Genomic DNA, 113,427 nt, shown 5'->3' with positions numbered 1-113,427 from the left:
GTTTCAGACCGTGCTGGACGATCACCGCCACTTCATGGGCATAAGTGGGATCATAGCTGCGGCAGTTGGGGATCGTCGCAGCCTGGATGTGACTGTGGCCATCCTGGTGCTGCAGGCCCTCGCCATTCAGCGTGGTGCGTCCGGCAGTGCCGCCCACCAGGAAGCCGCGCGCCTGCAGGTCGCCGGCTGCCCAGGCCAGGTCGCCGATGCGCTGAAAACCGAACATCGAATAATAGATGTAGAACGGCAACAGGGGCAGACCGTGGTTGGCGTAGGAGGTGGCCGCGGCGATCCACGAGGACATGGCGCCCGCCTCGGTAATGCCCTCCTCGAGCACCTGACCGGCCTTGTCCTCGCGATAGAACATCAGCTGGCCCTTGTCCATGGGCTCGTACTTCTGCCCCTCGGAGGTGTAGATGCCGAGCTGGCGGAACATTCCCTCCATGCCGAAGGTGCGAGCCTCGTCGGGCACGATGGGCACCACTTGCTTGCCGAAGCCCTTGTGCTTGACCAGCCCATTCAGGATGCGCACGAAGGCCATGGTGGTAGAGACTTCGCGCCCCTTGGAGCCGCCCATCTGGCTGGCGAAGATCTTGTCATCCAGCCCGGGAATGGCGAGGGGCTCGAAGTCGTGACGACGCGCCGGCAGATAGCCGCCCAGCCGCTCGCGCTGCAGGTGCATGTACTTCAGTTCGGGCGTGTCGTCGGCCGGCTTGTAGTAGGGTATTTCGTGCTCGATCTCGCTGTCGGAGACCGGGATGCCGAAACGGTCGCGGAAACGCTTGAGTACCTCCGGGTCGTCGATGGACTTGACCTGGTGGGCTTCGTTGTCCGCCTCGCCACCGTCGGCTCCCAGGCCGTAGCCTTTGACGGTATGTGCCAGCACTACGGTGGGGCGGCCGTTGGTGTTATTCACGGCTTCATGGTAGGCCGCATAAACCTTGAAGGGGTCATGGCCGCCGCGGTTGAGCTTCCAAATGTCCTCGTCGGACATGTCCTTGACCATTTCGGCGGTTTCCGGGTACTTGCCGAAGAAGTTCTCCCGGGTATAGGCGCCGCCGCTAGACTTGCAGTTCTGGTACTCGCCGTCGACGGTCTCGTCCATCACCTTCTGCAGGACACCTTTCTTGTCCTTCTCGAACAGCGGATCCCACAGGCGACCCCAGACCACCTTGAGCACGTTCCAGCCAGCGCCGCGGAAGACGCCCTCCAGCTCGTCCATGATCCGTGAGTTGCCACGCACCGGGCCGTCGAGACGCTGCAGGTTGCAATTGATGACGAAGATCAGATTGTCGAGCTTCTCGCGGCTGGCCAGATGGATGGCACCCAGCGATTCCGGCTCGTCGCATTCGCCGTCACCGAGGAAGGCCCAGACCTTGCGATCCTGCATCGGCTGCAGGTCTCGCTGATCGAGATACTTCATGACGTGGGCCTGGTAAATCGCCATGATCGGCCCCAGTCCCATGGAGACAGTGGGCAGTTGCCAGAAGTCGGGCATCAGCCAGGGGTGCGGATAGGAGGAGAGACCGTCACCATCGACTTCCTGGCGGTATTTGTCCATCTGATCTTCGGTGAGCCGTCCCTCGAGGAAAGCGCGGGCGTAGATGCCCGGGGAGCTATGGCCCTGGATGAACACCAGGTCGCCCTGGAAATCGCCGTTGGGAGCTCGGAAGAAGTGGTTGAAGCCCACCTCATAGAGGGTCGCACTGGACATGTAGCTGGCCAGGTGGCCACCGATGCCCTTGTGCTTGCGGTTGGCGCGGGTAACCATCGCCGCCATGTTCCAGCGGATCATGGAACGGATCTTGCGCTCCATGAACAAGTCGCCCGGCATCGGCGCTTCGCGATGCACCGGAATGGTGTTGCGATGCGGCGTGGTTGCCGAGAAAGGGGGTTGCGTACCGTCGCGACGCAGCCGATCGGCCAGACGCGTCAGCAGATAGCGGGCACGCTCCTCGCCCTCGTGGTCCAGAACCGATTCGAGGGATTCCAGCCACTCTTCGGTCTCGATCGGATCCAGATCCTCTCTTGCTTCCAGACTCATAGACGTCTCTCCGAATGACGATGTGATGTCAGTATGGCCCACGTCGCCACGACGGGGGCGGTAGCTTGGCTGACGATCAGGGGAACCGGCCGCCGGGCGGCATCTTGTAGTGGTTTTACATAATGGGTGCTGTGGCACATACCACCAATGTCGCAGAACATACCGCAAACAGGGCTCGCTGCCAATTCATACACAATGAAACCATTTTCCATTTTTTCTACATTGCATTGCAACACAAGCTCTTACGCAACCAATGGTCGGAATCGCTTGCCATCGCGCCGGATGTAATAAAACTACCGTATGATTGATTGGCGCTCTCCCTTTTCCGCCAGCCAGCTGCGCAGATAGGCCCAGTCGAAAGCCGGGCCCGGGTCGCTCTTGCGCAGCGGCGCAACATGGGCATGGCTGGTAATCCGTGATGGCGTGATGGCCGGATAGGCGACCATCAAGGCCTTCAGCGTATCCGCCAGTGCCTGATACTGAACGGCGCGATACGGCGTCGTCTCATCGCCCTCCAGTTCGATACCCACGGTGAAATCGTTGAGCGCACAACGCTGCCGACCCGCGTCACGCCAACATGAGCGACCGGCATGCCAGGCACGCGCGTGGAAAGGCACGAACTGCACGCATTCGCCGTCGCGGCGGATCAGCAGGTGCGCCGAGACACGCAATCCGCTGATGGCTGCAAAGAAAGGATGTCCCTCGGGGTCGAGACGATTGGTGAACAGCCGCTCGATGGCATCGCCGCCGAACACCCCAGGCGGCAGACTGATCGAATGCAAAACCACTGCCGAGACTTCGCCCGCCGGCCGCGCATCCTGATTGGGCGACGGTACCTGCCGTGCGCCAACCAGCCAATGATCGTCGATTCGCATGCCGCTCCCCTGACGCCGAGATGGGTGTTTCCCCTATAATGACGAATCCCGAACCCCATCAACAGAACCGGAGCCGCCATGCACTACCAGGATGCCCTTGCCGAGGAAATCCGGGCCAGCGCCGCTCGCCTGCTGGCCGAGGACGTCGGGCCCGGTGACATCACCGCTCAGTTGATTCCCGAAGCGCACTGGTCACGGGCACGCGTCATCACCCGCGAGCCGGCGGTGCTGTGTGGCGTGGCCTGGGTCGACGAACTCTTTCGCCGCCTGGATGCCAGCGTGGCACTGCGCTGGGCCGCCGCCGACGGTGACCGGCTGGAGGCCGGCGACTGCCTGCTCGAGCTGGAGGGCCCTGCGCGCAGCCTGCTCACCGGTGAGCGTGCCGCACTCAACCTACTCCAGACGCTCTCCGCCACCGCCACCCGCACCCGCCGCTATCTCGATCTGCTCGACGGCACCGGCGTGCGGCTGCTCGATACCCGCAAGACACTGCCCGGCCTGCGCCTCGCCCAGAAGTACGCCGTTACCTGCGGCGGCGGGCACAACCACCGCATCGGCCTGTACGACGCCTTCCTGATCAAGGAGAACCATATCGCCGCTTGCGGCGGCATCGCTGCGGCAGTGGATGAAGCACGGCGCATCGCCAGCGACTTGCCGGTGGAAGTCGAAGTGGAAACCTTCGAGGAGCTCGATCAGGCGCTCGCAGCCGGCGCCGATATCGTGATGCTCGACAACTTCGCGCTCGACGACCTGCGCGAGGCGGTACGCCGCACGGCTGGGCGTGCCACCCTGGAGGCCTCCGGAAACGTCGACGAGTCGACCCTGCGCGCCATCGCCGAAACCGGCATCGACTGCATCTCGAGCGGTGCCTTGACCAAAGACATCCAGGCGGTCGACCTGTCGATGCGCTTCATTGAGCAGGGCTGACCTCCCTCACGTCTCAATGGCGATCAGGCGCTTCTCGAGGCGGCGACGCTGGAGCCTCTCGCCGCCGCGCTCCACCCACTCGTCGCCGAGATCACGCCATCCGCGCCGCACCAAGGCATCGGCGAGCATCAGACTCGCCTCGATCACCACGCGATCGACGCCATGTTCCAGCAGCAATCGTTCGGCATGAACCAGCAGGGTCGTGCCGATGCCACGCCGGGCCAGCGAGGGCCACACGTAGAGGGTGACGATGCGCCCCATGGAGATGTCGAGCTCGGTAAAACCCACGCAGCGTCCGTCACAGGTCGCGACTAGCGTGGTATAGAGCGCCTGCCGGGCCACCCAGGCACTGGCTTCCCGGGGCAGCACCCCGGCCCAGGCTTCACGCTGAATGACGCTGTAGTGCGCCGCGGCGCCCTGCATCACGGCATGGTGGAAGACTTCGGCCTGGTCGGCGGCATCCTTCGCCTTGGCCAGCCGATAGAGGATGCGCGGCGTTGCCTGCCTGGCGCCGCTCATCGCCGTTTGCATCATGTTTGCCCTGCGCCAATGAGACTGCACCGAGAGTACACAAGCCGAAGCCGCTCGCCAATGGACTCGCCCGCCTCATCTGGGACGGGCATAATCGTCGCATGACGCAAACCACTGCCCCCGTTCCTACGCTGACCCCGATCGGCCATCTGGAAAGCGACTTTCCCGACAAGTTCGGCATTCCCCGCCAGCCCGGACTGGCGCCGGCCGCTCGTGCCGTGCTGACGCTGGCCCCCCCCTACGACGACCCGCTCGCCGTACGCGGACTCGATGCCTTCAGCCACCTGTGGCTGACCTTCCTATTCCATCGAAGCCCACCGCGCTGGACGCCGCTGGTTCGTCCACCGCGTCTGGGCGGCAACGCCAAGGTCGGCGTGTTCGCCAGCCGCAGTCCTTCCCGGCCCAACCGGCTGGGCCTGTCGCTGGTGGAGCTCCTCGACATCGATACGCGCCACGGCGTGAGGCTGCGGCTCGGCGGCGCCGACCTCGTCAGCGGTACGCCGGTACTCGACATCAAGCCTTACCTGCCCTGGACCGAGTCACGCCCTGAGGCACGCGGCGGCTATGCCAACGCGGCGCCCCAGCGCCTGGGCGTGAGGTTTTCGGCCGCCGCGAACGCAACCTTGGCCACCCGCCCCGATGGCGATTCGCTACGCGACCTGATCGAACAGGTGCTGGCCCAGGATCCGCGCCCCGCCTACCGCAACGGGAGCGAGTCGCGAATCTACGGGGTGCGGCTGCGCGACGTGGACGTTCGCTTCTGCGCCGAAGCGAACGCAGTTGGCCCGTCCTGGCTGCACGTCGTCGAGATCGTGCCGGCCCACGAGTGACTGAGCCACGGTTTCAGTCGAAACCGACGCCGATGCGCCGCCCGACCTCCTCGTAGGCCTCGATGACGCCACCCAGCCCCTGGCGGAAACGGTCCTTGTCCAGCTTTTCGCGGGTCTCGGCGTCCCACAGCCGGCAGCCGTCCGGCGAAAATTCGTCACCCAGCACGATCTCGCCCTTGAACAGGCCGAACTCGAGCTTGTAGTCCACCAGCAACAGGCCGCCATCGGCGAACAGCCGCTTGAGCACGTCGTTGACGCGAAAGGTCAGCGCCTTCATCTCGGCAAGTTGCTCGGGGGTAGCCCAGCCGAAGGTTTCGGCCAGCGACTCGTTGATCATGGGGTCATGCAAGGCGTCGTTCTTGAGGAACAGCTCGAAGGTGGGCGGGTTCAGTTCCTTGCCCTCTTCCACGCCGAGGCGCTTGACCAGGCCACCAGCGGCGATGTTGCGTACCACACACTCCACCGGAATCATGTCGAGTTTCTTGACCACGCTCTCGGTATCGGAGAGGCGCTGCGTGAAGTGGGTGGGAATGCCCGCCGCTGCCAGCTGTTCCATGATGAAGGCGTTGAAGCGATTGTTGACCATTCCCTTGCGCGCCAGTGACTCCATGCGCTCGCCGTCGAAGGCGCTGGTATCGTCACGAAACGTCAGTATCAGATGGTCGGGATCATCGGTGGCGAAGACCGACTTGGCCTTGCCGGCATAGAGTTCTTGACGCTTTTCCATGAATGTCTCCAGGCAGGAATAGAGAAGAAAGGTGGGGTCACTCGATGCGCTGCCAACCCACGCCCTCGGCCTGGGCGGCCACGAGCAGCCGTGAGTCGTCACCGTCGAGCAGCGGTATCAGGGCGTCTCTGACCCGCTCGGCACGGTTGTTGTGTTCGGAAAGATGCGAACAGACGATGCGCTGCAGCCGGTCGAGCCCCAGCCTCGGCAGCAGCGACGCCGCCTGGGCATTGGCCAAGTGCCCCCAGTTGCCGCCCACGCGGCGCTTCAGCCGCGGCGGGTAGGGGCCCTCGGCAAGCATCTGCACGTCATGATTGCATTCCAGCACCAGCGCATCGCAACCGGCGAACGCCCGGGTCACGTGTTCGGTACCATGACCGAGATCGGTGAGCACACCCAGACTGCGTGCACCGGCCGTGAAGCGGAACTGCACGGGTTCGCGAGCGTCGTGGGGCACCGTGACCGGCTGGACACGGATCCCGCGGACCGCAAAGGGCGCCTGTGGCGTGATCCAGTGCTGGCTCGGCACCTCACCCAGCCGACCGGCTAGCCAGGTGCCCGGAGTCAGGTAGACCGGCACGCCATGACGCCGCGCCAGCGGCCCAACGCCGCGCAGATGGTCACCGTGCTCGTGAGTGACCAACACGGCATGGAGCTGGCGCGGATGCACCCCGAGACGCGCCAGGCGCCGCTCCGTTTCGCGCAAACCGAAGCCGCAGTCGACCAACAGGCACGTCTCGCCGTCGCTGACCAAGGTGGCGTTGCCCTTGCTGCCGCTGCCCAGCGATGCGAAATGCAGTCGCCCCGCCGAACCGGCCGGCGCAAGCCACTCGGCCATCAGCGCAGCAGGCCTGCCACCCGCTCCAGCAGTTCGCGGGCATCTTCTTCCGTATAGCGACGCTCGCTCGCGTTCAAGGCCCGCAACACCGTCCGCTCGGAACCGTCGGACTCGAGGGCCAGACGGATCGTCTGCGGTGTTTGACGCACGTCCGGGCTGAGGATGATGTCGATCATGCCGCGCTCGCGCTCGCTGGCCGTCATATACTCGACCAGGAAATCGTGGTTCTCGGCGTCTTGCTCGAGCAGTTGACGTCGCCCCTCGACGGTGAAATCGGCCTCCAACTGGTGGCTCAACTCTGCCCAGACGCGGTCGATGTCGAGCGGAATTTCGACGACCCACTCGCCGCTGCTGCGCTGGGTGAAACGCAGGCGATCTTCCGTGGCGAGGCGCTGCCCGCTGAGCGACGCGGCACTGGCAGTCGCGCTGCGCGCGCTGAAGTGTTGCTCCAGGGCATCCAGACAACTGGCCACCGGACGTCCCTCCTGCTCACAGCGCACTTCGCTGTCGCCGGCGCGCAGCCCCTGGCGAACGCTCAGCCGCCCCTGGCCGGTCACGATCTCGCCGCGCTCGTTGTCCACTCCCTGCACGGCGAGGCCACGAGAATTGGCAAAATCCTGCAACTGCGGCCATACCGTGCCCGGGTCGGCTCCCACCACCAGCCAGCGGTCGCTGCGCACTTCACGCCGCTCGACGAAGTCACGCTCCACCGCACGGCCGGCAGCCAGGCGAGAAGGCAGCGGCGTGTCGACGGGGTCGCTGCCGAGGCGCGAAGCATTGGCTCGAGGGACCGGCATGGCATCTTCATAACGCCGGTCGTTGCGACTCTCGGGCAGCACCAGTGGATCGCTGCGCTTTGCCTCCACGTAGTCGAGGTTCCGGTCATCGTAGAAGCCCTCGCGGGCACAGCCGGCAGTGGCCAGAGCAGCGACCGCCACCAGCGGCATCCATTTCAGCGCAGAGTTCATGCATCCACCTTGCATCGGGTTGTCGGGGCAATGCGTCGCCGAGTGGGCGTGCACCGCTCAATCATCGATCACGCCGGCCAGCTGCAGGGCCTCGCCCACGGTCGAATGGTATTTCTCGGAAAGCCAGGTCAATGGCAGGCGTATGCCCGGCTCGATGAGCCCCATCCGGTTCAGGGCCCACTTGACGGGTATCGGGTTCGCCTCGATACCGAGGTTGGTGTGCAGCGGCATCAGGCGCGTGTTGATGGGGTGTGCTCGGTCCGTATCGCCGGCCACCGCGGCGGCACACAGCTCATGCATGGCTTGCGGCGCGACATTGGCCGTCACCGAGATATCGCCGTGGCCGCCCATCAGCATGAAGTCGCAGGCCGTGCCATCGTCGCCGGAATAGAGCATGAAGCCGCTGCCCGCCAAGCGCCCGATCAAGTCCTCGGCACGCTCCAGGTTACCGGTCGCATCCTTGAGGCCGATGATGTTGTCGACCTCGGCGAGACGCAGCACCGTCTCGTTGTAGAGATCCGAGCAGGTGCGCCCGGGCACGTTGTAGAGGATCACCGGCAGGCGGCTCCCCTCGGCCACCGCCTTGAAGTGCTGGTAGAGCCCTTCCTGGGTCGGCTTGTTGTAATAGGGGCACACCGACAGGCAGTAGTCGGCACCCACCTCGCTGGCGTAGCGTGCCAGCTCCACCGCCTCGGAGGTGGCGTTGGCACCGGTACCCGCAATGACCGGAATACGGCCGTTCACCTCCTCGACCACAGTGCGGATGACGTCGAAGTGCTCGGCGAACGACATGGTGGTGGGCTCGCCGGTGGTGCCAGCGGCAACGATGGCATCGGTACCGTTGTCGAGGTGGAAGTTCACCAGGCGACGCAGAGCCTCCCAATCGATGTCGCCATTGACTTTCATCGGCGTCGCCAGGGCGACGATGCTGCCTGTGATCATGTCCTACCTCTCGCTGTTGCCGCTCTCGCGCATTGGACCTGCCGCAGCGCCCAGTTGCCAAAAGGTAAATGGTACTCAGGCAGCCGAAGGCTGTACAGCACGCCAGCAGCTTTGACAGTACGGCGGCAGTTGCGTGTAATCGAGGCTCCCCTGAACCCTCACGATCGACCAGGAGCCTCCATGACCGTAGCCATCGGCCTGCCCGTTCCCGACTTCACTGCCACCGCCACCGGCGACACCACCGTGACCCTCTCGGCACTCCAGGGTAAGCAGGTGGTCATCTACTTCTACCCCAAGGCCAGCACGCCAGGCTGCACCACCGAGGGAGGCGACTTCCGTGACCGCAAGCCAGACTTCGATGCCGCCAACACGGTCATCCTCGGCGTCTCCCGGGATGGCCTTCGCGCCCAGGAGAACTTCAAGGCCAAGCAGGGCTTCAACTTCGAGCTCATCACCGACAAGGACGAGACGCTCTGCCGACTGTTCGATGTCATCAAGCTCAAGAAACTCTACGGCAAGGAGCATCTGGGCATCGAGCGCAGCACTTTCCTGATCGATGCCGAAGGCCGCCTGGCCCGAGAGTGGCGGGGCGTGAAGGTCAAGGGCCATGCTCAGGAGGTGCTGGAAGCCGCACAGGAGCTGCATGTAGGGTCTTGAGGCGCGCCGTCACTCCTCCACCAGCTCCTGCTGCGCCACTTCGGCCTGGCGGGACTGGATACCTCGCGGCCAGGCATAGACCAACGCTTTGATCAGCGTGGCCAGCGGAATGGCGAAGAAGATTCCCCAGAATCCCCACACTCCGCCGAAGAACAGTACCGCCAGGATGATCGACACCGGATGCAGATTGACCGCCTCGGAAAACAGAATCGGCACCAATACGTTACCGTCCAGCGCCTGAATGATGCCGTAGGCGACCAGCACGTAGACGAACTCGTCGGTCATCCCGAAATGAAAGCCGGCCACCGCCGCTACCGGCAGCGTGGCCACTGCGGCCCCGATGTAGGGCACCAGCACCGAAAGCCCCACCAGCACGGCCAGCAGCGCCGAGTAGGGTAGCCCGAAGAAGGCGAAAGTGAGAAAGGAGACGGTGCCGACGATGACGATCTCGATGAACTTGCCGCGCACGAAATTGGCGATCTGGTCGTCCATCTCCTGCCAGATACGTGTCATCAGGTCGCGCTGCTGCGGCAGCAGCGACAGCGTGAAGCCCACCAGGCGGTCACGGTCCTTGAGCATGAAGAACACCAGAATCGGCACCAGCACCAGGTAGACGATCAGCGCCACGACGTTACCCAGCGACGCCAACGACAGCGTCAGCGCGCGCTGCCCGAACTGCGTCATCTCACGCCCCGCCGCGGCGATCCAGTTCTGGATCTGGTCGGGGGTGATCAGGTTGGGGTAGCGCGCCTGCAAGTCGTCCAGCAGCTGTTGTCCACTGGCGAACATGCGCGGCGTCTCCTGAACCAAGCCTACCAACTGGTTCCAGATAAGCGGCATCAGGATGAAGGCCATGGCCAGCAATATGCCGATGAAACCGAGAAAGACCACCATCACTGCCAGCAAGTGTGGGGCGCCCTGCCGCTCCAGCCAACTCACGGCTCCCTGCAGCAGGAAGGCGATCACCAGGGCAGTGAGAAACGGTGCCAGCATGCGGCCCAGCACCACCACCACGGCAATCCCCAATGCCAGCAACACCAGTAGAATCACGGCTTCTTCATCGGAGAAGTAGTGCTCGACCCAGCCCTTGAAGACGGTACGCAGTGTCATGGCGTTGGCTCCCCGCCCTTGCGCAGCCAATAATGGAAGGTGTCGTCGCGCGTCTCACGGGCCACGAGCTGATGTACGCTCTGCTCGGCGAATGTCTCGAAATCGCGCCACGAGCCGGCATCGGTCGCCAGCACCTCTAGCAGTTGTCCCTCGGAGAGGCGCGACAGTGCCTGCTTGGCCTTGAGCAGCGGCAGCGGGCAGGGAAGGCCACGGGCATCGAGCACGTCGTCAGGTTGCACAGCCATGAGGTCTCCCGAGATGATGAATGGGGATGTCGCCTGCCAGCGTCATCGAATCCCCTGCGATTTAAAGGCACTTTGCAGGTCGAAGCAATGTCCGATACAGAACCGATCGCTCAATCACCACGAGGAAGGCCATGCTGCGTCACCTTCGCTCCGGCCTCATCGCCGGCTCACTGATTGCCGGCCTTGCCGTGCATCCCGCTCAGGCCATGGCCGCGGATGACTATGGACTGCCCAGCCTGGGCGGAGCCAGCCAGGTAGCCAGCGACGCAGAGTACGAGCTGGGACGCGCCTGGCTGCGTCAGTTCCGGGCCCAGGCACCGACTTGGCAGGACCCCTTCGCTCAGGCGTATGTGGAGTCACTGGTGTCCCGGCTCATACCGTACAGTGACCTGGCGAACACCCGCACGGTGGTCACCCTGGTGGAAAGCCGCACGCTCAACGCCTTTGCCGTGCCTGGCGGCGTGATCGGCATCAATGCCGGGCTATTCGCCTTTGCCGACGAGGAGGATGCCGCTGCCTCGGTAGTGGCACACGAACTCGGCCACCTGTCCCAGCGTCACTACGCCCGCAGCATGTCACGCGCCGAACAGACCCAATTGCCCGCCATGGCTGCCATGCTGGCCGGCCTGCTGATTGCCGCCAGCGGCGCCGGGGATGCCGGCATGGCGGCAGCGATGGGCTCCCAGGCGGCACTGCTGCAGGACCAACTGAGTTATTCGCGGCGCTTCGAGCAGGAGGCCGACCGTATCGGGCTCCAGGCGATGACTCAGGCCGGCTTCGATCCTCAGGCCATGGTACGCATATTCCGCGCCATGCAGCGCCAGGTCAGCCTGCAAGGCGGCAACCCGCCCGAGTTCCTGCTGACCCACCCGCTAACCGACTCGCGTCTCAGCGACATCGCTTCCCGCGCCGGTCAGTTGGAGGCCACAGAAACGTCGCCGACGCAGGCCACGCCGCTCTACCACATGATCCGGGCACGGGCACTGCTGACCCTGCATGATCGAGAACCTCGGCAAGCCGTCACCCGTCTGGCCCAGGGCGATGCCCCCGAGACGGCCCGACGCTACCTGGATGCGCTTATCGTTGCCCAGCGCGGCGACGCGGACAGAGCCTTGAGCGAACTCGACCGGCTGGCCGAGGAGCTACCCGACTTGCCCCTTCTGCCGGCCAGCGCCGCCAAGGTCGCCTTCGAGGCCGGCCGCTACGATGAAGCCATCCGGCGCAGCCGGGGGCTGCTACGCCTGATGCCCGGCCACATACCTACACGCCTGGTGCTCGGCGAGGCGTTCCTGCAGCGCGATCCCGACGAAGCTTATCGCGTGCTGCGCGATCTCGCTCAGGAACGCCCCGAAGATCCCCAGATTTTCGGCCTGCTCGCCGAAGCCGCAGGCCGTAGCGGACGCGAAGCCTGGGGGCACCTGGCTCGCGCCGAGCAGCTGCAGCTCAGCGGCGAGATCGACCGCGCCATCCGCCAGCTCGACGTCGCCAGCGACGTTGCCGAACGCGACGGCGACCGTTCCGCCGCCAGCCGCATCGAAACCCGACGCGAGGACTTCATCGACTACCGCGAGACGCTGGAGACGTTCTAGGCCTAGAGACGGCTCTACAGTATGCAAACGTTGTCTGCCATACAGCCGACCCCGTCAGCAATCCCCCTTCGGCACGATGTCTGCGCTCAGTTCCTGGTCTGCGCCTCGAGCACCCGCTCGACGAAGGCGGTATCGGTGCGGGTTTCCGCCGCGAGGAAGGCGATGTCTTCCTGGCGCGTGACCCGCCCTTCGGGCACCAGCGTGGTGGCCTTGCGAATGAGGCTCTTGCGCACCCGGTCCAGATCGACGTCGCGAACGCGCAGCCGCGAGGGGTGATCGGGTATGACCACCGACTCGCCTGGCACTTCGTCATCGCTGTCGCCTCGCCGTATGTCGATGCCGCGAGAGCGGGCGAAGCTGAGCTGCGCCGAGGGCTGCTTGCCGGCGCCGGCGTACTCGGTCTCCTGCACCACGATGGTCTGGCCTGCGTCCATCTCCTGGGCCAGGGCCAGCGCGCCGGCCAGGGCCACGTTGCCGGCCGGGCCGCGCTCGAGACCTTCCAGCCTGGCGAGCATCTCGGTCATGTAGAAGACCTCGCCCTGCTTGAGCAGCAGGTAGCGATCCATGTAGCGCAGGGCGCGGGCGGCGTTGCGCGGCACGTCAGTGCGATCGGGCCAGCCGGCGAAGGGAATGCCGAAGCCGGTGTGGCCGGTGGTGAAGTGCTTACGATTGAAGTCGCGGTCGCTGGCCATGTGCAGGCCAGTCAGATCGACGCTGGCGGCCACCACCTGGGTATCGGTGGCACCCGCCTTGAGCAGGCCCCGGGCGGTCCCGGTCAGATTGCCGCCGCCGGCGTGGGTGCACATCACCACGTCGGGGGCGCGACCGGTGGCGGCGGTCATCTGCTCGACGATCTCGACACCCAGCGGTTCCACTCCGGCGATGGCGTAGGGCGTATAGAGCGAGGCGTTGAAGTAGCCGGTTTCCTCGAGCACGCGCAGGAACTGGTAGAAGAGCTCGGGCCCCACGCTGAGCTGTAGCACCTCGGCGCCGTAGATCTCGCACGCCCGGCCCTTTTCGAGGATCTCCGGCTGACCGATGCCTAGGCTGTCGAAGACCTCCTGCACGACGATGCAGTCCAGGTTGCGCATGGCTGCCTGGCTGGCCACCGCGGCACCGTAGTTGCCGCTGGTGGCCGCCACGGCACCGCGAAAGCCGGCCTGCTGGGCATGGTGCAGGCTGAGGGAGGCCCGGCGTGCCTTGTAGCTGCCTGAAGGGTTGGCAGCTTCGTCCTTGACGAAGATGCGCGCCCCCTTGCCCGGCGGCGCCAGAAGCCTCCCCAGCTCGGTGATCTGCTTGAGCTCGATCAGCGCAGTATCGCCCACGCCTGAGTCGGCCTGGATGCGCCGGATGGTATCGACATCGTAGTCGACCATGCCCATCAGCGCCTCGTAGTCGAAGGCGATGGGATGTTCGAGGAAAGGAGAGTAATCCAGCCCCAGCGCCGAGAGCATGGTCTCGTTGCGACGCGCCATGACCGAGGCGTAATCCACCTGTTTCATGAGCTCTTCCTCCCCTGGGTGAGAATGGCACGTGCCTGCTCGCCGGCCTCCAGCAGCTCGGGAATCGCCGCCCCGAAATCGTGGCCGTAAGGCGGATTGATCGCCTCCAGCCGGCCCCAATAGTGGCGACCGAGCGTCGAACGCACTTCCACGTCGTCGCCGGCCCGGGCGGTTTCGGGGGCGACTTGCCACCCCTTCACGCGCCTGTCGAGGGGAACGTGCTGGGTTTCGGCGGGAATGCTGTCGGCACGCTCGCCGGGGGCGAGTACCGTGGTGCGAATCTGCACCCACTGGCCGCAATGGCTTTGCATGGTGGCCTCCTTCAGGCGGCTGGTGAATGAACGGAGCGTGGGCTGGTCAGCGGTAGCTCGTTGAGGTGCACGAGCCCCGGGGCGGCCTGGGCCAGGTAGGCGATGGCGTTCACGGCGCACGCCGCGGTACCGGCACCGCCGGCGACTTCGGGGCTGATGCGCATCTCGATGGTCTGGTCGCCGCTGATGCACGCGACATCGGCGGTCTCGATGCCCTCCAGCTCGGGGCGAATCTGCTGGGGATGTTCCAGGCGGATCACCTCCCGCTCGCCGCAGTAGGCCACGGCCTCGTGATGGCAGCCGGCCACCTCGCCCGGTGCCACCGACACGTAGGGCGTCGAACGCGCCACCCGCGAGACGATGGGCGACTTGCGCTCTTCGATGCGGTCGATGGTCCAGCCCAGGTGGGCGGCCATCAGGCCGATGGACTGACGAAAGCCCACATGCCCTACCACCTCGCCCGAGGCGATGGCCGCTTCGAAGGCCTCGGGCACGAGCCCCACACCCTGGCTGTCGAGTACCGTGGCGCCGAAGTCGGAGAGGTCGTTGCAACGCCGGGCGTGCACGTGGCTGACCTCGCCACAAGGCACGGTCAGTGCCAGCAGCAGCACATCCATGGCAAACCCCGGATTGACGCCGGTGCCCAGCAGGCGGGCCTCGTGCGCCCTGGCCAGCGTGTCGAGCTCGGCGGCGAGCCCGGCATCGGCCGCCGCCGGATAGGCCATCTCTTCGGCGATGGTGACGACGTCGTGGCCATGCGTCAGGCAGGTGCGCAACAGCGGTGCCACGTCGACCAGGAACGAGCCCGTGGCGTGCAGCACGGTGGCCTTTTCGCCGTCCAGCGCCGCATCGAGGTCCGGGGTCACGGTGAGCGGCCTCTCGGGCGCGGGGCTGTCCAGCAGCTCGTGCAGGCGCTTGCCCGCCTTGGCGGGGTCGCGATCCACCACCGCGCGAATGCGGTAGCCGCGGGCCAGCGCCAGGCGAGCGATGCGCTGCCCCATGGCGCCCAGGCCACAGAGAATCAGGTCGTTGGGCATGCAGGGTTCCTCTCTAGGTCAGTGCAGCCCCAGCCACGCCGGCAGCGTGAGGGCGATAGCGGGAAAGGCGATGACCAGTGCCAATACCAGCACCTCCACCAGGATGAACGGCAGGATGCGCAGCATCAGCCGCTCGAAGGACACCTCCCCCACCGAAGCGGCCACGAACAGGCAGGCCCCGAGCGGCGGCGTGGCCAGGGCGATGTTGAGGTTGACGATCATCACGATGGCGAAGTGCAGCGGGTCGATGCCCAGCGACACGGCAATGGGATGGAGAATGGGCCCCAGGATGATCAGCACGGCGGTCATCTCCATGAACATGCCGACGATCAGCAAGGCGAAGGAGACGACGAACAGGAAGATGAGCGGATCGTCGCTGATGCCCAGCAGCAGCGCCGCCAGTTCCCCGGGCACGCCCTCCTTGGCCAGCACCCAGCCGAGGATCGAGGCCGCCGCGAGGATGATGAACACCGAACCGGAGGTGCGCACCATGTCGTAGAGCAGCGCACCGATGTCCTTCCAGCCCAGGTTGCGATACACGACCACGCCCACGATCAGCGCATAGAAGACGGCCAGCGCACCCGCCTCGGTGGGCGTGACGATGCCCCCCAGGATCCCGCCGAGGATGATCACCGGCATCATCAGTGGCACCAGAGCCCGGCGCGTGGCCGCCGCCAGGGGCGGCGTGTCGCGGCGCAGCGCGGCCACCGGCAGGTCGTCGCGCTTGGCGCGCCAGGCAATGTAGCCCATCAGCGCCACGGCCATGAGGATCCCGGGCAGGATGCCGGCGGCGAACAGGCCGGCGATGGAGACCTGCATGAGCGAGCCGTAGATCACCATGATGATCGAGGGCGGAATGATCGGTCCGATCACCGACGACGACGCGGTGACAGCGGCGGCGAAGGCACGCTCGTAGCCCTGAGCGTGCATGGTGGGAATCATCATGCGCCCGATGGCCGCCGTGTCGGCCACGGCAGCACCGGTCAAGCCGGCGAACAGCACCGAGACCAGCACGTTGACGTAGGCCAGCGCCCCACGCACGCGCCCGACCATGGCGTTGGCCAGATCGACGAGGCGGTCGGTGATGCGAATGCGGTTCATCATGTCGCCGGCCAGAATGAAGAACGGCATGGCCATCAGCGAGAACATGTCGATACCGGAAAACAGCCGCATGGGCACCAGCCGCAGCAACGCCGTGCCGCCACTCTCCAGCAGGGCGTAGATCGCCGTGATGCCGATGGCAAATGCCAGCGGCGTGCCGAGCATCACCAGCAGCACGAACAGGCCAATCATCCAGATCATGACAGGCCTCCCGGTTCGGCGGCGTGCCCGTCATCGGGTAGCCCGCCGGTCAGCAACAGCAGGGTGCGCAGCAGGTGCTGCACGAGCATCAGCGCACCGGCCACGGGCACCGCGAGCAGCGGCCAGAGCATGGAGATACCCAGCGACGAGGCCGACTGGTTGGCACCGCGCCAGGCAGCCGACCAGCCCTCGACGGTCATGACCCAGAGGAAGCCGGCAATGGCCAGGGCCACGGCGAGATCGCCGATCAGGCGCAGCAGGCGGGGCAAGCGCTGGCGAATGGTGTTGATGCGGATATGCTCGCCATGTCTCAGAGTGATGGCGGCACCGACCAGACCGATCCACACCATGAGATAGCGTGCCAGGGCTTCGCTCCACATCAGCGGGTCGTTGATGACGTAGCGAAACACCACGCCCGCCAGCACCACGACCACCATGCCGCCGCCGGCCACGATCAGGGGAATCGCCGTGGCGATTTCCAGCCAGCGAGCCAGACGATGAATCCAGGAATGAAAGACGGACACGCGTCGCCTCCCGTCAGGTGAAGGACAACGGGAGCCCGCCGAAACGGGCTCCCAAGATCACCACGGGCCGATCACTCAGCGCCGTAGACGGCGGACTCGGCGGCTTCCACGGCGTCGAGCAGCGCCTCGGCCAGCGCGACGGCATCGTCGCCGAACTCGCTTTCCAGAGACTGCATGACGGCCGGCACCGAACGCTCGCGGAATTCGGCCAGCTCTGCCGGGCTCGGTGAATAGACTTCCAGACCGGCTTCCTGAAGGAACTCGGTGCCGAACTGGGTGGCGCGCAAGCCCAGCTTGGCGCCGCGCCCAGCCACCTTGGCGGACTCCACGGCATGGCGGAAGATGCGCCGCTGCTCGTCGTCCAGTCCACTCACGAAGTCGTCGCTGGCCACCCACCAGTCGGCACCGTAGAGGTGGTTGGTGAGGGTGGCGTAGTCCTGCACCTCCTGCAGGTTGCCGATGGCCATGATCGGAATGGGGTTGTGCTGCGCGTCCACCACGCCGGTCTCCATGGCGCCGTAGAGTTCGTCCCAGGGCACCGGCGTGGCGGACGCGCCCAGGGCATCCATCATGGTGATGTGGCTGGGCACCTGCATGGTGCGCACGCGCAAGCCTTCCATGTCCTCGGGACTCTTCACCGGTCGCTCGCTGTTGGTGAAGACGTAGAAATCCCCGGCGGTCACCGCCAGCAGGTGCAGGCCAGTGGCTTCCTGTAGCTGCGCGGAGAGACGCTCGCCGAATTCGCCGTCGAAGACGCGCTCGGCCACCACGGTGTCCGGAAAGGCGAACGGCAGGTCGATAGCGTTCATGGCCGGGTAGAATTGGCTCAGTCCACCGATGGCCGCCACGTTGACGTCGATGACGCCGGCCTGGGTCAGCTCCATGCGATCGCGCTGGTTGCCCATGGCGCTGGCCGCCTGGATGTCGACGGTCATCTCACCGTTCGACCGTGTCTCGATCACGTCCTTGAAGACCATGGCCGAGAGGTGCGCCGCCGAGGTCTCGACGTTGGCCGGCTCCTCATGGGCCAGAGTGATGGTCATCGCCAGCGATGACAGCGGAAAGGCCAGGCATGCGCCCAGCGCAGTGAGTGACAGCGTTTTTATCGACTTGTATGCGTTCATGGCACCCTCTGTTGTTGTGTGACGTGGCGGAAGCCGCCCGTCGGATGGTGGCGATTCACGGAACGTGAGCCGTATGCCCACCCCGCGAACGATCCGAAAGACTCGATTGCGTTGCCCAGTGTCCGATGCTCGGCATGTCACGACGCCTTCCCTTCACCGAGTGTATGCGCGAAGCGTTCGACAACAAGCATCAATATTCGACACCGGATTGCCGAGATTGGAACGCTATGTGGCTGCCTCACGCAGATGCTCAGCCAGGATGTCGCCGAAACGGCGTGTCACGGGCGGTAGGGTGCGGTGTCGTCGCGCCATCAATGTCAGGTGCGCATCGCGCAGTGGCGGGTCCTGCAACGGCTTGGCCAGCAATCGTCCGTCATCCAGCTCGTTGACGAAGGAGCACTTGGGCAGGATCGATACCCCCTGCCCGCTCAGGGCGAAGCCGGTTAGACCAAAGATCGAGTCGCAGTGCAGCGGTACTTGCAACTGAATGTCCGCCCGTTGGCGAACCACGCGGTCGATGAGATCGCGCAGGCCGTAGCTGCTGTCCGGCGGGATGGCCACCGGGTAGTCGGCCAGGTCAGCCAGCTCGGGAGCGGCATGGGGAAAGTCGAAGTCGGGTGAGTGGACGGCATAGAGCGGAGCGGGTACCTCCTCGAGCACCATGACGTCGCGATGCAATGGCGGATCGAGTGCCAGGCCCAGGTCGACCTCGTCGGCAGCCACGGCGCGCACCACGCCGGTACTGCCGGCACGGTTGACGAAGATCTTGACCCCCGGCGAGCCCGGCCGGAAGGCGGCGATGGCATCGGTGAGGATGCTGCCGATGGTGCCTTCCACACAGTAGAGGCGAATCTGCCCGCGGCGCAGATCCTTGATCGCCTCGATCTCGCCCACCGCCCACTCTTCGTTGAGCAGAGTCTGGCGGGCATGATCGTAGTAGATTCGTCCGGCATCGGTGAGTCTGAGTCCCCGCGCATGGCGCTCGAACAGCGGCACCCCCAGATCCTCTTCGATCTGGGTGATGCGCCGGCTCAACGCCGACGCCGCCACGTTGAGCTTCTCGGCTGCCTTGCGGATGGAGCCTTCGTTGGCCACGGTGTAGAAATAGCGTAGCTGCACGTCTCGCATCGTTTCGTCCCGTATCGTCGTCGCTTTCCATCATCGGCGCACGTCGGCGCTGCCACAACCGACGGATTGCCGCAGTGCGTATTGACACTCCATGACACCGCGAGTAAAAACGGCTTTTCCGATGCCGCATGCATGACGCCCCAACGCGTTGAACGAAACGATGGGGTGCTCACCAATGCCGCGCAACATTCTGCTCGCGCAGTTCATGCACGAGACTAATACTTTCTGCGCCCGCACGACGGGCGTCGAAGCCTTCCGGGGTTTCTACTGCCACGAAGATGGCGCGGTCATTCCCGCCCTGGCGGATACCCAGAACGAGATCGGCGGCATGGTCGAGGTGGCCCGTGAGCACGCTTGGTCGCTGATCACGCCAGTAGCCACCTTCGCCACCCCAGGCGGTCCGGTCACCCAGGCCGCCTGGGAAAGCTTCGGCGAACGCATTCTCGCCGCGGCCAGCACAGCGGATTCGCTGGACGGGGTACTGCTCTCGCTGCACGGCGCCATGGTGCTGGAAGACGGCCAAGACGGCGATTTCCGCCTGGTGCGCGAACTGCGCGAACGCCTGGGCCCGCAGGTCCCCATCGTGGTGAGCCTCGACCTGCACGCCAACCTCGATCCGGACATGGCCAACCACGCCCAGGCCATCCTCTCCTACAAGAGTTTTCCCCACGTGGACATGCGGGCCACGGGTCGCAAGGCGGCGCAGCTGTTGGCCGACCGACTCGACGGCTCTCAGCGCCCGCTGGCCACCGCGGTGGTCAAGCTGCCGATGATCACCCTGCCAGAAGGCGGTCGCACCGACCGCACTCCCATGACTTCCCTGCTCGCGCTGGCTCAACGGCACGAGGCCGCTCACCCCGAGATCGTCGACGTGAGCCTGAATGCGGGCTTTTCGTTTTCCGACGTGCCGGAGATCGGCCCTTCGGTGACGGTAGTGCACCATGGCGCCCCGGCACTGGCCCAACGCATTGCCGAGGAGATCGGCAAGGCGATGTGGCAGGCCCGGGATGCCGAACAGGAAGCCGTTCTCAGCCCCGAGACGGCAGCCTGCGTGGCGCTCGCCTATGCCCCGGAACGCCAGGGCCCACTGGTGCTGGCCGACCTATCGGACAACCCTGGCGACGGTGCCTATGCCGACAGCACCGCCCTGCTGGCCGCCCTCGACCATGCCTACGGACGCGCCAAGGCCCCGCCGGAGACGCTGTTCGGCGCCCTGCACGACCCCCAGGCGGTGGAGGCAGCCTGGCAGGCCGGTGAAGGCCAGACGCTGGAGATGGCCATTGGCGGCAAGGCCGATCCGCACTTCGGCGGCGGCCCCTTCATCGCCACGGTTCGGGTCAAGCGCCTGGGCGACGGCAAGTATCGAGTGGAAAGCCCAATGTGGGAAGGCGTGGAACAGTCGTGCGGTCGCTGCGCACTGCTGGAGATCGGTGCCATCGAACTGCTGGTCACCAGCCTGGCCACCCAGGCGCTGGATCTGGGCATCTTCCGCAGCCTGGGTGCCGACCCGGCCGCCAAGCGGGTGGTCGCGCTGAAGTCGACCCAGCACTTCCGAGCGGCCTACGGCCCCATCGCCGGTGCGATCCACCTGGTCGACGGCGGCGGGCTGACCAGCCCCGACCTCTCGCGGCTGACGTATCGTCGCGTACCGCGCCCGATCCACCCGCTCGACGCGGAAGCGACATCGACATAACCGGCACGCATGGGACGAAGGCGCCGCCAGGCGCCTTCGCGATGCCGACAACCGCTGAAGAGCGGCCCCTCCAGCGGCCGTGCTCAGCGGGTCTCGACCTTGAGCGACAGCTTGTCGGGCAGCGCCAGCGGATCGCCGGTATAGGTTTTCAGGTTGCTTTCGGCAGGCAGGTTGACCGTCAACTCGACCTCTTCGGCGGCACCTTCGGCGAGGCTCACCAGCCCCAGCAGTAGCTGCTGCACTTCGGGGCCGAACATCATGCCGAAGCCTTCGGCCTGGGTGCGGGCCTGCTCGAGATACTGGCTCTCGGTTACCCCCTCCATGGCTGCGCCCAAGGTCACCAAACGGCCGAACAGCCCCTGCTCGGCGAGGGTCAGACGCATGTCACCGCCCAGCAGCGTGGCCAGCTCGAGCACTTCGGCGTCGGCGAACACCGCCTCGGGGGTGACGCCCGTTGGCAGTACCACCGGCAACTCGACGTCCAGCAGCAGCTTCAGAGCGTCGTGGATCGTGATCTGGCTATCGCTGGTGATCAGACTCCGCTCGTCGCCCTCCTCCCAGTTGCCGAGGAAAGCGGCGTCGAGACGCAGCTCGCCGCTCCCGTCGGTGAGCACGTTGCTGACCATGCGCAGCTGCGCTCGCTCCTGCTCCGGCGCCAGTTCGATCATGCGCGCCAGGTCGGCCTGGAAATCATCGACCTCCACGCCGCCCTGACCGTCGCTGAAGTCGCCGTCGACGCGCAACTGCGACAGGCTGCCGACGAGTCTGTCGGAATCGACGACGAGGTCGCTGAGCACCAGGACATCGAGCTGCTCTTCATCCTCCTGGTCGAGGCCGCGCAGACCTTCGAACATCAATGAGGCAAGGCTGAAGGAGCCGGCGCCGAACTCGCCGAGATTCTCGCCCTGCCCGGCGACATCGGTCATCTCGAGGCGCTCGATGGCGTCGTGACTGAACCCTTCGCCGGTGATGCTGGCGATGGTGACGAGGCCCTGGGCATCGTCCAGCTCGGCTTCGTCGAACAGTTCCCGGGCCAGCTCCGAGGCAAGATCGACGGTGATGTCGTCGATGGTCAGGCTGCCGATACGGACGTCTTGTGGAGCCAGACTGTCATCGAAGGGGAAGACCGCCCGCGACGGCTCACCCAACACGATGCGCGCGACCTCCACCAACGCCAGTTCGGACCGCTCATCGTCCAGGCGCAATCCTTCCAGGGTGACCTCATCGGGACTGTCATAGTCGCCGCTGACCACGTAGCGGTCGATGGTCAGGCGCTCCCCCTCTGCGCCGATGAACACCACATCCTCGGCGGTGACTCGGGAACGCAGCATGGCGTCCGACACCTCGCCGATCTCGACCTCGCTATCGGCACCGAACAGACCGCGCAGATCGGCTTCCAGCCGATCGGCATCGGCCAGCACCGTCGGTGCGGTCAGTAACAGGGTGACCCCGGCGCTCAACGACCCACGAAAAACGGACATACGACAACTCCTCCCTTGAGACTGCGTGGACGGTATGACAAGCGAATCATACCCGATTCTAGCCGCCCTATCGGGCAATGCCCCCTTCGTTTGCAGGGGTCACGCCTCCCCCAGTAGAGCAAGGCTGGCCGCCGGGGCCTGGCGGCGCAAGCCGCGGGAGAGAGCGTGACCGATGGCGCCGATGAGCAGCGCCCCTCCCAGTGGCAACGTCAGCCACAGCCATGGATGCGACCGCGGAGCGAGATCGAGCCAGGCGACATAGAGCCCCGCCGTGGCCAGTTCGGCCAGCAAGGCCCCCATCACGCCGCTGGCCAGGCCGAGAATGGCAAACTCGGCACCCTGCACGCGCGAGATCAGCCGGTTGCCGGCACCGAATACGCGCAACAGACCGCTTTCATGGGTACGTACCGGACGGCTCGCGGTGAGCGCGGCGTAGAGTACGCTTACACCGGCCAGCAGTACGAAGCCGAGCACCAGTTCCACGGCGCGGGTGACCTGAGTGAGCAGGTCGCGCACCTGGGCGAGAATGGCATCCACGTTGAGCAGTGATACGCCCGGAAACTGCCGTGCCAGTTGGCGGACGGTATCGCTGTCGCCGCCATCCAGATGAAAGGCGGTGATGTAGCTGTGACCGAAGCGCTCCAGCACGCCAGGCGGGAAGATCACGTAGAAGTTCGGCCGGAAGCTGTCCCAGTCGAGGTCGCGCAGGCTGGCCACCTCACCGACGATCTCCTGGCTGCCGATGGTGAAGGTGAGAGTGTCGCCGAGGGTGAGCCCGAAGCGCCCGGCCAAGCCATCTTCCATGGAGATCGGCACGCGCTCGGTCAGGGGCTGGGCATCGACCGCGCTCAGCCAGCCTGCCTGCGCGCGGTCGTCTTCCAGGGCGTCGAACCACTCCCCCGCCACCAGGCGGTTGCCCTCCGGCAGGGTTTCCTGCCAGGTGAGGTTGAGCTCACGGCGCAGGGCGTTGTCGCCACGCGACTCGGGGGGCACCGCCGCCTGGGGCGGCTGGCCGTTGATGGCGGTGATGCGTCCGCGCACCATGGGATAGAGTGCCGTACGGTCGTCGGCGGCAGGCTCCAGCGTCTCGACGAAGGCATCGCGCTCGTCCGGCTGGATGTTGATGGCAAAGTGGTTGGGAGTGTCCGCGGGGAGCTGTGCCTGCCAAGTGGTGAGCAGATCGCCGCGCACCAGGGCGATCATGGCCATGGCGAAGAAGGTGACAGCGAAGGCGAGCAGTTGGCCGAGACTGGCGCTGCGCCGCCGGGCCAGTTGACGTCCCCCCAGACGCAGCGCACGTCGGGTATCGCTGCCGCTGCCCTGGGGCAGACGGGCGGTGAAACGCAGCACCAGACCGAGCAACGCAGCGCCGATGCCCCACAGCGCGCCGAGCATGGCCAGCCCGCCGACCAGCAGCACTGCCGCGAGCACCGGGTCGCCGGAGTAGAGCCACAGCAAACCGCCGAACACCAGGCTGGCCACCGCCACCACCAGCCACGCCGACGCGGGCAACGGATCGAGTTCGCGGCGCAACACCTTGAGCGCACTGACACGTTTCAAGCGCAGCAGCGTGGGCCCGGCGAAGCCGACCAGCACCGCCCCGGCGGTGAATACACCGAGCGCCAGGGGCAGCACCCCGGGGGGCGGCAGCTCCAACGGCAAAAAGGCGGTGAGCAGCGCCAGCAACGCCGCCTGCCCGGCCAGCCCCAGCGCTGCCCCGAGCACCGACGCCGCCAGCGCCAACCACAGCAGCTGCCAGGCGAAGAGCTGTGCCAGCTGTCGCTGGGAGGCACCGAAGCAGCGCAGCAGTGCGGCGGTATCCAGGTGGCGGTCCACGTAGCGCCGGGTGGCCATGGCCACCGCCACGCCAGCCAGCAGCACCGCCGCCAGGCCGGCGAGACTCAGATACTTCTCGGCGCGCTCCAGGGCGTTGCCCAGTCCGGGGCGGTCGCGCCGCACATCGCGCACCTCCACCCCGTCGCGGCGCAGCCGCTCCAGCAGCGGCGCCACGCTGTCCACCGCTTCGACCGGTCCGGCGGCGAGCAGTTCGAACTCGACCCGCGAACCCTCCTGCACCAGGCCGGTGGCCTCCATGTCGTCACGATGCATCATCAGGCGTGGGTTGAAGTTGCCGAAACCCGCCGACTGATCCGGCTCGCGCTCGATCAGGCCACCGACGGTGAGTTCTGTCTCGCCAACCCGCACACTCTCGCCCAGCTCGACCTCGAGCAGCAGCGCCAAGCGCGGCGCGATCCACACCTCACCGGGCTGCGGACCACTGGCGATGCGCTCGACCCCGTTCCCGCGGTCGACGCGCGCCTCGCCATAGTGCGGGTAGACGGAATCCACCACCTTGAGACTCGCCGGCTGGAAGGCCCCTTCGTAAGAGACCATCGAGACCATGTCGACCTGATCGGAGAGCGTGAGTCCGGCCTCCTCGAGAGCGCGGCGCAAGTCCTCGGCGAAGGGTCGCGACTGCTCCAGCACCAGGTCGCCGCCCAACAGCTGGCCGGCCTGGCGGGTCAGGCCACGGTCGAGACGGTCGAGAAAAAAGCCGATCATGGTCGAAGCAGCCACGGCTAGCGCCAGGGCCACGAATAGCGCCCGTACGTCGCTGGCACGCAAGTCGCGACGCAGGCCGCGGGCGGAAAGGGCCAGCGCTTTCATGCCTCGACCTCCTCGCGGGCCATCGCGCTCAGGCGGCCATCGCTCAAGCGCAGGCAACGCCCGCAGCGCCGCGCCAGGGCGTGATCGTGGGTCACCAATACCAGGGTCGTGCCCGCCTCGCGATTGAGGGCGAACAGCAGGTCGATGACGCGCGCACCGGTCGTCGGGTCGAGATTGCCGGTGGGTTCGTCGGCGAACACCAGCTCGGCACCGGTAACGAAGGCACGCGCCAGGGCCACACGCTGCTGCTCACCGCCGGAGAGCTGCTTGGGCAGGTGGTCGAGCCGCTCGGCAAGGCCCACCCGACCCAGCCAGTCCCGCGCACGAGCCTGAGGATCGCCGACATCGGTGAGCTCCAGCGGCAGCAGCACGTTCTCCAGCGCGGTGAGCGTGGGCAACAATTGGAAGTTCTGGAACACGAAGCCAACGCGGCCGGCGCGCAGGGCGGCGCGGCCGTCTTCATCGAGCTGATCCAGAGCGTGTCCGAACATCGCCAGCCTGCCGCGCGAGGGCGAATCCAGCCCGGCCAGCAGCCCCAGCAGTGTCGACTTGCCGGCACCGCTCTGCCCGAGAATCGCCACACTCTCGCCGGGGAACACGGTGAGGTCCAGGTCACTCAGAATGGTGAGCTGACGCTCGCCGCTGTCGACCTCCTTGGTCAGCCCTTCGGCGTGTAGAATCGGCACAGCATCCGCAGCGGTATCACGAGTCGAGGAGTGGGACATGGTAACTGGCTTCCCTGGTGGTTGGGTTCGAACGTTCCTGGGCCGTGCGGCACACAGTGGCCAGCGGCTGGGATGGCTCGTCCTCTCGCTCTGGCTGGTCGTCACGCCGAGCGTCGCCGACGAGCGCCCCGTGCTCCTGGTCATGGGCGACAGCCTGAGTGCGGCCTACGGCATCGAAGCCGAGCTGGGTTGGGTCAGTCTGCTGCAGCAGCGCCTGGGAGAGAAGGCCGAAGTGGTCAACGCCAGCATCAGCGGCGAAACCTCGAGTGGCGGTGCGAACCGGCTACCCGATTTGCTGGGACAGCACGAGCCGGACATCGTTCTGCTCGAACTGGGCGGCAATGACGGCTTGCGCGGCCTGCCACCCGGCCAGTTCGAGGCCAACATGACAACAATGATCGAGGCGAGTCGGCAAGCCGGCGCCGAGGTGTTGCTGCTGGGCATCGACATCCCGCCCAACTATGGCCAGGCCTACCGCGATGCCTTCACCGGTGTCTACCGCCGCCTCGCCGACGACCATGACCTGGTTCTGCTGCCCTTCCTGCTCGACGGGGTGGCGCTGGAAGAGAACCTAATGCAGTCCGACGGCATCCACCCCACCGAAGAAGCCCAGCCGATCATCCTCGACAACGTGTGGCCCAAACTGGCGCCGCTGCTGGAAGCCAACGGTGCCGAATTGGCCGAGGCCGGTCAGGACTGAACCGCCGGCGCCGGACTCTTCTGCCACTGTTGCAGTGCCAGCCCGCCGAGGATCAGCGCCAGGCCGATGAGCGTCGAGGGCAGTATCGGTTCGCCGACGACGAGAAACAGCAGCAGCAGCGACACCGGCGGCGACAGGAAGATCAGGTTGGAAACCTTGGCGGTGCGCGACACCTGATGGACCGCCAACTGCCACAGCACGAAGGCGATGCCCATCTCGAACAGCCCCACGTAGACGCCCGCGCCGAGCCCCGCCCAGCCATGCCACTCTAACCCCGGCCCCGCCAGCAGCAGCACGCTGAGCACCGGCACGCCGACGCTGAAGTTCTGCCATTGGGCCACCAGCGGCGGACGATGATCGCGGGCGTTGAGCAGCCAATAGAGCGCCCATATCAAGGTCGAGGCGAGGGCCATGCCGACGCCCAGCGAGTCGGCGAACGCCACGTCCCACACTGCCCCCCGGGTGGCGATGACCCACACCCCGGAATAGGCAATCACGCCCGCCACCACGTCGAGACGGGTGAGACGCTGGCCCAGGATCGGCACGGCAAGAAAGGCCATGGTCAGCGCCCAGGTATAGTTGAGCGCCATCGCCTCCTGGCCCGGCAGACGATCGTAGGCGCCGAACAACACCAGATAGTAAGCCACCGGATTGAGAAGGCCGGCCCAGGCGGCGGTGCACCAGCCCCGCCGGAAGGCCGCGCCCGCCAGCCCCTGGCGTATCACCAGCGCCCCCATCAGCGCCCAGGACACCAACGAAGCGAGCCACATCAATTCCAGCGGCGACATGTGTCCCAGCGCCACCTTGAAGGCCGTGGCCACCGTGGACCACAGCCCCACCGCGCCGAGCCCATACAGCATCGCCCGGCCATCTTGGGTCATGTCCGAGCATCCCGGTCGACGCGATCCACATGCCCCAGGTCGCGGCCCGGGTCGAGGCGGTCGCGCACCGCCTGCTTGAGCGTCTTGCTGTCGGGGAAACCGCCGTCCCGCTTGCGCTCCCAGAGCGAGTGGTCGTCGTAGAAAATCTCGAAATACCCACCATGAGCGGGCACCAGCTCAACGCCGTCGAGATCTTCGCCGAAGGTGGACAGCAGCTCCTGGGCCAGCCAGGCGCTGCGCAGCAGCCATTGGCACTGGGTGCAGTAATGGATCCGAATGCGTGACACGGGGCGGTTCCTGTCGCAACGATGATGGCCTCATCCTACCAGCCAGCAACGCGTCGGGTCGCCTCGTGCCGGCCGACACCGACACCCGGCCGAGCGCTGCCGGTGAGTGCCGCTCGTCGGCGGCGCCGAACGCGACAATCGGCGGCAATCATTGTCAATGGCGCGCCAGCTGGCCATGATATAGCACTGATACCACGCAGCCGCGACAGGAAGACCGTATGAAACGCCCCTCTCTGATCAGCCCGGAACTGCTCGAGCGCATCGTCGATGCCTCGGAAGACGGCATCGTGGTCGCCGAACAGGAAGGCGATGAGAACATTCTCATCTACGTCAATCAGGGCTTCGAGCGGTTGACCGGATACAGCACCGACGAAATCCTCTATCGCGACTGCCGTTTCCTGCAGAATGGAGATCGCGATCAGCCGGGACTCGACGCCATCCGCAAGGCACTCGCCGAAGGACTCCCGTGCCGCGAAGTGCTGCGCAACTATCGCAAGGACGGCACGCTGTTCTACAACGAGCTGTCGATCACGCCCGTCTTCGACGAGCAGGACAACCTCACCTACTTCATCGGCGTGCAGAAAGACGTCACCGAACGCGTCGAAGCCCAGCAGGAACTGGAGCGGCTCAAGCGAGAGCACGGCATCGCCTGATAACGCCCCTCGCGCTCCCTGCCGTTACCGGAGTCTCGCCGTGCGGACGGCAACACCGGTAGCGTAAAAATTCCACCGCCGGCTATTGCGCTTTCGCCTGAGCGGCTTTATATAGCCGTCAGGTGTCTTTCACGACACCCATGGTGCTTCCGATCCGTCGACGCGGACACGAAGCGAATGTGAGAATTGCCGGATGCGCCCGTTCGGCAAGGCCATGGGAGAATTCGCATGCGCCGTGAGTCCCTTGTCAACGAATCCCTCGACGACGACCTCCTCGAAGCCGTCAACGACGACGACTACGAACGCCCGCGCCCGACGAGCCGCGCCGACAGCCTGCGTGCTCGCCGCCGAGTCGAGGCCCTGCTGGAAGAGCGTCGACTGCGCCGCGCCATCGAGGACGACTGGGCCATCGACGAAGAGGAATAGCGCGGAACGCTGGCCAGGAGGCTAGCCAGGCCCGGCACAGCGCTGGCCTTTCCCACCAGTGGCCACTATCATCGTGGCCACTGACAATCCTCCAACCGACGGGTTCCCATGGCGCAATACGTCTACACCATGAACCGGGTGGGCAAGATCGTGCCCCCCAAGAAACAGATTCTCAAGGACATTTCGCTCTCCTTCTTTCCCGGGGCCAAGATCGGCGTGCTGGGCCTCAATGGCGCGGGCAAGTCGACCCTGCTGCGCATCATGGCCGGCGTCGACACCGAGTTCGAAGGCGAGGCGCGCCCCATGCCGGGCATCAACGTCGGCTACCTGCCCCAGGAACCGGAGCTCGACGACGCCAAGAACGTCCGCGAGACCGTGGAAGAGGCGCTGGGCGAGATCAAGGAGGCCCAGGCGAAGCTCGACGCCGTTTACGCCGCCTATGCCGAACCGGACGCCGACTTCGACGCCCTGGCCAGTGAGCAGGCGCGCCTGGAGAACATCATCGAGGCCTCCGACGCTCACAATCTGGATCGCAAGCTGGAAGTGGCCGCCGAAGCCCTGCGCCTGCCGCCCTGGGAGGCCAGCGTCGGTCACCTCTCCGGTGGCGAGCGCCGCCGCGTGGCACTGTGCCGCCTGCTGCTCTCCAATCCCGACATGCTGCTGCTCGACGAGCCCACCAACCACCTGGATGCGGAATCCGTGGCGTGGCTGGAGCGGTTCCTGCACGACTATAGCGGTACCGTGGTCGCGATCACCCACGACCGCTACTTCCTCGACAACGTGGCCGGCTGGATCCTCGAGCTCGACCGCGGCCAGGGCATCCCCTTCGAGGGCAACTACTCGGGCTGGCTGGAGGCCAAGGAGAAGCGTCTGGAGCAAGAAGCCAAGCAGGAAGCCTCGAAGAACAAGGCCATCAAGCACGAGCTGGAGTGGGTGCGATCCAACGCCAAGGGCCGCCAGGCCAAGAGCAAGGCGCGCCTCAACCGCTTCGAGGAGATGCAGTCCGGCGACTTCCAGAAGCGCAACGAGACCAACGAGATCTACATTCCGCCCGGTCCGCGCCTGGGCGACAAGGTCATCGAGTTCCACGACGTGGCCAAGGCCTTCGATGACAAGCTGCTCTACGAGAACCTCTCGTTCAGTGTGCCCAAGGGTGCCATCGTCGGCATCGTCGGTGGCAACGGCGCCGGCAAGTCGACGCTGTTCAAGCTGATCACCGGGAAGGAGCAGCCCGATGCCGGCGAGGTGGTGGTCGGCGAGACCGTCGACATCGCCTATGTGGAGCAGCTGCGCGACGCTATGGACAATAAGCAGACGGTCTGGGAGGCGGTCTCCGACGGTCAGGACGTCCTCAACATCAACGGCTACGAGGTCTCCTCACGGGCCTACGTGGGCCGCTTCAACTTCAAGGGCAACGACCAGCAGAAGCGTCTTTCGGAGCTTTCCGGTGGCGAGCGGGGTCGCCTGCAGCTGGCCCAGACCCTGAAGCAGGGCGCCAACGTGCTGCTGCTCGATGAGCCCTCCAACGATCTGGACATCGAGACCCTGCGCGCCCTCGAGGAGGCCCTGCTGGCCTTTCCCGGCTGCGCCCTGGTGATCTCCCACGACCGCTGGTTCCTCGACCGCATCGCTACTCACATCCTGGCGTTCGAGGGCGACTCCCACGTGGAGTTCTTCGAGGGCAACTACACCGAGTACGAGGCGGACCACAAGAAGCGCGTGGGCGACGACACCCCGCATCGCATGAAGTATAAGCGCATCGACGCCTAAGGCGCTGCGCACCAGCTGTAAGCCATCAGCTTTAAGCGGTAAGTAAAAACCCCACGAACCTCGCGGTCGTGGGGTTTTCTTATGGCTTACGGCTTAAAGCTTACAGCTCCCGGCAACGCCGGGGTCTTCCAGGCGCGGAGCGCCGCTCTTCCAGCTTCGAGCTCCCGGCCTGTATCGACGCTTCGCGTCAATAAAAGCCGGGCTCGCCCCTGGGCCGGGTCTTGAAGCGCCGGTGCAGCCACAGGTATTGCTCGGGGTGCCTGCGGATGGCCTGTTCGATGAAGGCGTTGACCCGCGCGGCATCGGCGACTTCATCATCGCTGGGGAAGTCTTCCAGCGGAGGCAGGTATTCTAGGGTATAGGTGCGGTCATCGGGATTGCGGTGGTACATCAGCGGCATCACCGGGGCGCCGGTGATGCGCGCGATCTTGGCGGTGAGCCTGACGGTGGCGGCATCGATGCCGAAGAAAGGCGCGAAGACGCTGGCATCGCGCCCGAAATCCTGGTCGGGCGAATACCACACGGCATGCCCCGCCTTGAGGCACCGCACCAGCCCTCGCAGATCGTGCCGGTCGATGTTCGTCTCATAGAGGCGCGCCCGCGCACGGGTCATGAAACGATCGAACAGCGGGTTGTCGTGGGGGCGATAGACGGCGTCGGTTCGAAAGAACAAGGCGTGCAAGGCACCGCCGATGTCCAGGGTCGAGAAGTGCACGCCGACGATCAGAGCACCCTTGCCCTGGGCCAAGGCCCGCTCCATATGCTCCTGGCCCTTGAAGGTCACGCGATGCCGCAGGTGCTCGGGGTCGCGGCACCAGGCGGTCGCCGTCTCCAGGATGCCGATGCCGTTGGCGATGAAGGTGTCGCGGACCAGCCGTGCCTGCTGCCGCTCGTCACGCTCGGGGAAGCACAGCCGGATGTTGGTCTCGGTGATGTAGCGGCGACGCTTGGCGAAGCGCCAGGCAGCCAGCCCAATCGCCTTGCCCAGCCACAGCTTGAGCGGCCATGGCAGCCAGGCGGCGACATGCATGGCCCCGATGGCCAGCCAGGTAGGCCAGTAACGGGGATGGGCGAAGGAGCGAGGGTAGCCGTTGCGAGACTTGCGCTGCTGCATGCGGTGAGAGATCCGTCAGTCAAAGCCGCCATGATAGCGTCTCGGCACCCTCGGCAGCACCCCGGTGAGCAGCGTATAGCTGATGGTGTCGCAATGGTGGGCCACCTCGTCGATGGAAAGCACCGCGCCGTTCGCCGCACGTCCCCACAGCACCACCTCGCTGTTGACGCCGGCCTCGGGAACGTCGGTGATGTCCACGGTCAGCATGTCCATGGAGACCTTGCCGGCCAGGGGGGCATGCCGGCCGGCCACCAGGGTCGGCGTGCCGTCGACGGCATGCCGGTCGTAACCGTCGCCGTAACCGCACGCGACGGTGGCGATGCGTGAGGGCCGCGCGGCCAGCCAGCGCCGTCCGTAACCCACCGCCTCGCCCGGCGCGATCTCGCGCACGGCGATGATCCGCGAACGCAGCGTCATGACCGGCTGAAGTGCGCGACTGGCGGCATTGGACACTTCCAGCGGGTCGCTGCCGTAGAGCATCACCCCAGGGCGCACCCAGGCGCCGTGGGCCTCGGGCCACGCCAGAGTGGCGGGTGAATTGGCCAGGCACAGGGGAGCGGCCAGTTCCTCGGCAAGCGCCCGCATGCGCACCAGCTGACGCCGACACTCGCCGGGGTCCGCAGCGTCGGCCGTGGCGAAGTGGCTCATCAGGTGCAGGTCGGTCGCCTGCTCGGGCACTGCCGCAAGACGCGCCCATACCTGCGGCACCGCCTCGATGGGGAAACCCAGACGATGCATGCCAGAATCCACCTTGAGCCATACCGGAATGGGGCGCGCCGGACGATAGGCGAGTAGCGCCTCGAGCTGCCACTCGCTGTGCACCGCCATCCACAGCGAGAGCGCCTCGACGGCCTCGAGTTCGGCGGCTTCGAAGATGCCTTCCAGCAGCAGAATGGGGGAATGGACGCCGCCCTCACGCAGGGCTTGCGCCTCCTCGAGACAGGCCACGGCAAAGGCCGGGGGGCGCTCGGCAGCCGGCAACGCTTCCAGCGCCCGGGCGCAGGCCACGCTGCCGTGGCCGTAGGCATCGGCCTTGATCACTGCCAGGGCACGGCTGTTCGGTGCCTGGGCTCGGGCATGGCGGTAGTTGTGACGCAGGGCGTCGAGGTCGATCTCGGCAACTAGCGGTCGGCTCATTCGAAGATGGAGTCCATCGACAGTCCCTGTTTTTCCAGCACGCGGCGCAGCTTCTTGAGGGCTTCGACCTGAATCTGACGCACGCGCTCGCGGGTCAGGCCGATCTCATCGCCGACCTCCTCGAGCGTCGCGGCCTCGTGGCCGCGCAGGCCGAAGCGGCGCACCACCACTTCCATCTGCTTCTCGGTCAGCTCGGCCAGCCAGTCGTCGACGTGCTGGCGCACGTCGACGTCGACCAGCGAAGACTCGGGCCCCAGGTCGTTGTCGTCGGCCAGCGTCTCGATCAGCGGCTTGTCGCTTTCGCCGCCCATGGGATAGTCCACCGACGACACCCGCTCGTTGAGCCCCATCATCTTCTTGACCGTCTCCACCGGCTTGTCGAGGTAGTCGGCGATCTCCTCGGCAGTGGCCTCGTGATCGAGCTTCTGGGTGAGCTCACGGGCCGCGCGCAGATAGATGTTGAGTTCCTTGACCACGTGAATGGGCAGACGGATGGTGCGCGTCTGATTCATCAGCGCCCGCTCGATGGTCTGGCGAATCCACCAGGTGGCGTAGGTCGAGAAACGAAAGCCGCGCTCGGGGTCGAACTTCTCCACGGCGCGTATCAGACCCAGGTTGCCCTCTTCGATCAGGTCGAGCAGCGTCAAGCCACGGTTGAGGTAACGGCGGGCGATCTTGACCACCAGACGCAGGTTGGACTCGATCATCCGTGAACGCCCGGCCGGATCGCCCTGCTGGGCAAGGCGCCCGTAGTAGACCTCCTCCTCGGGCGTCAGCAGCGGCGAGAAGCCGATTTCGTTGAGGTATATCTGGGTGGCGTCCAGGCTGTGGTGATACTGCCGATCCTCCCGGCTGAGCGCCTTCTCGAACGCCTGCTCGTCGGCGCCGCTCTCGTCATCCTCGGTAGCGGCGAGCTCATCGGTCTCCGCCGCCTCGTCGAGGTCCATGTCCTGAAGGTCCCGTTCCAGCATGCTCATCGTTGCTACCCCGTGGTTGCACCAAAGAGGTGCCGTCGCGATCGCAAATCCTGCCGGCACCCACTATTGTTGTTATATGATCCGCATCGACAAGTAAGGCCTCGGGAACACGGCCGGACTACCGGGAAGGCAAGTACTCCAACGGGTCCTGAGGCTGGCCATCCTTGCGTACCTCGAAATGCAGCCTGACGCTCTCGGCGTCGCTGTCACCCATGGTGGCAATCGCATCGCCAGCATCGACGACGTCGTTTTCCGACACCTGGAGCGAGTCATTGTGGGCATAGGCGCTCAGATACTGATCGTTGTGCTTGATGAGCACCAGGTTGCCGTACCCGCGAACTCCGCTACCGGCATAGACCACGATGCCCGGGCCGGCTGCCTTGACAGATTGCCCCTTTTGTCCGGCGATATCAATGCCGGCCGTGATGCTGTCGCCCTCGCCATAGCGACCGATGACCTCACCCTCCACGGGCCACTGCCAGGGTACCTCTTCGACCGGCGTATAGGTGCGGCTGGCCGCGCCCGACGAGCGTTCCGGAGAGCCTGCCACCTCGGTACCGGCATCCGCTTGGGATGCTTCACCCTCCTCCGTGCGGCGCTCGTCTTCCTCGGAACTCGCCTCGGCTTCGGCCAGCTCGGCCTCTTGCACAGCAGACGCTTCGTCATCCGCGCTCGACTCCTGTGGCTCGCGCTCCGCTTGCGTATCGGACATGGATTCTGCCGAATCCTCGGCCGCCACGGCCGGCTCGGCCGCCTGACCATCCACCGACGCCTCCTGTGCAGAGGCGTCATCCCCAGACCTATCGATCGTGCGACGGCTGCGGGCAATGGCCTCTTCATCGGGCAGCAGCCAGTCGGGATTGTCAGTTTCGGCCTCGCCGCCGCCCAGGGCCGTAGCGGAGGCTACGGCCCCCCCCTCAACCTGCGTTGCCGTGTCGCTACCCGACGACGGCTGCGCTCCCGGCTGCAATCGCAGCCGTTGGCCCGGCTGGATACGGTAGGGCGGCCCGATCTGGTTGAGCCTGGCCAGGTCGCGATAGTCCATGTCGTGGCGCCAGGCAATACCGTAGAGGGTGTCGCCGGCTTCCACGGTGTAGTGGCTTTCCGGCGAACGCTCGCGGCTGGCGGAAAGGTCACGAACCTGGGGCGAGGTCGATTCCTGCTGGGCGGCACAGCCGCTCATCGCCAGGGCAATGGCGGAAACGAGAAGCAGCTTACGCATGGGAGCCATCCTCCTTGTCAGGCAGTCGCGAAGTACCGGGCGCGAGTCGGGGGCTGGCCGGCCCCGCTCCTTGCCAGTGGCTGAGCAGGAGCACCAGTGCAGCGCCCACCAGCATGGTGGCCAGCACCGGCCACAGCAAGCCGGATTCGCCGGTCAATACGGCATAGTCGCCGGGGGTCAGATAGCGGTAGTCGAGCGGAATCATCTGCCCTTGGGGGCCGAGCTGATAGCGCACCAGCTCGCGCCAGGGCCACAGCACCGGCAACGAGCCGACGATGAAGCCCACCAGCAGTTGCAGGGTGGCCGTGTGATGACGCTGCAGCAGCCACGATAGCAATCGCGAGAAGCCGAACAGGCCGATCGCACAGCCCACGGCAAACAGACCGAGCAATTCCAGATCAAAACCGCGAATGCCCTGCATCACGGTACCGTAGAGGCCCATGGTCAGCAGCAGGAAACTTCCCGAGACGCCCGGCAGCAGCAGGGCGCTGATGGCGATGGTGCCCCCTACCACCAGCACCAGCGACGGGTTGCCCAACTGGGTGACCCAGGGCATCAGCGACGGCAACCAGTGGGCCAGTACGAGCCCGGCGATGAGCGGCAGCAGGTGCCAGAGCTTCCAGTCGGCCGGATGACGGCTCACCACCAGTGCCGACGCCGCCACCAGGCCGAAGAAGAAGCCGTTGAGCAGCAGCGGGTGATCTTCGAGCAGCCAGCCCACCAGGTGGGCCACGCTGATCAGGCTGACAGCGATTCCGGCCAGCAGTGGCAGCGCAAAGGCCAGGTTGAGGTGCGTGGCCAGGCCGGCTAACCCGCCCCGCCGCCAGGCCCCGAATGCGGCCGGGCCGAACTGCTTGACGGTCTCGATCAGTTCCTCGTAGATGCCGGTCACGAAGGCGATGGTGCCGCCGGAAACCCCGGGCACGGCATCCGCGGCGCCCATCCCGGCCCCCTTGAGAAACACACTGACTTGACGGTTCAACGAATCACTCCTTGCAGCAGCGGCACGAAACGGACCCTCTCGAGCCGCTGGACTTCGAACGCCTCGCCACTGCGCCGCACCCGGGTCAACCACTGGGCCCCCTTGGCGTCGGCCAGCGGCAGGATCATCACACCCGCGTCTTCATCGAGCTGGGCGAGCAGCGGCTCCGGTATCTCGCTGGCGCAGGCAGTGAGCAGGACGACGTCGAACGGTGCTGCATCCTGCCAGCCATGCCCTCCGTCGGAGAGTCGCAGTTGGACGTTGCGCGCCTCGAGCAGACGCAGACGCGCTGCAGCGCGGTGATGCAGGGCATTGATTCGCTCCACGGACCAGAGTTCCGGCACCAAGCGTGCCAGAATCAACGTCTGGTAGCCCGAACCGGTGCCGATCTCCAACACTCGACAGGGCGCCTCGCGCAGGACGAGCTCGGTCATGCGGGCCACGATCCACGGCTGCGACAGCGTCTGACCGTGGCCGATGGGCAGCGACGTGTCTTCGTAGGCACGGTGGGCGAGTGCTTCGTCGAGGAACAGGTGCCGCGGCTCCCGCGCCAGGGTTTCCAGTACCCGCGGATCGGCGATCCCCTGCTTCGCCAGCCGCTCGACCATGCGGTTGCGCGTGCGCTGCGAGGTCATGCCGACCCCACGCAGGCGTTCGGCGAGGCCTTCAGGTGAGTGCATTCAACCAATCCCGTACGTCATCGAGCGCGGAATGCCGCGTCAGGTCGAGCTGCAGCGGCGTGATGGAAACGTAGCCGGACTCCACGGCGGCGAAATCGGTATCCGGCCCGTCGTCGGCGTTCTCGCCGGCCGCAGCGATCCAGTAGCGCAACCGGCCTCGTGGATCGCGCACCTCCATGGGCCGCTCGGCCGGGCCACGATAGCCGAGGCGGGTGACCCGCACCCCGCGCAGCTCGTCCCACGGCAGGTCCGGCACGTTGACGTTGAGCAGGCTGCGCGGCGGCAACGACAGCTGATCGGCGATGCCCACCAGGCTGGCGGCGACGCGCCCCGCCGTATCGAAGTGGCGCTCGCCGGCCAGAGACATGGCGATCGCCGACATGCCCAGGTTGCGCCCCTCCATGGCCGCGGCCACGGTGCCCGAGTAGAGCACGTCGTCACCCAGGTTGCTGCCATGGTTGATGCCGGAGATGACCAGGTCGGGTCTTTCGTCCCACACGCCGTTGACCCCCAGATAGACGCAATCCGCCGGCGTGCCGTCCACGCAGTAGAAACCGCTCTCCAGGGCAGTGAGCGACAGCGGCCGCGACAGCGTCAAGGAATTGCTGGCCCCGCTGCGGTCGCGGTCGGGCGCCACCACGCGCAGCCGCGCATGGGGCATCAGGGCATCGTAGAGCGCGCGCAGGCCGGGGGCGTGCACGCCATCGTCGTTGGAAAGCAGCAGTCGGCGCATGGGTCTCCTCACTGGCCCTTCTCGGGCATCTCGAACGTCAGGCTCGGGTGGTCGATCAGCTCGCGCAGCACGGCCGTGGCAAAACTGCCCCGCGGCAGGCGAAAGTCGAGACGCAGCCGCTCGCCGTCGCGGGCCAGCGCCGGCTCGCCAAGCCGCACGCGAAGCGGACGGCGTGACAGGCGCACGCCTGCCCGCTCGAGCCCGGCGCACAGGGTCGGGTGACGTGCCGTCAGCCACGCTTCGTACTCCCCGGCCGACGCCGCGGCGAGACTCTCGCCACTGCCCCACAACACGCCGCCGGGATGCAGATCGAGGCGCTCCGTCCGCTCCGCAAGGTCGGCATCGGGCACGTCCACGGCGAACTGGCTCGCGGTGCCGTCGAGTACCGCCACGTCTCCCGGCACCAGCCGATGCCAGTTGCCCTCACCTTGCCGGATCGCCAGCAGCTCGTTGAACAGAAAGCTGCGCGCCGTGGAAAGCATCATGCCATGGCGGTCGTCGCGCTTGCGCCAACCGCGAGTCAGCAGGGCTGCTGCCCGCAACAGGTTGCGCCCGCCGGCGCCGAACCGCTGGGGGCCGAAGGCATTGGGCACGCCGCAGGCACACAGCCGTTCCCAGCGCACGGCCAACTGCGGATCGTCGACGGCTGGTCCGGACACGGCCAGGCTGAAGCGATTGGCCCGATGCACGCCGCGTTTGAGTTTGCGCGGATGCCGCGCCTGGGACAAGACACGAATGCCGCGTGCGGCCAACGCCTCGGCAAGCCCCTCCGGCGCGTCCCGGCCCGGCAAGTGAACCGAAAGCCATTGGCGGGTCACCGCAAAGCGGTCCTTCATGCCGGAATAACCAATGGCGCGGGCCGGCACGTCGCAGACGCGTGCCAGTTCGCGCACCATGTCGAGGGTGGCGAGACGCGGTGTCTCGACCCACAGCCAGAGGTGCTCGCCCTCTCCTTCCGGAGCGAAGTCGAGACACTCCTCGACCACGAAGTCCTCGGGGCTGGCGCGGTACTCGCCGGCTGGCGGCGAGCCGAACTCGGCGTCCAGCGCACGCGGCCAGACGGGAGGCCACGGCGCTCCCTCGCACAGCGATCCGGGTGGCGACTCGCTCACCGGCGCCCCTCCGCCGCCTCGACGATGCGCGACTCCAGCAGCACCACCGCCTCGGCGGCGATGCCTTCGCCGCGGCCGGTGAACCCCAGCCGTTCGCTGGTGGTGGCCTTGACGTTGACAGCCTCTTGCCCAACGCCGAGGTCGTCAGCGAGGCACTCCTGCATGGCGACGATGTACGCAGCGAGCTTGGGCGCCTGGGCGATGACGGTGGCATCGAGGTTGCCCACCCGGTAGCCCGCCTCGCGGACCAACGCCACCACCCGGCGCAGCAGCACGCGGCTGTCGGCCCCGGCCCACGCCGGATCGGTATCGGGAAAGTGGCGGCCAATGTCACCCAGCGCACAGGCGCCGAGCAGCGCATCGCAAACGGCATGCAGCAGCACGTCACCGTCGGAGTGGGCAACGAAGCCGTGGGCGAAAGGAACCGCGACGCCACCGATCATCAGATGGTCGCCGTCGCCGAAGCGATGGACGTCGAAGCCGTGGCCGATGCGCAGCATCTCAGGGCGTCTCCTTGGCAGTCGGTTCCCCGGCGGTCGGCGCCTCGCTCCACTGGGCGGCGAGAATCCGTTCGGCCAGCGCCAAGTCCTCGGGGTGTGTGATCTTGAGATTGTCGCGCCGCCCGGACACCAGGCGAGGCGACAAGCCCAGCGCTTCGATGGCCGACGCCTCGTCGGTCACCGTCATGCCCCGCTCGCGGGCCGCGGCAAGGGCGCGTCGCAACAGGCCGTAGCGGAAACCCTGGGGCGTCAGCGCATGCCACAGGCCGCTGCGCGATTCCGTGGCGGCAACCCGGCCGGCGCCGTCATCGCGCTTCATGGTATCGGCCACCGGCGCGGCCAGCAGCCCGCCCACCGGCTCATCGACGAGGCAGGCATGCAGTCGGTGCAGATCCGCCACGCTCACGCAGGGGCGGGCCACGTCGTGCACCAGCACCAGGTCGTCCAGACGTGCTTCGGCACCGATGGAGGCCAGGGCATTGGCCACGGAATCGGCCCGCTCCGCCCCGCCGTCGACCCGCCGCCAGTCAGCGAAGGGCACCCAGGCCGCGTCGAAGTCGCTGTCGGCAGCGTCCAGGCAGAGCGCCAGCCGCGCGCCGGGAAAGGCCGCGTGCAAACGCGCCAGGGTATGCACCATCAGCGGTCGACCGGCCAGCTCGAGGTACTGCTTGGGGCGCTCGGCGCCCATGCGGCGTCCCCGCCCTGCCGCCGGCACCACCAGCCAGAGGCGCTCATTCATCGGCCGCCTCCGATGCCTCTTCCACCAGCGCCGCGGCATGCCGCTCCAGGGCATCGGTCTGTACGGCCACTCCCGGCACCCAGTAGAAACGCTCGTCGCGGCGGACCATGCCGATGTCGCTACGCGCCCGCTCCTCGATGGCATCCAGGCCGGTCTTGAGATCGACGACTTCGGCGGCGAGCCGCGCGTTGCGAGCGCGCAACGGCTCGTTTTCGGCGTCCAAGGTCTCGACGCGCTCACGGATCTGACTCAGCTCGCGAAGCCCACCATCGCCCAACCACAGGCGGTACTGCAGCACGGCGAGCAGCAGCGTGAGCGCTATGGCCAACCACTTGAGCATCGAGCCTTCCTCGGCAGGTGAAACGGCCCTCATTATGCCAGCTTCACGAGCCTCGCTCACGCCTTGAATGGCAGCGCCCGCTCGGCGACCCGGCAGTAGGCATCGAGGTGGGCACGCTCCTCGGCACAGAAGCGCGCCACTGCATCGCGAAACGCGGGATCGCCGATGTGATGCAGCGAACGCAGCCGCCTCGGCGCGAAACCGCGCGTCACCTTGTGCTCACCCTGGGTGCCGGGGTCGAAGGCGGTCAGTCCGCGCTCGAGACAGTGCTCGATACCCTGGTAGTAGCACGCCTCGAAGTGCAGGCAGTCGGCCACGACTTCGCTCCCCCAGTAGCGACCATAGAGAGTCCGCTCGCCCTGCAGGCAGAGTGCCGCGGCCACCGGCCGACCGTCGAGGCGCGCCTGGACGAGCACCAGCGAGTCGGGCATGGCAGCGTGCAAGCGGCGAAAGAAGTCGAGATTGAGATAGCCGTGGCGCCCACGCTCCAGGTAAGTGATTGCATAGCAGCGATAGAAGTGTTCGAGCGCTGACGCGTCGATCGCCTCCCCCGTCAGGCGATGCAGGTCGAGGCCCTGCTCGGCGACCCGCCGCCGTTCGCGGCGAATCGCCTTGCGCCGCTTCGAGGTCATGCTCCCCAGGAAGCCCTCGAAGTCGCCGAAACCGGCATCGCGCCACTGGAACTGCACCCCATGACGCACCAGCAGTTCGGGGCGGACGGCGAGCCAGGCGTCGACGTCGGCATCCTCGGCGAACAGCAGATGCCAGCTGGAGAGCTCGCCCTCCTCCCAGGCGGTGGCCAGCCTTTCGCGGGCAGCACGGGAGTCGACGCCCGGCGCCAGGGACAAGCGCGGCCCGGGCACCGGACTGAAGGGAATGGCGGTGAGCCCCTTGGGATAATAGCGGCCACCGGCACGCTCCCAGGCATCGGCCCAGGCCCAGTCGAAGACGTACTCGCCAAAGGAGTGATGCTTGTGGTAGTGAGGCATCGCGCCGACCAAGGCGTCGCCCCGCCACAGCGTCAGATGCCGCGGCACCCAGCCGGTGGCTGCGCTCACCGCCCCGCTCGCCTCCAGAGCGTGCAGGAACTCGTGACGCAGGAAAGGGTGGTCGTCGTCGACCAGGGCATTCCACGCCGCCGCCGGCACCGCCTCGATGGCGGGCAATTCCTTGAGGACCAGTTCGGACATGGGCTCTCCTGCGCAACGGTGTGCAGCTGACAAGCGACCGACAAACGGCCTACATTGTGCCCAGACTCACCCCACTCCTACCATCACCGTCACACAGGGAGACGTGAATGGCCGATGCCCGCCATCCCGAGGCGCGCTTCGCGGCACAGCGCCTGGCTTTCCGCAGCGAACCGTACCCCACGCTGGCCACACGCCGCGACCGCCTGAACCGCCTGGCGGAGATGACTCACCGCCACCGCGAGGAGATCGCCCAGGCGATCCGCCAGGACTTCGGCTATCGCGCCGAAGCCGAAACGCGGCTGGCCGAGGTCGCTACGCTGCACCAGGCGGCGGCTCATGCTCGCCGGCATCTCAAACGCTGGATGAGACCGCGCCGGGTGAGCGTACCCTGGCGTCTGCAGCCGGCCCGCGCCCGGGTACACCGCCAGCCGCTCGGGGTGGTGGGCATCATCGCTCCCGGCAACTATCCCTGGAACCTGGCACTGCTGCCCGCGGTAGACGCTCTGGCCGCCGGCAACCGCGTGATGATCAAGCCCAGCGAACACACCCCCACCACCGGCCAACTGATGGCGACTCTCGCCGAGCGCTATTTCGCCGCCGACGAACTCAGCGTGATCAACGGTGATGCGGCAACCGCTCGCGCCTTCGCAGCGCTCCCCTTCGATCACCTGCTGTTCACCGGCAGCGCTGCCACCGGACGCCAAGTGGCACGCAGCGCTGCCGCCAATCTGACGCCCGTCACCCTGGAGCTGGGCGGCAAGACGCCGGTGGTGGTGTGCGCCGACGCCGACCTGGACAAGGCGGCCGAGCGCATCGCCTTCGGCAAGTGGCTCAACGCCGGCCAGACCTGCATCGCCCCCGACTACGTGCTGGTCGACCAGCCGCAACTCGGGGCACTCGTAGCCGCGTTGGAGCGCGCGGTGAAGCGTTTCCACCCTGACGGACCCGCCGGCGACGATTACAGTGCCATCCTCGGCGATTCGCAGCACCAGCGGCTGACTGCCATGCTCGAAGAGGCCCGGGATCACGGCTGCCGCATCGTCTCGTTGGGCGAGACGGTCGAGCTGCGCGAGAGCGTCAAGCTGCCGCCGACGCTGGTGATCGAACCGACGGCTGGGCTGACGCTGATGCGCGAGGAGATATTCGGCCCCTGGCTGCCGATCATCGGGGTGGACGATCTCGACACGGCGCTGGCGTTCATTACCGAGCGGCCGCACCCCTTGGCGCTCTACGCCTTCACCGACGATGTCGGAGTGCGCCAGCGGCTGCTGACCGAAACCCACTCCGGCGGCGTGGTGTTCAACGACACCTTGTGGCACAACGCCGTCCCGGCGCTGCCCTTCGGCGGGGTCGGCGAAAGCGGCATGGGCGCCTATCACGGCGAGGCGGGGTTCCGCCGCTTCAGTCACGAGCGCAGCGTCTTCGACCAGGCACGCCGCAATCCCGTCGGGCTGCTCAACCCACCGTATCGGCACTGGCTGCTGAGAATGCTGGGCCTGTGATGTCATAAAACTACAAAAAAGCCAGAGACATCGCTAGGATGGGCGAAAACCCGCGTCTATATTTGGTAAAATTACCAAACACTCGAACCTCCGAGGTGCACCATGGCTAGCTCCACACCCGCCCTCAACCCCACCGTCGACGCCGTCACCCGGCGCATCCGCGAGCGCTCCGCCGAACGCCGCGCCCTCTACGAGCGGCGCATGGCCGACCAGCACCAGCGCGGCGTGCATCGTGGCGAGCTCTCCTGCGGCAACCTGGCCCACGGCTTCGCCGCCTGCGGCGTCGAGGACAAGAATTCGCTGAAACTGATGAACTCGGCGAACCTGGGCATCATCTCGGCCTACAACGACATGCTCTCGGCCCACCAGCCGCTGGAAACCTTCCCGGAGACCATCAAGGCCGCCGCCCGCGGCATGGGCTCCACCGCCCAGTTCGCCGGCGGCGTGCCGGCCATGTGCGACGGCGTCACCCAGGGCCAGCCGGGCATGGAGCTGTCGCTGTTCTCCCGGGACGTGATCGCCATGGCCAGCGCCGTGGGGCTCTCCCACAACATGTTCGACGCCGCCCTCTACCTGGGCGTGTGCGACAAGATCGTCCCGGGGCTGTTCATCGCCGCGGCACGCTTCGGCCACCTGCCGGCGATGTTCGTGCCCGCCGGCCCCATGCCCAGCGGCCTGCCCAACAAAGAGAAGGCCCGCATCCGCCAGCTGTTCGCCGAAGGCAAGGCGAGCCGCGAGGATCTGCTCGAGGCCGAGTCGCAGTCCTACCACAGCCCCGGCACCTGCACCTTCTACGGCACCGCCAACTCCAACCAGCTGATGATGGAGATGATGGGCCTGCACCTGCCGGGCACCTCCTTCGTCAACCCGGGCACCGCGATGCGCGAGGCGCTGACCCGCTTCGCCACCGAGCAGGCGATCCGCAACACCGAGCCGGGCGGCGACTACCGCCCCTTCTATCGGCAGATCGACGAGCGCGCCATCGTCAACGCCATCGTCGGCTTGCTGGCTTCCGGCGGCTCGACCAACCATACCCTGCATCTGGTCGCCATGGCCGCCGCCGCCGGCCTGACCGTCACCTGGGAAGATTTCACCGATCTCTCGGCGGTGACCCCGAGCCTGATGCAGGTCTATCCCAACGGCCAGGCGGACATCAACCACTTCCAGGCCGCCGGCGGCATGGCCTTCCTGTTCCGCGAGCTGATCAATGCCGGCCTGATCCACAGCGACATCCCCACCGTGTTCGGCACCGACCTGACCGCCTACACCCAGGAGCCGTTCCTGGAGGACGGCAAGCTGGTATGGCGCGAGGGTCCCGATGCCAGCCTCGACACCGAGGTGCTGCGCGGCGTCGAGTCGCCCTTCGCGCCCACCGGCGGCCTCACCGTGCTCGACGGCAATCTGGGCCGCGGCGTGATCAAGGTCTCGGCCGTGGCCGAAGCGCACCGCCTGGTCGAGGCGCCGGTCAAGCTCTTCGAGGACCAGAACGAACTCAAGGCCGCTTTCGAGGCTGGCGAGCTCGACCGCGACGTGATCGCCGTGGTGCGCTTCCAGGGCCCCAAGGCCAACGGCATGCCCGAACTGCACAAGCTCACTCCCTATCTCGGCGTGCTCCAGGATCGCGGCCACAAGGTGGCGCTGGTCACCGACGGGCGCATGTCCGGCGCCTCCGGCAAGGTGCCGGCGGCCATCCACATCAGCCCCGAGGCGCTCGACGGGGGGCCTCTGGCCAAGCTGCGCGACGGCGACATCGTTCGCCTGGACGCCAATGCGGGCACGCTGGAGGCCAAGGTGGATCCTCGCGAGTGGGCCGACCGAGCGCTTCACGTGGCCAGTCTCGACCACTACCACGTGGGCCTGGGCCGTGAGCTGTTCAGTGGATTCCGCCACCTGGCCATGCGGGGAGAAGAGGGTGCCGGCGTCTTTGGCGGCTTCGAGGCCGACGACCTGGCGCGCCAGGAGGGCCAGATCCACGACGAGGACGCCTGAGCCACTGCCACAACAGGGTCATTCCAGTTGCGCAGCGAGAAGCGCCGGGGACAGGTCGCAGAGGGGGTCCGATTCCAGGGAAGGAATCGGTAGCGTACAGGGAGGTATTCACAGCGCGCCCTCGAAGACCTGTCGCCGAGACAGCTTCGAGCGATTCAGTCCTCTGCAACAGTTCAGATGGACAGTAGGGACATATTGACGATGACACGACCCGCTCTTATCGGTGACATCGGAGGCACCAACGCCCGTTTCGCGTTGGTGACCCCGGGTGCCTTCGCCCCCCGCGACATCCTGAGCCTGCCCTGCGCCGATTACCCGGGTCTCGTCGAGGCGGTGACCGACTATCTGGCGCGGGTGGGCGCCACGGCAGAGTCCGCCCCACACGAGGCCTGCCTGGCCTTTGCCTGCCCGATTCGCGGTGACCGCGTGAGCATGACCAACAACGCCTGGTCATTCTCCCGGGCCGAGGCACAGCACGACCTGGGGCTGACGCGCTTCAAAGCCATCAACGATTTCACCGCCCAGGCACTGGGCGTGCCCCACGTGGCCGACGGCGATCTGGTCACGATCCAGTCCGGCGAGTCCGACGCCCAGGCGACCCGCCTGGTGATCGGCCCCGGCACCGGACTGGGCGTGGCCGGTCTCTACCCCGGTCGCCACGCCTGGGTCGTACTGCCCACCGAAGGCGGTCACGTCACCTTCGCACCGACCGACGAGCGCGAGCAGAACCTGCTGCGCCACTTTCGCAACCGCTACGGCCGCGTCTCGGTGGAGCGAATCCTCTCCGGCCAGGGGCTCTACGACCTCTACCTGGCCCACTGCTCGCTGAAAGGCGCCAACCCGAGCTGCCACGACCCGGCCGAAGTGACCGAGGCCGCCGCAAGCGGCGACGGCGTGGCCCGTGATACCCTGCTGCGCTTTCTCAAGATCCTCGGCGACGTATGCGGCGATGCCGCGCTGATGCTGGGCGCCCGCGGCGGCGTCACCCTGTGCGGCGGCATTCTGCCACGCCTGGTCGACTGGCTGCCCAAGAGCCGCTTCTGCGAAGCGTTCGCCGCCAAGGGACGACTGAGCGGCTACACAGCGGCCATTCCCGTCCAGCTGGTTACCGCCGCCTGGCCGGGACTGCTGGGTGCCGCCGAGGCACTGCACAACGAAGAGGTCGAGTGACCCGACGAAGGAGATCGCATGATTCCCGATACGCTTGCCGCGCTGATCGACTCGACCGAGGGGCAGCGCCGCGCCGAATGGGCCGGCCGCGAGGTGTGGCTGGTCAACGAAGCCTGGGGAGAGCTGGCCGTGTCGCTCCAAGGCGCTCAGGTGCTGCACTTTCTACCCAACCCCGCCGCAGGCGCTCCCCCTGCCTCGCCCGAGGCCGCGACAGCTGAAGGCTCTCGTTCCGCGCCGGGCCCCGCGCCGGAAGGCATGGTACCCGGCGGCTGGCTATGGGTGACGCCCACGCCCCAGCCGTTGCCCGGCACCATCCGCGGCGGCATTCCGCTGTGCTGGCCCTGGTTCGCCGACGAGAACACCGCCGACGAATCGCCCGACCGCTCCGGCCCCCTGCATGGCCTGGCGCGCCAGGCCGAGTGGCGACTCGACGCCGCGGACGAGCACGAGGAAGGCGTGGAACTGCACCTGTCGCCCCGTGAGCGCCTCCATTCCCAGCTGTCCCCCCGGGCCGTCATCCAGGCCAATGCCAACCGCCTGCACGTAGAGCTGATTACCGAGCACGTCGGCGAAACGCCGGAGAAGATCAGCGGTGCACTGCACAGTTACCTGGCCGTGGCCGATGCCTTCGCCTGCCGCGTCGAAGGGCTGGCAGGCGCGCGCTATCTGGACAAACTGGCCGGCTTCGCCGAGCAGGAGCAGCAGGGCGAGCTCGCCGTACGCGGTGGACTCGACCGCATCTACCACAGCAATGCCGAGCTATGCCTTGACGACGGCCGGCGGCGCCTGCGCATCGCCCGCCAGAGCAGCGACTCGGCGGTGGTCTGGCACCCGGGCGAGACGCTGCCCGACGACACCCCCGCCGCCGCAGCGCATCACTTCCTGTGCGTTGAGTCGGCCAACACCCGTCTCGATCCGGTATGGCTGGTGCCCGGCGCCCAACATCTGTTGGGAACCACCCTCTCTCGGGAGACCGTATCATGACGCCCGTGATCGCCTTCGGCGAGGCCCTCGTCGACATGCTCTCCAGCCGCCTCGGCGAGTCGACCGGCGATGCACCGGAGACCTTTACCCCCTATGCCGGCGGCGCCCCGGCCAACGTCGCCGTGGCCTGCGCACGCCTGGGGGTGCCGAGCCGCTTTCTCGGCATGCTCGGCGAAGACCATTTCGGCGATTTTCTGGCCGCCGAACTCGCCGCCCAAGGCGTCGATACCAGCGGCGTGCTGCGTACCCGCGAGGCCCGCACCGCCCTGGCCTTCGTCTCCCGCGATGCCGCTGGCGAGCGCACCTTCGACTTCTACCGCCCGCCGGCGGCCGACCTGCTCTATCGTCTGGAACATCTCCCCGCGGGTGTCTTCGCCGACCCTGCCATCGTGCACTTCTGCACCAACAGCCTCACCGAACCCGAGATCGCCGATACCACCCTGGCCATGGCCGAGATGGCACGCCGCGCCGGCTGCCTGGTGAGCGTCGACGCCAACCTGCGCCATAACCTGTGGGAGAGCGGCACGGCCGATATCGCACTGGTCACCCGGCTGCTGGACGCCGCCGACCTGCTCAAGCTCTCTGCCGAGGAACTCGATTACCTGCGCGCCGACCATCCCCGCGACGCCTGGCTGGCCCAGCGCCTGGCCGCCGGCGTCAAGGTCGCGGTGATCACCGACGGTCCGGGCGAGGTCAGACTCCACACCGCCCGCCTCGACGACCGGGTAACGCCACCGCCGGTGAACGCCGTGGACACCACCGCCGGCGGTGACGCCTTCATCGGCGGGTTGCTGGCCGAGCTGGCCGGCCGTTTCGGAGAATCGGGCATCGACGCCGACTGGCACCAGGATAGCGTCTTCCTAGCCCGCGCCGTGGACACCGCTTGCCGCTGCGGCGCCCACGCCGTGGCTCGGCCCGGTGCCTATGTCGCCCTGCCCACCCGAGACGACCTGTCACGCCTCTGAACGCGGCGCTCGGCGCATCCCACGCCGCCGAGCGTCCGTGACGCGTCGACCCGGCAAGGGATGGCGACGGCGCCGTTCAGGCGCCCAGCCGCTCGGCGATTCGTGCTTCCAGGGTGCGCTGGTCCTCGTCGAAGCGCCGAATGCCCTCCGCCAGCTTGTCGTTGGCCATGGCGTCCTGGTTGTGGCCCCAGCGGAAGGCGGGTTCGTCGAGCGGCGCAGGACGCTCGCCAGCCGCGGGGATATCCACGGCCCGGGCGACCTCGCCCGCCTCGGTGGCCAGTTGCTCGAGCAGCGCCGGTGACAGGGTCAGCCGCGGGCAGCCGGCCAGCGCCAGCACCTGACCGACGGTGCGGAAGCTCGCCCCCATCACCACGGTATCGTAGCCGCCACGGCCGACCCGCTCGCAGACTCGCCGCACGAAGCGTACGCCCGGATCATCTTCCGGGGCATAGTCGTGACCGGTTGCCTTCTTGTACCAGTCGGTGACCCGGCCGACGAAGGGCGACACCAGGAAGACCCCGGCATCGAAACACGCCTGGGCCTGGGCCTCGCTGAACAGCAGGGTCAGATTGCACTGGATGCCTTCCTTTTCCAGGCGCTCCGCGGCGCGGATCCCTTCCCAGGTGGAGGCGAGCTTGATCAGCACGCGGTCGCGGCCCAGGCCACGCCGCTCGTAGAGCTCGATCAGCTCGTGAGCCTTGCGGATGCTGGCCTGGGTATCGAAGGAGAGCCGCGCAGCCACCTCGGTGGAGACCCTGCCGGGAATGCGTCTGGCGATCTCCACCCCCTTGGCCACGGCGAGGCGATCCACGGCGTGCTCGACCCTCGCCTGCGGATCGGCGATCTCGGCCTCGACGGCGGCGAGCTCCTCGTCGATCAGCGCCTGATAGCCCGACATGTCGAAGGCCTTGAGCAGCAGCGATGGATTGGTAGTAGCGTCATGTGGGCGGTAGCGCTCGATGGCATCCAGGTCGCCGGTATCGGCGACCACCAGGGAGAGAGTCTTCAGGGCATCGAGTCGTGTGGTCATGCGGTTCCTCCCGATGAGGCTTCAGTGAATTCCGTGGCGTGCGGCCAGTCGATGGCGATAACGGGCGTAGATCTCGCGGTAGGCGGCGACGCTGGCCGGCTCGGGCTCGGCCCGCGAGGCTTCGTCGAGGTGCACCAGGCGCGCACAGAGGTCGGCCAGTTCTCCGCCACGGTGGCACCAGGCGGCCTGCAGGGCGGCGCCCAGGGCCGCGGCGTCGGCGATATCGGGACAGATCACCCGGCTGCCAGTGACGTCGGCGACCATCTGCCGCCACACCGGACTGCGCGAGCCGCCGCCGATCAGGCGGATCTCGCGCACCCCCTCGGCGAGATGGCCGAACTGATCCAGGCCGTAGCGCAGCCCCAGGGTGGCGCCCTCCACCACCGCCCGACACAGGTTGGCCGGGGTGGTGTTGACGCTGGTCAGGCCGTCGAGGCTGGCGTTGGCTTCGGGCAGCATGGGCACCCGCTCGCCGTTGAAGAAGGGCAGCAGTGTCACGCCCTCGGCGCCGATAGGCGCGGCGGCCACCCGCTCGCCGAAGCTCGCCAGGTCGAGGCCGAACAATTCGCGGATGCGCGTGGTCGCCGAGGTGACGTTCATGGTGCAGACCAGCGGCAACCAGCCGCCATGGCTGGCGCAGAAGTTGGCCACCATGGCGCTGTCGGCCACCACCGGCTCGGGGGAGTGGGCGCAGATGGTGCCCGAAGTACCGAGACTCAGGGTCACCAGGCCCGGACGGATGTTGCCGGTGCCGATGGCGCCAAGCATGTTGTCGCCGCCCCCACTGGAAACCAGCACGCCGTCGCTCAACCCCAGCTCGCGGGCCAGCTCGGGGCGAACGATGCCGGCCGGCTCGTGGGATTCGATCAGACGCGGCAGCACCCGTTCGGGGTCGAGCTCCGGGGCGATCTCGGCCAGGACGTCGTGGCGCCAGCGCCGGGCCCGCGTGTCGAAGTAGCCGGTGCCGGAGGCGTCTCCCGCCTCGGCCACCCGCTCGCCGGTGAGCCAGAAGTTGAGGTAGTCGTGGGGCAGCAGCAGGCTTTCGATGCGCTCGTAGGCCTCGGGCCGGGCATCGCGCAGCCAGGCGATCTTGGAAGCGGTGTATCCCGTCTGCAGTACCAAGCCGAGCCGGTCGAGGCAGCCCACCTCGCCACCCAGGCGCTCGATCAGCGCCGCGTTCCAGGGGGCCGTTTCGGTGTCGCACCACAGCTTGGCCGGGTGTACCGGCTGGCCGGCTCCGTCCAGGGCCACCAGGCCGTGCTGCTGGCCGGATACGCCGATGGCGCGGATCGCCCCAGGGTCGATGCCGGTGGTCGCCAGCATCGCTTCGAAGGCGCCGCGTAGTGCCGCGATCCACTCCCCGGGATCCTGCTCGCGGCGACCGCCCTCGCCTTCGTCCAGGCGGTGCGGCCGGCTCGCCTCACCGAGAACCCGGCCATCGTCGACATCGACCAGAACCACCTTGGTGCTCTGGGTGCCGCAGTCCACCCCGACGTACATCAGGCCTCTCCTCGTGTCGTCATCAGTGACTCCAGTGTGGCACGGCTGCCGCCTTCGTGGAGCGAGTGCAGGACCGACAGATAGGCCTCGCGAAAGCGCGGGTCCTCGCCCAGGTCGCCGAACAGCTCGCGGTTCTCGATGAACGCCATCGGCCGAGTGCGATTCTCGGCGGCGATCGCCATCAGCTCTTCCTTGAGACGATCCACCACCGCGATGGGTTCGCCGCGCTCATCCTCGCCCTCGGCATAGCGCGCCCAGCTGGCCACCACCGCCGCGCTGCGCCGGATCTCGCCGCCCCGGGCCAACTGCTCGCGAATCACCGGTAGCAGCCACTTGGGAATGCGATCCGAACTCTCGGCACAGAGCCGCGCCAGGGAGTCCTTCACCTCGGGATTGGCGAAGCGCTCGATCAGGGTGAGGCGGTACTCTTCCAGGTCGATGCCCGGCACCGAGGCCAGGGTCGGTGACCCCTCGCAGCGCATGTAATCGAGCAGGAAGTCGACGAACAGTGGGTCCCGGCACACCTCGTGAGCGTAGCGGTAGCCGGCGAGATAGCCGAAGTAGGCCAGCGCCTGGTGGCTGGCATTGAGCAGGCGCAGCTTCATCTGCTCGTAGGGCGCCACGTCGTCCACCAGTTGCACTCCCACCGCCTCCAGCGGCGGTCGCCCGGCGACGAACCGATCCTCCAGCACCCACTGGGTGAAGGGCTCGCAGACCACCGGCCAGGCGTCCTCGACGACGAAGCGCTCCGCCAGTTCGGCGATGTCTGACTCGGCGGTCACCGGGGTGATGCGGTCTACCATGGCGTTGGGAAAGGCCACCGAGGCGTCGATCCAGTCGGCGAGCGCCGGATCCCGGGCCCGGGCATAGGCGGTGAAAGTCTCCTGCGCCACTTCGCCGTTGCCCTGGATGTTGTCGCACGACATTACCGTGAAGGGCGGGATGCCGCGCTCGCGGCGCCTCACCAGCCCCTCGACGATCAGCCCGAAGGTCGTCTTCGGCGCCTCGGGATGGTCCAGGTCGTGACGGATGTCGGGGTTGGCCAGGTCGAACTCGCCGGAGATCGGATGGAAATTGTAGCCACCCTCGGTGACGGTCAGCGAGACGATGCGGATCGCCGGATCGGCGAGGCGCTCCACCACCGCTGCCGGATCGTCGGGGGCGAAGAGGTAATCCACCAGGCTGCCGATGACTCGCGGCTCGCGGCGGCCGTCGGGATGTTTGATCACCAGGGTGTAGAGATGATCCTGGGCGGCCAGGGCTTCGCGCATGCGGCGGTCGTCGGGCATCACCCCAACGCCGACGATGCCCCAATCGAGCGCCTCGCCACGGTTCATCAGCGCGTCGAGATACATGGCTTGATGGGCGCGGTGAAAGCCCCCCACCCCGAAATGGACGATACCGGGGGAAATGGCGCGACGATCATAGCGGGGCGTGGCGACCTCGGGGGACAGCCAGCCCAGATTGGCGTTGTTGAGTCGAGTCATTGAGTGTCTCCTGCCGCTCCTGGTGTGGGCATCATGTGAGTGTGCAGCTCAGTCGCTCGCCGGCCAGGGCTACGATGAAGCGTCGGCGATCACCCGCCGCCTCCCGTACCCGCGCGGCCACATCATGGATATGGGGTGTCATGTGGTCTCGCCTCCCGCCAGTCGGGTTTCAGCTCATCCAGTTGCCGCCGTCGACGTTGAGGGTCTGGGCGACCACGTACTCGCTGTCGTCGCTGGCCAAAAAGACCGCCGGTCCGGCGTAGTCCTCCGGTCGTCCCATGCGCCCGTAGGGCACCGCTTCGCCCACCAGGCGCTTCTTCTCGCCCAAGGGCCGCTTCTCGTAGCGGGCGAAGAGGGCATCCACTTCGCCCCACATGGGGGTATCCACCACCCCCGGGGCGATGCCGTTGACGCGGATGCCGTGCTGGATCAGGTCCAGGGCACAGGACTGAGTCAGGCTGATCACCGCCGCCTTGGTGGCACAGTACATGCTCACCAGCGGCTCGCCGCGGCGCCCCGCCTGGGAAGCCATATTGATGATCGCCCCGCCCTTGCCACGGTCCACCATGGCTCTGGCCACTGCCTGGAGGGTGAAGAACAGACCCTTGACGTTGACGGCGAACTGCTTGTCGTAGCTGGCCTCGGTCACCTCCAGTACCGGGGCCATGTCGAAGACGGCTGCGTTGTTGACCAGGATGTCGATGCCGCCGAAACGCTCGACCACGCTTGCCACCATGGCGTCGATGGACCGAAGGTCGCAGACGTCCAGGCGCGCGCCCATCAGGCGCGAGGCATCGCACCCTTCGATTTCCAGCGTGGCCAGGGCCGCGTCGATGGCGCTGCGATCGATGTCGGCGATGACCACCGAGGCGCCTTCCTCCAGATAGGCTCGGCAGATGGCCAGGCCGATGCCGCGGGCACCGCCGGTGACGATGGCTATCCGATCTAGCAGTTTCATGTGTCGTATCTCGCAGTGCGGGGTGGGTGGCAAGGGCTCTGGGTTCAGGCGCGCCGTCGTCGGTTCCACGCTTTCACCAGTGGCTCGAGATCCTGCATGCGCTCGATGACCCGCCAGGCACCGGCCTGCTGCAGACGCTCCGCCTGCCCCGGCTGCACATGGCTGGCACCGGTGAAGCCGATCACCGTCATGCCGGCAGCGTGGGCAGCGGTGACCCCGGAGACGCTGTCCTCGACCACCAGGCAGTTCATCGGCGCGGTCCCCAGCATCTCGGCGGCCAGCCGGTAGAGGGCGGAATCCGGCTTGGGACGGGCCACCTGCTCGGCGGTGAAGATCGGCGCCCCGCCGAGCCGGGCATCCAGCCCGGTCGTGGCCAGCGATGCCAACACTCGTCGACGTCGACTGTTGGAAACTACCGCCTTGGGCAGATCGATGGCGGCGATCGCCTCGGCCACGCCTGGTATCGCCTGCAGCTCCCGGGCCAGCCTCGCCTCGATGGTGTCGTCCACTCGCTCGCTGGCCGCCGGGGGCAGGCCATGCACGCTCAGCCCCTCTAGGTGGCACAGGATATCGGCGGTGGTCATGCCCAGCGCCTGGCTGAGCACGGTGTCGGCATCCAGGTCCGGCAGCCACTCGCCGAGCAGTGTCACCAAGGTCGCCTCGGCGATCGCTTCACTGTCCACCAGCACGCCGTCGCAGTCGAAGATCAGGGTCTCCATGGGCTCCCCTCAGGCGCCGTTGGCGTCGGAGGCGACGCGATTGTCCTGGCGGCGCAGGCCGGCCAGCGGGTGCTTCTCGAGGCTCGGCAGGGCCAGGCCCTCGGCATCGAAGAGATGGGCACGATGCGACTCGAAGCCGAAACGCACCGTGTCGTGCACGCTATGGGCGATATCCCCGTCGGCCATGAGGGTGACCATGGCGTCGTCCATTCGCACGTAAAGCGAGGTCTGACCGCCCAGGCGTTCGAGCACCTGGATCTCGCCGGAAAGCGGGCCCTGTGCCTCGTCGAGCACCAGGTGCTCGGGACGAACCCCCAACTCGAGCGACGTACCGGGAGACAGCTCCTCACCCGCCACCGGCACCCGGGTGACGTTACCGCCCGGCAGGCGCACGCCGACCCCATCGGCATCGGCCTCCACCACCTGGACCGGCAGGAAGTTCATCTTCGGCGAGCCGATGAAGCCAGCCACGAAGCGGTTGCGGGGGTGGTGGTAGAGTTCCATGGGCGACCCCACCTGCTCCACCTCGCCGCCCTGCAGCACCACGATCTTGTCGGCCATGGTCATGGCCTCGATCTGATCGTGGGTGACGTAGATCATGGTCGCATCGAGCTCCTCATGGAGCCGTGCCAGCTCGATGCGCATCTGCACCCGCAACGCCGCATCCAAATTGGAGAGCGGCTCGTCGAACAGGAATATGCTGGGATTGCGCACGATGGCACGGCCGATGGCCACCCGCTGACGCTGTCCGCCGGAGAGCGCCTTGGGCTTGCGGTCGAGGAGCGGCTCGAGCTGCAGTATCCGCGCCGCCTCGCGCACTTTCTCGCGGCGCGCCGGTTTGTCGACCCCGGCCAGGCGCAGGCTGAAACCCATGTTGTCCTCGACAGTCATGTGCGGATAGAGCGCATAACTCTGGAACACCATGGCCAGGCCACGGTCGGCGGGGCCGATGTCGTTCATGCGCTGCCCGTCGATCAGAATGTCGCCGGAGGTGGCGCTCTCCAGGCCGGCGATCATGCGCAGCAGGGTGGACTTGCCGCACCCCGACGGGCCGACGAAGACCACGAACTCCTTATCGTCGACCGCGAGGTCGACGCCTTGGATGACGTGGGTGTCACCGAAGCTCTTGGTGACCCGATCGAGTTGTAGCGTTGCCATGCGAAAACTCCCGGATTACTTGACGGCGCCGAAGGTCAAGCCGCGCACCATCTGTTTTGTAGTTGGCGAAAGCGCCAGCCGAAGACCAGTATTTGGCATCGTCGAAAGCCTATTTCACTGCGCCGAAGGTCAGGCCGCGTACCATCTGTTTCTGGGTAAGCCAGCCGAATACCAGGATGGGCGCGATGGCCATCGTCGAGGCGGCGGAGAGCTTGGCCCAGAACAGGCCTTCGGGGCTGGAAAAAGAGGCGATGTAGGCGGTCAGCGGCGCCGCTTTGGAGGAGGTGAGATTGAGGCTCCAGAAGGCCTCGTTCCAGCTCAGGATCACCGATAGCAGCCCGGTCGAGGCGATCCCCGGCAGGGTGAGCGGCAGCAGCAGGAAACACACCTCCTGCAGAGTGCTGGCACCGTCCATGCGCCCCGCCTCGAGGATGTCCTTGGGCAGATCCTTGAAGAAGGTGTAGAGCATCCATACGACGATCGGCAGGTTCATCAGCGTGTAGACGATGGTCAGACCGGTGCGGGTGTCGAGCAGCCCGACGTCGCGAAACAGCAGATAGATCGGCACCAGCACGCCCACCGGCGGCAGCATCTTGGTGGAGAGCATCCACAGCAGCGTGCCCTTGGTGCGCCGAGTGGGCAGGAAGGCCATGGAGTAGGCCGAGGGAATGGCGAGCGCGAGCGCCGCGAGCGTCGAGCCAAGGGCCACCACCACGCTGTTCAGGGCGAACTTGAAGTAGTCCGCACGCGCCTGGACGGCGATGTAGCTCTCCAGCGTCGGCGAGAAGATCAGACTGGGATCGGCGATGGCCGCCGACTCGGTCTTGAAGCCGGTCAGCACCATCCAGAAGATCGGGAAGAAGATCAGGCAGGCGATAGTCCAGCCCAGCGCCGTCAGGCCCAGACGACGAGTCCTTGCCGAGGTCAGCCACGTCGTCCGGGAGGGCTGGGCTACCGATGCCTGGCCATCGGTCGCGGCGAGGGTCTTGGTCTTTGCAGTGCTCATGGATGGGCCTCCGGTGCTAGCTTTCCAGGTTCTTGGCCACCATGCGGACCAGGAAGATGGCGACGATGTTGGCGAGAATGATCGCGACCACTCCGCCGGCGGACGCCATGCCCACGTCGAAGTCGAGCAGAGCCTGGATGTAGATCAGGTAAGCCAGGTTGGTGGTGGCCAGCCCCGGCCCGCCGGAAGTGGTGACGAAGATCTCGGCGAAGATGGTCAGCAGGAAGATCATCTCGATCATGATCACCACGCTGATCGCCCGCTTGAGATGCGGCAGGGTGATGAAGAAGAAGATCGCCACCGGCCCGGCGCCGTCCATGCGCGCCGCCTCGACCTGATCGTCGTCGAGCGACTGAATGGCGGTGAGTAGGATCAGCAGGGCGAAGGGCAGCCACTGCCAGGAAACGATGATGACGATCGAGGTGAGCGGCAGCGACGAGAACCAGTCGACGGCCGGCAGACCGAAGGACTCGGCCAGCCAGGAGAGCACGCCGTTGGCGGGGTGCATCATCATGTTCTTCCACACCAGGGCGCTCACCGTGGGCATCACGAAGAACGGCGAGATGGCCAGCACTCGGGCCACACCGCGTCCGGGAAACTCCTGCTGGAAGAGCACCGCCAGCAGAGTGCCGCCCACCACGGTGATCGCCAGCACCGATCCGACCAGCAGCAGCGTGTTGCCCATCGCCGTCCACAGCGCCGGATCGGTGAACAGGTACCGGTAGTTTTCCAGACCGGCGAAGCCGGTCATCTCCGGCATCAGCAGGTTATAGCGCTGCAGCGAAAACCAGACGGTCATCGCCAGCGGCACGATCATCCATAGCAACAGCAGAGTAACGGCGGGCGCCTGCAACGACAGGGTCCGAAGTCCCCCGACGGTGCGCCCGGCAGCGCGTGTCTTGGTCATGGTCCGGCCCGTTGGGATGGAGTGAGGTTCAGCCGGCCGGGGCGCTCCCGGCCGGCACGGGGGTCAGTCCAGGTAGCCGGCGCGCTGCATGGTACGCTCGGTGGCCCGCTGCGCGGTCTGCAACGCCTGCTCCACGCTGACGTCACCGGTCAACGCCGAAGCGATGGTCTGGCCGACCTGGGTGCCGATCGACTGGAACTCCGGAATGCCCACGAACTGCACACCGACGTAGGGATTGGGTTCCAGGGTCGAGTCGGTCGGGTCGGCATCCCGAATCGCCTCGAGCACGAAATCGGCGAAGGGGGCCGCCTGCTGGTAGTTCTCGTTGGCGTAGGTGGATTCGCGGGTGCCCGGCGGCACGCTGGTCCAGCCCTCGGTCTCGCCGACCAGCTCGACGTACTCACGCGAGGTGGCCCAGGTGATGAAGGTCTCGGCGGCCTCCTGCTTCTCCGAGGAGGCCGGGATCGCCAACGCCCAGGACCACAGCCAGTGGGAGCCTTTGGGTGTCTCGGCCACCGGGGCCGGAGCGAAGCCCAGCCGGTCGGCCACGTCGGACTCGTCCGGGTCGTAGAGCTTGCCGGCCGCCGAAGTGGCATCCACCCACATGGCGCAGTTGCCGCGCGAGAACAGCGCCAGGTTTTCGTTGAAGCCGTTGGAGCTCGCTCCCGGCGGCCCGTAGTTGCCGAGCAGCTCGACGTAGAAACCGATCGTCTCCTGCCAGGCCGGGGAGTCGAGTTCGGGATTCCACGCCTCGTCGAACCAGCGTCCGCCGAAGGTGTTCACCAGGGTCGAGACGAAGGCCATGTTCTCGCCCCAGCCCGGCTTGCCGCGCAGGCAGATGCCGGCCACCTCGTTGTCCGGGTCGTGGAGCTGGCCGGCCCAGTCGCGCACCTCCTCCCAACTGGGCTGCTCGGGAATCTCGATCCCCGCCTCGTCGAACAGATCCTGGCGGTAGTACATCATCGAGCTCTCACCGTAGAACGGCAGTGCATGCAGGGTGTCGCCATGCGATAGACCGTCGCGCACGGACTGCAGCAGGTCGTCGACCGCGTAGTCGGCCGGCAGGTCGTCGAGAGGCGTCAGCCAGCCGCGCTCGGCCCAGATGGGCACCTCGTAGGTGCCGATGGTCATGACATCGAACTGGCCGCCACCGGTGGCCACATCGGTGGTCAAGCGCTGGCGCAGCACGTTCTCCTCCAGCACCACCCAGTCGAGTTCGATATCGGGATGTTGCGTCTCGAACTCCTCGGTGAGGCTCTGCATGATCACCATGTCGTTGTTGTTGACCGTAGCGACGGTGATCTCGGTCTGTGCCTGGGCCTGGCAAGCGGCGGCGACGGCTGCCGCCAGGGTAGCCAGCGGCAGGGCTCGGGTGAGCTTCATGATGGGCTCCTATTGAGACGTCTTGTGTTGTTGTCGACTCGCTATGCCGCTATTGATCATTTAAATCAAAGCGTGAGCAAATGATCGAACAAGACCCCAAAAAAAGCAAAGCCGCCAAGTTAGACTTTAGGACGAGACATGCCTTCAGTCCGCGCTCTCGACGATCAGCCGTGCCGCCCCCTCGTCGGTGACCAGCCCCTTGAGCCACCCCCCGCGCAGGGCCGCACGCAGAGCCGCCCCCTTGTCGCGCCCACCGGCCACGGCCACCAGTGGTCGGTCACGGAAAATGGACAGCGGAAGACTGGTCACACGACGCGTGATGGAACAGTCGATGACCTCGCCGTGCCGGTTCAATGGCCACCCCAGGAGTTCGCCCACCGCCTCACCGGAGATCAACTCTTCGAGCTCTTTTTCGCTGATGAAGTGGTCCTGGAACAGGGTCGCCTGACGGTCGATACGCCCGACCCCGATGAAAGCGGCCTCGGCTTGGCGCGCCACCTCCGCCACCGAACGATACAGACGCTGTCTGCACAGGGCATCGCTCTCTTCCAGCGAATCCGCCACCACTGGTGCCGGCAGCAGGAAACGCTCTCCACCGGTCTTGTCCGCCAGCACCATGACCCCGTCATAACGGTTGGAGGAGCCATCGCGGGCCACGTTGCCGACCAGGGAAACGAAGCGGTGCTGGGGACGATCGATGCGGCTCAGGGCCTCGACCATGGCGCGCACGGCACGACCGGTACCCAGCGAGAGGGTCAGTGGCTCGGTACGGTTCAAATAGTGGGAAAGCCGCTCGGCCGCCGCAACGGCCAGGTAACGTGCACTGTTGGCCGATGCATCGTCCGGATCGGCGGGAACGACGTCACAGAATTCCAGCCCATAACGTTCGCACAGGGCCTCGGAGAGCGCCATGCAACTGGCGATCGGGTGATCGATGTGGACCTTGACGAGGCCTTCTTGCCGAGCCAGAGCCAGCAAGCGCTGCACGCCAGGACGCGAAACACCCAACTGTTGGGCAATTTCATCCTGGGTGATGCCTCCCACATAGGACATCCAGGCCGCTCGCGCCGCCTGATCCAGCCTTCTCTCGAACTTGTCCACGATGCGCCACTCGAAGCCAACCTGAAGTACCAGGAATCATCGCAAGCCCGACCTCCCTGTACAACGGCTGCCGCTGCCTACTCCACCGCCAGCCGCTCCGGCAACCGCCAACGCAGGGTACGCGGAACCACCTGCTCGCCGGCACGGTAATCGCCGCGCGCAGCGGCCAAGGCGGCGGTGAGCGTCGCGGCGGCGATGCGGTCGTAGTCCTGCACCGCCGAGTTGATCGGCAGCGGCAGGAAATCGAGCAGGCGGCTATCGCCGAAGGTGGCCAGACGCAGCCCCTGAGGCAGGCCGCCCTCCTCGAGCAGCACGTCGAAGACGCCGTCGAGCAGCGTGTAGGACGCCGTGATCAGAGCGTCTGGCAGGCCATGGCGATCGAGCAGCTCGCGCATCCGCCGCGCCCCTTCGGCGCGGTCGTAGCGCTCGGCGCACAGGATGACCGGCCGCAGGGAACGGCCCGCCAGCGCCCGTTCGAAACCAGCGCGCCGCTCACCGGTGATGGAGAGCGCCGGCACGGCATCGAGCCAGGCCACGCTCACGACCCGTTCGTCGAGCACCGAGCGGGTCAAGCGCTCGGCGGCCTCGCGGTCGTTGCTCACCACGCTGGCGAAGTGGGCCGAATCGAAGCCGCGGTCCACCGCCACCACCGGCAGGCCGTCGGCCATCAGCTCACGGTAGAAGGGATCGTCCTGGGGCAGGCAGCTCGCCGTGATCAACACCTCGCAGCGCTGGGCGCGCAGCGCCGCGGCCAGGTCGCGCTCCGCTTCGGGCCGGTCGTCGGAACCGACGATCAGCAGTTGATAGCCCTGCTCCCGGGCGCCGCGCTCCAGGCGCTTGGCCAGCCGCGCGTAACTGACGTTCTCCAGATCGGGAACGATCAACCCCAGGGTACGGCTCGAGCCCCGACGCAGCGCCGCTGCCTGGGCATCCACCCGGTAGCGATGCTGACGCACCACGGCCATCACCCGCTCGACGGTGTCGGGGCTGATACGCCGCTCCTCGGCTTTGCCGTTGATGACGTAGCTGGCGGTGGTGCGCGACACGCCGGCCAGGCGCGCGATTTCGGCGAGTGTCATGGTCGTCCTCGTTGCCAGAAAACCCAGTTTACGCGACTCATCGATCTCTCCGCCCCCTGCCAAAGTCTAAGATGGCTCGCCTTGCCAAAATGCATGAATCGATCCAGCATTGAATCATAGTAGGTGACACGATTCAGCCAATCACCAACGACTGCCGCTGTCGGCACCCGAATGCCACCCATGGCGCGCCGGCATAGAGGAGAACCCCATGTTGACCCTACGCCCGGAAGACATCCGGCTCGGCTGCCAGGCTGCGGACTGGCGCGACGCCCTGGACCAGGCCGCCGAGGCACTCCACGCCGCCGAGCTGGTGGCGCCCGCCTATCGCGACGGCCTCTACGCCCGCGAGGCACAGTCTTCCACCTATCTCGGCAACGCCATCGCCATTCCCCACGGTACCGCCGAGAGTCGCGAGCACGTGCGTGCCACGGGCATTCGCGTACTGCAGTTCCCCGCTGGGGTCGAGTGGCACGACGGCGAGCGCGTCCACGTGCTGGTGACCATCGCCGCCCAGAGCGACGAGCATCTCGACATCCTTCGTCAGCTCACCCACGTGCTCGACGACGACAGCATCGCCCAGCGTCTGGCCGCAGCCGAGTCGGCCGCTACGGTGGCGCGACTGCTGTCGAAGTCCGCGATCGAGGCGCGCCTGAACGCCGACACCCTGTGCTTGAACTTTCCCGCCCGTGACGTGCGCGAACTGGCGCTGGCCGGAGCCGCCCGCCTGCGTCAGCTCGGCTGCGTGGGCAGCGACTTCGTCGCCGCAGTGGCCGAGCACGCCCCGGTGCGCCTGGGCCAGGGGTTGTGGCTGGCCACCAGCGGCCGCGGCGTCGAGACACCGGCGCTCGCCCTGGCGACTCCCGAAACGGCCGTGCACGAGGCGAACGAGGCCGTCACCGGCGTGTTCAGCCTGGCCGCCGACGGCAGCGCCCACAAGAGCCTGCTGGAGCGCCTTCTGGCTCTGCTGGAGAACGGTAACGGCCAGGCGCTGCGCGGCGCCGATGCCGCCACCGTGCTGGCGCGTCTCTCTGGCGAGTCCACCACGGCCCACACCCGGCTGGCCCGCGTGCTCAACGCCCATGGCCTGCATGCCCGCCCCGCCAAGCAGCTGGTGCAGGTGGCCCGCGAACAGGCCGTGCCCGTTCGCGTGCGCCTCGCCGAAGCGGGCGGCCAGCCAGTCTCGGCCACCAGTCTCACCAAGGTGATCAACCTCGGTGCGCGACGCGGCCAGCAGCTCGCCTTCTCCGCCGAGGGCGAGGACGCCGAGGCGGCGCTGACCGCGGTGTGCGAGGCCGTGTCGAGCGGGCTCGGCGAAGCGGTGCTGCCCTTCGACGAAAGCCGCGAACACGTCGCCCCACGCGAGGACGACACCCCGCCGCCCGAGCCACTGCCCGCCGACGAGCCCCACCCCGGCGTGGCCGCCTCGCCGGGGCTCGCCATCGCTCCGGCCTTCGTGCTGCAAACGCCGCGCTTCGACTATCCGGAGCGTGCCGACGACCCCGTCGCCCAGACCCAGCGCCTGGAGTCGGCGATCCGCGAGGGCGCCGAACAGCTCGAGGCACTGGTCCGCGAGGCCCGCGGCGGCGAGGTCGCGCAGATACTGGCCATGCACGAGGAAATGCTCCAGGACGGCGAGTTGCACCAGGCAGCCCGCGAGGCGATCGGTGAAGGCGCCTCGGCCGAAGCCGGCTGGTGGGAAGCCATCGAGACCGCGGCCCAGGCCCAGGAGCGGCTCGCCGACCCGCTGCTCGCCGAACGCGCCGCCGACCTGCGCGACGTGGGGCGCCGCGTTCTCGGCATCCTGTGTGACGTCAAGCGGCCCGACCCGCCGGACCATCCCTACATTCTGGTCACCGACGACATCGGCCCCTCCGACGTGGCGCGACTCGACACCCGCCGCGTACGCGGCCTGCTCACCGCCCGCGGCGGCGCCACCGCCCACAGCGCCATTCTCGCCCGAGCGCTGGGCATCCCCGCCGTGGTCGGCGCCGGACCGCGGGTGATGACGCTCGAGGGCGGTACCGAATTGATCCTCGACGGCGAACGCGGGCGCATCACACCGGCCCCCTCCACCGAACGGCGCGACGCTGCACAGCAGCGCCTGGCCGAGCGCGAGCGGCGCGAAGCCGAGGCCTGGGAGGCCCGCTTCGACGAGGCACGCACCCGCGACGGCCACCGCATCGAGGTAGCCGCCAACCTGGGCAACACGGCCCACGCCGCCGATGCCGTGGAGCGCGGCGCCGAAGGCGTCGGGCTGCTGCGCACCGAGTTCCTGTTCATGGCCCACGCCAAGCTGCCCGATCTCGATACCCAGATCGCCGAGTACCGCGAGGCGCTCGATGCCCTGGACGGCCGGCCACTGGTGGCGCGCACCCTGGACGTCGGCGGTGACAAGCCGCTGCCCTACTGGCCGGTACCCCAGGAGGCCAACCCCTTCCTCGGCCTGCGCGGCATTCGCCTGACCCTGACCCGTCCCGAGGTGCTCGAGACCCAATTGCGCGCCCTGCTGATGGCCGCCGCCGGCAAGCCGTTGCGCATCATGCTGCCGATGGTCAAGGACGTGGCGGAGTTTCGCGCCGCCCGGCAGATCGTCGACCGCCTCCTCGAAGAAATCCCTGCCGAGCAGCGCGCCAGCGATCTGCAACTGGGCGTGATGATCGAGGTGCCTTCCTGCGCCCTGCTCGCCCCGAGCCTGGCCGCCGAGGTGGACTTCTTCTCGGTGGGCACCAACGACCTCACCCAGTACACCCTGGCCATCGACCGCGACCATCCTCAGCTCTCCGCCCAGGCCGACGGCCTGCATCCGGCGGTGCTGCGACTGATCGAGATGACCGTGCAGGCCGCCCATGCCCACGGCAAGTGGGTCGGGGTGTGCGGCGAGCTGGCCAGTGACGCCACCGCCGTGCCGGTGCTGGTGGGCCTGGGCATCGACGAGCTCTCGGTGAGCGCCCGCCAGGTGCCGCTGGTCAAGGCCCGCCTGCGCGAGTTCGACAGCGAGGAGGCACGCACTCAGGCCGGGCTGGCGCTGGCTCAGGCCACCAGCGAGGCGGTACGCAACGTCCTGGAGGTGCGCTGATGGCCCGCGTGCTCACTCTCACTCTCAATCCGGCGCTGGACCTGTCGATCGGCCTCGAGCGACTCGCACTCGGCAAGGTCAACCGCACTCGAGAAACCCACCTCGATGCCGCCGGCAAGGGCGTCAACGTGGCACGCGTGCTGGTCGCGCTGGGGCACGACGTCACGGTGTCGGGCTTTCTCGGCGCCGACAACGACGGCCCCTTCCTGCGCGCCTTCGAAGCGTTGGGCGTGGAGGACGCCTTCCTGCGCGTGCCCGGCGAGACGCGCATCAACGCCAAGCTCGCCGAGGCCGACGGCCGGGTCACCGACATCAACGGGCCGGGGACGACCATCGATGAGACTGCCTGGCAGCGTCTGCTCGACGGCCTCGATACGCGCCTGGCCGATCCTCGCCGCCGACCCGATGCCGTGGTGATCGCCGGCAGCCTGCCACCGGGCGTGACCGCGGAGAACCTCGCCAGCCTGGTCACCCGCCTGCGCGGTGCCGGGCTGGCGGTATGGGTCGACACCAGCGGCGAGGCGCTCACTGCCGCCATCGCCGCTCGCCCCACCGCGGTCAAGCCCAACGAGCACGAACTGGCTGCCTGGGCGGGACGCCGCCTGGAAAGCGTCGAGGCGCGCCTCTCGGCCGCGCTGCGGCTCTACGCCGAAGGCATCGAGGAAGCGCTGATTTCCGCTGGCGACCAGGGCGTGCTGTGGGTCAGCCGGCGCGGCGCCTGGCAGGCCATGCCGCCACGCCTCGCCGTGGTCAGCACGGTAGGCGCCGGCGACACCCTGGTCGCCGCCCTGCTGCACGGCGTGCTCTCGGGGCACACCGCCGAGCAGACCCTGCGCCTGGCCACGGCGCTCTCCGCCGAATCCGTCCGTCATGTCGGCGTGGGCGATCCCCGCGCCGCCGATTTCCCGCAACTCCAACAGCAAACCCGTGTACGGCGCCTCAACGACGTCGATGCGGGGGGAGCCTTCGCATGAACGCCATCCTCGTCACCGCCTGCCCCAGCGGCATGGCTACCACCTTCCTCGCTGCCCGCCGTCTCGAACAAGCCGCCGGCCGCCTCGGCTGGCAAATGGAAGTCGAGATGCACAGCGAACTCGAACCGCTGACCCCGATCAGTGCCGAAGCGATCGCCGCCGCCGACCTGATCGTGATCGCCGCCGACCACGTGCCCGCTCCGCAACGCTTTGCCGGCAAGCGGCTTTTCCAGGCATCCATCGACGCGGCACTGCCCGACCCACGAGCCTTTCTCGAGCGTGCCGACCGCGAGGCCACTGAGTACGTACCACCCGCCGAGCAGGAAGCCCCTCTCGACGAACAGGCAACCGACGGCCGGAAGATCGTTGCCGTGACGGCCTGCCCCACCGGCGTGGCCCACACCTTCATGGCCGCGGAAGCGCTCGCCGAGGCGGGCAAGGCGCTGGGACACGCCATCCGCGTCGAGACCCAAGGCTCGGTGGGTGCCCAGGACGCCCTCACCGACGAGGAGATCCGCGACGCCGACGTGGTGATACTCGCCTGCGACATCGAAGTGGACCCCACCCGCTTCGCCGGCAAGCGCGTCTACCGCACCTCCACCGGCAACGCGCTCAAGAAGCCCCGGCCCACCATCGAGGCAGCGCTGGCAGAAGCCAGCGTGGAGAGCGCTGCAGCCGCCGGCGGCGAGGCGAAGAAGAGCGTCAAGGAGCGCGGCGTCTACAAGCACCTGCTCACCGGCGTCTCCTTCATGCTGCCCATGGTGGTGGCCGGGGGGCTGCTGATCGCCCTGTCCTTCGTGTTCGGCATCGAGGCCTTCGAGCAGGAGGGCACGCTTGCCGCGGCACTGATGCAGATCGGCGGCGGCACCGCCTTCGCGCTGATGATCCCGGTGCTCGCCGGCTACATTGCCTACTCCATCGCCGACCGCCCCGGCATCGCCCCGGGCATGGTCGGTGGCATGCTCGCCTCGGAAATCGGCGCTGGCTTCATCGGCGGCATTCTGGCCGGTTTCCTGGCCGGCTACGTGGCCAAAGCGGTGGCGACCCACGTCAAACTCCCGGCGAGCGTCGAGTCGCTCAAGCCGATCCTGATCATTCCACTGATCGCAAGCCTCGTGACCGGGCTCGTCATGATCTACGTGATCGGCGAACCGGTGGCGGCCGTCCTCTCGGCACTGACCGCCTTCCTCGAGACCATGGGCTCGGCCAACGCCGTACTGCTGGGCATCCTGCTCGGCTCCATGATGTGCTTCGACCTGGGTGGACCGGTCAACAAGGCCGCCTATACCTTCGGAGTGGGCCTGCTCGCCTCCGAGACCTACGGCCCCATGGCAGCCATCATGGCCGCCGGCATGGTGCCGGCCATCGGCATGGGCATCGCCAGCCTGGTAGCCAGGTCGAAGTTCTCGGATCCGGAGCGCGAGGCTGGCAAGGCCTCGCTGGTGCTGGGCTGCTGCTTCATCACCGAGGGCGCCATCCCCTTCGCCGCTAAGGATCCGCTGCGAGTGATCCCCATGAGCATGATCGGCGGGGCCATCACCGGCGCGCTCTCCATGCTGGTCGGCGCCCAGTTGATGGCGCCCCACGGCGGGATCTTCGTGCTACTGATTCCCAACGCCATCACGCCGGCATTCCTCTACCTCGGCGCCATCGTCATCGGTTCGCTGGTCACCGGGCTCGGCTATGCTGCCCTCAAACGAAGCGCTGCGCCCGTCGCCGTCACCGCCAACGCTTGATCCGGCAACGTCATGGGCAGGCCGAGGGCCGCCCATGACGTTTTATTACGAGAAACCGGCGAGGCTTTGAATGGTTTCGCCTTGCACGTTCAACCTTGTAGTATTATTACATAAATAGCATCTTGCCGACTCAACACCTTGGAGCGCCCCCATGTTCCACCTGACCCGCAGCGTCACCTGGCAGGCGCTCGAGCGCCTGCACGCCGAGACCGCCAACGACCGCATCCGCGACTACTTCGCCGCCGATCCCGAACGCTTCGATAAGATGAGCCTGCGCGTCGGCGGACTGTTCCTCGACTACTCCAAGCACCAGGTCTCGGAAGACGTGCTCGACACGCTCATCGAACTGGCCGAACATTCGGCGCTGGTGCAACGCCGCGCCCAGATGTTCTCCGGCGACATCATCAACGTCACCGAGAATCGCCCGGTACTGCACACCGCCCTGCGCACCCTGGGCGAAGGGCCGCTGATGGTCGACGGCCAGGACGTGATGCCGGAAATTCAACGCACCCGCGAACAGATCCAACGCTTCTCGGACGCGGTGCGCAGCGGCGAATGGACCGGCTACAGCGGCAAGCGCATCACCGACGTGGTCAACATCGGCATCGGCGGCTCCGACCTGGGGCCCAACATGGCCTGCCGGGCGCTGCTCAAGTACCGTCATCCCGATCTCAGCTTTCACTTCGTCTCCAACGTCGACGGCACCCACATCCAGAAGGTGCTCAACCGCCTCGACCCGGCCACCACGTTGTTCATCGTCTCCACCAAGACCTTCTCCACCCAGGAGACGCTGCTCAACGCCAAGACGGCACGCCGCTGGTTTCTGGAGAACGCCGGCGAAGACGCCGACGTGGGCGCCCACTTCATTGCCGCCTCCACCAACAAGACCGCGGCCATGGAGTTCGGCATTCGCGAGGAGAACGTCTTCGAGTTCTGGGCCTGGGTGGGCGGGCGCTACTCCATGTGGTCCTCCATCGGCCTGCCCATCGCGCTCTCCATCGGCTTCGACGGCTTCATGGAACTGCTCGAAGGCGCCTACGAGATGGACCAGCACTTCCTCAAAGCCCCATTCCGCGACAACATGCCGGTGCTGATGGCACTGATCGGCATCTGGTACATCAACTTCCACGGTGCCGAGACCCACGCCATCGTCCCTTACGACCAGGCTCTGCACCAGTTGCCCTCCTTCCTGCAACAATTGGACATGGAGTCCAACGGCAAATCGGTGGACATCTTCAACCAGCCGGTGGACTACAAGACCGGCCCCATCGTCTGGGGACAGACCGGGTCCAACGGCCAGCACGCCTTCTTCCAGCTGCTCCATCAGGGCACCCGCTACGTGCCCATCGACTTCATCGCCTCGCTCAAGCCAGAGCCGGGCTTCGAGGATCACCATTTCGCCCTGCTCACCAACATGCTGGCCCAGGCCAACGCCTTCATGGAGGGCAGCCAGCAAGGCGGCCAGCTAGACCCCTACAGCTGCCCGGGCAATCGCCCTTCGAGCACCCTGCTGCTCGACGAGCTGACGCCCAAGAACCTGGGTGCGCTGATCGCGCTCTACGAGCACAAGGTGTTCGTGCAGGGGGTGATCTGGAACATCAACTCCTTCGACCAGTGGGGCGTTCAGCTCGGCAAGCAGATCGCCGGCGAGATCAGCAGTCGCATCGACGCCCACAGCCAGGACTTCGACGCTTCCACCCAGGGGTTGCTGGCACTGGTACGCAACCATTTCACCCGCGGCACACATCATGCCCGCTCTCCCGAGAAGGCGGCCGACTCCCCAGCGACCCCATCCACTGGCCCGACTCGCCCTCGGCGCAAACAGCGCCGATGAAGGCTGCCGGCATGACGGCTACCCGCACAGCCCCGGCACGGGCTGCTGCGGGCCTGGGCTGACAAACCAGCGACAATTAGCTATACAAGAATTTTACTTTATCGGGACGATAGCTTTACAAAGGCTGTGTCGTGGTGGATGCTCACGCCATTGATCACCCAGCCAAGGAAGTGAAGCCTCATGCGCAAGACCGGTGCCGTCACCCAGGTCGAGTACGCCCTGCGCGACGATGACGTCCTGATCTCCAAGACCGACCCGCGCAGCATCATCACCTACGCCAACCGGCGTTTCATCGAAGTGAGCGGCTACGACTACGACGAACTGCACGGATCGCCGCACAACCTGGTACGTCACCCGGACATGCCGGGGAGCGTCTTCGCCGACATGTGGCACGACCTTCAGGCCGGCGAGTTCTGGTCGGGGCTGGTCAAGAACCGTCGCAAGAACGGCGATCACTATTGGGTGCGAGCCAATGTGGTGCCGATTCGTGAGGAGGGGGTGCTCAAGGGCTTTGCCTCGATTCGCGTCAAGGCCAGCGCCGCGGAGATCGCCCAGGCCGAAGCCGTGTACGAGGACATTCGTGAACGCAGAGGCCGTTATGGCGTCAAGCATGGCCAGGCCTATCGACGCGGACTGCTGCACCTGCCGAGCCGTCTCGACCTGCGCAGCATCAAGGCACGAACTGTCGCCAGTTCGGCGGCCACCTTCCTGCTCACCGCCGGGCTCGGCGTGGCCACGGCCACTTTGCTGCAACCGGTAGCGGCTACCGCCGCCCTGTGGCTGGGCGGCATCGGGGTAGTGGGTGGCACACTGCTCACAACGTTCACCTGGCGGTTCGGCAGCACGACGCGCCGCTCGCTCCATCAAGCCAACGATTTCGCGCTGCAGGTCGCCGCCGGCAACCTCAAGGCAGACCTACCTTCGCTGGGACGCAACGAGCTGAGTCGCATGCTCGGTTCGCTGAACTTCATGCGCCAGTCCCTCGACGCACTGATCGGCGATCTCAACCGCCGTGTCGACGTGGTCAACCCGGCGGTGGCCGGACTGATCCGCAACAACGACGCCATGGCCAGCCGGCTGGAGCAACAGGCCTCCTCGGTACAGGAGACGGCCGCCAGTACCGAACAGATCAGCGCCACGGTGAACCAGAGCGCCGAACACGCACAGCAGGCCAGTTCGGCCTCGGCAGGCAACGTCGCAGCCGTGGACAGAGCCGCCGACACCATGCAGGCGCTGGCTGCTTCCATGCAGGCCATCACCCGCCAGGCAGAGAACATGGCCGGCATCGTCGGCACCATCGATGCAATTGCCTTCCAGACCAACATCCTGGCACTCAACGCCTCGGTGGAAGCTGCACGGGCCGGCGAGCACGGCCGCGGTTTCGCCGTGGTGGCCCAGGAGGTGCGCAAACTTGCCAGTCAGTCGGCGGACGCCGCTCATCGCGTGCAGTCGCTGATCACTCAGGCACGCCAAGAGATCCAGACGGGAGAAAGTCGAGCCGACGAGGCGCAAACCGCCATGTCCCAGATCAAGCAGGCCAGCCACCGGGTCAACGACCTGATGGGAGAGCTGAGCGCAGCGGCCGCCGAGCAGAGCCAAGGCATCGGGCAGATCAGCCAGGCCATCGGCGAAATCGACCAGGCAACACAGACCAGCGCGAGCAGCATGCAGAGCTATCAGGCGGCCACGACTTCGCTCAGCCAGGAAATTCAGGCTCTGTCACACAGTGCCCAGGCCTTTCTGCCGGATAGCGAACCACCCCGCCAGCATACGCGCAACACCGCCAATCCCTCGCAGCCGCCCGCCATCGATCCGACGCCACGCCACCGGCGGGTCAAGGCACGGTCCGCCAGCGCAGCCGAGCCGGAGTGGGAAGCGTTCTGAGCATCAGTGGTGGAAACGCTCCGCCACCTCGCGAGCGAGCTGGCGAATGCCGCTCCAGTCCTCGGCGGCGACCAGCGACTTGGGGGTGAGCCAGGAGCCACCCACGCACATGACGTTCTTCAGCGCCAGGTAGTCTTCGGCATTGTCGAGATTGATGCCGCCGGTGGGGCAGAAGCGCGCCTCGGGCAAGGGACCGGCGAAAGCCTTGAGCGCCTTGATGCCGCCGCTGGCCTCGGCGGGAAAGAACTTGAAGCGCCGATAGCCGTACTGCCAGCCGGCCATCAGCTCGGAGACGGTGGCCACGCCGGGCAGCATCGGTACCGGGCTTTCCACGCCATAACGATAGAGCGCCTCGGTGGTGCCGGGCGTGACCACGAAGTCCGCCCCCACTCGTTCGGCCTGGCGGTACTGCGCCGGCGTGAGCACGGTACCCACGCCGACGCTGGCCTGGGGCAGCGCCTCGTTGATGCGGCGGATCGCCTCCAGGGCGCAATCGGTGCGCAGGGTCACTTCCAGCACCGTCAGGCCGCCGTCCACCAGGGCACGGGCCAGGGGCACGGCATCTTCCACCCGCTCGATGGCCAGCACCGGGATCACCTCGGCCTTGAGGCAGATGCTGTCGAGTTCGGTGGTGCGCGTGGATGGCAGCTGTTTGTCGATGGTCATGGCAAGCACTCCAGAAGCGGTCGGCGGTAATCGGTCAGGGGGCCCAGTAGACGGCCAATGGGCAGGAGAAAAAGGCACGAACCGGCAACTCGCGAGTGTCGTCGCCCGTGAGCGCCCGTGCCAGCACGGCGCGCTTGTCGTCACCGGTGATGTGCAACAGATGACGTCGCGCCTGATGCAGTCGGTCAGCGCTGAGGGTGAGGCGCGGCTGGGGCTGACTGGGCGTGCGCACCGCCACCGCCGTCTCGGCAGTGGAGAGTGCCAGCGCGAGTTCGGGGCTGTCGGGAAACAGCGAGGCGGTGTGGCCATCGCCGCCCATGCCCAGCACCACCACGCTGGCCGGCCAGGCCAAGCACTCGAGCCGCCCGGCCACCTCGGCGACACCCTCCTCTGGGGTATCATGGCCGGAGGTCAACGGCACGAAGGTAGCCGCCGCCGCCGGCCCCTGCAGCAGGTGCTCGCGCACCAGGCGGGCGTTGCTGTCGGGGTCGTCCTCGGCCACCCAGCGCTCATCGGCGAGCGTCACCTCGACGCGTTCCCAGGGCAACTCGGCGGCAGCGAGCGCTTGAAAGAAAGGCACCGGGGTCGAACCACCGGAAACCACTAGCAGCGCACGCTCGCGGCTGGCGAGATCGGTACGCAGACCGGCGGCGGCCGCTTCGGCGAGCTGACCGGCCAGTTGCTCGCGGGGAGATGCATTCATGTCGGTCGTCCTCGTAGCGGCCCTCGGCATCCCGAAGGTAATGACGGTCGTGGGAGAGCGGTCGCCGCCTCTCAGTAGTCTTCATACCAGCTGCGGCCATCCTGGGTGATCATGGCGATGGAGGCGACGGGGCCCCAGGAGCCGGCCGGATAGCGGCGCGGCGCCTCGCCCAGGTCGTGCCAGGCCTCGATCAGGCCGTCGCACCAGCGCCAGGCGTGCTCCACTTCGTCGCGGCGCACGAAGAGATACTGCCGCCCCTTGATCACCTCAAGCAACAGTCGCTCGTAGGCATCGGGAATCCGTGTCTTGGGGAAGGCGCTGTTGAAGTCGAGATGCAGCGGGCCCCGGCGCAGGCGCATGCCCTTGTCCAGGCCGCTGTCCTTGGTCAGCACCTCGAGCGCGATGCCCTCGTCGGGCTGCAGGCGGATCACCAGCTTGTTGGCGGCCAGGTTGCGCTGGTCGGGGTCGAAAATGTAGTGCGGCTGCTGGCGAAAGTGGATGACGATCTGCGAGAGCTTCTCGGGCAGGCGCTTGCCAGTGCGGATGTAGAACGGCACCCCGGCCCAGCGCCAGTTGGCCACCTCGGTCTTCATCGCCACGAAGGTTTCGGTATCACTGTGGCGATTGGCCCCCTCCTCCTCTAGGTAGCCGGGCACGCTCGCCCCGTCGATGGTGCCGGCGATGTACTGGCCTCGCACCACGTCGCGCCCCAGCGAGGCCTCGCTGAATGGCTTGAGCGCCTTGAGCACCTTGACCTTCTCGTCGCGAATGGCGTCGGCATCGAGATTGGCCGGGGGGTCCATGGCGATCAGGCAGACCAGCTGCAGCAGATGGTTCTGAACCATGTCGCGCAGCTGGCCCGCCTCGTCGAAGTAACCCCAGCGCCCCTCGATGCCCACCTTCTCGGCCACGGTGATCTCCACGTGGGAGATGTGGTTCTGGTTCCACTGGGTACCGAACAGCGGGTTGGCGAAACGCAGGGCGATCAGGTTCTGCACCGTCTCCTTGCCCAGATAATGGTCGATGCGGTAGATGCGCGATTCGGGGAAGACCGCACCGATGGCGTCGTTGATCTCGGCGGATGAGTCGAGGTCGTAGCCGATGGGCTTCTCGACCACCACGCGGCTCGCTTCGTCGAGGCTGCCACTGGCCTCCAGGTACCGGCAGATGTCGCCATACAGGTTCGCCCCCACCGCCAGATAGACCACCAATGGCCGTACCTCGCCCTCCTGTCGCCACTCGCGGATCGCTGCATAGCCCTCTTCGGCGGTGAAGTCGAGCTGGCGATAGTCGAGGCGGGCCAAAAAGCGCGCCAGCGTCGCACGGTCGAGCTCGGCCGCCTTGACGTGGGTCGCCAGCGCCGTCTCCACTTCCTTGCGGAAGGCGGCGACATCCAGCGGCTGGCGAGCCAGCCCCAGCAGACGGGTCGCATCGGCCAGCAGCCCTTCGCGGTCAAGATGGTAGAGCGCGGGATAGAGCTTGCGCTGCGACAAATCACCCAAGGCCCCGAAAAGGGCCAGATCGATCGCGGAACCGCTCTCCTCACTTGACCGCGTGGCTGCGTTCATGTCGACTCCCATCTGGTTAATTTACCAAAAAATGTACGTCATATGTACGGCATTACGCAATAATAGATGTAATTTTACCAAACAAAAAGCCTAGCCTGACGGCCCATGCTCGCATCGATTCCCCGTGACGAGGTAGCATGTCGAGCATGATGTCGTAAAATCACCACATTCTCGGTATAGCCGAGCCGTACCGACTCCCTACCGCCCTATGGAGACACTCCGACACCATGGCCGATCACGACCTGCTGCAACGAATACGCCAGCGCCTCGACGAGCTCAATCGCTCCGAGCGCAAGGTAGCCGATGTGATTCTCGCCGATCCCGCCCGAGCAACGGGCCTGAGCATCGCCAGCCTGGCGCAGGCCGCCTCGGTCAGCGAACCCACGGTCAACCGTTTTTGCCGCAGTTTCGATGCCAAGGGCTATCCGGACTTCAAGATCAAGCTGGCCCAGAGCCTGGCCGGTGGTACGCCCTATGTCAGCCAGGCAGTGGAGCCCAACGACGCCGCGGCGGCCTATACCGGCAAGATCTTCGGCGCCACCATCGCCGCCCTGGACCAGGCACACCGCGACATCGATCCTGCCAAGATCGAGCGCATGGTCGACTACCTCACCCAGGCCAAGCAGATCCACTTTTTCGGCCTCGGCGCCTCCGGCGCGGTGGCCCAGGACGCCCAGCACAAGTTCTTCCGCTTCAACCTGCCGGTGACCTCCTACGTCGACGTGCTGATGCAGCGCATGATCGCCGCCGCTTGCCACACCGGTGACGTGGTGGTGGTGATCTCCTGGACGGGGCGCACCCGGGAGCTGGTCGACATCGCCCGACTGGCCCGCGAAAGCGGCGCCGTGGTACTGGGCATCACGGCTCCCGGCTCACCGCTGGCCCGGGAGTGCACCGAAACGCTGGACATCCCCACCCCCGAGGACACCGACTACTACATGCCGATGACCTCGCGGATGATCCAGCTGACGCTGATCGACGTGCTGGCCACCGGGGTCACGCTGCGCCGCGGCGAGGACTTCCTGTCCCACCTGAAGAAGATCAAGGACAGCCTGCAGGAAACCCGCTACCCCGCCACGCCCCGCGGCTGAGGGCTGAGGGGCGCCCCTCCTCTTGACTGTTCACGATGCCGCCCCGCCGGACCCCATCGAGGCGGCATCACGCGGCAGAAAGCGAGCCGTGACGGCGGCTCAGAAGTCGGCGAAGACCGCGTAGATGGTCACCACCAGCAGCACCAGCACCACGCCTACCGGTACGGCACCCCTCCACGGGGTCAGGTCCACCGCCTGCACGTCCTCGTGGACCCAGGCGGTCTCGCGGGGGCGCAGCTTGCCGATCAGCAGCATCATCGCCACCAGCAATACGAACACCAGGGCCACGAAGTGGAACTCGTGCATGATCACCGGCAGCTTGTCGAAGGGCGGCACGAAGTAACCGGCGGCGATCAGCAGGCAACCGCCCACCAGGGCGATCTTGGCCGCCATCGGTGGCACCCAACGCGTCAGCAGGCCAACCACCACCACCGCCAGGATGGGAATGAAATAGATGGCGTTCATCTTCTGCAGGTAGCCGAACAGGCTCTCCTGGCCGGCCAGCAGCGGAGCGATGGTCATGGTCACCGCGGCCATGATCCAGCCGAACACCTTGCCCGACTTCACCACCTGCTCCTCGGTGGCATCCTTCTTGAGCACGCCCTTGTAGACGCCCAGGCTGAAGATGGTGGTGGTGCTGTTGAGCGCCGAGTTGAACGACGACAGGATGGCCCCCACCATCACCGCGGCGAAGAAGCCGGTCAGGTAGGGCGGCAGCACGTTGAACACCAGCTGGCCGTAGGCCTCATCGGCGTGTACGCCCTGGTCGGCGTAGAGGTGGTAGGCGATGATCCCCGGCAGCACCAGGTAGAGCGGCCCGAGCAGCTTGAGAAAGCCGGTCAGCAGAACCCCCTTCTGCCCTTCGGCCAGGGTCCTGGCGGCGAAGGTGCGCTGGATGATCTGCTGGTTGGTGGTCCAGTAGAAGACGTTGATCAACAAGACCCCGGTGAACAGGGTGAAGAAGGGCACCTGCTGCTCGGCGCCGCCGATCGAGTTGAGCTTTTCCGGGTCGCTCTCCTTGAGGATGTTCCAGCCCTCCAGCACGCCGCTGCCGTCGCTGATCGCCTGCAAGCCGAAGTAGACGATCACGAAGCCGCCGATCAGCAGACCCACCCCATTGAGGGTGTCGGAGACGGCGACGGTGCGCAGACCGCCGAACAGCGCGTAGACGGAGCCGATGATGCCCACCACCCAGACGGTCAGCCACAGCAGCACGGTGGGCGACTGAATGCCGGTGAGCCCCTGCAGGTCGAGCATGCCCTGCAGCCCCATGGCGCCCGAATAGAGGATGATCGGCAGCAGGATCACCGCATAGGCGATCAGAAAGATGATGTTGCAGATCAGTTGCGTACCCCGGTCGAAACGGATCTCCAGCAGCTGCGGCAGGGTGGCGATGCCGCTTCTCAGGAAGCGCGGCAGAAAGAACAGCGCCAACGCCACCAGGGCGATGACTGCCACCACCTCCCAGGCCATCACACTGAGGCCATCCGCGAAGGCGGCACCGTTGAGGCCCACCATCTGCTCGGTGGAAAGGTTGGTCATCAGCAGCGACCCGGCGATCAGCGGGAAGGTCAGCGTGCGCCCGGCAAGGAAATAACCGCTGGTGCTCGAGTGGTCGTCGCGCCGGGTCAGGCGCCAGGTGATGAAGGCGACCAGCCCCGTGAAGAACAGGAAGGACGCCAGGGTGAGGGCGTGCATGGAAGCCTCCTTCGAGTCGGTTGAGTGGACCAGCCGGGCGATACTCCCGAGGGCCATGCCTGAAATTAAGGTAATAAACGACATTCTAGTTAGATGAACCGATTCATGTATGCGACCTTGGTCTCATAAATGCCAAATAAATACGTAAATTTACGCAAAATATCTGAAGCCATGCCGGCCGCTGCGAACGCCACTTGCCATGCAGAGGGTGCAGCGGAACAATGGTGATTTACCCATCGCCAAGGAGAGCCCCATGCACCGTACCGTACTCACCGCCGTCGTCTTTGCGCTCGTCGCCCCGGCCGCAGCGGCCGAGACCTTTCGCTTCACCGCCATTCCCGACGAGGACCAGTCGCGGTTGATCGAGCGCTTCTCGAAGGTCGCCGATTACCTGGAAGAACGGCTGGACGTCGAGGTGGAGTACGTGCCGGTGAAATCCTACGGGGCGGCAGTCACCGCCTTTCGCAACGACCAGGTGCAACTGGCGTGGTTCGGCGGTCTCTCGGGCGTGCAGGCACGCCGCCTGGTACCGGGCTCCCAGGCGCTGGCCCAGGGCAGCGAGGACGACGCCTTCGTCAGCTACGTCATCGCCCACGAGTCCACGGGACTCGAGCGCAGCGACGCACTCTCCGATGAGATTGAGGGCATGACCTTCACCTTTGGCTCGCGCACCTCCACCTCAGGGCGGCTGATGCCCGAACATTTCCTGCGCCAGCGCTTCGATGGCGCCAGTCCCGAGGCACTGTTCTCGCGGATCGGCTACTCCGGCGATCACTCGCGCACCATCGCCCTGGTGGAGGCCGGCACCTACGACCTGGGCGCCGTGAACTACACCGTGTGGGACGCCGCCGTCGAAGCGGGGCGCGTGGATACCGACAAGGTTAGCGTGATCTGGGAAACGCCACCCTACCCCGACTACAACTGGACCCTGCGCGGCGACGCCGACGAACGCTTCGGCGAGGGCTTCACCGAGAAAGTCCAGGCCGCTTTCTTGGAGATGAGCGACCCCGAATTGCTCGCTTCCTTCCCGCGCGAGACGTTCATCCCCGCCGACAACGCCATGTACGAGCCCATCGAGAGGGTGGCTGAAGACCTGGGCCTGCTGCGCTGAGCGATCACGACATGGAGAGCGAGCAACGCCGCCCCCTGATCGTCCTGAACGGCGAATCCCTGGGCCATGGTCGGGGCAGGCAGCATCGCGCGGTGCTCCACGACCTCTCGCTCGAGCTGCACGAGGGCGAGCGGGTGGCATTGCTGGGCCCCAGCGGCGCCGGCAAGTCGACGCTGCTCGCCGCCCTGCGTGCGCGACTGGACCAGCGTGCCGCCTGGTGTCCACAACACCACGGCCTGGTGCCTCAGCTTGCCGTCTACCACAACGTCTACATGGGTCGGCTCGCCGAGCGCTCGGCGCTGGCCAACCTGTGGAACCTGGTGCGCCCGCTCGAGACACCCTGGCGCGAGATCGCCGAACTGACGAAGGAGCTCAGCCTCGACGGCCTGCTGCGTCGTCCGGTGGGCGAGCTCTCCGGCGGCCAGCGGCAGCGCGTGGCCATCGCACGTGCCTTCCATCAGGGACGCGCGCTGTTTCTCGGCGACGAACCGCTGGCCAGCGTCGATCCCCACCAAGCGCTGCGCCTGCTGGCGCTGATCGAGGCGCGCCATGCCACCACGGTAGTCGTCCTGCATCAGCGCGAGCTGGCGTTGTCTCACTTCGACCGGGTATGGGGACTGCGCGACGGGCGCCTGACAATCGACGCGGCGACCCGTGATCTGAGCCTCGCCGACCTTGATGCCCTCTACCCCGACGCCGACTCGTCTCCGTCGGGCACTCCGCCCACCCCTGTCGACCTGGCCACCCTGCCCTGCGGCCGGGGAAGCGCATGAGCGAAGCCGGCATCGACGAGCGGCGCCCGGGCTGGCTGGCCGGCGCCACGCCCGGCGTGCGCCTGGCGCGCCACACGCTGACCCTGGTGGCGCTGGCGGTGGTGCTGCTGCCGCTCGCCGATCTGGCGATCCTCACCCGCGATCCCTGGGCCGAGCTCGGGCGCATGACGCGAGGACTGGTCTGGCCGGCCTGGGGGACGCTGGAGTCGCCGTTCTCGGCACTCGGCCTCACCGTGGCCGTAGCCCTGTGGGGGACCCTCGGTGGGCTCGTGCTTGGGTTTCCCCTGGCGCTGCTGTTCGCCCGCTCGCGGTTGGTGCGTGCCGGCTGCGCCTTCGTGCGCGCCATCCACGAACTGTTCTGGGCCGTGCTCTTCCTGCAGGTGTTCGGGCTGTCGGCCTTGACCGCCCTGCTGGCGCTGACCGTTCCCTACGCCGGCATCTTCGCCAAAGTCTATGCGGAGATCCTCGAGCAGACTCCCCGCGCTGCGCGGGACGCTCTCGCCCCCGGCGTCGGCCGGCTGTCGCGTTTCGTCTACGCCGAGCTGCCGCTGGCCTGGGCTCGCATGGCAGCCTACACCCGCTACCGCTTCGAGTGCGCCCTGCGCGCCAGCGTGCTGCTCGGCTTCGTCGGCCTGCCCACCCTCGGCTTCCACCTCGAAACGGCCTTTCGCGAAGGACGCTACCCTGAAGCCGGAGCCTTGCTGTGGCTCTTCTATCTGCTGATCGCCAGCTTGCCCTGGTGGGGACATCGCCGGTTGATCCCCGTGCTGCTGGTGGTGGGGGCCTGGCTGCTCGGCCCCTGGCCGAGCGTGGACGGCGCCCTGCTGTGGCGCTTCGTATCGACCGACATTTGGCCGGCGCCGCTGCTCGCCGGCGACTGGGCCGGGCTCGTGGAGTGGGTCGTGCGCTTGCCCGAGCTGGGGCCGGCCATCGGCAACACCCTGCTACTGGGCCTGCTCGGCACCGTGGGCGCGCTCGTCGTGGCGCTGGCGCTGTGGCCTTTGGCCTGCCGCCACTTCGGCAATCGCGCCACGCGGCTGGCCGGACATGGCCTGCTGGTGTTCCTGCGCTCCACGCCGGAGCTGATGCTGGCGTTCGTCTTCCTGCTGCTGCTCGGGCCCTCGCTGCTGCCTGCCTGGCTGGCGTTGGCACTGCACAACGGCGCGCTGATCGCCTTCCTGGTCGCTCGTCACGCCGACGCCATCGCACCCGGCATGCCGGACATGCCGAGCTCGGGCCGCCTCGCCTACGAGCTGCTGCCGCGGGTCTACCCGGGGCTTTTGGCGCTGCTTTACTACCGTGCTGAGGTCATCCTCCGCGAGACCGCGGTGCTGGGCATGCTGGGAGTCGCCACGCTCGGCTTCTACATCGAAGAGGGGTTCGACTATCTGATGTTCGACGTGGCGTTCTTCCTGCTATTGATCACCGCCGCGCTGAACATCGTCGTGGATGCCCTGTCGCGGCGTCTGCGCCCGCGCGAGGCCCCCATCGAGGATCCCGCTAGCCAGTAGATTCACTCAGCGCAGTCGATGCACTTGAGTACCAGCGGATCCCACTCCAGGCGTTGCTTGCCGATCCACTCGCCGCACTCGATGCATTCGCCGTACTCGCCGCGCTCGATACGCTGCAGGGCCGCGGTGATGCGTTTCAGGGCGAGCTGGCGACGCTCCTCCTCGGCCTTGGCCATGGCCTGCCCCTGCAGGGCATCCATGCGCGACAACCGCCCTACCGAGGTCTGGTCGAGCATCACGGTATCTCGCGCCGAGCGGCTCGACTCGCTCTCCGCCCGCAACGCTTCACGCAAGGCGTGCAGGCGCACCACCACGGCGTCCGTATCCAGTTCCGGATGGTTCATCTCGTTCTCCCGTCCACGCTGGCGGAATCCACCGCCTGTCGGCGGTGCTCAGCTGCTATCATCTAGGGTTTTGCGGCCGGCCGCCGCCAGCGACCATCTTGCCACTGCACTGGGATAGCGTCATGGGTTACCGCACGCTTCTACGCGATCACCGCGGATTGCTCGGCATCGCCTTCCTGGCGATGTTCTCGTCGAGCCTGGGCCAGAGCTTCTTCATCGGGCTCTTCCAGGCCCCGATCAGCGAACGGCTGGGACTGACCGCCGGTCAGTTCGGCACCGCCTACGCCACCGTCACGCTGGTGGCGGGGTTCGCCATGCTGCGCCTGGGGCCGGCCATCGATTGGGTACCGCCGCGGCGCTTCGCGCTGCTGGTGCTCGGTGCACTGACCCTCGGGGTGCTGCTGCTCACGCTCTCGCCTTGGTGGGGGCTTGGGCTGCTCGGCCTGGGAATGGTTCGGCTTTGCGGCCAGGGTATGCTTAGCCACCTGGGCAACACTCTAGCAGGGCGTGAGTTTTCCAACCTGCGCGGGCGTGCCCTGGGGCTGGTGGGCATGGGCATCATGCTCGGCGAAACGGCACTGCCGCCGCTGATGGCCGCCCTGCTGGTGTGGCTGGGCTGGCGAGAGCTGTGGTGGCTGTTCGGCCTGGTGCTGCTGACGCTGTGGGGGTACGCCATGTGGCGCGGTCCCTGGCCCCCGGCGCCGGGCAAACGCCCCCGCCGCGGCCAGCGCCGCGACGGGCCGCGCCCCTTCCGCGAGCGGCGCTTCTGGCAGCTGCTGCCGCTGCTGATGACCTTGCCGATCACCATGACCGGGCTGTTCATCTATCAAGCCCGGCTCACGACGGACCTGGGCAGCAGCCTGGCGGTATATGCCCTGGCACTCACCGGCATGGGGCTGGCCAAGCTGCCCGGAGCGCTGATGGGAGGACGCTGGGTCGACCGCCTGGGCCCGGTTCGCCTGGCCCGACTCTACCTGCTGCCCTACGCCGCGGCGCTGCTGGTAGCGCTCACGCTAGGCGGCGATCTCGGTGTGTGGATGCTGATGGTGGGGGGCGGCCTGGCCATGGGCGCCCAAGAATCGATCGCCACCAGCCTGCTGGTGCGCATCTGGGGCGCCGAGCACCTGGGCACGGTCCGCGCCACTCTGAGCGCCGCCATGGTCTTCTCCACCGGGCTGGCACCGGCGGTACTCGGCGTCATGCTCGACCTGGGGGCGCCTTTTCAGTGGATCCTGGGCGGCATGCTGGCCTTTCTGGTGGTCGGCTGGTGGGTGGCGCAGGGCGTGCTGGCCAGCGCGTCCTCCCGCTGAGTTCCGAATCGCTCATATCGACGACCGATGCGTCGCAAAAAGCCTGCGGCATGCCGCAGGCAAGGATCGAAACAGCTGGCTAGGTAGGCCCCGCGGTGCCTCCCTCAGAACCAGACTTCGGTCTGCACGCCAAAGGTCCACTCGCTGCCGGTGAAGCCGTCGCTGCCCAGCGCATCGTCGTCGCTGTAGCCGTTCAGCTCGTCGTCCCAGTCGCTCCAGGAGACGAACAAGCGGATCTCCGGACGCTTCCAGAAGCCACCCACATCGGGCTTGAACGTCGGGGCGACGGTCAGCTTGGTATAGTCGCCCTCAACGGCGTTGTTACCACCGAAGCCCTGAGGATCTAGATCCATCCACTGGTAGCTGCCTTCGTACTGCATCTCGAAGTTCTCGGTCAGCTCGTTGGCCAGGCGCACGTTGAGAGTCACCCAATCATACTGATCGCCGTCGACATAGCGGTCCTCGCTGGTCTCGGCGAGAAGCGCCGGGGCCACGCGCCATTGCGGCGCCAGGTAGGTGGTGCCGTAGAGTCCAACGCGAGTGGTGGTGGCGTCGTCGGTCAGGTCGCCGTCGGCACCGATGCTCTTGACCTCGGCGCCCAGTCCCTGGCCGTGGATGAGTGCTGCCTTGAAGTTACCCTCGGAGAGACCGAAGAAGCTGTCCCCGTGGTAGGCCACCATGGTATGAAAGCCGCCGTCGGCGGCCGTCTGGCCGAGGTCGATATCGCGCTCGTCGTTGTCAGCAGCGGACATGCCGCTGACCATCCACTGCCAGTCACCGAAATAGTTGTTGGAGGTCAGGATCAGGTTGTCGGTACTGCCGGTGTCGTCGGGGTTCTCACTGTCGACCCGGTAATCGGAGAAGCTGCGCCCGTAGAGGGAGAGATTGGAGGTCCAGACCTCGCCCAGTTGCATGTCGTAGATGCCAGCGCCTGTGCCGGAAAGGAAGATGACGTCGCTATCGAGCCAGTGGATGTCGAAGTTGTCGCGGTCGAAGCGCTTGCCGGCCCAGATAGAGGCGTTCTCGAAGGCGCCGGTAAAGCTCGGCAGATCGCTGAATTCCGCATAGACCTGGCGCACGTTGAGGCTCGACTCGTCAGCGGTCCAGTCATTGCTGGTGGTCACCCCGTCGGCCAGCATGGTGGTGTACTTGGCCTTGGCGCCGTTGTCGAAGCGCATGCGGTAGTTGAGAATCGCCTCGGCGTAGGTATCCGGCTCGTTGCCCAGGCGGCCGACCGCGCCGCCGTTACCGCCGGCGGGGGTCAGATAGGGACCGCCCTCGGCGCTCTTGCCGTCGTCTCCGATCAGCAGCCCGGAGCGGGCATAGGCGTTGAAGGAGAAGCCCTCCTCGCCGCTGGCGTGGCGTTCCACCTTGGCCAGGCGCTCCTCCACCTCCTCGTCGGAGAGCCGCTCGTCAGCCCGCGCCTCGGCCAGCTCGGCACGCTCTTCGGCGGCGTCGGCTCGTTGCTCGGCAGCTTCGATCCGTGCTTCCAGCTCGGCCAGGCGAGCTTCGAGGTCGGTGGACTGGGCAGTGGCATTGCCAGCCAGGGCGAGGCCGGCAGCGGCCACGGCGACGACCAGCGGAGTCTTGAAGATGACGTGGTTCATGATGATGCATCCTTTGTTGTTGTCGAAGGCGTTGCTCACAAGCGGGCGATGGAGGCGGCAAGCCCAACTCCCATGCCCATGCGCCGATGGACGACGCGGCAGAGAAAACTTAATCGTTTAAGCTTCAGGCGACAACGCGGGGCGCTATATTTTCGACCAATGTCTTAATCGTTTAAGTCTGCTTGAACGAAGCGCCGATTGCGACAAAAGTCTAGGTTGATGCGCCTCGGTCCGTAGTCTTAACTGTCGCCACAATCTTAATCGTTTAAGTCATGTGCCGAGCGGACAGTCCCGCTTGCCTCAAATCCCACAACAACAAGCCGCGACGAGGAACTCGCCATGCTCAAGAAGCCACTGATCACCGCTATCGTTCTGGGCAGCACTGCCCTCTCTGGTGCCAGCCAGGCCGCCGACATCACCATCTCATGCGGCGCTGTGGGCGCCGAACTCGAGCTCTGCGAGGAGGGGGTCGCCGCCTGGGAGGAGAAGACCGGCCACGAGGTGGACATCGTCTCCACTCCCAACTCTTCCACCGAGCGACTGTCGCTCTACCAGCAGATCCTCTCCGCCAACTCCGGCGACATCGACGTGATGCAGATCGACGTGGTGTGGCCGGGCCTGCTGGCCAACCACCTGCTCGACCTCAGCGAAACGCTGGGCGCGGACGCCACCCAAGGCCACTTCCCGGCCATCATCGAGAACAACACCGTCGACGGCCGCCTGGTGGCGATGCCCTGGTTCACCGACGCCGGCGTGCTCTACTACCGCAAAGACCTCCTCGAGGAGTACGGCCACCAGCCGCCCCAAACTTGGGAGGAGCTCACCGAGATCGCTGCCGAGATTCAGGCCGCCGAGCGCGAAGCCGGCAACGCCAAAATGTGGGGCTTCGTCTTCCAGGGCCGCGCTTACGAGGGACTCACCACCAATGCCCTGGAGTGGGTGGCCAGCCACGGCGGGGGCACCATCGTCGACGATGATGGCAGTCTCACCATCAACAACGAGCGGGCCGCCGCAGCTCTGGACCTGGCCGCCTCCTGGATCGACGACATCAGCCCCGTGGGGGTGCTCAACTACACCGAGGAGGAGGCCCGCGGCATCTTCCAGAGCGGCAACGCCGTGTTCATGCGCAACTGGCCCTACGCCTGGTCGCTGGCCCAGAGCGAGGATAGCGACGTGCGCGACAAGGTCGGCGTGGTCAAGCTGCCGCATGGGCCGGATGGGGAGAGCGCCGCAACTCTGGGCGGCTGGAACCTGGCGGTCTCCAAGTACAGCGAGGACCCCGAACTCGCCGCCGACCTGGTGGCGTTCCTGACCGGCGAGGCCGAGCAGAAACGCCGCGCCATCGAGGGCTCTTACAACCCCACCCTCGAGGCGCTGTATGAGGACGAGGAAGTGCTCACGGCGGTACCCTTCTTCGGTACCCTCTACGATACCTTCGCCAACGCCGTGGCGCGTCCTTCGGCGGTCACCGGCGACAGCTACGGCCGTGTCTCCAACGCCTTCTTCGACACGACCCACTCCGTGCTCTCCGGGGACATGAGCGCCTCCGATGCCCTCGTGCAGCTGGAAGGCCAGATGCGCCGCCTCGAGCGCCGTTGGAAATGACCGTGGAGTCCGACATGACGACCACCACGCCCCCGAGTGCGCCCGAAAGGGCGCGCCCCTATCGCGGCACCAAGGTCCGCCGGCAGCGGGTGCGCGCGGCCTGGACCTTCCTCGTTCCCATGCTCGTCACCCTGGCCCTGGTGGCCGGCTGGCCGCTGCTGCGCACCGTCTACTTCAGCCTCACCGATGGCACCTTGTCGGCCCTCGGCGCGGCCAATTTCATCGGCCTGGAGAACTACCTGGTCTACGACCAGGGCGAGTGGTACGGCCTGCTTACCGACCCGCTATGGTGGCGCTCGGTGTGGAACACGCTGTTCTTCGCTGTGGTATCGGTATCGCTGGAGGTGGTCTTCGGCGTCATCGTCGCGCTGATCCTCAACGCTGAGTTCAAGGGCCGCATGCTAGTGCGCGCCGCGGTGCTGATCCCCTGGGCGATTCCCACCATCGTCTCGGCCAAGATGTGGGCCTGGATGCTCAACGATCAGTTCGGGATCATCAACCACCTGCTGATGGCCCTGGGCCTCATCGATTCGCCCATCGCCTGGACAGCCAGTACTACTTACTCCATGTGGGCGGTGATCATGGTCGACGTCTGGAAGACCATCCCCTTCGTCGCCCTGCTCGCCCTGGCGGCCCTGCAGATGCTGCCCAAGGACTGCTTCGAAGCCGCCGAGGTCGACGGCATCCATCCGGTCAGAGTGTTCTTCAAGGTGACCCTGCCGTTGATCACCCCGGCGCTGATGGTGGCGGTGATCTTCCGCCTACTCGATGCCCTGCGCGTGTTCGACGTCATCTACGTGCTGACTTCCAACGCCTCCAGCACCATGACCATGTCAATCTACGCCCGCCAGCAGTTGGTGGAATTCCAGGATGTCGGCTATGGCAGCGCCGCCTCGACCCTGCTGTTCCTGATCATCGCCCTGGTCACGGTGGCCTACCTCTATCTGGGCCGCAATCAACTGCAACTGGGAGGCGACTGACATGACCTCACGCCGCTTCAACAAGCTCGCCACCCGTATCGGCTTCTGGGTACTGGTGGCCGTGGTGCTGATCTACGCCATCTTTCCCTTCTACTACGCCGTGATCACCTCGCTGAAGCCGTCGAGCGAGCTGTTCAGCGTGAGCTACTGGCTGGATTCGCTGGACTTTTCCAACTACGCCCAGATCTTCAGCCAGAGCAGCTTCGTGCGCGCCATCTTCAATTCCATCCTGGTCTCGATCAGCGTGGTGGCCATCGCCCTGCTGCTCGGCATCACCGCCTCCTACGCACTGGGTCGGGTCCGCTTCCGCGGCCGCACCACGGTGATGCTGGTGGTGCTGGGCGTATCGATGTTCCCCCAAGTCGCGGTGCTTTCCGGGTTGTTCGAAGTGATCCGCTCGCTGAACCTGTACAACAACCCGGGTGGACTGATCCTCAGCTACACCATCTTCACCCTGCCCTTCACCGTGTGGGTACTGACCACCTTCATGAAGCAGCTGCCACAGGAGCTCGAGGAGGCGGCGATCATGGATGGCGCCACCCCTTGGGTAACCATCACCAAGGTATTCCTGCCGCTGATGTGGCCCGCCATGGCGACCACCGGACTGCTGGCCTTCATCGCCGCCTGGAACGAGTTCCTGTTCGCCCTGACCTTCACCCTCTCCGACGACCAGCGCACCGTGCCGGTGGCCATCGCCCTGATCTCCGGCGGCAGCCAACACGAGCTGCCCTGGGGGCCGATCATGGCCGCCTCGGTGACCGTCACCGTGCCCCTGGTGGTGCTGGTCATGATCTTTCAGAAGCGCATCGTCTCCGGCCTCACCGCTGGCGCAGTGAAAGGATAAATCGTCTCATGTCATTCATGGAAACCCAGATGCAAGACAACCTGACCTGGTGGCGCGGCGGCGTCATCTACCAGATATACCCGCGCAGCTTCATGGACGCCAACGGCGATGGCATCGGCGACCTGCCGGGGATTACCGAGAAACTCGATTACGTGGCGAGCCTCGGCGTGGACGGCATCTGGCTGTCGCCCTTCTTCACCTCGCCGATGAAGGATTTCGGCTACGACGTGAGCGATTACCGCGACGTCGATCCGATGTTCGGCACCCTGGCCGACTTCAAGGCCCTGCTGGACCGGGCCCACGCCCTGGGACTGAAGGTGATCATCGATCAGGTGATCAGCCATACTGCGGATGCCCATCCCTGGTTTGAGCAAAGCCGCCAGAGTCGCGACAATCCCAAGGCCGACTGGTACGTGTGGGCCGACCCCAGACCCGACGGTACGCCGCCCAACAACTGGCTGTCGATATTCGGCGGGCCGGCCTGGACCTTCGACTCCCGGCGGCGCCAGTACTATCTGCACAACTTCCTGAGCAGCCAGCCGGATCTCAATTTCCACAACCCGGAAGTGCGTCAGGCACAACTGGACAATATGCGCTTCTGGTTGGAGCTCGGCGTCGACGGTTTCCGCCTGGACACGGTCAACTTCTACTTCCACGACCCCGAGTTACGTGACAACCCGCCGGTACCGGCCGATGCCGACAAGACGCTGGGTGCCCCAGACAGCAACCCCTATACCTGGCAGCGCCACGTCTATGACCTGAGCCGTCCGGAGAACCTCGACTTTCTGCGCGACCTGCGAGCCCTGATGGACGCGTTTCCCGGCACCACCACAGTGGGCGAGATCGGCGACGATGAGCCGCTGGCGCGCATGGCCGAGTACACCGCCGGCGGCGACAAGCTACACATGGCCTACACCTTCGACCTGCTCAACGACCCCCATTCGCCGGCCTACATCCGTGAGGTGATCGAGCGCTTCCAGCGCCTGGCCGGCGATGCCTGGCCCTGCTGGGCGCTCTCCAACCACGACGTGGTGAGATGTGCCACCCGCTGGGGCTCTGGAGAGGATCCCGTCGCCTATTCCAAGGTGGCCCTGGCCATGCTCTTCTCGCTGCGCGGCAGCGTCTGCGTCTACCAGGGCGAGGAGTTGGGTCTGCCCGAGGCCGAGGTGCCCTTCGCCCACCTCCAGGACCCCTACGGCAAGGTACTGTGGCCGGAGTTCAAGGGCCGCGACGGCTGCCGTACCCCCATGCCCTGGGAGCCGAACCAGAACGCCGGCTTCACCGCTCCGGGCGTGGACCCCTGGCTACCGGTGGACGAGCACCACCTGGCCCTGGCCGTGTCGCGCCAGCAGAACGACTCAACCTCAGTCCTCAACGCCACGCGTCGGCTGCTGGCCTTCCGGGCCGCTCATCCAGCACTGATCGACGGCGACCTCACCCTGGTCGACGTCGGCAGCGCGCTGCTCGGTTTCATCCGCGAGACGGCCGACGAGAAGATCCTCTGCGTGTTCAATCTCACCGGCCAAGTCCATGAGACCCCGCTGCCGATGACGGCGAACAGGGCCCTCGAGGGGCATGGCTTCAGCGTCGATCTCGACGGCGACACCTTGCGCCTGCCGGCCTACCAGGCGGCCTTCTATCGGTTGGGCTGACACGTCACCGACATTTGCCTACGACACAACAACACGCCGGTCCTCGACGAGTAATCCCAGCACCGGGAGCCGGCAAGGAGTCAAGACAATGGCAAGCGTAACCCTGAACAAGATCAACAAGGTCTTCGGTCGCGACCACATCATCAAGGGCATCGACCTCAGCATCGGCGACGGCGAGTTCGTGGTCTTCGTCGGCCCCTCCGGCTGCGGCAAGTCGACCCTGCTGCGGCTGATCGCCGGCCTGGAGTCGATCACCGACGGTGAGCTGCGCATCGCCGGCGACGTGGTCAACGACCTGCCGCCCCGCGAGCGCGGTGTGGGCATGGTCTTCCAGTCCTACGCCCTCTATCCGCACATGACGGTCTACGAAAACATGGCCTTCGGCCTCAAGCTGGCCAAGGAAGGCAGCGAGACCATCAAGGAGCGGGTGATGGCCACGGCGCGCATCCTGCAACTCGAAGACCTGCTGCACCGCAAGCCCAAGGCACTCTCCGGCGGCCAGCGCCAGCGCGTGGCCATGGGGCGCGCCATGGCCCGTGAGCCCCGCATTCTGCTGTTCGACGAGCCACTCTCTAACCTCGACGCCTCGCTGCGCGTGCAGATGCGCAACGAGATCGCCCGCCTGCACCACCGCCTGGGCTCGACCATGGTCTACGTCACCCACGACCAGGTCGAGGCCATGACCCTGGCCGACAAGATCGTGGTGCTCAACGCCGGAGAGGTGGAGCAGGTGGGCAGCCCGCAGGAACTCTACCAGCGCCCGGCGACGCGCTTCGTGGCCGGTTTCATCGGCTCGCCGACCATGAACTTCATGCCGGCCGAATTGCTTGGTAGCGATGCCGAGGGGTGTCGGGTCAGCGCGCCGGGACTGGGCGAGCTGGCCCTGCCTCAGGAGGCCAACGGCCAAGGTGCCGGTGACAAGCTGTCGCTGGGTGTGCGCCCCGAGCATCTGCGCCTGGCCGAGGCCGAAGGTGATAACCGCTTCGAGATCGTCAACGTCGAGTACCTCGGCAACGAGGTCTACGTCTACCTCGAGCCCAAGGCCGGCGACACCCTACTGATCCATCGTAGCGAGGCCCCCAGCCACTGGAGCATCGGCCAGCGGGTCGCGTTGGTGCCCGATCTCGAGCACGTCCACTTGTTCGACGCGCACGACCGGGCACTGGGCATCGCCAAACGGTCCAGGGCCGCCTGAACGCTACGGCGCGGTCCACCTCCCAGCCCACCCGGGCCGGGAGGGGAACGCGACCATCGACCCGGTTGGTATGCGGCCCGGCATGGCCGCACCACGGCGTGAGGGACGCGTACTCCACCTGACACCCGACCAGGCCGCCTGGCTGCTCGCAGGCTGAGTCGCCACGGTCGTGCGGCTGCTCCGGCCGCACTGGCAGCTCACTGCCGGACGCGCTATGCTAGGCGGCTAACTGAATCGTTATAGTTCATCGGAGTCGCCCCGTGCCTCCCTCTCGTCACATCACCCTCAAGGATCTGGCCCGCGAACTCGGCGTCTCCACGGCGACTGTCTCCAATGCCTTCAACCGTCCGGATCAACTCTCACCCGCTTTGCGCGAGCGCATCCTCACCGAGGCCCAGCGGCTTCGCTACCACGGCCCCGACGCCAAGGCTCGCAGTCTGCGTACCGGTCGCTCGCAGATCATCGCGGTCATCCTCGCCGAGAGCCTCACCTACAGCCTCAACGACCCCGTGGCCAGCGAGCTGCTATCGGGCATCGCCGAGGTGCTGGACACCCAGGGCCATACCCTGCTGCTGCTCTCAGGACGCCAGTCGCCCGCCAGGGTGCCGGGCTCAGCAAGCATCGCCGATGGTTACATCGTCTACGGGCTGATGCCGAGTCTCGCGCTGCTCGCCGATCTGCCTGCCCAGCGCCCCCTGGTCGCGGTGGACTTCGATATCGAGCACCACGCCTGCATCCACGTAGACAACGAACCGGCAGCCTACGCCATCGCCGATCATGCCCTGGCGACCCCGCCGAAGCGCCCCGCGGTGATCAACCTGCGACTCACCGAACAACCCTGCAACGGCCGTATCGGGCCGGAGCAGACCCTGCTGCCAGCGAATCGCACCATCACCCGCGCCCGGCTGGACGGCTTCTACCGGGCCTTCGCCAACCACGGCATCGAGCCCGGCGAGGTGCCGATGTGGAACATCGAAGAGAACACCCACGAGGTGTGTGCCCCGGTGATCGAGGATATCCTCGACCTGCCCGACGACGAGCGGCCGGACCTGTTGCTGTGCATGTCCGACCGCATCGCCCTGACGGCCCTGATGCTCGCTGAGGCACGCGGTCTACGCCTCCCTGAAGACCTGCGCATCACCGGCTTCGACGGCATCGCCGAGGGTCAATATCGCGCACCGCGGCTGACCACGGTGCGTCAGGACAGCACCGAAAAAGGACGCATCGCGGCGCGCATGATCCTTGGCCTGGCTCCCGCCGAATCGCAGCTGCTGCACACCGAGCTGGTGCTCGGCGAGACCTGTCCTTGAGCCCAGCTCAGACTATACTCCTGCGGCCGTAGCGACTAAGCCCCCCCCTAAGCTGGTATCCCAAACCTCCTGACAAACTCCATGATCAGGCCGGCCATTACCGCCCCAACGACCGGCAAGCCGCTACATCCACTCTCCACTCAACGCAACAGCAGCACCGGCACGCTGGCCCTGCGCAGCATCGCCGTGGTGGTGCTGCCCACCAGCAGATGACGAATCCGCGAGTGGCCATAGGCGCCCATCACCAGCAGGTCGATGTCGTGCTCCGCCTGATAGCCGCGCAGCGTGGCTTCCACCTCGCCGGCACGGATCGCCCCTTCGGCGTCATGACCGGCTTCGCGCAGCGTGGCCAGCGCCCAGTCGAGCTGCGAGCGGTTGTCGCCGGTCTCGGCGCCGACGATCACCACGTGCACCGCGATCCCCGCAAACAGCGGACTCTTGGCCAGCATCTCCACCCCCTTGCGGGTGGTCTTGCTGCCGTCGAAGGCGATCATCACCCGTTCGGGCCGCCGAAACGTCTCCGGCACCATGAGGATCGGCCGGTGCAGGGTCCGCACCACCCGTTCCAGGTTGGAGCCCAGGTGCTCGCTGGCCTGGTGAGCCGTCTCGCCGCGCTTGCCCACCACCAGCAGGCGAGTCTCGCGCTCGAGCTCTTCGAGGGTCTCCACCAGCGTGCCGTTGCGCTGACGGGTGGCGGGCGACGCCACGCCGTCCGCCACGGCCCGCTCCTTGGCCGCCTTGAGCATCAGCCGGCCCTGCTCCTGGGCCACCTTGGCGCGCCGCTCGTCGAGGCTCGCCAGCTCTTCCAGCAGATGCTCCCGCGAGCCCAGGCCGATGTTGCCGGAAAGATCCGCCTCGGCGGTCTGGGGGTGGTTGTCGACCACGTGCAGGAAGGTCAGCGGCGCCTCGAGCGCCAGGCTGGCCCAGGCCGCGTAGTCGCATACCCCTTCGGAAAACTGCGAGCCGTCGATGGCGGCCATTACCTGTTCTGTCATGGAGTGCTGTCCTGGCTGGCGTTGCGTGTTATCGCGATGTGTCACCCTTGGGTTTCTACCGCATCGGGGTGAGCTTGCCTAGGACATGGATCAACGAACCCCGGGGCGGAACCGATTAGTGCTGCAGGCGAGCCACCAGGGCATCGGCGAAGGTATCGGTGGTACCGCTGCCGCCCATGTCCGGGGTCACCTGGTCGCGGGCCGAGTCCAGCACTTCGCGGATGGCACCGCGAATCCGTGCGCCCTTGTCCACCATGCCCAGGTGGTCGAGCATGTCGGCTGCCGCCAGCAGCAAGGCGCAGGGGTTGGCGATCTTTCTGCCGGCGATGTCGGGTGCCGAGCCATGGACCGCCTCGAAGATGGCGGCATCGGCACCGATGTTGGCACCCGGCGCCAGCCCCAGGCCGCCCACCAGTCCTGCGCACAGGTCGGAGAGGATGTCGCCGAACAGGTTGGTGGTGACGATGACGTCGAACTGCTGGGGGTTCATCACCAGCTGCATGCAGGCGTTGTCGACGATCATCTCCTGGAATTCGATCTCGGGATAGTCGCCGGCCACCTCGCGGGCTACGTCGAGGAACAGCCCCGAGCTGGTCTTGATGATGTTGGCCTTGTGCACGGCGGTGACCTTCTTGCGGCCACGCTGCCGTGCCAGCTCGAAGGCATAGCGGACGATGCGCTCGGAACCCTGGCGGGTGACGCGGATGGTGGACAGCGCGGTATCGCCATCGTCGGTGACGCTCTGCCCTTCGGAGAGATAAGCGCCCTCGGTATTCTCGCGCACCGTGATCAAGTCGATGTCGTCGTAGCGCGAACGGGTGCCGGGGAAGCTGATCGCCGGGCGCACATTGGCGTAGAGGTCGAAGTGGCGGCGTAGCTGCACGTTGATCGAGGAGAAGCCCTTGCCGACCGGGGTGGTCAGCGGCCCCTTCAGGGCAACGCGGTGTTTTTCGATCGCCGCCAGCGTCTCATCCGGAATCAGCGTGCCGTGATTCTCCAGAGCGGTCAGGCCGGCGTCGAAGAATTCATAGGTCAGACCGCAATCCAGCGCATCGAGCACGCGCAGCGTGGCGTCCATGATTTCCGGGCCGATGCCGTCGCCTTTCAATACCGCTATCGTTTGACTCACCGTGGTACCTCGTCGAAGTTGAGTGGATGGGATCGAATTCCAGGCCCCTGGCCCTGAGTGACGTGCAGACGATGATACGCTGGCCGAAGGCAAGACTCTCTCCCCCAGTAGTTGCAGGCGCTCGAATCCACCATCGAGCGCCGCGTAGATTTTCTGCGCCTGCTTCCGAGTCTTGCAGACGACGTCTAGGAGCGTTGGCGGCATGCCGCCGCCGGCCACGGACGAACTTACCGCAGCAACAGTACCGGCTGCTCGGTCTGGCGCAGCATCGCCGTGGTGGTGCTGCCCACCAGCAGGTGGCGAATTCGCGAGTGACCGTAGGCGCCCATCACCAGCAGGTCGATGCCGTGCTCCGCCTGGTAGCCGCGCAGCGTGGCTTCCACCTCACCGGCGCGAATCGCCCCTTCGGCGTCGTGACCCGCCTCCCTCAACGTGGCCAGCGCCCAGTCGAGCTGCGAGCGGTTGTCGCCGGTCTCGGCACCGACGATCACCACGTGCACCGCGATCCCCGCAAACAGCGGGCTTTTCGCCAGCATCTCCACCCCCTTGCGGGTGGTCTTGCTGCCGTCGAAGGCGATCATCGCCCGTTCGGGCCGATGGAACGTCTCCGACACCATGAGGATCGGCCGGTGCAGGGTCCGCACCACCCGTTCCAGGTTGGAGCCCAGGTGCTCGCTGGCCTGGTGAGCCGTCTCGCCGCGCTTGCCCACCACCAGCAGGCGAGTCTCGCGCTCGAGCTCTTCGAGAGTCTCCACCAGCGTGCCGTTGCGCTGACGGGTGGCGGGCGACGCCACGCCGTCCGCCACGGCCCGCTCCTTGGCCGCCTTGAGCATCAGCCGGCCCTGCTCCTGGGCCACCTTGGCGCGCCGCTCGTCGAGGCTCGCCAGCTCTTCCAGCAAGTGCTCCCGCGAACCCAGGCCGATGTTGCCAGAAAGATCCGCTTCAGCGGTCTGGGGGTGGTTGTCGACCACGTGCAGGAAGGTCAGCGGCGCGTCGAGCGCCAGGCTGGCCCAGGCCGCGTAGTCGCATACCCCTTCGGAAAACTGCGAGCCGTCGATGGCGGCCATTACCTGTTCCGTCATGTCAGTGACCTCCCATCAGCTTTTCGACGGCCTCGGGGTCGTCATGCACCGCATAGCGGTCGACGATGGTAGCACTGGCCTCGTTGAGACCGATCATGTCCACCTCGGTACCTTCCCGGCGGAACTTGATCACCACGCGGTCCAGCGCCTGCACGGCGGTGATATCCCAGAAGTGCGCCCGCGACAGGTCGATGGTGACGGTCTCGACGGACTCCTTGAAGTCGAAGGCGGCGCCGAAACGCTCGGAGGAGGCGAAGAACACCTGCCCCACCACCGTGTAAATGCGACGGCTGCCCTCTTCGGCTTCCTCACTGCCGATGTAGAGGATGTTGCCCACCTTGTTGGCGAAGAACATGGCCGCCAGCAGCACGCCGACGAAGACGCCGATGGCCAGGTTGTGGGTGCCCACGGTGACCACCACCGTAGCCAGCATCACCAGATTGGTGCTCATCGGATGCTTCTTGAGATCCTTGACGGAGCTCCAGCTGAAGGTGCCGATGGAGACCATGATCATCACCGCCACCAGCGCCGCCATGGGAATCTGCGACACCCAATCGGCCAGGAAGACCACCATCAGCAGCAGTGCCACGCCGGCAATCAGCGTCGACAGCCGCCGCCGACCGCCCGACTTGATGTTGATCACCGACTGGCCGATCATCGCGCAGCCCGCCATGCCGCCCAGCAGACCGGCGCCGATGTTGGCAATGCCCTGGCCCTTGCACTCACGGTTCTTGTCGCTCTTGGTGTCGGTCAGATCGTCGATGATGGTCGCGGTCATCATCGATTCCAGCAGCCCCACCACCGTGAGCATCAGCGAGTAGGGCAGAATGATCATCAACGTCTCGAGATTGAGCGGCACTTCCGGCCACAGGAAGACCGGCAGGCTGTCGGGCAGCTCGCCCATGTCGCCGACGCTTCTGATCTCCATGCCGGTGGCCATGTAGACGCCGGTGAGCACCACGATGCACACCAGCGGCGAGGGAATCGACTTGCCGATCACCGGCACGTAGGGGAAGCCGTAAATGATCGCCAGGCCGGCCAGCGTCATGGCGTAAACGTGCCAGGTGACGCCAGTCAATTCCGGCAGTTGAGCCATGAAGATGAGAATGGCGAGCGCATTGACGAAGCCCGTGACCACCGAGCGCGATACGAAGCGCATCAGATCGGCGAGCTTGAGATACCCGGCGATGATCTGGAAGACGCCGGTGAGCAACGTGGCGGCCAGCAGATACTCGAGACCATGCTCCTTGACCAGGGTGACCATCAGCAGCGCCATGGCGCCGGTAGCCGCCGAGATCATCCCGGAACGTCCCCCGGTGAAGGCGATGATCACGCAGATCGCAAAAGACGCGTAGAGGCCGACCTTGGGATCGACGCCGGCGATGATCGAGAAGGCGATCGCCTCGGGAATCAACGCCAGAGCGACGACGATGCCCGACAGGGTGTCGCCCTTGAGGTTGGAGAACCAACTCAGTTTCATTTTTTCGTACATGCTGCGGTCCAGTCAGGGGTGGTTATCGTGTCTTGCAAGGTCGGCGCCATGTCGCGAGCGTGCCAGCCCAAGATCAGCGTCAACGAAGCGCCGGTCAGCCAAGGACATGGCAACCGGAGCGACGACGTAATGCCTGATTCCGACACCGGCGTGGCGTCGCAAGGCGAAGAAGAGGAGGGTGCGCTAGGGCGGCGTGGCCAGCCCGGCGGAAGGTATCGTCACGAGAAAAAGAATCCCTTGCTCAGTCATGGCGAAGCGGGTATGGACGAAAGTCTAAGCTCCGCTCCCGACAAGAGCGCGAGAGTCTAGCAAAGATCGTGCTGCGGCGCACCCTGGCGCAGCCGGCGTTCCAGACGGCGCTCGTAGAGCCCCTTGGCAACGAGCGTGCCGAGCACCAGAGCGCCACCGACGAAGGCGATGGGCGCCGGGCGCTCACCGAGCAGCCACCATACCCACAGCGTACCCACCACCACCTCGAGCAGCATCAGCAGCCCCACTTCGGCCGCCGGCAAGTAAAGCGGCCCACGCTGAATCAGCGTGAAGCCCAGCGGCAGCAGCACGAGACACAGCAGCACCAGCCATATCAGGCTGTCGGCCGGGGGGAGCTGCAAACCACCGGTCAGGCTGCCGAACGCCGCCGCCACGCACGCCACGATCAGGCCGGAAAGGGTCAGCATGGGGCTCATGTCGATGCCCGGCCGCGTGCGGCACAGGGTGAAGTTGGCGGCCAGGCCGGTGGCTGCCAGCAGAGCGAAGGCGTTGCCGATCCACGAGCCGGTACCGGCGTCGTCGAGCACGATCAGTGAGGTACCCAGCAGACACAGCCCGATGGCCAGCCAGGTGCGCCGGGGCAGACGTTCGTGAAGAAACAGGCGCGACAGCAGCGCGGCGATCAGCGGTGCCCCGGCCAGGATCATCAGCACGTTGCCACCCTTGGTGTACTGGTTGCCGAGCACGAAGCCGAAGGTGGAGGCGCTGAACAGCAGCGCCACGCCGATGCCGGTCCAGCCGCAGCGCCGGTAGGCGGCCAGGGTCTGGGCTCCGTTGCGCATCATCACGATGGCGATGAAGCCCAGCGCAGTGAGCAGGCCACGCCATACTAGAATCTCGGCATCGGGCAGGCCGATCACCTTGATCAGCAGAGCGTCGGGAGAAATGATCAGGGCACCGCCGCCGGTCATCAGCAGACCCTGCTGGCGGTGCGATAACCAGTGCGTCAAGGCGACCTCGTATGCCGGTGAGTCGCCTCAGAGTGCCAGAACATGGGCACGCTGCCCATCAGGCATCGTTATCACTCGCCTTGGGTGACGGCTTGCCAACCTTGCCGGCACGCATATCGCGGAATGCTTCCATCAGATCGATGGGCAGCGGAACGACGATGGTGGACGCATTCTTGTTGCTCATGTCGCTCATCGTCTGCAGGTAGCGCAGCTGCAACGCGGCGGAGTTCTCGGACATGACGTTGGCCGCCTCGACCAGCTTCTTCGAGGCCTGCAGCTCGCCCTCGGCGTGGATCACCTTGGCACGCCGTTCACGCTCGGCCTCGGCCTGGCGAGCGATGGCACGGATCATGCTTTCGTCGAGGTCGACGTGCTTGATCTCCACGTTGGCCACCTTGATGCCCCAGCCCTCCGCCGAGGCGTCGATGATCTCCTGAATGTCGTCGTTGAGCTTGTCGCGCTCGGAGAGCATCTCGTCGAGGTCGTGCTTGCCGAGCACCGAACGCAGCGTGGTCTGCGCCAGCTGGCTGGTGGCATTGACGAAGTGTTCCACCTGGATGATGGCTTTCTCCGGATCCACCACGCGGAAGTAGATCACCGCATTGACCTTGACGGTGACGTTGTCCTGAGAGATCACGTCCTGCTCCGGCACGTCCATGGTGATCACCCGCAGGTCGACCACTTCCATCTTCTGGATGCCGGGAATGACGATGATCAGCCCCGGCCCTTTCACCGCCTGAAAGCGACCGAGAAAGAACACCACGCCGCGCTTGTACTCGGGCAGAATGCGGATCGATGCCGCAATCAGCATGACGAGCAGTACGACGGGAACGAGATAGGAAATCATCATGGCTGCGTCTCCCTGTGAATCATGAACGGTCGGTCCAGTGGGCTAACCCGGCGTCGATCACTCATCGGCACGACGCTCGGCGTCATCCACGGGTTCGACATCGACGGTGAGGCCGTTGATGCGCACTACCCGCACGACCTGGCCCCGTCGCAACGGATGAGCGCTGCGGGCGTTCCACCGCTCACCGTGCAGGCGCACGTGGCCCTGGCCCTCGAAATCCTCCAGGACCGTGGCCTCGCTGTCTGCCAGCTCCTCCTGCCCAGTGCGTACCGGCCGGCGCCGCAGCCCGACGAAGCGGGTGACCGCCCACAGCATCAGACCGGCTGCCAGCAGCGCCACGCCGCCGATCAGCGGCAGAGAAATGCTCAAGTTGTCTGCGTCCATCAGTATCACCGATCCGAACACGAAGGCAGCGATGCCGCCGATGCCGAGAATGCCGAAACTAGGCATCAGTGCTTCGCCGACGATCAGCGCCAGCCCCACCAGGATCAGCGCCAGCCCGGCATAGTTGACCGGCAGCACCTGGAAGGCGAACAGCGCCAGCAGCAGGCAGATGATGCCGATGGTGCCGGGCACCAGACTGCCCGGATTGGACAGCTCGAAGATCAACCCGTAGAAGCCGATGATCATTAGGAAATAGGCGACGTTGGGGTTGGTGATCACCGACAGCAGTTGGGTGCGCCAGTCGGGATCGAAGCGCTCGAGCGTCAGCCCGGCGGTATCCAGCGTGCGCTCGCCGCGCTCCATCACCACCGTGCGGCCGTCGATCCGTTCGAGCAGATCGTCGATGTCGCGGGCCACCACATCGATGACGTTTCTCTCCAGCGCCTCGCTGGCGGTGAGGTTGACCGCCTCGCGCACCGCTTCCTCGGCCCAGTCGGCATTGCGACCGTGGCGTTCGGCCAGCGAGCGGATGTAGGAGACGGCGTCTTCCAGCACCTTGCGCTCCATGGCCGTCTCACCGCGGCGGGGTTGGTCTTCGGCCGCATCACCGCCTTCCGGCTCGGCAGCCTCGTCGTTGCCGTTCGCCGGTTGATCCTCGGTGGATTCGTCGCCACCCTCCTCCTCACCGCCTCCCAGGCCGGGCAAGCCACCGCCGCCCATCTGCACCGGCGTCGCCGAGCCGAGATGCGTGGCTGGCGCCATGGCTGCCACATGGCTGCCATAGAGCAGGTAGGTTCCGGCGCTGGCAGCCCGCGCGCCGCTTGGCGAGACGTAGATCGCCACGGGCACGCTGGCGTTGAGCATGGCGGTGATCATGTCACGCATGGAGGCATCCAGGCCCCCCGGCGTATCCATTTCCACCACCACCAGTTCGGCATCACGCTCGGCGGCCCGCGCCAAACCGCGCTTGAAGTAGTCGCTGGTGGCCGGACCGATGGCTCCCTCCACGGTCATCGCCAGAACCACACGCTCATTCTGCTGGGCATGGCTCTGCCAGGCCGCGAACCCGCCCAGCGCCAGGCACAGCACGCTGAGAAGCAGCAACAGGCGGTGACGGACACTGCCTTCACGTGCGCTCATTATGCCCTGTCCTCCCATGGAGACCGCCCGAACCGGGGCCCTTGCCAACTGACAACCGCGAACACCGGCTGGTTCAGCTTATTCTTATTCCAGCCTAGCAGGCCGTCGACATTACCGCCGACCGACACCAGCGACAAAAAGCCCGGTGCCAGTGACACCGGGAAGCGGGCAACCGCCCAGGAGGTTCACAGGTCGTGCGGCTCACCGGCGAAGCGCTTCTGCACTTCGACCATGTAGGCGGCCAACGACGTCAATTCCTCGCTGTCCCAGGCCAAGGGTTCGGCTTCCATGGGAGCGACCATGCAGATCTGGATCATCTCGTCGGCATGCACCTGGTCCATGCCGAACTGATTGCTGGCCATCGCAACCTCATGGGGGAAGGGCCGTTCGAAGGTATCGTTGTAGCCCATGTCGTTGCCATCGCTGCCATGACAGCTGGCACAAGCCAGGCCGTTACTGCTCAACGAGGTGTCGTAGTAGAGCGCTTCACCACGCGCGAGCAGCTCGGCGTCATTGCCGCCGGTTTCCTCATAGCCGGGACTGTAGTCAGCGGGACGCGCCACATCGGCACTCGAGCCACCTTCTGCCTCTCCTTCTGCTTCGCCCTCTCCTTCTGCTTCACCTTCTGCACCGCCCTCGGCCTCGCCTTCTGCCTCGGCTTCACCTTCGCCAGCGCCTTCTGCTTCTGCCTCCGCTTCGGCGCCGCCTTCGGCATGATTGCTGGCCAACAGCAGGGACTCTGCGCCGAGCGGAGCCATCGCCGTGTCACCGGCCGTGGCCTGCAGGGCCGTTCCCCCTGCCACCAGGAGCAGGGCGGGCGCGGTATAGGCGACCCGTCGGCTCAAGCGTCCCAGCAGCTTGCGACGTTTGTCGTCATGATATGACATAGTGGTTCTCCTCCATGGCTCCCAAAGGGTTGTTGGGATTCTCGATGACAGCCAGGGTCATGGTTACCGCTGCCGCTCAGCGGTATGCCTTGGTAGGCGATGGCCGACGAAACCTTACAGACACGACGATGGACTCACCCTGTAAGGAATGCCTTGTGGATACGACTCTCATCACACCCAAGCTGGCAAACCACTCGAGGAGCCCATGACGGAGACCGCCACCCATGCCGATGCCATGACGCGTGACGACCTCTGCAACCGATTGGAGCAGGCCCTGGCCGCACAGGGATATCGCAAGGACGTTCGGGGAATGGCACTGATGGCCGACACCGGCCTGGCGCACCACCATCTGTGGCTCGCCCGCGGCGGCGACGACTGGGTGGCGCGACTGCCCAAGCAGAGCCAACTGGGCCTGGATGCCCATGCCAACCTGAACTACCAGGCCGCCTGCTTCGAACGCGCCGGTCGCTGCGGCCATGCCCCGGCACTGCACGGCCTGCTCACGCCCTCGGCGGCACTGCCCCGCGGCGGCCTGCTGGTCAGTGCCGTGCGCGGTCGCGCCGCCCGATTGCCCGACGACTTGCCGGCCATCGCCGAGGCGCTGGCCGCCCTGCACGACCTGCCGCTACCGCCACGCGATGAGCGCGCCCCGCTAATGGCGCCGGACGACCCTTGGGCCGCCATGCGCGAGGAGGTCGAGGCCCAGGCCGAGTTCCTCGGCAAGGCCGAGCTTTCACCGGCCGTGGTCTCGGCGATCGAGGACGAGCTGGCCGCGCTGCCGCCCCGACTTGGCGAGCGCGAAGCGGCCCAACCACGCCTGATCAGTTTCGACGCCCATCCCGGCAACTTCCTGATCCGCGACGACGGCAGCGCCGTGCTCGTCGACCTGGAGAAGTGCCGCTACGGGCTGCCGGGCTTCGATCTGGCACATGCCAGCCTCTACACCTCCACCACCTGGGACATCACCAGTCACGCCGTGCTGAGCGTCGATCAGGTAGCTGCCTTCTATCGTCGCTGGATGAGCGATACCGGTCTTGTCGACGCCACGACCCTGCTCGCCTGTCGTCGCGCCATGTGGCTCTGGTCGCTCACCTGGTGTGCCAAATGGCGCGCCAGCCATCGCCGCTCCCGCGATGCCGAGGCGCGCGGCGAGGACTGGTCCGCCGAGCTCAGCGATGCCGCACTGATCGCCCATGTGCGTGACCGGGTCGAGCATTACCTGTCGCTCGCCACCATCGATCACGTCCGGCGCGAGTTCGACGCGCTGGCCAACGCTCTGGAAAAGGACACCTGACATGCCCCGCCTGCTTGCCACCCCTACCCTGTCTCGTGCCGCCCTGCTGGCCGGCCTCGTGCTGGCCATGCCTGCGGTTGCCAGTCCCGATCTCGACGACTGGAATGCCGTGCGCGACGCGGCACGCGGCCAGACGGTCTACTGGAACGCCTGGGGCGGCGATACGCGCACCAACGGCTACATCGACTGGGTGGCCGAACGCATGGCCGAGGAGCACGACATCGACGTGGTGCACGTCAAGGTCGACGACACCAGCACTGCCGTCTCCCGCGTGCTGGCCGAGAAGTCGGCGGGCAACGTCACCGATGGCAGCATCGACCTCATCTGGATCAACGGCGAGAACTTCGCAGCCATGAAGGAGCACGACCTGCTCTACGGCCCCTTCGCCGAGGCTCTACCCCACTTCGCCCTGACGCGTCAGGACGCCAATCCGGAGATGGTCACCGACTTCACGCTGCCTACCGAAGGGTACGAGTCGCCCTGGGGCAAGGCGCAGATCACCTTCTACTACGACAGCGAGGAAGTCGCGACGCCACCGGCCAGCATCGAGGCGCTGCACGACTGGGCCGAAACCCACCCCGGGCGCTTCACCTACCCGCGGATTCCCGACTTCACCGGCAGCACTTTCCTCAAGCAGGCCCTGATCGCCCTGACCGACGAGCGCGGTGCCCTCTATGCACCGGTCGAGGAGAGCGACTTCGAGGTGGTAACGGCCCCGCTGTGGGACTACCTCGACGCCCTCCACCCCCACCTGTGGCGCAGCGGGCGCCAGTTCCCAAGCTCGGGGCCTGAGCTGCGCAGCCTGATGGGCGACGGCGAACTGGCGCTGGCCTTCACCTTCTACCCCTCGGAGCCGGCTGCCGCCGTGGCCGACTACGAACTCCCGGAGAGCACGCGCAGCTACGTGCTGGACGCAGGCACCCTGGGCAACGTGCACTTCGTGGCGATTCCCTTCAACTCCCCCCACAAGGCCGGCGCCCTGATGCTGGCCGACTTCCTGCTCTCACCGAAGGCCCAGGCCCACAAGCAGGATATCGACGTGTGGGGCGACCGCACCGTGCTCGACGTTGCCCACCTGGACGCAGACACCCAGGCGCTGTTCGAGGTCGATGACAGCAACCCGGCCATGCTGCCCGCCGACGCGCTGCAGAAGACGTTGCCCGAACCGCACCCCAGCTGGATGACGGCCCTGCAGAACGCTTGGCAGGCACGCTACGTCGACGAATGACCTAGCCCGCCAACGCCGACATGCACTGACGCCATGCTGCTGCGCCTGACTCCCGCGCTGATCGTCACCCTGCTGGTCGGGCCCATCGTGGCCGGCGTGGGCATGGTGCTGCTGCCGGCGTTCGGCTACCTGCCGGCGCTGGGCGGCAATGCCCTGAGCCTGGCGCCGTGGCGGGCGCTTTTCGCCCAGCCGGGTCTGGCGCATTCGGTGGCTGTGAGTCTTACCAGCGGCCTGGTCACCACCGCGGTATCGCTGGCGATCGTGCTGCTGTTTCTGGCCGGCACCTCGGGCTCGCGGCTCGACCGCTGGCTGCGCCGCCTGGTATCGCCGCTGCTGTCGGTACCGCATGCCGCGGCAGCCTTTGGCCTGGCCTTTCTGATCGCTCCCTCGGGGCTGGTGGCGCGCCTGCTGTCGCCCGGCATCACCGGCTGGGAGCGGCCGCCCGACTGGCTCATCGTTCAGGATCCCTGGGGGCTTTCGCTGATGGCGGGGCTGATTCTCAAGGAGATTCCCTTCCTGTTGCTGATGAGCCTGGCCGCCCTGCCTCAGCTCGAAGTGCCGCGGCGCGTGGCCATGGCCCGCTCGCTGGGCTACCGCCCCACCCTGGCCTGGCTCAAGGTCGTCGCCCCGGCGCTGTATCCGTTGATCCGCCTGCCCGTCTACGCAGTCATCGCCTTCGCCTCCTCGGTGGTGGACGTGGCAATGATCCTCGGCCCCACCCTGCCGCCGACGCTTGCCGTATCGATTCTCGAATGGTTCAACGACCCCGATCTCTCCCACCGCTTTCTCGCCTCGGCAGGCGCCGTGCTACAGCTCGGTGTAACCCTGGCGGCGCTCGCCGGCTGGTGGGGGCTGGAGTGTCTAGCCAGGCGACTGGGACGGCGCTGGATCGACGCTGGTCAACGCCGGCGCGGCGAAGGCTGTCTGCGGCTAACCGGCAAGAGTGCCATGCTGGCGACCACGCTCGCTGCCGGGCTTGGCCTCATCGGCCTGGCCCTCTACTCTGTGGCCGGTTTCTGGCGCTTCCCCCATTCGCTACCCGATTCGCTCACGCTCGACCACTGGCTGGGTGCCATGCCCTCGCTGGGCGGGCCGGTGAGCACCACCCTCATCATCGCGGCCAGCGCCACATTGCTCGCCCTGCTGCTCGCCCTGGCGGCGCTGGAAAACGAGCAACGCAGCGGCAAGCACCCTGCCGAAGGGCGACTGCTCTCAGCCCTGTCGCTGCTCTATCTGCCGCTGATCGTGCCGCAGATCGCCTTTCTGTTCGGCCTGGTAGTGCTGTTCGAAACCGTGGGATGGCGGGCACGCCTGCCGCTGGCGATATTCGGCCATCTGCTGTTCGTACTGCCCTACGTCTTCCTGTCGCTGGCCGAGGCCTATCGCCGCTTCGATCCGCGCTGGTCGCAGCTCGCCCGGACCCTGGGCCGCTCCCCCAACGCCACCTTTTGGCGGATACGCCTGCCCATGCTGTTGGCGCCGGTACTCACTGCTGCGGCAGTTGGCCTGGCGATCAGCATCGGCCAGTATCTACCCACCCACCTGCTCGGCGCCGGACGCATCACCACCGTGACCACCGAGGCCGTGTCGCTGGCCTCCGGAGCCAACCGCCGGGTGATCGGTGTGTGGGCACTGGTCCAGGCCAGCCTGCCGCTGCTGGGTTTCGTGATCGCCATCGGCGTGCCGCGCCTGCTCTGGGCACGCCGCCGCGGATTGCAAGGAGCGCCATGACTTCCCATCGCCTCGACCTGGAGAACGTCGACATCCGCCTCGACGGTCAGCTGCTGGTTGCGCTCGATGCCACCATCGGTCCCGGCGAGGTGCTCACCGTGATGGGCCCGTCGGGTTCCGGCAAGTCGACCCTGCTGGCCTTTCTGGCGGGGTTTCTCGACCCGGCCTTCGAGGCCCGGGGACGTGTCGCTCTGGATGGCCGGGACATCACCGCCCTGCCCGCCGAAGAGCGCGGCATCGGCCTGCTGTTCCAGGACCCGCTGCTCTTTCCGCACCTTTCGGTGGCCGGCAACCTGCGCTTCGGCATGCCGCGCCATACGCACGACAAGTCACGGCGTATCGCCCAAGCGCTCGACGACGTGGGCCTCGAGGGTTTCGGCGACCGCGACCCGGCGACACTCTCCGGCGGGCAGAAGGCAAGAGTCGCACTGATGCGCCTGCTGCTCTCGGAACCCCGTACGGTCTTGCTCGACGAGCCCTTTTCCAAGCTCGATACCCATCTGCGCCAGGAGATGCGCGAACTGGTGTTCGACCATCTGCACCAGGCCGGACTGCCCAGCCTGCTGGTCACCCACGACCGCGACGACGCCGCAGCGGCAGGTGGGCAAGTCATCGAGCTGAGTCGCTAAGGGCGGACCGATACGGCTGACGACGATTCCCAGCGCACGCGGTGGGGATCGAAGCCCTCGATCAAATCGGCTTCGACGAAGCAGTCGCCCTCACTCCCGCCGAAACGCCTGCCGGCTGCGTTCCCCACGAAAAGCGCCGCATGGGTCCAGGAGGACTGAGTGAGATACTGAATCACCGTGCTCAGGCGCGAAGAGCCTTCGACCAGTAGCACGTCACCGGGCTCGAGACAGGCGAGCACATCCTGCTCGATACGTTCTTGGCCCTGGAGCCAGGGCCGGGGACAGGAAAGCCAGCAGCCGAGCCCGAATCCCAAACGTTCACAGGTCGCATTCATGCCGACACCCTCTATCTACGGGGATGCCCCGCTGCCAGGCGGCTAGCCTGGCAGCGAGAGGCCGTCGTTCATGGCCCTGGAAAGGGTCAGAGATTGGCACGCAGCAGGTACCGGTTGACACCGTCCTGATTGCCGCTCCGATTGCGCGATTCGACCACGAGTGTGTAGCGCCCCGCGGGCATCTCGCGATCCAGCACGAACTGTCCGCCTCGGCGCTGTGCCGTTGCCACCTCTTGACCGCTCTCATCGAGCAATTTGCCATGCATACGAATATGCGCCCCACCGATGACATCGGCTGATCGGCTGGTGATGACCACGCGTGAGGGAGCGTCAAGCTCGAAGGCATAGCGGTCGGTTCCCCCGACGGCGCGCGACGTGGTGTTTCCCTCGTGCAGGGTCAGCGGAGAATGGCTGGGCATCGCTGCAGCGGCACTCACCAGGCCCAAGGTCAGTATGGCCGTTGCCAGCGTGGTCGATACATTGACGGTTTTCATGGTGCCTCTCCTTCTATAGCGTTGAAGCATCAGGACCACGATCTGTGAGTCCTTGGCTATTAGTAGAGAGAAGCGGCCAGTAATTACCGATTGAATCACGCAAAAAATAGACGTTAAATTGCCAAAAAATTCATCGAAATAGCTCAACCATGCTGTCATCAATCGGCACAAACATCGACCAAACCAATGGTCTTTCAAACAATAGAACCGGTGATCATCAAACAGAAAAGCCGGCATATCGACATGCCTTTCACGCAACGAGTGGACAACAAAAAGCCAGGCAAAGCCTGGCAATATTGCATGCGCTGATGATTGATCGCTTCATGATGAGGATTGCAGGAAAACTCAGGCAGTCATCATTGCCCCGCCGCGTCGGTGGCAATCGCCGTCAATGCATCAGCCACCTTGTCGAGTGGCAGTTCGCAATCCGCCAGCCCGTGTCGCTCGGCCAGATACTCGGGATGATTCCACTCGATCAGCGTGCTTCCGTCGGCTTCTCTAACGACCATCTTCTGGGGCAGATCCAGCGCCATGCTGCCCTGGCACTGCATCATCGGCGTACCGACATCGGGATTGCCGAACACGTAGGTTCGCGTCGGCGGTAGCTCACGGTCGACGTTCGCCGCGTTGGCTTTGTGGTCGATGACGGTCACCAGGGTCATGCCGCGGGCTTCCAGTGTCTCGCGCAGCCGCTGGTCGACCATCTCGATGCCGTCCGCACTTTCACGCTGTTCGATGCCGTGCCCGTTGGCCACGGCCACACCAGCGACACACAGGGCCGTCACACCCAGGCCGGCCACTCCTCGAGCCAACATGCTCATGAGAACTCCTCCTTCGCTTGCGTTGCAGGATTACCTTTCCCAGCGTAGTCGTTGTCATCCCATCGCCGTATCCTCTCGTTGGGTCACGTAGCCCGGCAAGACCTTACACCGCATGCGCCCACGTCTCGCTGTAAGGGAACGCCATCGGCAACGACACCATCCTGAAGACCACCCCGAAGGGACATCATGAAGCCACCCCGACTCAGCGTGATCATTCCCACTCTGAACGAAGCCGATGGCATCGAGGCCACGCTCACCGCCCTGCTCGGCCTGTGGGGTTGCGGCGTGGAAATCGTCGTGGTCGACGGCGGCAGCGAAGACGCCACGGTGGCGCTGGCTCGCCCCCTGGCCTCGCAGGTGATCGACTCCCCTCCCGGTCGGGCGCGACAGATGAATGCCGGCGCCCGTGCCAGCCATGGCGAGCGCCTGCTGTTCCTGCATGCCGATAGCCGGCTGCCCAAGCGGGCCGACCAACGGGTGGAACGAGCCCTGGCCGGATCGCACTGCTGGGGGCGCTTCGACGTACGCCTGGCCGGCCGTCACCCTCTGCTGCCGATCATCGCTTTCGCCATGAACCGGCGCTCGCGGCTGACTGGCATCGCCACCGGCGATCAGGCGCTGTTCATGACCCGCGAGGCTTACGAGGCCGTGGGCGGCTTTCCCGAGCAGCCGCTGATGGAGGACATCGCCATGTCGCAGCGACTCAAGCGCCTGTCGCGACCCGCCTGCCTGCGCGCCAGGGTCACCACCTCGGGGCGACGCTGGGAGAAGCACGGCGCCTGGCGCACCATCCGGCTGATGTGGCGACTGCGCTGGCGCTACTGGCGCGGCGAAACGCCGGAAACTCTGGCGCGCGAGTATCGCCATGTCCGCTGATCGAGGCCCCTTTCCACTGGCCATACTGGCCAAGGCGCCGCTGCCCGGCCGGGTCAAGACACGGCTGATCCCGTCAATGGATGCCGAGGCCGCCGCCGGCCTGCACGAACGCCTGCTGCGCCACACCCTCGAGCAGGCTCTCCAGGCCACCCCGGCGCCATGCATCACGCTGTGGACGGCGCTGAATCATGCCCATCCGCTTTTCCACGAGCTGGTCAGCCGCTATGCCATCGCGCGGAAAGCGCAACCCGCGGGCGACCTCGGCCAGCGCATGCATCATGCCCTGGCCGCTATGAGCGGGCCGGGGCTGATCGTCGGCAGCGACTGCCCCGTGCTCACTCCTACTCTGCTGCGGCGCTGCTGGCAGGCACTGGCGAGTGCCGACGTCGTCTGCCTGCCCGCCGAGGATGGCGGCTACGCCCTGATCGGCGCACGTCGCGCCGAACCGCGACTGTTCGACGGTATCGACTGGGGCACGGACCGAGTCATGGCGCAGACGCGCCAGCGGATCGAGATGCTGGGCTGGCGATTGGCCTGCCCCGCCACGGTGTGGGACGTGGACCGGCCCGAGGATGTCGAGCGTTGGCAACGCGTGGAACGCCTTGCCGAAGAACGGGGAGGTCCGGCATGCTGACGCTCACCGCCCACTGGGAAGGAGCGCCCACCGTGTCTAGAGAGCCACTGGACGACCGCATGCAGCGCCTGGCTGCCGTACGCCCGCGCCTGCTCTCCTTTGCTCGCCTTCACCTGCGCGACAACGCCCAGGCCGAGGATGCCGTGCAAGATGCCCTGGAGGCCGCCATTACCAAGAGCGACAGCTTCGAAGGGCGCTCCGGCTACGAAACCTGGGTATTCGGCATTCTCAAGTACAAGATTCTCGATCTGATGCGTGCCCAGAAACGCCAGGGGCAGTGGCAACCGCTGGAGGACGAAAGCGACGACGACGCCATCGACCGCCTGTTCCAGCAGAACGGCCGCTGGCACGAGGCATCGCGCCCGGCCAGTTGGGGCGAGCCCGAGACGGTGTTCGAGAACGAGCACTTCTGGCAAGTGTTCGATGCCTGCATGATCAGCCTGCCCGACAGCGCCGCACGCGTCTTTTCGTTACGCGAGCTGATGGGGCTCTCCACCGACGACATCTGTCGGGAGCTCGACATCAAGGAAAACAACTGCTGGGTCATCCTGCACCGCGCTCGTCTGCGACTGCGCGCCTGCATCGAAAAGGGCTGGCTGACGGAGGAACGCGCATGATGATGTGCCGCCGCGCCACACAGCTGATGTCACAACGACTCGACCGGCCACTCACCTGGCGGGAGCGCCTGTCGCTGCGCTTCCATCTGGCGATGTGCGGCCCATGCAGCGAGTGCAATCGGCAGTTCGAACTGCTGCATGATGCCGGGCGACGCTATGCGCCGGAAACGCAAGGCAAGGACGACGGCGATACGTAGCCGTCTCACTCGCCTTCGACGGCCCGCTCGGCAATCGCCGCGAAGCGCTGATCGAGTTCTGCGGCGATGTCGCGAAGCGCCTCCCCGCCATCATCCAGGTACGGCGCGAAGACATGGCTCGGGGTCTTCCAGGCGAGGGTGGCCGTACCGTCTTCCTGCTCGGTGACGTAGAAGCGAATCGGCGCCTCGATCATCGCCGGAACGCTGGCCCGAACGGCACGTACGGCATAATCGTTGCGGAACACCCCGATCACCCGGTTGCCGGGAATCGTCTCGCCACGCCGTGCCGCCGCTTCGGTCGGCCCCACATCCGTCACCACGCCCATGCCTTCGGCTTCGACCGCAGCACGCAGAGCATCCAAGAGCTCAGCATAGGCATGCTGCGTGGCACGCACCTCCCAGCCCTCATCGGGCCATTGGGCGGCCGCCGGCAGCGCCAGACCCAGGGTCAGCAACGGCGCCGCCATCCACTTCACACGCGTCATGACGCCACCTCCTGCCGTCGAGCGAACGACTGCGATTGGCGCTGCCAGTGACGAAGAGTGGAAGGATGCACCCCGAACGCCTCGGGCAGTGCATGACCGCGCTGCTCGGCCAGCAGGCCGATGATCGCCATGTGGTGAACGGTATGGCTGGTCAGGAAGGCCAGCTCGCGCCCCAGGCTGGTCGTCATCTCCAGGTCGATCCGCTGCGTATCGACCGGATAGCGAAGGCTCCATGCCTGGTCGGCATCGGTATCGGCAAACTCGGTCAGTCCCGCCATGATGGCCTCGATGCGACGAACCGCCAGGCGCGGCGAGCCTTCGAGGTCGGCCTCGCGGCGACGTCGCTCATAATCCAGGACGTTGCCGACGGCACGCCCCGCCAGCAGCGCCTCGTAGTGATCGATGATGTGGCGCACGTGCTTGCCCAGCGTATGGCGCCCATCGGCCCCGGCGGGAAGCGCATAGTCGTCGGCGTCGAGGCGCGCGACGAGTTCGCACAGCTGGGACAGCGCCTGCTGGTTCTCGTCGATGAGCCACGCCACGGCAGATGCTGGTGAATCGTTGGAAACGAACATCGCAGCCCCCTTGTCGTTGTCGGGTGATGCAGCAGGCGGGAAGCCGGCTTGCCCGGCCCCCGCCATAGGGGAAGGGGAATGCCTGGCTTCAGCCTTCGGCTTCGGCCTCTCCTTCACCTTCCCCTTCTCCTTCTCCTTCGGCTTCACCCTCTCCTTCGGCGCCACCTTCCGCGAGCATCAAGGGCGCTTCCTGGCCGCTGGTGTAGGCGGGTTCTTGCGGTGCATCGCTGGCTACCGCCTGGAAGGCCGCGCCGCTGGCAGCCAGTACCAGGGCGGGTGCCGTATAACCCAGCTGACGGCTGAGACGGCTCAGCAAGCTGCGGCGTTTCTCGTCGTGCAGTGTCATGATCATGACCTCCATGATGACGAATGAACGACATGTCGGGACATGTCGAGTGAACCGCGGCGCCGGCACCCTGCCGGCACCGCGGGCTGCATCGCCGTGGCGATGCCATGCCTGAGCGGCTAGCCGGCGACCTTGACCGGGCCGTCACTGTCACTGGCCTTCTTTGTCAGCCAATTCTCGACGTTCTCGGCGGCCGCGCCCTCAACCGGCGGCGCCACCGAGGCGCAGGCAGTGCCCGCGAGCCAGTCATGCAGGGCAGCGACGGCCAGCGCGGACAACGGCGCCGCGTCGCCGGTGACGATGCGCGGCAGGAGAGCGCCGAGCGCATCCAGCGCCGACTGCGCCCGGGGCGTCCGCGCGCCCGAGTCGGTCTGCCACAATACGCCGACGATGAGCACCGCTGGCGGCAGGCTGGCGGAAGGCCGCCCTGCCTCCATCGACAGCGGCAATCCCAACGGCTCTGCCTGAAGCGACGCGTGGCCCTGCCAAGCCAGGCGCACGCCGCGAGTGAACGTGCCGTCTGCGGGAACGGGCCACGACGCCGGCTCTGACGCGTCACCGTCCAGGCACAATACGCCACGCCCCTCGGCATCGATCCACAGACCGGCATCGACCACCGGCCGTGCGGCATCGGCCAGACCGCGCATCAGCCGAGCGATCAACGTCGGCCCGAGCTGCGCCAGCGTGAGCCGCGTTGCCAATACCTCGTCGTTCTCGACCAGGGTGTAGCCGGCCGGGTCGCTCAACACGCGCAGCGTCGGTACGGCCGCGTCTTCGTCGAGCGGCATCAGGCTCTCGCCGAACCAGCGCGCCAGACGCGCTTGCGCCGAGCCGCTGGCAATTCGCAGCACCCACTCCCGGTCTGCCAGGGCCAGCCGATAGACGCCACCGGACACCGCCGTTACGGCCGGCGCTTCGGGCACCGGTTCGGCGTCGCCGGCGGGCCGGGCTTCGCCCTGCTGACACAACAGACCTTCGCGGCACCATTCACCCAAGGTGGCCCATACCTCGTTGCGTGCCGTCTCCGGGTCAACGGTCGTGCCGCTCGCTGCCTCGACGAGCGCTTCGGCAATGGCCTCCGGAGCCACTCCCTCGGTGGCCAGCAACCAGATCAATGCCGCCGTGTCATTGGGGCGGTAGTAATGACCGGTACGGGTCGCGTAGAGCGCCAGCCGGTCGTCCTCGACCAGCTCCGCCACCTGACGACGCCGCAGGTGCGGCTGAGGAAGCGGCACTCCCGCCATGGCCTCGGCCAGGCGCAGGTCGGCAAGACTCGGCAGCGAAAAGTAGGGGAGATAGCGCATCGGCTGTGTCGCCGGCAGCAGTCGCTCGAAGCCCCCCGCGCGGGCATGTTCCGCCTCGGCCTCGGCCATCAGCGGCCCGGAATCCGAGCTGGCAGCGGCCGGGGGGTCGTCGGCATCACCGGGAATGTCGACCAGCCTGACGAGGTCGTGCACCAAGCCGCCTTTCACGACCTCTTCCACGCGCCCACCGCTCTCCGGTGCGGCACAGATGCCCAGCGACGGGCTGAGATTGCACTCGAGAATCCACGGCTTCAGGGTGTCGTCCACCAGGCAGTCGAGACCCAGCAGCTCGTAGCAGCCGCGCGGGTCGGCCCCGGCACGGTCGGTGCGGCGACGCATGGCGTCGACACCGGCGATGGCGGTGAGCGCCACCAGATCGTCGAGACGCGAGAAAAGCCGGTCGGCGTCGTGGCCTCGATCGAGCAGCCAGCCGCGGTAGCGATCCAGGTCGATGAATTCCACCGGCACCTCGGCGCGGTCGTTCAAGGCGTTGATATCGGGGTTGGTCAACTGGCTGTAGGGATTGTCGGCATCCTCCGGATCCCAGGGCTCCGAGGCCAGCTTGGCGAAGCCCTGGCGATAGCGATAGACGCGCAGCGGCTCGAGGGAGGCGATCAGCACGTAGAAACGCAGCACGTACTTGTGCCCCCGGATGGTATGGGGGTTGGCGAGATACTCCTGCACCAGCCAGTCCGGAGCCAGGGGCGCCTCGGCCACGTCGCGCAGCACGCGCACGCCCTTGCCCTTGGAAGCGTTGGTGGGCTTGAGAATCCAGCGGCGCGTCGGGGCGGCCTCGGCCTCCGCCTGCAACGCATGGTAATCGCCCGGCATCACGTAGGCACGCGGGAAGAAGTCGAGACGACGAGCCAACTCGCTGTCGGCACCGTGAGCGTCGACAATGCGCTCGCGCAGCGTCGCCAGGCTGTCATGCAGCCGGCTCTTGACCGTCAGTGCGGCGTTACCGGGGAAGTGATTGATCTTGCGACGTGGCGAAACGCGACGGAACTGGGCGGGTTCGGGCATGCCGGTGACCCAGGCGGTATCCCAGTCACGTTCGTCTCCCGGCTGCCAACCGCGAGGCTCCAGCGCCTCGCGAAAGAAACGATCCTGCTCGGCATCGCGTCTACCGGATAACCAGAAACGCCGCCCAGGGGCGCGCTGTTCGCTCATGGCCGAAACCTCCTGTCAGGCTGTCGTTTGTCATTGTCGTGGCATTCGGTCGGTCGTGCCGGTTTTTTCCTTACACTGCCGTTGTCAGTGCGCCGGTACCGACTGACACGGGTAAGGTCAATCGCCTCATGACCACCAAGGTAGAAACCTCCCTTTCGACTCTCGAGAAGCGTCGATCATGTCCCCATCGCCTCGCCTCCTGCGCCCTCTCGCCCTGCTCACTGTCGTCATCGGCCTGCCGGCTCATGGCGACGGCGACAACGCCGGCGTCGACGCCACGGCCTGGTTCGCCCAGCTGGGCGATTCGGCCTCGCCCGAATCGCCCGAATGCCCGTCTTGATCCCGGCCGATCGAGCCGGCCCTTGAATTATGGAACGATCGGTACTAGATTCAGGGCATGACACGCGGACGCCCTCTTGCCTTCGATCCCGACCGAGCCATCAACGCCGCGATGGAGACCTTCTGGTCACACGGCTACCAGGCCACCTCGATGCGCGAGCTGCTCGACGCCATGGCCATCTCGCGCAGCAGCCTCTATCAGGCGTTCGGCAGCAAGGAGCAGCTCTTCCTGGAAGCGCTGCGCCGCTATCGGGACGGCCTGATGTCGCGGCTGCACCGTCAGCTCGACACCGCCCCCAGCGGCCTAGCCTTCGTGGAGGGGTTGTTTCGCGAAACCGGCGCCTGTGCGGGAACCGAACGTGCCGCACTGGGATGTCTGATCTTCAACTCGGCCAGTGAGCTGGGGCAACGCGAAGGTCTCCCTTCCCAGCATGCCGCGCAGAGCGTGGCCGCCATCACCGAGCTGTTCTATCAAGCGGTGTCGAGGGCGCAAGCCGAGGGGGACGTCGCAGCCGATCGCGACGCTCGGGCGCTGGCCCACTACCTGACGCTGGGCATGGCCGGGCTGAGAACGCTGCTCAAGAGCGGCATCGACCCGGCACAGGCCGAGCAGACCGTGGAACTGCTGCTGCAAACGCTGCGCCAATGAAGCCACTTTTTTTTGGTTCATCGCACTTTGCCGGGAAACGCGGCACGGATCTTCAGAAAGAAGTACTCCATGTCGCGGTACCCATAGGCCATCCGCTTGATGACCTTGATCCGATTGTTCATGCCCTCCAGCACGCTGGTGTTCAGCCGGTGCCGGGCGCTGGACAGGATCCCCTCCAGATAGGGGGCCAGCCGCTTAGCGAACTGCCCCAGAGCCTCAATGCCGCTACCCATGGCCATGGCGTACCACTCCTGCCAGGCACTTCGGGCGGTGACCTCATCGTCGGCAAACCACAGGGTTTTGAGCTGATCCTTGAGCAGGTACGCCGTGGTCAGTGGCGCATTGGCCGCCAGCAGCTCCTCCAGCTTCACCGCCTGCTCGGGCTTAAGGTTGTCGGCATTGCGCAGCAGCAGCCAGCGGCTGCCCTTGATGACCTTGCGGGCCGCCTTGTCCTCGCGCAGCTGATTGGCTTGGTCGACGCGCACCCGATCCATTACCTCGCGCCCGTACTTGGCCACCACATGGAAGCGGTCGTAGACCACCTCGGCGTTGGGACATTGGTCCTTTACCTCGAGATCGAAGGCCGAGTTCATGTCCATGGCGACAGCATCTATCTGCTCTCGCGCCTCGCCCAGCCACTCGAAGAACGGGCGGATCGCGTCGCGGGAGCGGCCTTCGCCGATCCAAACCACCTGTTGGGTGTCGGCGCAGGCGACCACCGTGGCGTAGCGGTGCCCCTTGTGCAGGGCGAATTCGTCCATCATCAACCGTCGCAACCGTGTCGGGTCCGGTGCCGGCAGATCGCGTAGCAGGCGCTGCTTGTCGATGGTCTTGACGGTATGCCAGTGCAGGCCGACCAAGTCCGCAACATGCCGAATCGGCAGCAACGTGACC

106 protein-coding genes (1 of these 106 only partly in view) are annotated in these 113,427 nt (G+C 66.4%); 40 read left to right on the top strand and 66 right to left on the bottom strand.

The annotated features are described in order from the left end of the window. Both aceE and ampD read right to left on the bottom strand, forming a co-directional pair. Positions 1-2,044: the 5' portion of a pyruvate dehydrogenase (acetyl-transferring), homodimeric type gene (gene aceE, locus GFD32_RS15095; protein ID WP_163577426.1), read on the bottom strand. The gene continues 635 nt to the left of window position 1, outside the view; only the first 2,044 of its 2,679 coding nucleotides appear in the window; its start codon is at positions 2,042-2,044; its stop codon lies beyond the left edge, outside the window. 293 nt (positions 2,045-2,337) lie between these two features. Next, positions 2,338-2,919: a 1,6-anhydro-N-acetylmuramyl-L-alanine amidase AmpD gene (gene ampD, locus GFD32_RS15090; RefSeq protein WP_163577425.1), complete on the bottom strand. Its 582-nt coding sequence runs from the start codon at positions 2,917-2,919 to the stop codon at positions 2,338-2,340. A 78-nt stretch (positions 2,920-2,997) separates the two neighbouring features. On the opposite strand from ampD, the gene nadC reads away from it, so the two are divergent. Further along, complete coding sequence (gene nadC / locus GFD32_RS15085) at positions 2,998-3,846, top strand: carboxylating nicotinate-nucleotide diphosphorylase (protein WP_163577424.1); 849 nt, start codon at positions 2,998-3,000, stop codon at positions 3,844-3,846. A 6-nt stretch (positions 3,847-3,852) separates the two neighbouring features. Here the strand turns inward: nadC and GFD32_RS15080 are convergent, their stop codons facing one another. After that, a complete protein-coding gene (locus GFD32_RS15080) occupies positions 3,853-4,380 on the bottom strand; it encodes a GNAT family N-acetyltransferase (protein ID WP_240455675.1) in 528 nt (175 codons plus the stop codon). 98 nt (positions 4,381-4,478) lie between these two features. Between GFD32_RS15080 and tsaA the strand changes: the two genes are divergently transcribed. Beyond that, the gene (tsaA, locus tag GFD32_RS15075) at positions 4,479-5,207 is read left to right on the top strand and encodes a tRNA (N6-threonylcarbamoyladenosine(37)-N6)-methyltransferase TrmO (protein ID WP_163577423.1); all 729 of its coding nucleotides are present in this window, start codon (positions 4,479-4,481) and stop codon (positions 5,205-5,207) included. 13 nt (positions 5,208-5,220) lie between these two features. Here the strand turns inward: tsaA and purC are convergent, their stop codons facing one another. Genes purC through dapA form a run of 4 tightly spaced genes read right to left on the bottom strand, consistent with a single transcriptional unit; the run spans position 5,221 to position 8,682 of the window. Next, positions 5,221-5,934, bottom strand: a complete 714-nt coding sequence (purC, locus tag GFD32_RS15070) for a phosphoribosylaminoimidazolesuccinocarboxamide synthase (RefSeq protein WP_163577422.1) — start codon at positions 5,932-5,934, stop codon at positions 5,221-5,223. A 37-nt stretch (positions 5,935-5,971) separates the two neighbouring features. Next, a complete protein-coding gene (locus GFD32_RS15065) occupies positions 5,972-6,772 on the bottom strand; it encodes an MBL fold metallo-hydrolase (protein ID WP_163577421.1) in 801 nt (266 codons plus the stop codon). Further along, a complete protein-coding gene (locus GFD32_RS15060) occupies positions 6,772-7,740 on the bottom strand; it encodes a lipoprotein, NlpB (RefSeq protein WP_240455674.1) in 969 nt (322 codons plus the stop codon). The genes GFD32_RS15065 and GFD32_RS15060 overlap by 1 nt, the downstream gene beginning before the upstream one ends. A 57-nt stretch (positions 7,741-7,797) precedes the next feature. Then, positions 7,798-8,682 (bottom strand): 4-hydroxy-tetrahydrodipicolinate synthase, encoded by an 885-nt coding sequence (gene dapA, locus GFD32_RS15055; protein WP_163577420.1) that lies wholly within the window; start codon positions 8,680-8,682, stop codon positions 7,798-7,800. 180 nt (positions 8,683-8,862) lie between these two features. Between dapA and GFD32_RS15050 the strand changes: the two genes are divergently transcribed. Beyond that, a complete protein-coding gene (locus tag GFD32_RS15050; protein WP_163577419.1) occupies positions 8,863-9,339 on the top strand; it encodes a peroxiredoxin in 477 nt (158 codons plus the stop codon). A gap of 9 nt (positions 9,340-9,348) precedes the next feature. Here GFD32_RS15050 and GFD32_RS15045 read toward each other — a convergent pair whose 3' ends face one another. Together GFD32_RS15045 and GFD32_RS15040 are read right to left on the bottom strand one after the other, a co-directional pair. Further along, complete coding sequence (locus GFD32_RS15045) at positions 9,349-10,449, bottom strand: AI-2E family transporter (protein ID WP_163577418.1); 1,101 nt, start codon at positions 10,447-10,449, stop codon at positions 9,349-9,351. Further along, positions 10,446-10,694: a sulfurtransferase TusA family protein gene (locus tag GFD32_RS15040; RefSeq protein ID WP_163577417.1), complete on the bottom strand. Its 249-nt coding sequence runs from the start codon at positions 10,692-10,694 to the stop codon at positions 10,446-10,448. The genes GFD32_RS15045 and GFD32_RS15040 overlap by 4 nt, the downstream gene beginning before the upstream one ends. Positions 10,695-10,825: 131 nt before the next feature. On the opposite strand from GFD32_RS15040, the gene GFD32_RS15035 reads away from it, so the two are divergent. Then, positions 10,826-12,283, top strand: a complete 1,458-nt coding sequence (locus GFD32_RS15035) for a M48 family metalloprotease (protein ID WP_163577416.1) — start codon at positions 10,826-10,828, stop codon at positions 12,281-12,283. An 86-nt stretch (positions 12,284-12,369) separates the two neighbouring features. Here the strand turns inward: GFD32_RS15035 and ortB are convergent, their stop codons facing one another. The 7 genes from ortB to GFD32_RS15000 all read right to left on the bottom strand — a co-directional run bounded on the left by ortB (position 12,370) and on the right by GFD32_RS15000 (position 19,211). Beyond that, on the bottom strand, positions 12,370-13,785 hold the full coding sequence (gene ortB, locus GFD32_RS15030; RefSeq protein ID WP_163577415.1) for a 2-amino-4-oxopentanoate thiolase subunit OrtB: 1,416 nt from the start codon (positions 13,783-13,785) through the stop codon (positions 12,370-12,372). Then, positions 13,782-14,096 carry a 2-amino-4-oxopentanoate thiolase subunit OrtA gene (gene ortA, locus GFD32_RS15025; RefSeq protein WP_163577414.1) on the bottom strand — a complete coding sequence of 105 codons (315 nt, stop codon included), beginning with the start codon at positions 14,094-14,096 and terminating at the stop codon, positions 13,782-13,784. Before ortA ends, ortB begins: the two co-directional genes overlap by 4 nt. A gap of 11 nt (positions 14,097-14,107) precedes the next feature. Further along, on the bottom strand, positions 14,108-15,133 hold the full coding sequence (locus GFD32_RS15020; protein WP_163577413.1) for an NADP-binding protein: 1,026 nt from the start codon (positions 15,131-15,133) through the stop codon (positions 14,108-14,110). A gap of 18 nt (positions 15,134-15,151) precedes the next feature. After that, positions 15,152-16,435, bottom strand: a complete 1,284-nt coding sequence (locus GFD32_RS15015; RefSeq protein ID WP_163577412.1) for a TRAP transporter large permease — start codon at positions 16,433-16,435, stop codon at positions 15,152-15,154. Further along, on the bottom strand, positions 16,432-16,959 hold the full coding sequence (locus GFD32_RS15010; RefSeq protein ID WP_163577411.1) for a TRAP transporter small permease: 528 nt from the start codon (positions 16,957-16,959) through the stop codon (positions 16,432-16,434). Before GFD32_RS15010 ends, GFD32_RS15015 begins: the two co-directional genes overlap by 4 nt. Positions 16,960-17,030: 71 nt before the next feature. Then, positions 17,031-18,083, bottom strand: coding sequence for a DctP family TRAP transporter solute-binding subunit (locus GFD32_RS15005; protein WP_163577410.1), 1,053 nt, complete (start codon positions 18,081-18,083; stop codon positions 17,031-17,033). Between the two features lie 225 nt (positions 18,084-18,308). After that, positions 18,309-19,211, bottom strand: a complete 903-nt coding sequence (locus tag GFD32_RS15000) for a LysR family transcriptional regulator (protein WP_163577409.1) — start codon at positions 19,209-19,211, stop codon at positions 18,309-18,311. Positions 19,212-19,386: 175 nt separating this feature from the next. On the opposite strand from GFD32_RS15000, the gene GFD32_RS14995 reads away from it, so the two are divergent. Next, on the top strand, positions 19,387-20,904 hold the full coding sequence (locus GFD32_RS14995; protein ID WP_163577408.1) for a M81 family metallopeptidase: 1,518 nt from the start codon (positions 19,387-19,389) through the stop codon (positions 20,902-20,904). Between the two features lie 83 nt (positions 20,905-20,987). Here GFD32_RS14995 and GFD32_RS14990 read toward each other — a convergent pair whose 3' ends face one another. The 3 genes from GFD32_RS14990 to GFD32_RS14980 all read right to left on the bottom strand — a co-directional run bounded on the left by GFD32_RS14990 (position 20,988) and on the right by GFD32_RS14980 (position 25,777). Further along, positions 20,988-22,385: a hypothetical protein gene (locus GFD32_RS14990; protein ID WP_163577407.1), complete on the bottom strand. Its 1,398-nt coding sequence runs from the start codon at positions 22,383-22,385 to the stop codon at positions 20,988-20,990. 99 nt (positions 22,386-22,484) lie between these two features. Next, the gene (locus GFD32_RS14985; RefSeq protein ID WP_163577406.1) at positions 22,485-25,052 is read right to left on the bottom strand and encodes an ABC transporter permease; all 2,568 of its coding nucleotides are present in this window, start codon (positions 25,050-25,052) and stop codon (positions 22,485-22,487) included. After that, on the bottom strand, positions 25,049-25,777 hold the full coding sequence (locus tag GFD32_RS14980) for an ABC transporter ATP-binding protein (protein WP_163577405.1): 729 nt from the start codon (positions 25,775-25,777) through the stop codon (positions 25,049-25,051). Before GFD32_RS14980 ends, GFD32_RS14985 begins: the two co-directional genes overlap by 4 nt. On the opposite strand from GFD32_RS14980, the gene GFD32_RS14975 reads away from it, so the two are divergent. Then, on the top strand, positions 25,776-26,477 hold the full coding sequence (locus GFD32_RS14975; RefSeq protein ID WP_163577404.1) for an arylesterase: 702 nt from the start codon (positions 25,776-25,778) through the stop codon (positions 26,475-26,477). The two genes, GFD32_RS14980 and GFD32_RS14975, sit on opposite strands and share 2 nt — an antisense overlap. Here GFD32_RS14975 and GFD32_RS14970 read toward each other — a convergent pair. Both GFD32_RS14970 and GFD32_RS14965 read right to left on the bottom strand, forming a co-directional pair. Beyond that, positions 26,468-27,358, bottom strand: coding sequence for a DMT family transporter (locus tag GFD32_RS14970; protein WP_163577403.1), 891 nt, complete (start codon positions 27,356-27,358; stop codon positions 26,468-26,470). The two genes, GFD32_RS14975 and GFD32_RS14970, sit on opposite strands and share 10 nt — an antisense overlap. Next, on the bottom strand, positions 27,355-27,645 hold the full coding sequence (locus GFD32_RS14965) for a SelT/SelW/SelH family protein (RefSeq protein WP_163577402.1): 291 nt from the start codon (positions 27,643-27,645) through the stop codon (positions 27,355-27,357). Before GFD32_RS14965 ends, GFD32_RS14970 begins: the two co-directional genes overlap by 4 nt. Before the next feature lie 218 nt (positions 27,646-27,863). On the opposite strand from GFD32_RS14965, the gene GFD32_RS14960 reads away from it, so the two are divergent. From GFD32_RS14960 to ettA, 3 genes are all read left to right on the top strand, one after another. Beyond that, complete coding sequence (locus GFD32_RS14960) at positions 27,864-28,298, top strand: PAS domain-containing protein (RefSeq protein WP_163577401.1); 435 nt, start codon at positions 27,864-27,866, stop codon at positions 28,296-28,298. Positions 28,299-28,526: 228 nt separating this feature from the next. After that, on the top strand, positions 28,527-28,724 hold the full coding sequence (locus tag GFD32_RS14955) for a PA3496 family putative envelope integrity protein (protein ID WP_163577400.1): 198 nt from the start codon (positions 28,527-28,529) through the stop codon (positions 28,722-28,724). 108 nt (positions 28,725-28,832) lie between these two features. Further along, positions 28,833-30,494 carry an energy-dependent translational throttle protein EttA gene (gene ettA / locus GFD32_RS14950; RefSeq protein ID WP_163577399.1) on the top strand — a complete coding sequence of 554 codons (1,662 nt, stop codon included), beginning with the start codon at positions 28,833-28,835 and terminating at the stop codon, positions 30,492-30,494. Positions 30,495-30,681: 187 nt separating this feature from the next. Here ettA and lpxL read toward each other — a convergent pair whose 3' ends face one another. From lpxL to GFD32_RS14890, 12 genes are all read right to left on the bottom strand, one after another. Continuing rightward, positions 30,682-31,608 (bottom strand): LpxL/LpxP family Kdo(2)-lipid IV(A) lauroyl/palmitoleoyl acyltransferase, encoded by a 927-nt coding sequence (lpxL, locus tag GFD32_RS14945; RefSeq protein ID WP_163577398.1) that lies wholly within the window; start codon positions 31,606-31,608, stop codon positions 30,682-30,684. 15 nt (positions 31,609-31,623) lie between these two features. After that, entirely contained in the window at positions 31,624-32,745 is a 1,122-nt protein-coding gene (gene alr / locus GFD32_RS14940) for an alanine racemase (RefSeq protein WP_163577397.1), read from the bottom strand. Next, positions 32,742-33,722, bottom strand: a complete 981-nt coding sequence (gene rpoS / locus GFD32_RS14935) for an RNA polymerase sigma factor RpoS (protein ID WP_163577396.1) — start codon at positions 33,720-33,722, stop codon at positions 32,742-32,744. Before rpoS ends, alr begins: the two co-directional genes overlap by 4 nt. A gap of 118 nt (positions 33,723-33,840) precedes the next feature. After that, the gene (locus GFD32_RS14930; protein WP_163577395.1) at positions 33,841-34,944 is read right to left on the bottom strand and encodes a peptidoglycan DD-metalloendopeptidase family protein; all 1,104 of its coding nucleotides are present in this window, start codon (positions 34,942-34,944) and stop codon (positions 33,841-33,843) included. Then, the gene (locus tag GFD32_RS14925; RefSeq protein WP_407081083.1) at positions 34,937-35,887 is read right to left on the bottom strand and encodes a DUF368 domain-containing protein; all 951 of its coding nucleotides are present in this window, start codon (positions 35,885-35,887) and stop codon (positions 34,937-34,939) included. The genes GFD32_RS14930 and GFD32_RS14925 overlap by 8 nt, the downstream gene beginning before the upstream one ends. A 35-nt stretch (positions 35,888-35,922) precedes the next feature. Further along, positions 35,923-36,606 carry a protein-L-isoaspartate(D-aspartate) O-methyltransferase gene (locus GFD32_RS14920; protein WP_163577393.1) on the bottom strand — a complete coding sequence of 228 codons (684 nt, stop codon included), beginning with the start codon at positions 36,604-36,606 and terminating at the stop codon, positions 35,923-35,925. After that, entirely contained in the window at positions 36,593-37,339 is a 747-nt protein-coding gene (gene surE / locus GFD32_RS14915) for a 5'/3'-nucleotidase SurE (RefSeq protein ID WP_163577392.1), read from the bottom strand. The genes GFD32_RS14920 and surE overlap by 14 nt, the downstream gene beginning before the upstream one ends. Before the next feature lie 8 nt (positions 37,340-37,347). Further along, positions 37,348-38,451 carry a tRNA pseudouridine(13) synthase TruD gene (truD, locus tag GFD32_RS14910; RefSeq protein ID WP_240455673.1) on the bottom strand — a complete coding sequence of 368 codons (1,104 nt, stop codon included), beginning with the start codon at positions 38,449-38,451 and terminating at the stop codon, positions 37,348-37,350. Then, positions 38,448-38,951: a 2-C-methyl-D-erythritol 2,4-cyclodiphosphate synthase gene (ispF, locus tag GFD32_RS14905; RefSeq protein WP_205599150.1), complete on the bottom strand. Its 504-nt coding sequence runs from the start codon at positions 38,949-38,951 to the stop codon at positions 38,448-38,450. The genes truD and ispF overlap by 4 nt, the downstream gene beginning before the upstream one ends. Before the next feature lies 1 nt (position 38,952). Next, positions 38,953-39,690 (bottom strand): 2-C-methyl-D-erythritol 4-phosphate cytidylyltransferase, encoded by a 738-nt coding sequence (gene ispD / locus GFD32_RS14900; RefSeq protein ID WP_163577391.1) that lies wholly within the window; start codon positions 39,688-39,690, stop codon positions 38,953-38,955. After that, positions 39,683-40,030 carry a cell division protein FtsB gene (gene ftsB, locus GFD32_RS14895; RefSeq protein ID WP_163577390.1) on the bottom strand — a complete coding sequence of 116 codons (348 nt, stop codon included), beginning with the start codon at positions 40,028-40,030 and terminating at the stop codon, positions 39,683-39,685. Before ftsB ends, ispD begins: the two co-directional genes overlap by 8 nt. A 56-nt stretch (positions 40,031-40,086) precedes the next feature. Further along, positions 40,087-41,220, bottom strand: coding sequence for a GNAT family N-acetyltransferase (locus GFD32_RS14890; RefSeq protein ID WP_163577389.1), 1,134 nt, complete (start codon positions 41,218-41,220; stop codon positions 40,087-40,089). 107 nt (positions 41,221-41,327) lie between these two features. Here GFD32_RS14890 and GFD32_RS14885 point away from each other — a divergent pair, with 107 nt between their 5' ends. The 5 genes from GFD32_RS14885 to GFD32_RS14865 all read left to right on the top strand — a co-directional run bounded on the left by GFD32_RS14885 (position 41,328) and on the right by GFD32_RS14865 (position 47,830). After that, positions 41,328-42,722: a coniferyl aldehyde dehydrogenase gene (locus GFD32_RS14885; RefSeq protein ID WP_163577388.1), complete on the top strand. Its 1,395-nt coding sequence runs from the start codon at positions 41,328-41,330 to the stop codon at positions 42,720-42,722. A gap of 102 nt (positions 42,723-42,824) precedes the next feature. Continuing rightward, complete coding sequence (gene edd, locus GFD32_RS14880) at positions 42,825-44,711, top strand: phosphogluconate dehydratase (protein WP_163577387.1); 1,887 nt, start codon at positions 42,825-42,827, stop codon at positions 44,709-44,711. 201 nt (positions 44,712-44,912) lie between these two features. Next, complete coding sequence (gene glk / locus GFD32_RS14875; protein WP_163577386.1) at positions 44,913-45,881, top strand: glucokinase; 969 nt, start codon at positions 44,913-44,915, stop codon at positions 45,879-45,881. Positions 45,882-45,899: 18 nt separating this feature from the next. Next, complete coding sequence (locus GFD32_RS14870; protein ID WP_205599149.1) at positions 45,900-46,865, top strand: aldose epimerase family protein; 966 nt, start codon at positions 45,900-45,902, stop codon at positions 46,863-46,865. Next, positions 46,862-47,830: a carbohydrate kinase family protein gene (locus tag GFD32_RS14865; RefSeq protein ID WP_163577385.1), complete on the top strand. Its 969-nt coding sequence runs from the start codon at positions 46,862-46,864 to the stop codon at positions 47,828-47,830. The genes GFD32_RS14870 and GFD32_RS14865 overlap by 4 nt, the downstream gene beginning before the upstream one ends. Before the next feature lie 76 nt (positions 47,831-47,906). Here the strand turns inward: GFD32_RS14865 and tal are convergent, their stop codons facing one another. The 11 genes from tal to cra all read right to left on the bottom strand — a co-directional run bounded on the left by tal (position 47,907) and on the right by cra (position 60,158). Then, positions 47,907-48,860: a transaldolase gene (gene tal / locus GFD32_RS14860; protein ID WP_163577384.1), complete on the bottom strand. Its 954-nt coding sequence runs from the start codon at positions 48,858-48,860 to the stop codon at positions 47,907-47,909. A 21-nt stretch (positions 48,861-48,881) separates the two neighbouring features. Further along, positions 48,882-50,360, bottom strand: coding sequence for a xylulokinase (gene xylB, locus GFD32_RS14855; protein ID WP_163577383.1), 1,479 nt, complete (start codon positions 50,358-50,360; stop codon positions 48,882-48,884). Next, a complete protein-coding gene (locus tag GFD32_RS14850; RefSeq protein ID WP_163577382.1) occupies positions 50,360-51,847 on the bottom strand; it encodes a mannitol dehydrogenase family protein in 1,488 nt (495 codons plus the stop codon). Before GFD32_RS14850 ends, xylB begins: the two co-directional genes overlap by 1 nt. 169 nt (positions 51,848-52,016) lie before the next feature. After that, a complete protein-coding gene (locus GFD32_RS14840; protein ID WP_163577381.1) occupies positions 52,017-52,805 on the bottom strand; it encodes an L-iditol 2-dehydrogenase in 789 nt (262 codons plus the stop codon). Between the two features lie 44 nt (positions 52,806-52,849). Then, positions 52,850-53,524, bottom strand: coding sequence for an HAD family hydrolase (locus GFD32_RS14835; protein WP_163577380.1), 675 nt, complete (start codon positions 53,522-53,524; stop codon positions 52,850-52,852). Between the two features lie 9 nt (positions 53,525-53,533). Continuing rightward, a complete protein-coding gene (locus GFD32_RS14830) occupies positions 53,534-54,682 on the bottom strand; it encodes an ABC transporter ATP-binding protein (RefSeq protein WP_163577379.1) in 1,149 nt (382 codons plus the stop codon). Between the two features lie 109 nt (positions 54,683-54,791). Next, the gene (locus tag GFD32_RS14825) at positions 54,792-55,688 is read right to left on the bottom strand and encodes a carbohydrate ABC transporter permease (RefSeq protein ID WP_163577378.1); all 897 of its coding nucleotides are present in this window, start codon (positions 55,686-55,688) and stop codon (positions 54,792-54,794) included. 16 nt (positions 55,689-55,704) lie between these two features. Next, positions 55,705-56,595, bottom strand: coding sequence for a carbohydrate ABC transporter permease (locus GFD32_RS14820; protein ID WP_163577377.1), 891 nt, complete (start codon positions 56,593-56,595; stop codon positions 55,705-55,707). Positions 56,596-56,658: 63 nt separating this feature from the next. Continuing rightward, the gene (locus GFD32_RS14815) at positions 56,659-57,978 is read right to left on the bottom strand and encodes an ABC transporter substrate-binding protein (protein WP_163577376.1); all 1,320 of its coding nucleotides are present in this window, start codon (positions 57,976-57,978) and stop codon (positions 56,659-56,661) included. Positions 57,979-58,122: 144 nt separating this feature from the next. Continuing rightward, a complete protein-coding gene (locus GFD32_RS14810) occupies positions 58,123-59,079 on the bottom strand; it encodes a sugar-binding transcriptional regulator (protein WP_163577375.1) in 957 nt (318 codons plus the stop codon). Between the two features lie 77 nt (positions 59,080-59,156). Continuing rightward, positions 59,157-60,158, bottom strand: coding sequence for a catabolite repressor/activator (cra, locus tag GFD32_RS14805; protein ID WP_163577374.1), 1,002 nt, complete (start codon positions 60,156-60,158; stop codon positions 59,157-59,159). Positions 60,159-60,366: 208 nt separating this feature from the next. Here cra and ptsP point away from each other — a divergent pair, with 208 nt between their 5' ends. From ptsP to GFD32_RS14780, 5 genes are all read left to right on the top strand, one after another. Then, positions 60,367-63,234 carry a phosphoenolpyruvate--protein phosphotransferase gene (ptsP, locus tag GFD32_RS14800; RefSeq protein ID WP_163577373.1) on the top strand — a complete coding sequence of 956 codons (2,868 nt, stop codon included), beginning with the start codon at positions 60,367-60,369 and terminating at the stop codon, positions 63,232-63,234. Next, entirely contained in the window at positions 63,234-64,208 is a 975-nt protein-coding gene (gene pfkB, locus GFD32_RS14795; protein ID WP_163577372.1) for a 1-phosphofructokinase, read from the top strand. The genes ptsP and pfkB overlap by 1 nt, the downstream gene beginning before the upstream one ends. Then, positions 64,205-65,944 carry a PTS fructose-like transporter subunit IIB gene (locus tag GFD32_RS14790; RefSeq protein ID WP_163577371.1) on the top strand — a complete coding sequence of 580 codons (1,740 nt, stop codon included), beginning with the start codon at positions 64,205-64,207 and terminating at the stop codon, positions 65,942-65,944. The genes pfkB and GFD32_RS14790 overlap by 4 nt, the downstream gene beginning before the upstream one ends. Positions 65,945-66,095: 151 nt before the next feature. After that, positions 66,096-67,778, top strand: a complete 1,683-nt coding sequence (pgi, locus tag GFD32_RS14785) for a glucose-6-phosphate isomerase (RefSeq protein ID WP_163577370.1) — start codon at positions 66,096-66,098, stop codon at positions 67,776-67,778. Positions 67,779-67,958: 180 nt separating this feature from the next. Further along, a complete protein-coding gene (locus GFD32_RS14780; protein WP_163577369.1) occupies positions 67,959-69,662 on the top strand; it encodes a methyl-accepting chemotaxis protein in 1,704 nt (567 codons plus the stop codon). 3 nt (positions 69,663-69,665) lie between these two features. Here GFD32_RS14780 and GFD32_RS14775 read toward each other — a convergent pair whose 3' ends face one another. The 3 genes from GFD32_RS14775 to zwf all read right to left on the bottom strand — a co-directional run bounded on the left by GFD32_RS14775 (position 69,666) and on the right by zwf (position 72,599). Next, positions 69,666-70,328 (bottom strand): bifunctional 4-hydroxy-2-oxoglutarate aldolase/2-dehydro-3-deoxy-phosphogluconate aldolase, encoded by a 663-nt coding sequence (locus GFD32_RS14775; protein ID WP_163577368.1) that lies wholly within the window; start codon positions 70,326-70,328, stop codon positions 69,666-69,668. Between the two features lie 34 nt (positions 70,329-70,362). Continuing rightward, positions 70,363-71,031: a 6-phosphogluconolactonase gene (pgl, locus tag GFD32_RS14770; protein WP_163577367.1), complete on the bottom strand. Its 669-nt coding sequence runs from the start codon at positions 71,029-71,031 to the stop codon at positions 70,363-70,365. 71 nt (positions 71,032-71,102) lie between these two features. Then, positions 71,103-72,599, bottom strand: coding sequence for a glucose-6-phosphate dehydrogenase (zwf, locus tag GFD32_RS14765; protein ID WP_163577366.1), 1,497 nt, complete (start codon positions 72,597-72,599; stop codon positions 71,103-71,105). Between the two features lie 227 nt (positions 72,600-72,826). On the opposite strand from zwf, the gene GFD32_RS14760 reads away from it, so the two are divergent. Next, on the top strand, positions 72,827-73,690 hold the full coding sequence (locus GFD32_RS14760; RefSeq protein WP_163577365.1) for a MurR/RpiR family transcriptional regulator: 864 nt from the start codon (positions 72,827-72,829) through the stop codon (positions 73,688-73,690). 99 nt (positions 73,691-73,789) lie between these two features. Here GFD32_RS14760 and GFD32_RS14755 read toward each other — a convergent pair whose 3' ends face one another. Next, entirely contained in the window at positions 73,790-75,388 is a 1,599-nt protein-coding gene (locus tag GFD32_RS14755; protein ID WP_163577364.1) for a solute:sodium symporter family transporter, read from the bottom strand. Positions 75,389-75,641: 253 nt separating this feature from the next. Here GFD32_RS14755 and GFD32_RS14750 point away from each other — a divergent pair, with 253 nt between their 5' ends. Genes GFD32_RS14750 through GFD32_RS14740 form a run of 3 tightly spaced genes read left to right on the top strand, consistent with a single transcriptional unit; the run spans position 75,642 to position 78,783 of the window. Further along, the gene (locus GFD32_RS14750; RefSeq protein ID WP_163577363.1) at positions 75,642-76,499 is read left to right on the top strand and encodes a putative selenate ABC transporter substrate-binding protein; all 858 of its coding nucleotides are present in this window, start codon (positions 75,642-75,644) and stop codon (positions 76,497-76,499) included. 11 nt (positions 76,500-76,510) lie between these two features. Then, positions 76,511-77,272: an ATP-binding cassette domain-containing protein gene (locus GFD32_RS14745; RefSeq protein ID WP_163577362.1), complete on the top strand. Its 762-nt coding sequence runs from the start codon at positions 76,511-76,513 to the stop codon at positions 77,270-77,272. Then, positions 77,269-78,783 carry a PhnE/PtxC family ABC transporter permease gene (locus GFD32_RS14740; RefSeq protein WP_205599148.1) on the top strand — a complete coding sequence of 505 codons (1,515 nt, stop codon included), beginning with the start codon at positions 77,269-77,271 and terminating at the stop codon, positions 78,781-78,783. Before GFD32_RS14745 ends, GFD32_RS14740 begins: the two co-directional genes overlap by 4 nt. A gap of 2 nt (positions 78,784-78,785) precedes the next feature. Here the strand turns inward: GFD32_RS14740 and GFD32_RS14735 are convergent, their stop codons facing one another. After that, the gene (locus GFD32_RS14735; RefSeq protein ID WP_163577361.1) at positions 78,786-79,127 is read right to left on the bottom strand and encodes a TraR/DksA family transcriptional regulator; all 342 of its coding nucleotides are present in this window, start codon (positions 79,125-79,127) and stop codon (positions 78,786-78,788) included. A 122-nt stretch (positions 79,128-79,249) separates the two neighbouring features. On the opposite strand from GFD32_RS14735, the gene GFD32_RS14730 reads away from it, so the two are divergent. Further along, positions 79,250-80,437 carry an MFS transporter gene (locus GFD32_RS14730; protein ID WP_163577360.1) on the top strand — a complete coding sequence of 396 codons (1,188 nt, stop codon included), beginning with the start codon at positions 79,250-79,252 and terminating at the stop codon, positions 80,435-80,437. Positions 80,438-80,541: 104 nt separating this feature from the next. Here GFD32_RS14730 and GFD32_RS14725 read toward each other — a convergent pair whose 3' ends face one another. Further along, entirely contained in the window at positions 80,542-82,044 is a 1,503-nt protein-coding gene (locus GFD32_RS14725) for a carbohydrate porin (RefSeq protein ID WP_163577359.1), read from the bottom strand. Between the two features lie 339 nt (positions 82,045-82,383). On the opposite strand from GFD32_RS14725, the gene GFD32_RS14720 reads away from it, so the two are divergent. From GFD32_RS14720 to GFD32_RS14695, 6 genes are all read left to right on the top strand, one after another. Next, entirely contained in the window at positions 82,384-83,649 is a 1,266-nt protein-coding gene (locus tag GFD32_RS14720; protein ID WP_163577358.1) for an ABC transporter substrate-binding protein, read from the top strand. Positions 83,650-83,663: 14 nt separating this feature from the next. Then, positions 83,664-84,629, top strand: a complete 966-nt coding sequence (locus tag GFD32_RS14715) for a carbohydrate ABC transporter permease (protein WP_163577357.1) — start codon at positions 83,664-83,666, stop codon at positions 84,627-84,629. A gap of 1 nt (position 84,630) precedes the next feature. After that, complete coding sequence (locus tag GFD32_RS14710; protein ID WP_163577356.1) at positions 84,631-85,473, top strand: carbohydrate ABC transporter permease; 843 nt, start codon at positions 84,631-84,633, stop codon at positions 85,471-85,473. A 29-nt stretch (positions 85,474-85,502) separates the two neighbouring features. Further along, positions 85,503-87,125: an alpha-glucosidase family protein gene (locus tag GFD32_RS14705; RefSeq protein WP_163577554.1), complete on the top strand. Its 1,623-nt coding sequence runs from the start codon at positions 85,503-85,505 to the stop codon at positions 87,123-87,125. Positions 87,126-87,213: 88 nt separating this feature from the next. After that, positions 87,214-88,320 carry an ABC transporter ATP-binding protein gene (locus GFD32_RS14700; protein WP_163577355.1) on the top strand — a complete coding sequence of 369 codons (1,107 nt, stop codon included), beginning with the start codon at positions 87,214-87,216 and terminating at the stop codon, positions 88,318-88,320. 260 nt (positions 88,321-88,580) lie between these two features. Then, the gene (locus tag GFD32_RS14695) at positions 88,581-89,630 is read left to right on the top strand and encodes a LacI family DNA-binding transcriptional regulator (RefSeq protein ID WP_240455672.1); all 1,050 of its coding nucleotides are present in this window, start codon (positions 88,581-88,583) and stop codon (positions 89,628-89,630) included. A gap of 140 nt (positions 89,631-89,770) precedes the next feature. Here the strand turns inward: GFD32_RS14695 and GFD32_RS14690 are convergent, their stop codons facing one another. The 8 genes from GFD32_RS14690 to GFD32_RS14655 form a co-directional block, all read right to left on the bottom strand. Next, positions 89,771-90,625 carry a universal stress protein gene (locus GFD32_RS14690; RefSeq protein ID WP_163577354.1) on the bottom strand — a complete coding sequence of 285 codons (855 nt, stop codon included), beginning with the start codon at positions 90,623-90,625 and terminating at the stop codon, positions 89,771-89,773. Between the two features lie 115 nt (positions 90,626-90,740). Further along, the gene (locus GFD32_RS14685; protein WP_163577353.1) at positions 90,741-91,754 is read right to left on the bottom strand and encodes an isocitrate dehydrogenase; all 1,014 of its coding nucleotides are present in this window, start codon (positions 91,752-91,754) and stop codon (positions 90,741-90,743) included. A gap of 227 nt (positions 91,755-91,981) precedes the next feature. Beyond that, complete coding sequence (locus GFD32_RS14680) at positions 91,982-92,836, bottom strand: universal stress protein (protein ID WP_163577352.1); 855 nt, start codon at positions 92,834-92,836, stop codon at positions 91,982-91,984. A 1-nt stretch (position 92,837) separates the two neighbouring features. Continuing rightward, complete coding sequence (locus GFD32_RS14675; RefSeq protein ID WP_163577351.1) at positions 92,838-94,328, bottom strand: SulP family inorganic anion transporter; 1,491 nt, start codon at positions 94,326-94,328, stop codon at positions 92,838-92,840. 305 nt (positions 94,329-94,633) lie between these two features. Next, the gene (locus tag GFD32_RS14670; protein ID WP_205599147.1) at positions 94,634-95,548 is read right to left on the bottom strand and encodes a DMT family transporter; all 915 of its coding nucleotides are present in this window, start codon (positions 95,546-95,548) and stop codon (positions 94,634-94,636) included. 58 nt (positions 95,549-95,606) lie between these two features. Continuing rightward, positions 95,607-96,398, bottom strand: coding sequence for a slipin family protein (locus tag GFD32_RS14665; protein WP_163577350.1), 792 nt, complete (start codon positions 96,396-96,398; stop codon positions 95,607-95,609). 57 nt (positions 96,399-96,455) lie between these two features. Further along, positions 96,456-97,922 (bottom strand): NfeD family protein, encoded by a 1,467-nt coding sequence (locus GFD32_RS14660; protein WP_163577349.1) that lies wholly within the window; start codon positions 97,920-97,922, stop codon positions 96,456-96,458. A 185-nt stretch (positions 97,923-98,107) separates the two neighbouring features. Continuing rightward, positions 98,108-98,809, bottom strand: coding sequence for a hypothetical protein (locus GFD32_RS14655; RefSeq protein WP_163577348.1), 702 nt, complete (start codon positions 98,807-98,809; stop codon positions 98,108-98,110). 205 nt (positions 98,810-99,014) lie between these two features. Here GFD32_RS14655 and GFD32_RS14650 point away from each other — a divergent pair, with 205 nt between their 5' ends. The 4 genes from GFD32_RS14650 to GFD32_RS14635 are packed head-to-tail and all read left to right on the top strand — an operon-like array spanning position 99,015 to position 103,691. Continuing rightward, complete coding sequence (locus GFD32_RS14650) at positions 99,015-100,103, top strand: phosphotransferase family protein (protein ID WP_240455671.1); 1,089 nt, start codon at positions 99,015-99,017, stop codon at positions 100,101-100,103. Position 100,104: 1 nt separating this feature from the next. Next, positions 100,105-101,331 carry an ABC transporter substrate-binding protein gene (locus GFD32_RS14645; RefSeq protein ID WP_163577347.1) on the top strand — a complete coding sequence of 409 codons (1,227 nt, stop codon included), beginning with the start codon at positions 100,105-100,107 and terminating at the stop codon, positions 101,329-101,331. Between the two features lie 33 nt (positions 101,332-101,364). After that, positions 101,365-103,062 carry an ABC transporter permease gene (locus GFD32_RS14640; protein ID WP_205599146.1) on the top strand — a complete coding sequence of 566 codons (1,698 nt, stop codon included), beginning with the start codon at positions 101,365-101,367 and terminating at the stop codon, positions 103,060-103,062. Next, positions 103,059-103,691, top strand: coding sequence for an ATP-binding cassette domain-containing protein (locus GFD32_RS14635; protein WP_163577346.1), 633 nt, complete (start codon positions 103,059-103,061; stop codon positions 103,689-103,691). The genes GFD32_RS14640 and GFD32_RS14635 overlap by 4 nt, the downstream gene beginning before the upstream one ends. On the opposite strand, the gene GFD32_RS19855 is transcribed toward GFD32_RS14635, so the two are convergent. From GFD32_RS19855 to GFD32_RS14620, 3 genes are all read right to left on the bottom strand, one after another. Further along, positions 103,688-104,026, bottom strand: coding sequence for a hypothetical protein (locus tag GFD32_RS19855; RefSeq protein WP_205599145.1), 339 nt, complete (start codon positions 104,024-104,026; stop codon positions 103,688-103,690). The genes GFD32_RS14635 and GFD32_RS19855 overlap by 4 nt on opposite strands. 86 nt (positions 104,027-104,112) lie before the next feature. Continuing rightward, entirely contained in the window at positions 104,113-104,757 is a 645-nt protein-coding gene (locus tag GFD32_RS14625; RefSeq protein WP_163577345.1) for a hypothetical protein, read from the bottom strand. A gap of 119 nt (positions 104,758-104,876) precedes the next feature. Next, a complete protein-coding gene (locus GFD32_RS14620; RefSeq protein WP_240455670.1) occupies positions 104,877-105,341 on the bottom strand; it encodes a DUF302 domain-containing protein in 465 nt (154 codons plus the stop codon). Between the two features lie 186 nt (positions 105,342-105,527). On the opposite strand from GFD32_RS14620, the gene GFD32_RS14615 reads away from it, so the two are divergent. The 4 genes from GFD32_RS14615 to GFD32_RS14600 are packed head-to-tail and all read left to right on the top strand — an operon-like array spanning position 105,528 to position 107,665. Continuing rightward, the gene (locus GFD32_RS14615) at positions 105,528-106,217 is read left to right on the top strand and encodes a TIGR04283 family arsenosugar biosynthesis glycosyltransferase (protein WP_163577344.1); all 690 of its coding nucleotides are present in this window, start codon (positions 105,528-105,530) and stop codon (positions 106,215-106,217) included. Next, positions 106,207-106,851, top strand: a complete 645-nt coding sequence (locus GFD32_RS14610; protein ID WP_163577343.1) for a TIGR04282 family arsenosugar biosynthesis glycosyltransferase — start codon at positions 106,207-106,209, stop codon at positions 106,849-106,851. The genes GFD32_RS14615 and GFD32_RS14610 overlap by 11 nt, the downstream gene beginning before the upstream one ends. Next, positions 106,845-107,468 (top strand): sigma-70 family RNA polymerase sigma factor, encoded by a 624-nt coding sequence (locus GFD32_RS14605; protein WP_240455669.1) that lies wholly within the window; start codon positions 106,845-106,847, stop codon positions 107,466-107,468. Before GFD32_RS14610 ends, GFD32_RS14605 begins: the two co-directional genes overlap by 7 nt. Next, positions 107,465-107,665, top strand: a complete 201-nt coding sequence (locus tag GFD32_RS14600; protein ID WP_163577342.1) for a zf-HC2 domain-containing protein — start codon at positions 107,465-107,467, stop codon at positions 107,663-107,665. The genes GFD32_RS14605 and GFD32_RS14600 overlap by 4 nt, the downstream gene beginning before the upstream one ends. Before the next feature lie 5 nt (positions 107,666-107,670). Here GFD32_RS14600 and GFD32_RS14595 read toward each other — a convergent pair whose 3' ends face one another. The 4 genes from GFD32_RS14595 to GFD32_RS14580 all read right to left on the bottom strand — a co-directional run bounded on the left by GFD32_RS14595 (position 107,671) and on the right by GFD32_RS14580 (position 111,545). Next, entirely contained in the window at positions 107,671-108,150 is a 480-nt protein-coding gene (locus GFD32_RS14595) for a DUF302 domain-containing protein (protein WP_205599144.1), read from the bottom strand. Beyond that, complete coding sequence (locus GFD32_RS14590) at positions 108,147-108,725, bottom strand: DinB family protein (RefSeq protein ID WP_163577341.1); 579 nt, start codon at positions 108,723-108,725, stop codon at positions 108,147-108,149. Before GFD32_RS14590 ends, GFD32_RS14595 begins: the two co-directional genes overlap by 4 nt. Before the next feature lie 88 nt (positions 108,726-108,813). Beyond that, positions 108,814-109,071 (bottom strand): hypothetical protein, encoded by a 258-nt coding sequence (locus tag GFD32_RS14585; RefSeq protein ID WP_163577340.1) that lies wholly within the window; start codon positions 109,069-109,071, stop codon positions 108,814-108,816. A gap of 119 nt (positions 109,072-109,190) precedes the next feature. Further along, complete coding sequence (locus tag GFD32_RS14580) at positions 109,191-111,545, bottom strand: PqqD family peptide modification chaperone (RefSeq protein ID WP_163577339.1); 2,355 nt, start codon at positions 111,543-111,545, stop codon at positions 109,191-109,193. A gap of 178 nt (positions 111,546-111,723) precedes the next feature. On the opposite strand from GFD32_RS14580, the gene GFD32_RS14575 reads away from it, so the two are divergent. Continuing rightward, positions 111,724-111,885 carry a hypothetical protein gene (locus GFD32_RS14575; protein ID WP_163577337.1) on the top strand — a complete coding sequence of 54 codons (162 nt, stop codon included), beginning with the start codon at positions 111,724-111,726 and terminating at the stop codon, positions 111,883-111,885. Between the two features lie 57 nt (positions 111,886-111,942). After that, on the top strand, positions 111,943-112,533 hold the full coding sequence (locus GFD32_RS14570) for a TetR/AcrR family transcriptional regulator (RefSeq protein ID WP_163577338.1): 591 nt from the start codon (positions 111,943-111,945) through the stop codon (positions 112,531-112,533). Positions 112,534-112,550: 17 nt separating this feature from the next. Here GFD32_RS14570 and GFD32_RS14565 read toward each other — a convergent pair. Further along, positions 112,551-113,427: ISL3 family transposase (locus GFD32_RS14565; RefSeq protein ID WP_205599143.1), on the bottom strand; the 877-nt coding region annotated here is incomplete at its 5' end.

It is taken from the genome of Halomonas faecis, assembly GCF_010993975.1.
Classification (GTDB): Bacteria; Pseudomonadota; Gammaproteobacteria; order Pseudomonadales; family Halomonadaceae; genus Halomonas; species Halomonas faecis.
The sequence above is the reverse complement of the archived record's forward strand: the minus strand, read 5'-3'. Positions and strand labels throughout refer to the sequence as shown.

Bases quoted from the DNA above. Each gene is read 5' to 3' on its own strand.
- GFD32_RS14725 (WP_163577359.1), bottom strand. From the start codon at position 82,044: ATGAACCACGTCATCTTCAAGACTCCGCTGGTCGTCGCCGTGGCCGCT.
- GFD32_RS14635 (WP_163577346.1), top strand. From the start codon at position 103,059: ATGACTTCCCATCGCCTCGACCTGGAGAACGTCGACATCCGCCTCGAC.
- GFD32_RS14720 (WP_163577358.1), top strand. From the start codon at position 82,384: ATGCTCAAGAAGCCACTGATCACCGCTATCGTTCTGGGCAGCACTGCC.
- GFD32_RS14840 (WP_163577381.1), bottom strand. From the start codon at position 52,805: ATGAAACTGCTAGATCGGATAGCCATCGTCACCGGCGGTGCCCGCGGC.
- GFD32_RS15060 (WP_240455674.1), bottom strand. From the start codon at position 7,740: ATGAACTCTGCGCTGAAATGGATGCCGCTGGTGGCGGTCGCTGCTCTG.
- dapA (WP_163577420.1), bottom strand. From the start codon at position 8,682: ATGATCACAGGCAGCATCGTCGCCCTGGCGACGCCGATGAAAGTCAAT.
- GFD32_RS15045 (WP_163577418.1), bottom strand. From the start codon at position 10,449: ATGACACTGCGTACCGTCTTCAAGGGCTGGGTCGAGCACTACTTCTCC.
- GFD32_RS14775 (WP_163577368.1), bottom strand. From the start codon at position 70,328: ATGACCATCGACAAACAGCTGCCATCCACGCGCACCACCGAACTCGAC.
- GFD32_RS14970 (WP_163577403.1), bottom strand. From the start codon at position 27,358: ATGACCCAAGATGGCCGGGCGATGCTGTATGGGCTCGGCGCGGTGGGG.
- GFD32_RS14655 (WP_163577348.1), bottom strand. From the start codon at position 98,809: ATGTCATATCATGACGACAAACGTCGCAAGCTGCTGGGACGCTTGAGC.
- GFD32_RS14985 (WP_163577406.1), bottom strand. From the start codon at position 25,052: ATGAAAGCGCTGGCCCTTTCCGCCCGCGGCCTGCGTCGCGACTTGCGT.
- GFD32_RS14680 (WP_163577352.1), bottom strand. From the start codon at position 92,836: ATGACGGAACAGGTAATGGCCGCCATCGACGGCTCGCAGTTTTCCGAA.
- GFD32_RS14980 (WP_163577405.1), bottom strand. From the start codon at position 25,777: ATGTCCCACTCCTCGACTCGTGATACCGCTGCGGATGCTGTGCCGATT.
- GFD32_RS14820 (WP_163577377.1), bottom strand. From the start codon at position 56,595: ATGACCAAGACACGCGCTGCCGGGCGCACCGTCGGGGGACTTCGGACC.
- purC (WP_163577422.1), bottom strand. From the start codon at position 5,934: ATGGAAAAGCGTCAAGAACTCTATGCCGGCAAGGCCAAGTCGGTCTTC.
- cra (WP_163577374.1), bottom strand. From the start codon at position 60,158: ATGACACTCGCCGAAATCGCGCGCCTGGCCGGCGTGTCGCGCACCACC.
- GFD32_RS15080 (WP_240455675.1), bottom strand. From the start codon at position 4,380: ATGATGCAAACGGCGATGAGCGGCGCCAGGCAGGCAACGCCGCGCATC.
- alr (WP_163577397.1), bottom strand. From the start codon at position 32,745: ATGAGCCGACCGCTAGTTGCCGAGATCGACCTCGACGCCCTGCGTCAC.
- GFD32_RS14885 (WP_163577388.1), top strand. From the start codon at position 41,328: ATGGCCGATGCCCGCCATCCCGAGGCGCGCTTCGCGGCACAGCGCCTG.
- GFD32_RS14745 (WP_163577362.1), top strand. From the start codon at position 76,511: ATGGAGAGCGAGCAACGCCGCCCCCTGATCGTCCTGAACGGCGAATCC.
- pfkB (WP_163577372.1), top strand. From the start codon at position 63,234: ATGGCCCGCGTGCTCACTCTCACTCTCAATCCGGCGCTGGACCTGTCG.
- GFD32_RS14780 (WP_163577369.1), top strand. From the start codon at position 67,959: ATGCGCAAGACCGGTGCCGTCACCCAGGTCGAGTACGCCCTGCGCGAC.
- rpoS (WP_163577396.1), bottom strand. From the start codon at position 33,722: ATGAGCATGCTGGAACGGGACCTTCAGGACATGGACCTCGACGAGGCG.
- GFD32_RS14675 (WP_163577351.1), bottom strand. From the start codon at position 94,328: ATGTACGAAAAAATGAAACTGAGTTGGTTCTCCAACCTCAAGGGCGAC.
- ispF (WP_205599150.1), bottom strand. From the start codon at position 38,951: ATGCTGCGCATCGGCCACGGCTTCGACGTCCATCGCTTCGGCGACGGC.
- GFD32_RS14955 (WP_163577400.1), top strand. From the start codon at position 28,527: ATGCGCCGTGAGTCCCTTGTCAACGAATCCCTCGACGACGACCTCCTC.
- GFD32_RS14620 (WP_240455670.1), bottom strand. From the start codon at position 105,341: ATGAGCATGTTGGCTCGAGGAGTGGCCGGCCTGGGTGTGACGGCCCTG.
- GFD32_RS14715 (WP_163577357.1), top strand. From the start codon at position 83,664: ATGACGACCACCACGCCCCCGAGTGCGCCCGAAAGGGCGCGCCCCTAT.
- GFD32_RS14705 (WP_163577554.1), top strand. From the start codon at position 85,503: ATGCAAGACAACCTGACCTGGTGGCGCGGCGGCGTCATCTACCAGATA.
- GFD32_RS14825 (WP_163577378.1), bottom strand. From the start codon at position 55,688: ATGAGCACTGCAAAGACCAAGACCCTCGCCGCGACCGATGGCCAGGCA.
- GFD32_RS14590 (WP_163577341.1), bottom strand. From the start codon at position 108,725: ATGTTCGTTTCCAACGATTCACCAGCATCTGCCGTGGCGTGGCTCATC.
- GFD32_RS14615 (WP_163577344.1), top strand. From the start codon at position 105,528: ATGAAGCCACCCCGACTCAGCGTGATCATTCCCACTCTGAACGAAGCC.
- GFD32_RS14710 (WP_163577356.1), top strand. From the start codon at position 84,631: ATGACCTCACGCCGCTTCAACAAGCTCGCCACCCGTATCGGCTTCTGG.
- GFD32_RS14975 (WP_163577404.1), top strand. From the start codon at position 25,776: ATGGTAACTGGCTTCCCTGGTGGTTGGGTTCGAACGTTCCTGGGCCGT.
- ortA (WP_163577414.1), bottom strand. From the start codon at position 14,096: ATGCAAAGCCATTGCGGCCAGTGGGTGCAGATTCGCACCACGGTACTC.
- ampD (WP_163577425.1), bottom strand. From the start codon at position 2,919: ATGCGAATCGACGATCATTGGCTGGTTGGCGCACGGCAGGTACCGTCG.
- ftsB (WP_163577390.1), bottom strand. From the start codon at position 40,030: ATGCTCAAGTGGTTGGCCATAGCGCTCACGCTGCTGCTCGCCGTGCTG.
- GFD32_RS14930 (WP_163577395.1), bottom strand. From the start codon at position 34,944: ATGCGTAAGCTGCTTCTCGTTTCCGCCATTGCCCTGGCGATGAGCGGC.
- GFD32_RS14755 (WP_163577364.1), bottom strand. From the start codon at position 75,388: ATGCACGCCCTCACCCTGGCGTCCTTCCTGTTCTTCACGGGGCTGGTC.
- tsaA (WP_163577423.1), top strand. From the start codon at position 4,479: ATGACGCAAACCACTGCCCCCGTTCCTACGCTGACCCCGATCGGCCAT.
- GFD32_RS15015 (WP_163577412.1), bottom strand. From the start codon at position 16,435: ATGATCTGGATGATTGGCCTGTTCGTGCTGCTGGTGATGCTCGGCACG.
- GFD32_RS14925 (WP_407081083.1), bottom strand. From the start codon at position 35,887: ATGGGCGCCGCGGATGCCGTGCCCGGGGTTTCCGGCGGCACCATCGCC.
- GFD32_RS15000 (WP_163577409.1), bottom strand. From the start codon at position 19,211: ATGCGAGACGTGCAGCTACGCTATTTCTACACCGTGGCCAACGAAGGC.
- GFD32_RS14830 (WP_163577379.1), bottom strand. From the start codon at position 54,682: ATGGCAACGCTACAACTCGATCGGGTCACCAAGAGCTTCGGTGACACC.
- GFD32_RS14790 (WP_163577371.1), top strand. From the start codon at position 64,205: ATGAACGCCATCCTCGTCACCGCCTGCCCCAGCGGCATGGCTACCACC.
- GFD32_RS14730 (WP_163577360.1), top strand. From the start codon at position 79,250: ATGGGTTACCGCACGCTTCTACGCGATCACCGCGGATTGCTCGGCATC.
- GFD32_RS14700 (WP_163577355.1), top strand. From the start codon at position 87,214: ATGGCAAGCGTAACCCTGAACAAGATCAACAAGGTCTTCGGTCGCGAC.
- GFD32_RS14990 (WP_163577407.1), bottom strand. From the start codon at position 22,385: ATGTCCGTTTTTCGTGGGTCGTTGAGCGCCGGGGTCACCCTGTTACTG.
- GFD32_RS15020 (WP_163577413.1), bottom strand. From the start codon at position 15,133: ATGCCCAACGACCTGATTCTCTGTGGCCTGGGCGCCATGGGGCAGCGC.
- GFD32_RS14750 (WP_163577363.1), top strand. From the start codon at position 75,642: ATGCACCGTACCGTACTCACCGCCGTCGTCTTTGCGCTCGTCGCCCCG.
- GFD32_RS15050 (WP_163577419.1), top strand. From the start codon at position 8,863: ATGACCGTAGCCATCGGCCTGCCCGTTCCCGACTTCACTGCCACCGCC.
- GFD32_RS14815 (WP_163577376.1), bottom strand. From the start codon at position 57,978: ATGAAGCTCACCCGAGCCCTGCCGCTGGCTACCCTGGCGGCAGCCGTC.
- GFD32_RS14660 (WP_163577349.1), bottom strand. From the start codon at position 97,922: ATGAGCGCACGTGAAGGCAGTGTCCGTCACCGCCTGTTGCTGCTTCTC.
- GFD32_RS14960 (WP_163577401.1), top strand. From the start codon at position 27,864: ATGAAACGCCCCTCTCTGATCAGCCCGGAACTGCTCGAGCGCATCGTC.
- GFD32_RS14735 (WP_163577361.1), bottom strand. From the start codon at position 79,127: ATGAACCATCCGGAACTGGATACGGACGCCGTGGTGGTGCGCCTGCAC.
- GFD32_RS14850 (WP_163577382.1), bottom strand. From the start codon at position 51,847: ATGACTCGACTCAACAACGCCAATCTGGGCTGGCTGTCCCCCGAGGTC.
- GFD32_RS15065 (WP_163577421.1), bottom strand. From the start codon at position 6,772: ATGGCCGAGTGGCTTGCGCCGGCCGGTTCGGCGGGGCGACTGCATTTC.
- lpxL (WP_163577398.1), bottom strand. From the start codon at position 31,608: ATGCAGCAGCGCAAGTCTCGCAACGGCTACCCTCGCTCCTTCGCCCAT.
- GFD32_RS14600 (WP_163577342.1), top strand. From the start codon at position 107,465: ATGATGATGTGCCGCCGCGCCACACAGCTGATGTCACAACGACTCGAC.
- edd (WP_163577387.1), top strand. From the start codon at position 42,825: ATGGCTAGCTCCACACCCGCCCTCAACCCCACCGTCGACGCCGTCACC.
- xylB (WP_163577383.1), bottom strand. From the start codon at position 50,360: ATGTACGTCGGGGTGGACTGCGGCACCCAGAGCACCAAGGTGGTTCTG.
- GFD32_RS14665 (WP_163577350.1), bottom strand. From the start codon at position 96,398: ATGATGATTTCCTATCTCGTTCCCGTCGTACTGCTCGTCATGCTGATT.
- pgl (WP_163577367.1), bottom strand. From the start codon at position 71,031: ATGAATGCATCTCCCCGCGAGCAACTGGCCGGTCAGCTCGCCGAAGCG.
- ispD (WP_163577391.1), bottom strand. From the start codon at position 39,690: ATGAATGAGCGCCTCTGGCTGGTGGTGCCGGCGGCAGGGCGGGGACGC.
- ortB (WP_163577415.1), bottom strand. From the start codon at position 13,785: ATGAAACAGGTGGATTACGCCTCGGTCATGGCGCGTCGCAACGAGACC.
- GFD32_RS14835 (WP_163577380.1), bottom strand. From the start codon at position 53,524: ATGGAGACCCTGATCTTCGACTGCGACGGCGTGCTGGTGGACAGTGAA.
- GFD32_RS14610 (WP_163577343.1), top strand. From the start codon at position 106,207: ATGTCCGCTGATCGAGGCCCCTTTCCACTGGCCATACTGGCCAAGGCG.
- GFD32_RS14760 (WP_163577365.1), top strand. From the start codon at position 72,827: ATGGCCGATCACGACCTGCTGCAACGAATACGCCAGCGCCTCGACGAG.
- zwf (WP_163577366.1), bottom strand. From the start codon at position 72,599: ATGAACGCAGCCACGCGGTCAAGTGAGGAGAGCGGTTCCGCGATCGAT.
- GFD32_RS14865 (WP_163577385.1), top strand. From the start codon at position 46,862: ATGACGCCCGTGATCGCCTTCGGCGAGGCCCTCGTCGACATGCTCTCC.
- GFD32_RS14575 (WP_163577337.1), top strand. From the start codon at position 111,724: ATGTCCCCATCGCCTCGCCTCCTGCGCCCTCTCGCCCTGCTCACTGTC.
- surE (WP_163577392.1), bottom strand. From the start codon at position 37,339: ATGCGCCGACTGCTGCTTTCCAACGACGATGGCGTGCACGCCCCCGGC.
- GFD32_RS14580 (WP_163577339.1), bottom strand. From the start codon at position 111,545: ATGAGCGAACAGCGCGCCCCTGGGCGGCGTTTCTGGTTATCCGGTAGA.
- pgi (WP_163577370.1), top strand. From the start codon at position 66,096: ATGTTCCACCTGACCCGCAGCGTCACCTGGCAGGCGCTCGAGCGCCTG.
- GFD32_RS14570 (WP_163577338.1), top strand. From the start codon at position 111,943: ATGACACGCGGACGCCCTCTTGCCTTCGATCCCGACCGAGCCATCAAC.
- GFD32_RS14690 (WP_163577354.1), bottom strand. From the start codon at position 90,625: ATGACAGAACAGGTAATGGCCGCCATCGACGGCTCGCAGTTTTCCGAA.
- GFD32_RS15035 (WP_163577416.1), top strand. From the start codon at position 10,826: ATGCTGCGTCACCTTCGCTCCGGCCTCATCGCCGGCTCACTGATTGCC.
- nadC (WP_163577424.1), top strand. From the start codon at position 2,998: ATGCACTACCAGGATGCCCTTGCCGAGGAAATCCGGGCCAGCGCCGCT.
- GFD32_RS14740 (WP_205599148.1), top strand. From the start codon at position 77,269: ATGAGCGAAGCCGGCATCGACGAGCGGCGCCCGGGCTGGCTGGCCGGC.
- GFD32_RS14920 (WP_163577393.1), bottom strand. From the start codon at position 36,606: ATGCACTCACCTGAAGGCCTCGCCGAACGCCTGCGTGGGGTCGGCATG.
- GFD32_RS14585 (WP_163577340.1), bottom strand. From the start codon at position 109,071: ATGACACTGCACGACGAGAAACGCCGCAGCTTGCTGAGCCGTCTCAGC.
- tal (WP_163577384.1), bottom strand. From the start codon at position 48,860: ATGACCACACGACTCGATGCCCTGAAGACTCTCTCCCTGGTGGTCGCC.
- GFD32_RS15005 (WP_163577410.1), bottom strand. From the start codon at position 18,083: ATGAACGCATACAAGTCGATAAAAACGCTGTCACTCACTGCGCTGGGC.
- GFD32_RS14995 (WP_163577408.1), top strand. From the start codon at position 19,387: ATGCCGCGCAACATTCTGCTCGCGCAGTTCATGCACGAGACTAATACT.
- GFD32_RS14605 (WP_240455669.1), top strand. From the start codon at position 106,845: ATGCTGACGCTCACCGCCCACTGGGAAGGAGCGCCCACCGTGTCTAGA.
- GFD32_RS15040 (WP_163577417.1), bottom strand. From the start codon at position 10,694: ATGGCTGTGCAACCTGACGACGTGCTCGATGCCCGTGGCCTTCCCTGC.
- GFD32_RS19855 (WP_205599145.1), bottom strand. From the start codon at position 104,026: ATGAATGCGACCTGTGAACGTTTGGGATTCGGGCTCGGCTGCTGGCTT.
- GFD32_RS14890 (WP_163577389.1), bottom strand. From the start codon at position 41,220: ATGTCCGAACTGGTCCTCAAGGAATTGCCCGCCATCGAGGCGGTGCCG.
- ptsP (WP_163577373.1), top strand. From the start codon at position 60,367: ATGTTGACCCTACGCCCGGAAGACATCCGGCTCGGCTGCCAGGCTGCG.
- GFD32_RS14650 (WP_240455671.1), top strand. From the start codon at position 99,015: ATGACGGAGACCGCCACCCATGCCGATGCCATGACGCGTGACGACCTC.
- GFD32_RS14625 (WP_163577345.1), bottom strand. From the start codon at position 104,757: ATGCCGGCTTTTCTGTTTGATGATCACCGGTTCTATTGTTTGAAAGAC.
- GFD32_RS14870 (WP_205599149.1), top strand. From the start codon at position 45,900: ATGATTCCCGATACGCTTGCCGCGCTGATCGACTCGACCGAGGGGCAG.
- GFD32_RS14640 (WP_205599146.1), top strand. From the start codon at position 101,365: ATGCTGCTGCGCCTGACTCCCGCGCTGATCGTCACCCTGCTGGTCGGG.
- glk (WP_163577386.1), top strand. From the start codon at position 44,913: ATGACACGACCCGCTCTTATCGGTGACATCGGAGGCACCAACGCCCGT.
- GFD32_RS14595 (WP_205599144.1), bottom strand. From the start codon at position 108,150: ATGACGCGTGTGAAGTGGATGGCGGCGCCGTTGCTGACCCTGGGTCTG.
- ettA (WP_163577399.1), top strand. From the start codon at position 28,833: ATGGCGCAATACGTCTACACCATGAACCGGGTGGGCAAGATCGTGCCC.
- GFD32_RS14645 (WP_163577347.1), top strand. From the start codon at position 100,105: ATGCCCCGCCTGCTTGCCACCCCTACCCTGTCTCGTGCCGCCCTGCTG.